The sequence below is a fragment of the Actinoallomurus sp. NPDC052308 genome (assembly GCF_040679195.1).
GTDB lineage: Bacteria > Actinomycetota > Actinomycetes > Streptosporangiales > Streptosporangiaceae > Actinoallomurus > Actinoallomurus liliacearum.
In genome coordinates, this window is the sequence record NZ_JBFAUM010000003.1 from 169,645 (window position 1) to 281,929 (window position 112,285).

A 112,285-nucleotide genomic window follows, 5' to 3' on the forward strand; every position below is an offset into this window, starting at 1 on the left:
CTCTCGGCGTCCGCGCAGGTGCCGGTTCGGGACTCGATTCGTCGGCCATGCGACAAGATCATGCCGCAGCGGAGACCCGACCTGCCGGGCACGGACGTGATCAGGTGGCCTCCTCGACCGCCACCGGAGCCCGCGCCCGGCGTCCGCGCACCTCCCAGCCGGCCAGCGCGCCCAGGACGGCCAGGGCCAGGAAGGCGAGGACCAGCGGCGCGAAGAGCATGGAGACGGGAGTAAGGACCGCCAGCGCCACCAGCGCCAGCACCCGCGCGGCCGTGAAGTGACCGAACACCGCCCGCTTGAACAGCGCGTGCCCCGCCACGAACAGCGCCGGACCGCCGAGGACCACCGCGGCCGTGCCTCCCTTCATGTGTCCGCCCGGATGCGCGACGACCAGTTCGTCCGCCACGGCGCTGACGATGATCCCGGCGATGAGCGGCACGTGGCTGAACGTGTACGCGGACCGACCCAGCCGGCCGGGATCGTCCGCGTTCGCGATCCGCGTCGCGGCGGCCTCTGCGCTGCGGTCGAAGTAGATCCACCACATCGCCACACTGCCGAGGAAGGCCACCGCGAACGCCGTGACCGCACCCGCGCCCATGTCCTTCTGGCCCCCGAAGGTACTACCCGTGACCAGCAACGACTCGCCGAGCGCGATGATCACGAAGAGCTGGCAGCGCTCCGCCATGTGCGAGCCGTCGATCGTCCAGTGTGCCGTCGTCGACCGACCGAGCCCGGGGAACCGGTAGCCGACCCACGGGGCGACGTACTCGGCCGCGAGCGCCACGAGCCACAGCGCCGGCCGGACCCGGTGGTCGCCGAAGGCGCCGGCGAGCCACAGCACGCCCGCCGCCGTCTCCCACGCCATGATCCGCTGGAAGTTCGGCCCCAGCTCGTGCCGCCAGGTCACGACGGTGACGAACGCCGTACGGCCGACCTGGATGGCGAGGTACGCGCCGGCGAACCACAGGCCACGGCTCCCGAACGCCTCGGGCAGCGCCGTCGACATCAGCAGACCGCTGAGCATCGCCGCGATCAGCACGAGCCGGACGGCCGGGTGGTCGGGGTTGAACCAGTTGGTGGTCCAGCTCGTGTACATCCACGCCCACCACACCGCCAGCAACAGCAGCAGCGTCTCGGCCGCGCCCGTCACGGTGAGATCCTTCAGCAGCCGGTGGGACAGCTGCGTCACCGCGTAGACGAAGACGAGGTCGAAGAACAGCTCGAAGTACGTGACACGCGCGGCCCCGTCACGGCGGGACCGCAGGATCCCCACCGAAGTCCCGTGATTCACGCGGGCAGACTACGGCAGCGTGGACCGCCGCACGGCGTCAAGACGATCACGAAGCTCGTACGCCGTCGCGCCCGTCACGTACCCCTGCCGACCCCGCACCGCCACCCAGACCGACGCGAACGGATCGAACAGCGCGATCCATCCGGGAAACTCGCGGCGCAGCCGGTGCAGCCACACCCAGCGCGCCTCCCAGACCGGATCGGGCGCACGGCCGAAGGCCACTCGATCGACCCGTGTCACCGCGCCGCGACCCGGCGGGAGATCACCGATTGCCGAGCACATTCCGGATCTCCTCGGCGGCGCGCGCCGTCTCCCGCGCGGGGCAGATCGGGTCGCCACAGGAGTAGAAGAACCACAGGGCGTCGCCGACGACCCGGTAGTGGTCGATCCGGATCGTCTCGGACAGGACCGGCGCGTGCCGGTTCCCGACCCGCACGTACGGCGCCGTGTCGAGCGGTGTCTCGACCGCGGCGGTGAAGCCCGCCGCGTCCAACCGATCCCGCAGTTCCTGCAGATACCGGGCGAGCGCCGCACCGGTCGTCCCTGTGTCCATCCGTGACCTCCTGGAATTCGCGTGGTTTCTCGTTCCGGGCTGTCCCGATGTGACTACGCTCGGCTATATCTGCAGCTCTCCAACCCCCGATGGAGACCCCGTGGACATCGGCAATCCTCGACAGGTTCACTCGCTGACGGTAGGTTTCGACCTGATTAGGAGCGTTGCGCTCCCGATGTCTGAGTCCGAGGAACTGATCCGCGCGATCATGGAGCAGATGTGAACATCACTCCGTCAGCCAGCACTTGGCGCAAGTCCAGTTACTCCGGTCAAAACGTCAGCGACACCTGCGTAGAGGTCGCCCAGCTGATCTTTCCTAGGTCGGGTGAGTCGCCCGCCGGGTGACCCATCACGTTGGAGGGTGTCCCCTCAGGAGGCACAAACTGGCTCCTAAGGGGACACGCATGAAAGACAGGCGCCCACCCAGGTGCCCGATTCGGTGCGATTGTCCACGTCGGTCGCGGGGGTGGCGCGACGGCCCCCGGCCGCCGCGCCACGGGCGTGTTTCAGGGGTGCGGCACTAGCTCGTGCTGCAGGAGACGGTCGGCCAGGTGGTGCTGCCGTTCTTTTGGATGGTGACGCCCCAGTTGTTGCCGCTTCCGTTCGGTGTGGCGACGAGGGTTTGGGCGTTGGGGTAGCTGGCGTTGATGTTCCAGGTGGCCATGACCTTTTCGGGGGAGGGGACGTTCATGGTGACGGTCCAGTTGCTGGAGCCGGAGACCGCGACGTTGAGGTTGTAGCGGTCGCTCCAGGAGCTTCCGGCGGACAGCGTCGCGGTGCACCCACCGGTGCCTCCTCCACCTCCACCACCACCCCCACCGCCGGAGCCGCCGCCGTCGGGGGCCACGGCGCGGCCGGTCTGCGGGGAGATCATGCCGGCGCACAGACCCTTGCTCGCCAGCGTCTGGGCGATGCGCGGGATGGCCGCCAGGGTGTTGGCGGGCCACTCGTGCATGAGGATGATCTGGCCGTTGGTGAGCCGGGCGTTGGCCTGCACGATCGCGTCGGTGCTGGCACCGTTCCAGTCCTGCGAGTCGACGTCCCAGATGATCTGGGTGAGGCCGTACTTGGCCTCGACCGACTGCAGGGTGGAGTTCGTCTCACCGTACGGCGGGCGGAACAGCTTCGGCGTGCCGCCGCCCGCGTTCGCGATGGCCTGCTGGGTCCGGGAGACCTCCGAGTCGATCTGTGACTGGCTCTCCTGGATCAGGTGCGGGTGGGTGTAGCTGTGGTTCCCCACCCACATGCCGGCGTTGACCTCCGCCTGGACCTGGGCCGGGTAGGCGGCGGCGTACTGGCCCTCGTTGAACATCGTGGCCCGCAGCCCGTTCTGTCGGAGCGCGTTGAGAATGGCCGGCGTGTGGTCGTTGGACGGGCCGTCGTCGAAGGTCAGCCCGACGTACCCATTGCACGTGGCGGCGTGCGCCGGGGTGGCCGCGCCGTTGACGGCGGCGGTGCCCGCCACGGCCGTCGCGGCGGCGGCCAGCCCCGTCACGAGGGAACGTCTGGTCACCAGCGGTCTGATGCGCATTTCGGGGTGCCTCCTCTCCGTGCTGTTCGGGGCATCAGCTCGTGCTGCAGGAGACGGTGGGCCAGGTGGTGCTGCCGTTCTTTTGGATGGTGACGCCCCAGTTGTTGCCGCTTCCGTTCGGTGTGGCGACGAGGGTTTGGGCGTTGGGGTAGCTGGCGTTGATGTTCCAGGTGGCCATGACCTTTTCGGGGGAGGGGACGTTCATGGTGACGGTCCAGTTGCTGGAGCCGGAGACCGCGACGTTGAGGTTGTAGCGGTCGCTCCAGGAGCTTCCGGCGGACAGCGTCGCGGTGCACCCACCGGTGCCCCCACCACCGCCGCCTCCGCCGCCTCCGCCGCTGCCGGAGTCGCCGACGGTGATGTTGGAGTTGCCGCTGCTCTGGTACCCCTCGGTGGCGAGGATCATGTAGTAGTTGAAGCTGCCGAGATTCATCCCGTAACGGGCCCACGCGTCGAAGTGGTTGCCGGTGGTGATGGTTCCGCCGGTCCGCTTCGACTGCCGGACGCTCCAGTACTGGTTGAAGGTCTTGGTGCCTTCGACGGAGGGGGCGTTGTAGCGGGTCGTCTCGTAGATGTCGTACGTGCCGCCGTCACTGGTGACGGTGCCCTTGTACGTCCCGGTGGGCCGGTAGTTGCCCCAGTTGTCGACGATGTAGTACTCGACGAGCGGGTTCGACGTCCACCCGTACAGGGACAGATAGGCGTTCCCGGACGTATTGAAGCTGCCGGAGTAGTTCACGGCGCGACGTCCGCCGTTGCTCCAGCCCTTGCCGGCGACGAAGTTGCCGACGTTGTTCCAAGAGGTGCTGTAGGAACCGCCGCCCTTCAGGGTCATTGAGCTCGACCCGCCGCCGTCGGTCCAGAACGAGTAGTAGTAGCCGCCGTCGTTGCCTGTCTGGTTCGAGGTGACGGTCGTGTCGGCGTGCGCGGTGCCGGGCGAGAGCGCCGCGGCCACGGCCAGGGCCATGGCACAGGCCGCGCGGATGAGCGGCCTGGCGCGGCCGCGTCTGCGGGACTTCAGGTGGGCGAGAGCGTCGTTCATGTGTGATGCCTCCTCATGAACGCTGGCGGGTTGCCGATCGATGAGCGAGTATCCGCCCGGTGTTACGACCAAGTCAACGATAGATTTCGAAAGCTTTCAGGCGTCTATTCGACTCGCTCCCCTTGCCCGAGTCGCCTGACCTGGTTGGCCTGGGTGTCGGTGCCTGGTCGATCGGGTGAAAACTCGTGAAAGCTCGAGTCGGGCGGCGATGCCTTCGAAATGTTTCGAATATGGGCCTGCTCTCGGCGATCAACGAAGGTAAGGCGCGGATCGGGACGACAGGATTGGTCGCATGGAACTCATAAAGTTCGGACACGCCTGCGTTCGTCTCGAAAAGGACGGCCGGTCCCTTGTCATCGACCCCGGTGTGATGACGCCGGAGCGGGACGTCCTGACCGGTGCGGACGCCGTTCTCGTGACCCATGAGCACTTCGACCATTTCGACGCCGATCGCCTGCGGGCGGCCGCCGGCCAGAACCTGGAACTCACCGTCCACACCTGCCCGGGCGTCGCCCGGTACCTGGCCGACCTCGGCGACCGGGTACAGGTCGTCCGGGACGGCGACGTGTTCTCGGCCGCCGGCTTCGAGGTGGCGGCCGTCGGAGAGAAGCACCACTTCAGCCATCCGGATGTTCCGCCCGTGGACAACGTCGGCTTCCTCGTCGACGGAGAGGTCTTCCATCCCGGTGACGCGCTGACCGTCATCGACGTGCCGACGTTGCTGGTCCCCGGCCAGGCGCCGTGGCTGACCGTTCCGGATCTGATCCGCTACCTGCGGACGACGCGGCCGCGCCGCGCGTACGCCATCCACGACGGACTGATCAACGAGTGGGGCGTGAAGGTGCTGGAGAGCGTCCTCGACATGGAGGCCGAACGACTCGGCGCCGAGGTCCGGCGTCCCAAGCCAGGCGAGAGCATCACGCTCGGCTGAACTTCTCCTGGGCAGAACTTTCGGGAGCCGTCGGGGGATGACCGCTGCGCCAGTGGAGGTGAAATCGGATGGCGGTCAATCCTCGAGGGCCTCGGAGTCTTCTTGGTGCTCGGGGGCGGCGGCCTCGGAGGGCCGCGCAGGCACAGGGGGATCCTCGGGCCGCCCGCTCTCCCTGTGCGCCTTGCGGTGGTCCAGGGTGAGGGCGGCGTAGAGGATCACGCCGACGACGAAGGACATGTCCGGGACGATGGCAGGGCCGAGGCCGAGCCCGGAGGATTTGACCGCCAGGGCGTAGACCTCAAGGAACTCGGTGACCGCGAGCGTCCCGATGAAAGCCATGATCCGGATGGCGATGTCACTGCTGCGCCGCATCGATGCAGTGAGGTACCAGCCGAGGGTCGAGCCCATACCTCCGTGTACGGTGGCGCCGGCCGCCAGCACCCCCGGACTGGCCTTGTTCAACGAGTCGACCATGAAATCGGCGACCGACAGACCGCCGGCCTGGGAGCCGAGGACGACCATTCCTCCGCAAAAGGGCCATTCCGATCCGGAGATACCGTTCGACATGCCGGTCGGTATCGAGGATCATCTTTGCTCCGGCCAGGATAAAGGCCAGGACCAAACCGATTAGCAAAAAATGCAGCATTGTGCTCAGCAGAAGAGTCGTCACGATGTCCCCTCGTCTGTCTGGTCGGCCCCGCAGCCTCGTCCGGCCTGCTGATCCATAGGAAACGCCCGATCCCCGCCAGTGGGAAGGCGATGCGAAATGGTCGGACAACCCCGCACGGCAGCGTTGAAACATCCGTACAAGGCCGTACGGCGGGCGTCAGGTCGCAGACGGACTGGAACCCCTGTCCTCACGGGTCTTGCGAGTCGTTCGGCCTCCGCCGTACCTGCCAGGGCGGACAGCGCGGGCGCGCGGCGATCGCCGAGGGTGATCGCGTGGCCGCAACAAAGGGCGACTCGCCTTCCGCGAAGGTTCCACGACACCGACCACTATCGCCGACAGACCGGCCTGTTGTGTGCGGCCATCCGCGAAGGATTCATTCCAAACGGTGCTTCTCAGGTGTCCTTACACGGGGAGCGATAGGAGCGGCCCGGGATGTACTCCTGCCATTCGCTGCGCGCGAGGGGCGTCCCGGCGATCCGGCAAACATACCGGGCGACCTGTTCAGGATCGGTATTCCACAACTGCATCGTGTGGTCGGCGCTCGCCGTGATCAGAATCGGCCGGCGCGGATCGTAGGCGTTCGTGAAGACGGCGACGGACGGTCCGGTGAGGGTCGCCTCGACCGCTGGATGCCGCCGGTCCTTCACGTCCCACAACCACGTTGTGCCGTCGCCCGCGCTGGCCGCGAGGGTCCTGCCGTCCGGAGCGAAGGCGAGGGAGTTGACGTAGTTCTTGAGACCGGTGAGGAAAGGGCCGATGGGCAGCGGATGATCTCTGTGGGTGAGGTCCCACAGCCGCACCTTGTCATCGGCGCCGCCCGTGGCCAGGGTTCGTCCGTCTGGGCTGAATGCGACGGTGAACACGTAACTGGTGTGTCCTGTCAGCGGTTTGCCCATGAGGACGGGACGGCTGGGGTCGCCGACGTTCCACAGCCGAACCGTCCCGTCGGCACTGCCGACGGCCAGGGTGCGCCCGTCCGGGCTGAAGGCCGGGTAGTAGGCGTAGTTGGTGAACCCGTACAACGGTTTCCCGAGCCGGACCGGCCGGTGTGGATCGGCGACGTTCCAGAGCGACACCGTCTTGTCGTCATCAGAGATCGCGAGGGTCCTGCCGTCCGGGCTGAAGTTCACGCCTTCCACGTTCGACGTCGGACCGGTCAACCGCGGCGAGATCGGGGCCGGTCGTGCCGGGTTCGTGACGTCCCAGAGTTGGACACCGCCATCCGCACCGCCGACGGCCAGCGTTCGTGCGTCCGGGCTGAGTGCCCCGGCTCCAGTCGCGCGTCCGGCTCTGCTCGCGCCCATCAGGGGCGGGCCGAGTGGGACCGGACGGCGCGGATCGGCGACGTTCCACAGCCAGGCGCTGTCGTCCGCTGCGACGACGGCCAACACCCGGCCGGTCGCGTCGGGCACCGTGCTGAAGGCCGGTTTCTTCGGGCCGGTGAGGAGCGGGCCCGGCGGCTCCCAGATTCGGGCGACGCCGTCGGCGGCTGCGGTCACGATCGTGCGGCCGCCCTGCCCGATGGCAACGGCCGTCACCGGCCCCGGGTGCGGGAGCGTGGTGATGACGTTCCGTCCGGTGAGATCCCAGAGTGACACGTTCCCGTCCGAGTCTCCGGCCGCGAGCGTGTGGCCGTCCGCGCCGAAAGCGACCGCGTTGACGAGGACTCCGGGTCTCGTGAGCGGCGGGCCGGCCCCGGTCGCCCGCCGGCGGCCGTCCAGCCGCCAGAGCCGCACCGTCGCGTCGGTGCCGCCGACGGCGAGCGTGTGCCCGTCCGGGCTGAACGCCACGGCGAACACGGTCCCTTTCGTCCCGGTCAGGGGAGAGCCGAGCCGACCGGGATGATGCTGGTCGCGGACGTCCCAGAGGCGGACCGTTCCGTCCGAGCCGCCGGAGGCCAGCGTGCGCCCGGCGCGGACCTCAATCCGCTGGAACGCAGCTTCCTGCACGCGAGCATCGATCAGGCGACGGCCGAGGCGGCGGCCGCTCGCCGCCGCACCAGACGCCTGTACCAGTTGGTCGGTGCGCTGACCGTCGTCTCGTTGCTGGCCACTGTTCTCGCCGGGTACGCGAACCGGCAACGGCGGACCGCAGCCGGCGAGCTGACCACGCTGAGAGAGCGGGCAGGGCTGACCGTCCGTGCCGTCGCGCAGGCAACGGGAATCCCTTCCGCCACCGTCGGCGGGTACTTCGGTGGCCGCCACCTTCCGCCGGCCAACCAGATCAGGCAGTTCACGGAGATTCTGGCATCGGCAGCTCACGTCCGATGCCGAGGCGTGGCGCGCCTCGGGCCGCGATCCGGCCGCGCTCTACCGCGGCGGACGTCTCACCGCCGCCCGAGAGTGGGCGTCCGACGCCTTCCACGAGCTGACCAGCCCCGGATACGGTGTGGGGGCGTCGGCCGGGCGCCTGCCCGGAGTGCGCCGGATTCGGCCCAGCACGTCCAGCCATCGGCTCGACCGCCGCAGGATCGGTGACTCCGCATACCAGCACGCGCAGTCCCGCCCGGTCCGTGGTGATCCAGGCGCGCAAGCGGGGCCACGCCCACAGGAGCGCCTCGTGCGCCATTTCAATCTGGTCGGGACCAGGAGCACCACCGGCTGCCCGCCCTCGGCGGACGCGCGGGCGCGGATCGCCGGAATCAGCCCTGCCCGTAACAACGAGGACTTCCCCGACCCAGATGGACCGACCACGATCAGCGGAGCGCCCGCACTTCGGGCTTCGGCGGCCTTTTCAAGCAGCGATCCGGTCAGCTTCTCCCGGCCGAAGAACCAGTCCGCGTCGTCAGGCTGGAACGAACTGTTCCCTGGTGCGGATGTGCGACAGGTCGGGCGGCGGTCCGGAGATACCAGGGTCCTCGAGCAAGATCCCTCCCAGGGCGTGCCTCGTCGATGCTCACGATAAGTCGCACAACGATGACGGACCGGGAGCAACGGCGAATTTGGCAAGAGTCGGCCAGCGAGCGGCGCCATCGGCAGGGAAGGGCGCGGGACGGCGTTCGCTGATCGCGGACCGGTGTCGGCGTTGTCCGGCAGCCGGGCTCAGACCGTCCATCAGGCGCGTGGTCGGCGGGCTCGTTGGGGGAGGTGGACGGTGAGGTTGATCCAGAGGGCGTGGACGAGGCCGGCGAGCCAGATGATCAGGCCCAGGGCCATGCCGATCGTCGTCTGAGGCGTGTCGACGTCGGATTCCGAACCGCTGCCGACGAGGATGAACGCGAGCACCGCCAGCACGAGATAGGCCGCCGCGGCGATGAGCCAGGACGGTCGCCGATGCCGGGCGGCGATGTAGCCGAATGACAGCCAGGTGCCCGCGCCGAACAGCAGGGTCGGCAGTATCCAGAGGCTGTGCGCCACCGTCCAGGCGAGCCCGCGCGGGCCACCCGGCATCGGCGAGCCGGCGACGACCCGCGCATCGGTTCCCGCCGGTTCGCTCGCCGACCACGGTCCGGTCGCGAGCGGAGCACCGGGAACCGGGACGTGGCCCCAGCCGGGCCCGCCGGGAACCGGGGCGTGGCCCGAGATGGGCCCGCCGGGAGCCGGAGCGTGGCCCCAGGCGGGCCCGCCTGGGGCGGACATGGGCGAGGCGCCGTTCGCCGGCCGCACGGCGGCCGTCGGCCGGGGAGTGCCGACGGGGGCGACCGGGAGAGGCCGGTGGGGAGCGGGCGGCGGGCCGGCCAGCCGGACGAAGGCGCGGGAGTACAGGTGGGCGCCGCTCCGCGACTCGTCCGCGGGGTCGATGTCGCCGAGCGGGCCCGGCGGTACGACGTGCGGCAGCAGGCGGTCGTACGTCTCCCGGGCGTCCGCGGGCCGCCTCCCGGGGTCCTTCTCCAGCAGTTGCCGGACCAGGGCGTCCAGCTCCGGAGGCAGATCGTCGCGGCGCAGCGGAGGGGGAGCCTGTTCGAGCTGCAGGTGCATCAGCTCGGCGGGCGAGGCGGCGTCGAACATCCGGTCACCGGCCAGCATCTCGTACAGGACGCACCCGAGCGCGTACAGGTCGGAGCGCGCCGTGGCCGGGCGGCCGTGCAACTGTTCGGGGGCCATGTACGCAGGCGTGCCGACGGGCTGCCCGGTCCGGGTGATCCGGGAGAGCGCGGAGTGGTCGACCAGCCCGGCCACGCCGAAGTCGAGCACCTTGACGGCGCCGTCGCCGGTGAGCATGACGTTCTGCGGTTTGACGTCCCGGTGGACGAGGCCGCCTTGGTGGGCGGCGGCCAGCACCGCCGCGACCTGCGCCGCGATCCCGGCCGCCCAGGGAATCGGGAGCGGTCCCTCCTCGGCCATGAGGTCGCCGAGCGTACGGCCCGTGATCAGCTCGAGGACGAGGAACAGCCCGCCGTCGTACGTGCCGGCGTCGTACACGGTGGGGACGCCGGGGGTCCGCAGCCCGGCCGTGACGGAGGCCTCGCGGGCGAATCGGCGGGCGAGTTCGTCCGGGTGGGTGTGCCCGGCCAGGGCGTCGTCGGTGAGCAGCTTCACGGCCACCGGGCGCCGCAGTTGCCGGTCCTCGCCCTCCCAGACCTCGCCCATGCCGCCGCGGCCGAGCGGGCTCAGCAGTTCGTAGCGCCCGGCCAGCACCGTGTGCCGCCCCACCGTTCCGTCCCCTCGCCGTGCCGATCGACGCCCGAACCCTACGGGTGCCCGAAGGAGAGGGTGTCGTCGGGGGGCGCGAGTGTGCCCTCCGCCACCCCGTCGGCCAGGAGCTGCGCCAGCTCGGCGCCCATCGCGACGGTGGAGCGCAGGGCCGACTCGAACTCCGTCATCCGGCGGAACGCGGCGCCGTACCGGCGCTGCTCCTCCAGCGGCAGCCGGGGCACCTGCGCGCGCCGGATGTCGGCGCGGCCGATCGTCCCGGTGGACTGGACGATGGACGCGCGGGCGTTGGCCGAACTGCGCAGCACCCCCGCGATGAAGTACGGGTCCAGGTGCTGGGGGTCGACGCGGAGGAGGCTCAGCTGCGGCCCGAGCAGGGGCCCGTCGGTCTCGGCGACCCGTACGACGAAACGCCGGGCGACCGCGGCGACCAGGACGTCGCCGGCCTGGATGGGGACCCAGCGGCCGTCGCCCCGAGCGGCCCGGCCGGTCGGGGCGCGGCCCTCGACGACGTCCTCGGCGGTGAGCAGGGGCGGGTCGCCGTCGCCGCCGTCCTCGGTGTCCCCGCGCATCGGCGCCTGGTGGATCGTCAGGTGCCCGATCCGGGCGAGTTCTGCCAGCGGGACCGAGCGGGACTCCCGGCGCCCCGCCGCGGGGGGCAGCGCCGGTACGAGGTCGCCGGCCTTGTCGAGCGTCACGGCCAGCCGGTCGTGGGTCTCGGTGAAGCGCTCCGCGGTGCGTTCGGACCGGGCGGGTGAGACGTGGCGGGACGGCGTGAGATCGACCTCCTCGTCCAGGAGGTCGATGACGGGGACGGCCCGGCTGACGCCGGGTTCGTCGTGGCGGGGGTCGTCCGCGTGCCGCCACCAGGTGGTGACGACCGTGTCCCGGTCCGCGCTGTCGATCATCAGGACGGTCGCCGGCGGGGCACCCTCGGGACGCCGCAGCATCCAGAGGTGATGGGACGCGGACAGCCCGACCACGGCGCGCAGCGCGCCCTTGCGGAGCAGTTCGGCGCGGATGCGGCGGCCCGAACGGCGCCCGGCCGCGATGGCGGGCATGAGGACCACGGCTCGCCCGTCCGGGGCGAGATGCGCGAGCGCGTGCTGCACCCACGCCAGCTCCGGCTCCAGGCGCGGCGGCAGGCCGTACTCCCAGCGCGGGTCCGTCCTGAGCTCCTCGTGGCCCCACGCGCGCTCGTGGAAGGGCGGGTCGCACAGCACGGCGTCGGCCAGGACCCCGGGGAACGCGTCCTGGCGCAGGGAGTCGCCCTCCCGGATGCCGGGGTCCGCGCCGAGCAGGGTGAGTCGGACGGCGGCCAGCCGGGTGACGTCCCCGTCCGCGTCCTGGCCGAGGAGACGGCGCGGGTCGTGGGAGTCGCCGAGCACGGAGAGGAGGAGATCGCCGGTGCCGCACGCCGGGTCCAGGACGGTACGGGCGTCGCCGGCGAGCGCGGCCATCAGCCCGGGGATCTCCGGGGGAGTGGTCGAGACGCGGCGGGCCTGCGTCTCCCGGTAGCGGGTGAACAGGAACTCGAACGCCTGAACGGTGCCCCGGGCGTCGGCGAGCTCGGCGACCGCCTGGGCCGTCTCGGCGCTCAGCGGCTCAGGAGCGTGCCCGGGCCGCGGCGCTCCGGCCGAGCGTCGCCGCAGGAGGAGTTCGCCGGCGTCCGCCACGACCTCGGCGACGCGTAGATCGTCATGGGCCTCCGCCCGCAGCCGCTGCCAGACCCGCTCCTCCAGGGGGAGTTCGTCGAGTTTGCGCTGGTCCCGGAGCCATGCCTCGACGTCGGTCAGCGCGAAGACCGGGCTGGTCGGCGTCCCTCCGACGGGTTGGGGGAAGTCGGGATGCCGGCGGCGCCAGTTGCTCACGGCCGCCCGGCCGACGCCCGCCAGCCGGGCGATGTCCGCGGCGCTGACGGTTGCCTCGTCCTGCACGGTGCGTCGTTCCCTTCACGGTGCTGCACGCGACCCCGCGTCCCGGCTGCTTCATGGTCACGTTACCGCCCCATGATCGAACAGTCGACCACAACCGTCTCAGTTGTTAATTGGATTCACATGTGCTTTCCTTGGCGATCACCGGAACCACCGAGCTCCGGGTGAGCATGATCAACTAATCCCAGCCTTGGAGACCGGAGATGAAGATCCTCCCTGCCCGTCGTGTCCGGGCCGGCGCCGTCCTCGCCGTGGCCTCGGCCGCCGTCCTCGCGGCCGGTGGCTGCCAGAACGGCGGCGGGAAGGACGACTCGGCCGGGGCTCCCAAGACCGCCTCGTCCGCTTCGGCGGCGTCGAAGTCGCTGACGGGGACCACCCTGAAGTCCCTTCTGCTGCCCGCGCGGTCGATGCCGAAGGGCTTCCACCTCAGCCCCGACGGCTCGCGGGACACCGGCGACGGCGGCGTGCAGGTCTCCAACACCCCCGTTCCGGCCGCGAAGGCCTGCGAGGTGCTCGGCCAGACCTCCTGGATCCGGGTCACGAACATCAACAGCGCGGCGTTCGCGCAGAACGACTACGGCGACGCGGCGCAGACCCAGGAGATCGCGCAGGAGATCGACACCTACCACGGCGGTGACGCCCAGCAGGCGATGGCGAAGCTGCGCAAGGTGTTCGCCCACTGCGCGTCGTTCGTCGACCGGTCGAGCAGCCCGGCGGCCAAGGTCAGGGTGAAGAGCGTCGCGGTGCCCGGCGTGGGCGACGAGGCCGTCAAGGCGATCGAGACGTCCCCCACCTGGCAGGGCGGCATGACCCTGGCCGCTGTACGGGTCGGCGACACGATCGTGACCACGTTCTACAGCTCCAGCCACGCGGACAAGGGCGCCGCCGCGCTCACCATGGCCGAGAAGATGGCCAAGAAGGTTCAGTCCGCGAGCTGACCGCGCCCTCCGGCGGGGCCGCCCCCACGGGGGAGGGGCGACCGCCGGGGGAGGCTTGTTGGGGCGATTTGAGGTGATGTGTGACGGTGAGTAACGCGTTTCCACTGTTGCCGGCCCTCGCCGCGATCTTCGCCGGCGTCCTGCGCGCCACCTGGAACGCGCCCGCCAAGGCGGCGACCGACCGGGGCGCCGCATTCGCGCTGATCGGGATCGGCAGAACTGCTGATCTGTTTGGGCCTCGACATCCGGACACGAGCACTTGATCAAGGGGGCAGGTGTACGGGACGGACAGAGCGGTACCGTCCATATTGCTTTATCCAGCTGTAGGCTGCGCTATGGTGCGGTGCCATGCAGTTACGGTATGCCTACCGCCTCTACCCGACTCCAGAGCAGCGGATTGCGCTGGCGCAGGCGTTCGGGTGTGCGCGGGTGGTGTTCAACGACGGACTGCGTGCCCCGACAGGACGCTCACGCTGCCGACCTGCCCTATATCTGCGATGGGGAGTTGTCCAAGCGAGTCATCACCGAGGCGAAGAAGACGCCCGAGCGGGCATGGCTGGGTGAGGTGTCGGCCGTGGTGCTACAGCAGGCACTGGCTGACCTGAACACCGCCTACCGCAACTTCTTCGCCTCCCTGACGGGGAAACGGAAGGGGCCGAAGATGGCCCTTCCCCGATTCCGGTCCCGTAAGGACAACCGGCAGGTGATCCGCTTCACCCGGAACGCCAAGTTCGCCATCACGGCGGGCGGAAGGCTACGGTTGCCAAAGATCGGGGATTTGGCGGTCCGCTGGTCCCGTAACCTGCCGGCCGAACCATCCAGCGTCACGGTCATCAAAGACGCGGCGGGAAGGTACTTCGCCTCGTTCGTGGTTCAGGTCGACGAACGCCCACCGCGCCGGTCGAGTCCGAGGTCGGGATCGACCTGGGATTGGGGCACTTCGCGGTCCTGTCGGACGGGCGCAAGATCGCCTCCCCACGTTTCCTGCGCCGGGCGGAGAAGAAACTCAAACGGCTGCAGCGGGCACTGGCTCGCAAACAGTCTGGATCGAATAATCGAGCCAAGGGCCGCCTAGCCGTCGCTCGTCAGCACGCCAGGGTTGCCGACGCCCGCCGGGACTTCCATCACCGGCTCTCCACACGACTGATTCGCGATAACCAAGCGATCTACGTGGAAGACCTGGCTATTAATGGACTGGCGCGCACAAGGCTGGCCAAGAACGTCCACGACGCCGGCTGGTCATCCTTCCTGGCGATGCTGGAATACAAAGCCGCCCTTTACGGGCGGACGTTCCATCGGATCGACCGGTGGTTCCCCTCTTCCAAGCAGTGCTCGGCTTGTGGGGCGCGGGCCGAGTCGATGCCGCTGACCGTTCGATCCTGGGCCTGCCCGTGTGGGGCGGTCCACGACCGGGACGTGAATGCGGCCAAGAACATTCTCGCCGCCGGACGGGCGGAGAGACTAAACGCCTCCCACACCAGTGGGCGGGACGGCACACGCCGTCCCGGTGGAGGGCAGGTAAGACCACCTCGCTCCGGTGGCATGCCCCTTGAAGCAGGAAGCCGCAGGGGTGCTGCATGACGCGGCACGGACTGGAACCCAGCCTTTCAGGCTGGGAAGCACGTCAAAGCGGCTGGCTGTTCTTCGGCATGGGGCCCGTCGTCGTGGCGTGGGTGGCCGTGGCGCGCGGCCGGTCGGTGTGGCCGGCGGTACGGGCACAGTGGCGGCTCGGGCTGCCCGGCGGGCTGATCTCGGTGCTGGGGTACGGGATCGTCGTGTGGGCGCAGACGCGCGGCGCGCTCGCGGCGGTGGCGGCCCTGCGCGAGACCGGTGTGATCACCGGCGCGATCATCGGCGCCGTCTTCTTCAACGAGCGGATGGGCCTGCCGCGGCTGGCGGCCGCGGGCGTCGTCGTCGCAGGCGTCGCCCTGATCAACGTGCACTGAGCGGTCACAGTCGCGCGTCGGTCAACGTGCACTGAGCGGTCGCGGTCTCGTGCGATCAACGTGCACTGAGTGGTCACAGTCGCGTGCTGGTCAACGTGGGCGTTGAGCGGTCACGGCCTCGCGCCGGTCAACGTGCGGTGAGGCCGGTGGGTTCGGCCGATTCGGTTGCGGTCTTCCTTGGCTAGCCGTTATCTATATAGCTAACCGTTAGAGGTGATCACTCGTGCAGGACGTCGTGCTGGCACTGCTGGCCAAGGAGCCCTCCCACGGCTATGAGCTGCGGGCCCGGCTCCAGGAGGCCCTCGGCCCGGTCGGGGACGCGCTCAACGCCGGTCAGGTCTACGTCACCCTCACCCGGCTGGAGAAGGCCGGCCTGGTCACGGCCGAGCACGTCGGCCAGGCGCACCGGCCGGACCGGAAGGTCTACGCGCTGACGGCCGAGGGCCGCGAGCGCGTCGACGCCTGGCTCAGGGACCTGACCTGGGGCAAGCCGAGTGAGTTCCATCTGAAGCTGGTCGCCGCCGCGGCGGCCCGGCTGGCCGACCCGGTGGACCTCGTGGAGGCCCAGCGCGGGGAGTTGCTGCGCCGGCTGGCGGAGGTCCAGCGCGCCGCCCTGAACGAGCCGGACGGCTCGGCGGCGGCGCTGCTCATCGAGGGCGTCACCCTGCGGCTGGAGGCCGACCTGCGCTGGCTCGACGCCTGCGCCCGGTACTGGGAGCGGAAGGGCTGACCATGGTGATATTGCGGGCTCACGGGCTGCGCAAGGAGTACGGCAGCGGAACGGGACTGGTCCGCGCGGTCGACCACGTCGACCTTGACGTGCAGGCGGGCGAGACCGTGGCCGTCGTGGGGCCGAGCGGTTGCGGCAAGTCGACGCTGCTGCACCTGCTCGGTGGCCTCGAACGGCCGACGGGCGGCGAGCTGTGGCTGGCCGATCAGCGGATCGACCGGATGTCGGAGACCGAGCTCGCCCGCCTGCGCCGGCACGCGCTCGGGTTCGTGTTCCAGGGGTTCGAGCTCGTCGACGAGCTCACTGCCCAGGAGAACGTCGAGCTGCCCGCCCTGCTGGCCGGCGTGAGTCCCCGCGTCGCGCGGCGGCGTGCCGCCGAACTGCTGGAGCGGGTCGGACTGGCCGACCGCGCGACGCATCTGCCCGCGGCGTTGTCCGGCGGGCAGCGGCAGCGGGTCGCCGTCGCCCGCGCCCTGATCGGCCGGCCGCGGATCGTGCTGGCCGACGAGCCCACCGGCAATCTCGACAGCGCCGCGACCACCGAGGTGCTCCGGCTGTTCGCCGCCCTGCGGGCCGAGGGCCAGACCCTGTTGATGGTCACGCACGACTCGCGGGTCGCGGCGACGGCGGATCGCGTGATCACCATGCGGGACGGCGCGCTCGTCGGCCGGACCGACCTCGCCGGCGCGGGCGGCGGCCTCGGCTCCTTCGCGGGGCTGGAGGGCTAATGAGTGAGCGGAGCGAGCGAATCGGAAGCGCGGCGCGTCTGGTCTCTCCCCCGACGAAGGAGGGCGCATGAGCGTGTTCGTACTGGTGGCTCGGCTGGCTCTGCGTGACCTGCGCCGCCGGCGGGCCGAGGCGCTGATCCTGCTGATCGCGCTCACGGCCACCACGGCGACGCTCGCCCTCGGCCGTACGGTCGGGGGCGCCGCCGACCGGCCCTGGGAGCGCACCCGCGCGGCCACGGCCGGGCCCGACGCCGTGGCGACGGCCGGGCGCGCGGCGGACCTCGCCGCGCTCGCGCACGCGCCCGGCGTCGTCGTCTCGGCCGGGCCGTACGCCATGGTCTCCGTCGACGACCTGCGCGTCCGGGACATCCGCGTCGCCGCCGTCGTGCAGGGACGCGACACCGCCGGAGGGCCCGTCGACCGGCCGCGCGTCACCTCCGGGACGTGGGCGCGCCGTGGTGGGGTCGTCGTCGAGCGCGCCTTCGCGACCGCCCTGAAGGTACGGCCCGGCGACGAACTGACCATCGCGGGTCGCCGCCTGACCGTCGCGGGCATCGCCGTGACGGCCGGCCGGGTGCCCTACCCCTCCACCACGCCCGGCCTGGTCTGGGCCACCAGGACCGACCTCCGCCGGCTCGGCCGGCCGGTGACCTCCCAGGTGATGCCGCTCCGCCTCGCGAACCCGGCCGCGGCCCCCGCGTTCGCCGCCGCCCACCGGGGCGTCCGCACCTGGCAGGACATGGGCTCGTACGCGACCGCCGAACTGCATCTCGTCGACCAGGCGCTCATGACCGGGACCTGGGCGCTCGCCCTGCTCGCCGTGGCATGCGTCACCGTCCTGGTGGGCGGCCGCCTCGCCGACCAGACACGGCGGGTCGGCCTGCTCAAGGCGGTCGGGGCGACGCCCCGGACCGTCGCCGCCGTGCTGCTCGCCGAGTACGTCGTGCTGGCCGTGGCCGCCTCCGCGGTCGGAGTGATCGTCGGCTGGGCGGCCGCCCCGCTGCTGGCGCGGCCGAGCGCGGGACTCATCGGAGGCGGCCGCCCCGGCCTGACGTTCGGGACGGTCGTCCTGGTCCTGGCCGTCGCGGTGGTGGTCACCGGGGCGGCGACCGTGGTCCCCGCCGTCCGCGGGACCAGGATGAGCACCGTGCGCGCCCTGTCCGGCCGGGTGCGCCCGCCCCGGCGTTCGGCGCGGCTCATCCGGCTGTCCGCCCGGCTCCCCGTGCCGCTGCTGCTCGGCCTGCGGCTGGCGGCCCGGCGGCCGCGCCGGTCCGCGCTCGCGCTGATCAGCCTCGCGGTCACCGCGGCGATGGTGGTCGCGGCGATCGCCCTGCACGGCGACATCGTCCGTAAGGACGCCAGGACCACCGGCCTGATGTTCGTGCCGGGCGCGGAGAACCCGGTGACCCGGCAGGTGAACCAGGTGGTGATCACCATGACGCTCGCGCTCCTGGTCCTCGCGGCGGTCAACGCCGTCCTCATCGCGTGGGCCGGCTCGATCGACGCCCGGCGGCCGAGCGCGCTCGCCCGCGCCCTCGGCGCGACGCCGCGCCAGGTGACGGCCGGGCTGTCTGCGGCGCAGTTGTTCCCGGCGGCGCTGGCCGGCGCGCTGGGAATCCCGCTGGGGCTGGTCGTCTACGCCGGGGCCCGGGCCGCCGGGGGCGCCGCGGGCGGCGAGGCGATCCCGTACGCCTGGCTGCCCGCCGTCATCCCCGGGACGATCGCCGCGGTCGCCTTGATCACCGCCCTGCCGGCCCGCCTGGCCGGCCGCCGCCCGGTCGCCGAGGCCCTGCGCGCCGAGTGAGCACACCGGGATTCCGGGTGGCCGGAACCCGGCGGGACGGCTGACGGCCACGGGCCTCTGGAACGAGCCAGGGACCCGTGTCGGGGGCCGTCCGCCGGGCCAGGCCCCCCTTCCGCACAGGTTTCGGCGACGTGGCGGGGGAACCGGGGGAGCATGGCCAAATTCGGATACTTCCTGTCATGCGAAGAGCACTCGCCGAAGGAGCTGGTCCGGCAGGCGAAGCTGGCCGAGCAGGCGGGCTTCGAGGCTTTGTGGATCTCCGACCACTACCATCCGTGGCTCGATGAGCAGGGGGAGAGCCCGTTCGTCTGGTCGGTCATCGGCGCGCTGGCCCAGGTGACTCGCTGCCGATCACGACGGCGGTGACCTGCCCGCTGGTCCGTACGCCGCCGGCGATCGTCGCGCAGGCCGCCGCGACCAGCGCCGCCCTCACCGACGGCCGGTTCGTGCTGGGCGTGGGCACCGGCGAGGCGCTGAACGAGCACATCGTCGAGTCGCGCTGGCCCCCGGCCGAGGAGCGCCGGGAAATGCTGGAAGAGGCCGTCGAGGTGATGCGCCGCCTGTGGAGCGGGAAGCTCGTCAGCCACCACGGGCGGTACTACAACGTCGACACGGCCCGGCTCTACACCCTCCCGGACGAGCCGCCGCCGATCTACATGTCCGGTTTCGGGAACAAGGCGGCGACTCTCGCGGGGCGGATCGCCGACGGCTTCATGTGCACGATGCCCGACCGGGACCTGCTGGAGGTCTTCCGCTCGGCCGGGGGCGACGGCAAGCCCGCCCAGGGCGGGCTGAAGGTCTGCTGGGGCCGGGACGCCGCGAGCGCGCGCAAGACCGCGCACCGGCTGTGGCCGAACGAGCAACTGCCCGGTGAGGCCGCCCAGCTGCTGCCGCTGCCACGGCACTTCGAACAGCTGTCGCAGCTCGTCACCGAGGAGATGATCGAGCAGAACCTGCCCTGCGGCCCGGACGCGGGGCGGCACATCCGGGCGATCCGCGAGTACGTCGACGCCGGCTACGACGAGGTCTACGTCAACCAGATCGGCCCCGACCAGGACGAGTTCTTCTCCTTCTACGCCGAACAGGTGCTGCCCGAACTCGCCTGAGCACGCCGGGAAGCCGCACGATCTCCCTGCCGAGAGGTGTGGGGCGGACCGTACGGGTAGGGGGCCGAGAAGGAGGGATGAGCGTATGACGCACCATGTCACGTACGTCGGGGTGCTCGGAATCGTCGGGATCGTACTGATCGTCCTCGTCCTCATCGTATGGATCGCCATGACGGTCCGCGCGGCGCGGAATCCGACGCAGAGCGGCGCCCGTGGCGCGGGCACCAAGCGCGGCGACAACACCGGAGGCGTGATCCACGGCAGTCCCGCCCAGCAGAACCGCCGCGACGAGGCCCCTCGCCAGGACTGACCCCGCTCTCAGGTCGCCAGGACGCATGACAGGGCCGGCGGTCTCAGGCTGCCGGGCGATACGACGAAGCCGGTGCGTCTCCCGCACCGGCCTCGTCTCGCCTGCCTCCGTACCTCTGGTCGGTTGTCCGGTCAGCCTCCGTACCCTGCTCAGAGGTTCGGCTCGGCGGCGCTCATGTCGGCCAGGACCGACTGCTCGTGCTTCCGTCGTACCCGACGGGCAGGTCTCAAACGGCATTCGCCCCGCTCTCACGTCCCGGTGGCACGCGCGGCGGTCTCGACGCCGAGTTCGGCCGCGAACCAGTCGAGGGTCCGGCGCAGGCCCACGTCGCGCGGCACGGCGGGCCGCCAGTCGAGGCGTTCGCGGGCCAGGGTGGTGTCGGGGCGGCGCATACCGGGATCGTCGACGGGCCGGTCGACGAACACGATCGGCGAGTCGGATCCGGACAGCTCACGGATGGTCTCCGCGAGTTCCAGGACGGTCATCTCCTCCGGGTTGCCGATGTTGACCGGCCCGGGGAGGTCGCTGAGGGCCAGCGCGAGGATGCCCGTGACCGTGTCGTCGACGTAGCAGATCGACCGGGTCTGGCTGCCGTCCCCGGCGACCGTGAGCGGTTCTCCCAGCAGGGCCTGGCGAATGAACGTCGGGATCGCGCGGCCGTCGTGCGGGCGCATCCGCGGTCCGTACGTGTTGAAGATCCGGACGATGCCGGTGCTCACGTCGCGGCTGTTGCGGTACGCGGTGGTCAACGCCTCGCCGTAGCGTTTCGCCTCGTCGTACACGCTGCGCGGGCCGACCGGGTTCACGTTGCCCCAGTAGTCCTCGCGCTGCGGGTGCTGCAACGGGTCCCCGTACACCTCGCTGGTGGAGGCCAGGACGAACCGCGCGCCCTTCTCCCGGGCCAGGCCGAGCGCGTGCAGCGTGCCGAGCCCGCCGACCTTGAGCGTCTCCAGCGGGAGCTTCAGGTAGTCGATGGGGGAGGCCGCGGACGCGAGGTGCAGGACGAGGTCGACGTCGCCGGGGACGTGCACGAAGCCGGTGACGTCGCACTCGATGAGCCGGAATCCCGGACGGCCCATCAGGTGGGCGACGTTCTGCGGGGAGCCGGTCAGGAAGTTGTCCATGCAGATGACCGACGTGCCCTGCGCGAGCAGGCGTTCGCAGACGTGCGAGCCGAGGAATCCCGCCCCGCCGGTGACCACCGCGCGTTCCGTCATCGGGTCTCACCTCCGAGAGTGCTCGCCGTCTCGCGGACCCGCGCGACCAGACGGCTCGTCGAACGACCATTGAGATAGGGCAGGAGGACGACCTCTCCGCCGTGGCGGCGGACGACGTCCGCCTCCACCAGGTCATCGCCCGAGTAGTCGGCGCCCTTGACCCACACGTCGGGGCCCAGGCGTTCCAGCAGCTCGACGGGCGTCAGCTCGTCGAAGACCGCGACCGCGTCGACGCACTCGAGCGCCGTCAGGACCCGGGCGCGGTCGCTCGCCGGCACCACCGGACGGTCGGGTCCCTTCAGCGCCCGTACGGACGCGTCCGAGTTGATGCAGACCACCAGGCAGTCGCCGAGGCGCCGGGCCTCGCGCAGCATGCTGACGTGGCCGGCGTGCAGCAGGTCGAAGCACCCTCCGGTCGCCACCACGCGGCCGCCGCGCTCGCGGACCCGCCGGACGACCTCCCAGGGATCGCCGTCGGCCGGCGCCACGGGCGGCTCGGCCGCGGCCGGGCCGGTGCCGGAGACGGCCGCCGCCCCACCGGCGGCCACGAACTCGCTCGCGTACCGGACCGCCTCCGTCACCGCCTCGGTGACCAGGCCGCCCGCACGCAGCACGTGCGCGGCGGCGGCCGCGAAGCAGTCGCCGGCGCCGCAGGTGTCGGCCCCGTCGGTGATCCCGGTCTCCGGGGCGGGCGCGACGAACGGCACGCCGTCGCCGACCGACAGCAGGGCGCCGCGGTCGCCGAGGGTCACGGCGACACCGCCGACCCGCCAGCGTTCCACCAGCGTGGCGGCGTCCCTGGCGGCCTGGGCGAACGCCCCGTCGCCGGCGGTCGGTTCGTCGCCCGCGAAGGCACGGGCCTCGGCGCGGCTCGGCGTCACCAGACGGGTTCGGGGCAGCGGCGCGGCCCCGAGCGGATGCGGGTCCCACACGATCGGCGTGCCACCGGACAGGCCCGCCAGCAGCCGCCGTACCTCGGGGTGGGCGGTGACGCCGCGCCCGTAGTCGGAGACGAGGACCGCGCCGGCCCGCTCGAGCACGGTCGCCATCCGCGGGTCGACCGGTCCGTCGGCCGCCCGCCCGTCGCCGGCGTCGAGCCGTACGAGCGACTGACCGGCGGCGCGGACCCGGATCTTGCTGGGCGTGGTGCCCCGCATCGGCAGGGAGACGATCTCGACGTGCCGGGCGAGGAGGTCGCGGACGCGCCGTCCGCAACGGTCGTCGCCGAGCGCGGTGATCATGACGACGTCGCGTCCGGCCAGGCGGGCCGCCAGGGTGGCGGCCAGCCCGGCGCCGCCCGCGCGGTGGTGCTCGCGCCGGCAGTCCACGACGGGAACGGGGGCGTCCGGTGTCAGCCGTTCGGCGGATCCCTCGAGGTCGACGTCGAGCAGGACGTCGCCGATGACGACCAGCGGACCGCCCCTCATACGGCCTCCTCGGCTTCGCGCTCCAGGTCGAGTACGCGTCGGGCGCCGCCGGCGGTGTCGCGGATCACCGCCCCGCCGTCCTTACCGCACACCACCGCGTCCACCGCGGCGCACAGCATGTGGATGGCGGCGAGGTGCACCTCCTGGACGGTGGCGGTCGACGGCGCCTCCACGGTGATCGCCTCGGCGCAGACCCCCGCGAGGGGGTTCGGCCCAGGGCCGGTGAGCGCCCAGGCGCGCACGCCGACCTCGGCGGCGGCCCTGGCGGCGGCGATGACGTTGCGGCTGCTGCCGCTGGTGGACAGGCAGACCAGCACGTCGCCGGACCGGCCGTGCGCCCGGACCTGCCGGGCGAACATCTCCTCGGCGCCGTAGTCGTTGCCGATCGCGGTCAGCGCCGAGACGTCGGTGTGCAGCGGGATCGCCGCGAACGGCCGCCGCTCGGTCTGGTAGCGGCCGACGAGCTCGGCGGTCAGGTGTTGGGCCTGTTCGGCGCTGCCGCCGTTGCCGCAGGCGAGCAGCCGTCCACCGTCCTCCAGGACGGCGGCCAGCCGCCGTCCCCAGCTCTCGAGACGGGGGGTCTGGGCCTGGAACCGCCGCAGCGCCTCTTCGAGAGCGGTGAGATGTGCATCGATCATGGCCGTGCTCCTTCCGCGAAGGCCAGCCGTTCCCGCGCCGACTCGATCACGCGCTCGTAGACGGCCTCGGTCTCGGCCGCGACCCGGTCCCACGGGTAGCGGCCGCGGGCGTGCTCGGCCGCCGCGCGGCCCAGAGAACGCCGGAGGACGGCGTCACCCAGCAGCCGGCGCAGGCTCGCGGCCAGGTCGTCCGGCCGCCGGGGCGGCACGTGCAGTCCCGTGACGCCGTCGACGACGGTGTCGAGGTGGCCGCCCACCGCCGAGGCGACGACGGGCACGCCGCAGGCCATCGCCTCGATCGGGACGATGCCGAACGGCTCATACCAGGGGACGGCGACGACGATGTCCGCCGAGCGGATGAGCGCCGGGATCTCGTCGTGCGCGACCTGGCCCAGGAAGGTGACGCGGCCGGCCACGCCCCGCTCCTCCGCCAGGCCCATCAGCCGGCGCCCCTCCCGGTCGTCGCCCAGTTTGGGGCGTTCCGGTCCGCCCGCGATGAGCAGTTCCGCGTCCGGGACCCGGCACACCGCCTCGATGAGGGTGTCCACGCCCTTGCGGGGGACCAGCCGGCCGATCGTCAGGATGCGGGGCCGGTCCCCGGAGTGTTCGGCCACGGGGCCCTCCGGGCGGAAGCGCCCGGTGTCGACCCCGCAGGGCACGACGAAGACGCGGCCCGGCGGCACGCCGTACGCGCCGAGTTCCCGCACCTCGTCGGTGCAGGTCGCGACCACCGCGGTGGCCTCGCGGCCGACCTGGCCCTCCAGGCGCATCCGGCCGGGTGGGCTGGTGTCGGCAGCCCGCTGGTGGCGGCGCTTGACCCGGCCGAGGGCGTGGAACGTCTGCACCACCGGCACGCCGTGCTCCCGGGCGCCACCGAGGGCGGCGAGCCCGCTCATCCAGAAGTGGGCGTGCACAACGTCGGGCGGTCTGCTCAGCCATCGCCGGGCCAGGTGCGCCGCGAAGTCGGCCATGTACGGCAGCAGGTCGTCCTTGGGAATCGGTCGTGGCGGGCCCGCCGGTACGTGTTCGACCGTCACCCCGGGCGCGAACGGCACCGAGTCCGGCAGGCCGGCGTCGTCGCGGCGGGTGTGAACGACGACCTCGTGGCCGCGCTCCGCCAGTGCCACGGCGAGCGCGCCCACGTGGACGTTCTGGCCCCCGGCGTCCGCGCCACCCAGCGTCGCGAGTGGACTGGCGTGCTCCGAGACCATGTCGATGTTCAAGAGTCACTCCTTTATCGGCGGGCCATACCGACGCCGTTGCCAGACAGAGTCGTCTCAAACACTGACTAATTTCGCCAAAGTCGTGATCGGCGCGCTATGCGCCTATTCCGCTCAGTTCGTGTCAAGTCCCGAGACGCCTTGTGCCACTGCGAAAGTGTGTCGTGAGCTGGCCCGGAGCCGCGTCCAGGACGGCCCGGAGGGCCAGTTACTCGCACCTGGAAGCCTTAACAAATCATTACCGTCCGGACGCCTACTCGGGGGGCGCCCGGTAATGGAACTGACAGGGGGTGTTTACCGCCCCGGGCCCAGGGCAACTGGCTTGCGGGAACGAATGCGGATGAGGGGGACTCAGTGCGCGTGCTCGGCATCAACGCCGTCTTCCACGACCCCGCGGCCGCGCTCGTCGTCGACGGGCGCGTGGTGGCCGCCGCGGAAGAGGAGCGGTTCAGCCGCCGCAAGCACGGCAAGCGGCCCGTGCCCTTCTCCGCGTGGGAGCAGCCGGTGGAGGCGGCCCGATGGTGCCTGCGGCAGGCGGGCCTGACGCCCGGACAGGTCGACCTGGTCGGCTACTCCTACGACCCGTCACTCGTGCTCCCGCCCGAGGAGATGGGCATCGACGACGCCTGGGATCACCTGCGCACGACGTACGCGAAGGAGGCGCCGGGCTTCCTCGCCGACGCGCTGCCGGGCCTGGACCGGGACAAGGTCCGGTTCGTGCCGCACCACGTCGCCCACGCGGCCTCCGCGGGACTCGCGGTGTCCACCGCCGAGCCGCGCAGCGTCCTCGTGTGCGACGGGCGCGGTGAGCGGGCCTCCCACCTGGCGGGCCGGTACGACGGCGGGCGGCTGGACGTGCTGGCCGGGCAGCGGCTCCCGCACTCGCTCGGCCTGATGTACGAGGGGCTCACCGCCCACCTGGGCTTCCTGCGTTCTTCCGACGAGTACAAGGTCATGGCGCTCGCGTCGTACGGCAAGCCGCGCTTCCTCGACCAGTTGCGCGCCGCCGTCCGGGCCACCGACGACGGCGGCTTCGTCACCGAACGGATCGACTGGGCGGAACTGGCGCCGCGCCGGCGGCCCGACGAGGACTGGACGGGCGCGCACGCCGACCTGGCCGCCAGTGTGCAGCGCCGCCTGGAGGAGGTGCTGCTCGAACTCGCGCGCTGGCTGCACGGGCGCACCGGCGACCGGATCCTCACCATGGCCGGCGGCACCGCGCTGAACTGCGTCGCCAACACCGTGCTGCACCGGGAGGGCCCGTTCGAGGAGGTCTGGGTGCAGCCCGCCGCCGGCGACGCGGGCACCGCACTCGGCGCCGCCCTGCACGTGGCCGCCACAGAGGGCGAGCCCCTGGCGCCCATGCCCGGCGCGGACCTCGGCCGCGGGTTCACGGACCAAGAAATCGAACACGCGTTGCGCACCGCCCGGCTGCCGTACGAGCGGCCCGCGGACCTGGCCGAAGCGGTCGCGGAGGCCCTCGCCGACGACGGCGTCGTCGCCTGGTTCCAGGGCCGGGCCGAGTACGGCCCGCGCGCCCTCGGGCACCGCTCGCTGCTCGCCCATCCGGGCCGCAAGGCCAACCTCGAACGCCTCAACGACGTCAAGGGCCGCGAGCAGTTCCGGCCGGTCGCCCCGATGGTGCTGCTGGAGCGCGCCCCCGAGATCTTCGCGCGGGGCCCGATCCCCAGCCCGTACATGCTCTTCGTGCACGACGTCGCGCCGCAGTGGCAGGACCGCATCCCGGCGGTCGTGCACGTGGACGGCACGGCGCGCGTGCAGACCGTCGACCCGGCCGGGGAACCCCTCGTCGCCGCGTTGCTGACCGCCTTCGAGCGGCGCACGGGCCTGCCCGTGCTGGTCAACACGAGCCTCAACACCGCCGGGCGGCCGATGGTCGACGACATCAAGGACGTCCTGGAGTGCTTCGGCGCCACCCCGATCGACCTGCTCGCCATCGGCCCGTTCGTCGTGAGGCGACCGTGAGCGCCGACCCGGAGGACCCGGCGGAGACCCGCGTCGCGAGCGCGGGCGAGGAGACCGGCGTGACGTACGCCGTCGTGATCCCCACGCTCGTACGGCCCTGCCTGGACGCCTGCCTCGAGGCCCTGACAGCGGCGTCCGGGCCGCTCCCCGCGGAGATCGTCCTCGTCGACGACCGGCGCCCCGCCGAGGGCGGCACGCCGATCAGGGTCCCCGAGCCGCTGCTGCCGCGCACCCGGGTCGTCGCCGCCGGCGGCCGGGGACCCGCCGCGGCCCGCAATCTCGGCTGGCGGCGGACGTCCGCCCCGTGGGTCGTGTTCCTGGACGACGACGTACGGGTCGGGCCGGACTGGCGGTCCCGCCTCGTCGCCGACCTCGCGGAGCGGCCCACGCGCGTCGGCGGCGTGCAGGGCCGGATCCGGGTGCCGCTGCCCGAGGGCCGCCGCCCGACCGACTGGGAGCGGGGGACGGCCGGGCTGGCCGGGGCCCGGTGGATCACCGCGGACCTGGCCTACCGCCGCGAGGCCCTCGTGGAGTGCGGCGGCTTCGACGAGCGGTTCCCCCGCGCGTTCCGGGAGGACACGGACTTCGCGCTGCGCGTCCTTCAGGCCGGCTGGCTGCTGGAGCGCGGCGAGCGCACCACCACGCACCCCGTGCGCCCGGCGTCACCGTGGATCAGCGTCCGCACCCAGGCGGGCAACGCCGACGACGCGCTGATGCGCGCCCTGCACGGCCCGGACTGGTACGAGCGCGCCGGGGAGACGGCCGGGCGGCGCCCCCGGCACCTGGCGATCACCGCCGCCGGGCTCGCGGCGGTGGGCCTGGCGGCCACCGGGCGCGGGCGCCTCGCGCTGGCCGCGGCGGCCGGCGCCCTCGCGGGCGTCGGGGAGTTCGCGGCCGCGCGGATCGAGCCGGGGCCGCGCACCGCTCGCGAGGTCGCCGTGATGACGGTGACGAGCCTGGCCATCCCGCCGGTCGCGACCTGGCACTGGCTGCGCGGCCTCGTCGCGGCCCGGTCGGCCGCCCCCTGGCCGCCGCCGGCGCGGGCGGTGCTGTTCGACCGGGACGGCACGCTGATCCACGACGTCCCCTACAACAAGGATCCCGAGAAGGTCGAGCCGGTGCCCGGCGCGAAGGAGGCCCTGGACCTCGCCCGGCGGGCCGGGCTGCGCGTCGGCGTCGTCACGAACCAGTCCGCGATCGCGCGCGGCCTGGCCACCGAGGCCGAGGTCGCCGCGGTCAACGCGCGGGTGACCGAACTGCTTGGCCCGTTCGACACGTGGCGGCAGTGCCCGCACGGCAGGGGCGACGGCTGCGACTGCCGCAAACCCGCCCCCGGCCTGGTGCTCCAGGCGGCGGCCGACCTCGGCGTCGCCCCCGAGGAGTGTCTGGTCGTCGGGGACATCGGCGGCGACGTCGCGGCGGCGCGGGCCGCCGGGGCACGCGGCGTACTGATCCCGACGCCGCGGACCCGGCCGGAGGAGACGGCCGGCGTGCGGCGGGCCGCCGGGCTCGAGGAGGCCGTCCGGTACGCGCTGGCGGGCGGTACGGGCGCGGTGAGCTGGCATGAGTGAGCGCGGAGGCCGGTGGGCCGGCGGCGAGCGGGGGGAGCGGCGTTCGCTGGTGGTGCGCCTGGACAACGCCGGTGACGTGCTGCTCGCCGGGCCGGCCGTCCGGGCCGTCGCCGCGCGGTCCGCGCACGTCACCATGCTGGTCGGGCCGCGCGGCGAGGCGGCCGCCCGGCTGCTGCCCGGCGTCGACGAGGTCGTCGTGTGGCGCGCGCCCTGGGTCGATCTCCGGCCCCCGCCGGTCCGCCGCGACGAGGTCGACGCGCTCGTGGACCGGCTGGCCGCCGGGCGGTTCGACGAAGCGCTGATCCTGACGTCCTTCCACCAGTCGCCGCTGCCGACCGCGCTGCTGCTGCGGCTGGCCGGCGTCGTCCGCACGGCCGCCATCAGCGTCGACTACCCGGGCGCGCTGCTGGACGTACGGCACCGGCTCGACGACGACGTCCCAGAGGCCGAACGCGGGCTCTCACTGGCCCGCGCGGCCGGTTTCCGGCTCCCGCCCGGCGACGACGGCCGCCTCGCCGTGCGGACTCCGCTGCCCGGCGTGCGGCACCTGACCGGCGGGGACCGGTACGTCGTCCTCCACCCGGGCGCGTCGGTCCCGGCCCGCGCCTGGCCCGCCCGGCGCTGCGCCGAGGCGGTCGCCGAGCTGACCGGGCGCGGGTGGCGGACGCTCGTCACCGGCGCCGGCGCCGAGCGCGACCTGACGGCACGGGTCGCGGGGGAGGCCGGCGTCGACCTGGGCGGCCGTACGAGCATGGCCGAGCTCGCCGCGATCCTCGCCGGGGCGGCCGTGGTCGTCGTCGGCAACACCGGTCCGGCGCACCTGGCCGCCGCCGTCCGCACGCCGGTGGTGTCGCTGTTCGCCCCCGTCGTCCCGGCGGCGCGGTGGGCGCCCTACGGCGTGCCGCACGTCCTGCTCGGCGACCAGAACGCCGCCTGCCGCGACACCCGGGCACGCGAGTGCCCCATCGACGGACATCCCTGCCTGTCGAAGGTCACGGCCCAGGAGGTCGCCGACTCCGTCGAGAAACTCGCCGTCGAGGTGAGCCGATGAGGGTGCTGATCTGGCACGTCCACGGGTCGTGGGCGACCGCCTTCGTCCAGGGGCCGCACACGTACGTGCTGCCGGTGACGCCGGACCGGGGGCCGGACGGCCTCGGCCGGGCCCGTACCTGGGAGTGGCCCGCGAACGCCGTCGAGGTGCCGCCCGAGCGGCTCCGCGACGAGGAGATCGACGTGGTCGTCCTCCAGCGGTCGCACGAGGAGAGGCTGGTCGAGGAGTGGCTGGGCCGCCGTCCCGGCGTGGACGTGCCCGCCGTGTACGTCGAGCACGACGCGCCCTGGGGCAACGTGCCGCTGACCCGGCACCCGATGGCCGACCGGCCGGAGATCCTCCTCGTCCACGTCACCCACTTCAACCGGCTGATGTGGGACAACGGGCGCACCCCGACCGCCGTCGTCGAGCACGGCGTCGTCGACCCGGGGCTCCGGTGGACCGGCGAGCTCGAGCGGACGGCCGTGGTGGTGAACGAGCCGCTGCGGCGCGGCCGGTACGTGGGTACCGACCTGCTGCCGTACTTCGCGGACGGCATGGGGCTGGACGTGTTCGGGATGAAGGTCCGGGACCTGCCGAGCCGGCTCGGCCTGCCCGGCGTTCACGCCTATGAGGACCTGCCGCAGGAGCGCATGCACGAGGAGCTGGCCCGGCGGCGCGTCTACCTGCACCCGATCCGGTGGACCTCCCTGGGCCTGTCGCTGCTCGAGGCGATGCACCTGGGCATGCCGGTGGTGGCACTGGCCACCACCGAGGTCGTCGAGGCGGTGCCCCGCGAGGCGGGGATCATCTCCACCCGGCCCGACCGGCTCCGCGAAGGTCTGCGGCGGCTGCTGGCCGACCGCGAGGAGGCCGCCCGGCTCGGCAAGGCCGCCCGCGCCGCCGCACTCGAGCGCTACGGCCTGCCCCGCTTCCTCGCCGACTGGGAGGAGATCCTGGCCGAGGTGACCCGTTGCCCGCCGTCCTGATGCTGCGCGCCCTCGGCCTGGGCGACTTCCTCACCGGTGTGCCCGCCTACCGGGCGCTGCGCCGCGCCTACCCGGACGCCGAGACGGTCCTGGCCGCCCCGGAGACACTGCGGCCCCTGGCGGAACTGACCGGCGCGATCGACCGGCTGCTGCCGACCGGAGAACTGCGGCCGATCCCGTGGGACGGGCCGCCGCCGGACGTCGCCGTCGACCTGCACGGTAACGGCCCCGCCAGCCACCGGCCGGTCGACGCGACCGGCGCCGCGACCCGCATGATGTACGCGTCCGCGGCCGCCCCGGACGTCGACGGCCCGTGGTGGGACGACGACGAGCACGAGGTCGCCCGGTGGTGCCGCCTCGTCGAGTGGTGGGGGGTCCCGGCCGACCCGGGCGACCTGCTGCTACGCGCCCCGGCGGCGGAGCCGGCGGTCCGCCGGGCGGCCGTCGTGCACCCGGGCGCGGCGTTCCCCGCCCGCCGCTGGCCGGCCGACCGCTTCGCGGCCGTGGCCCGCGCGCTGGCCGCCGAGGGACACCCGGTGGTGATCACCGGGACCGCCGCGGAACGCGACCTCGCGGCGGCCGTCGCCGAGGGTGCCGGGCTGCCCGCCGCGGCCGTGCCGGCCGGGACCACCGGGCTCACCGGCCTGGCCGCCCTCGTCGCCGGCGCCGCCGTCGTGGTCAGCAACGACACCGGCGTGTCCCACCTGGCCACCGCGTACGGCGTGCCGTCCGTGACGCTGTTCGGCCCGGTCTCCCCGGCGCTGTGGGGACCGCCGGAGGACGGCCCGCACGTCGCCCTGTGGCACGGCACGGGCGGCCGCCCGGGTGACGCGCACGGCGGCGAACCCGACCCCCGCCTGCTCAGGATCACCGTCGACGAGGTTCTCGCCGCCCTCGCCGGTCTCCGCCAGCCGGCGGGCTGACGGTCCGGTCCGGGCAGGTCGTGGGATCGTCAGAGCCTGGAGGCGTGTCAGGCGGGCTGCGCCGCGGTCTCGAGGGTGGGGTAGTCGATGTAGCCCGTCGCGTCGCCGGTGTACATCAGGTGCCGGTCTCTGATCGGGTTGAGCGGGGCGCCGACGCGCAGCCGCTCGATGAGGTCGGGGTTGGCCAGGAACGGACGGCCGAGCGCGATCAGATCGGCGCCCGCCGCCACGAGCCGGGCCGACTCGTGGAGGACGTGACCGGTGGTGACGTCCGGGAGCTTGGGATTGGCGATCAGTGTTCCGGGCCAGAGACGACGGATCGCGCGGAAGACGTCCTGGTCCGGGTCGGCGTACACGACGTGCAGGTAGGCCGGGGAGATCTCGGCCAGGGCCCGGACGAGGGCGGGATAGAGCTCGTCGACGTCGTCCTCGCACATCGCGTTCGCCGTCACACCGGGAGCGATCCGCACGCCGACGCGGTCGGGACCGATGGCGTCGGCGACGGCGCGGGTGACCGCGACCGTGAACCGGATCCGGTTCTCGATCGGGCCGCCGTAGGCGTCGGTACGGCGGTTGGTGGCGCTGGAGAGGTACTGGTGCAGCAGGTAGCCGTTGGCGGAGTGCACCTCCACGCCCTCGAAACCGGCGTCGACGGCGTTGCGGGCCGCGGCCGCGAAGTCGGCGACGGTCCTGTGGACGTCGTCGAGCGTCATCTCGCGGGGTGTGACGGCGGGCCGGAAGCCCGACGGTGTGTAGATCGGGTCGGGGAGCGGGATGGGAGAGGGCGCGAGCGGGTGCAGCCCGCTGTTGTCGGGGTGGCCGATGCGGCCGCCGTGCTGGATCTGCAGGAACATCCGCCCGCCCGCGGCGCGGACCGCGCCGGTGACGTTCCGCCAGCCCGCCACGTGCGCCGGACCGTAGATCGCCGGGATGTTCGGGTAGGTCAGCCCGACCGCGTTGGGGGTGGCGGCCTCGGCGACGATCAGCCCGGCGGCGGCGCGCTGGGCGTAGTAGGTCGCCATCAGCGAGCCGGGAACGCCGTCGGCGTCCGCCCGGTTACGGGTCATGGGCGCCATCACCATGCGGTTCGGCAGAACGAGGCCGCCGAGACGCGCGGGCTCGAGAAGGGCGTCGTCCGGCTCGGTCGTGGTCGTCATCGGATCCTCCTTGCGGCCTTCGTACCTGGTCATGGCCTGCCTCCCTGTGGTGTCGGTGTCGCGGTGCGCTGACGGGAACGACTCTGCCGGGGGCCGCTTCGGAACCGCTGATGATCTGCTGACGGCCACGGCCCCGTGTGTACGGTGCTGACATGCGGTTCGGTGTGCTCGGTCCGGTGACCGTGTGGGACGGGGACGAGGCGCCCGTGAAGATCCCCGAGGCGAAGGTCCGGGCGCTGCTGGCCGACCTGCTGGCGCATGAGGGACGGCCCGTCTCCGCCGACCGGCTCGTGGAGGACCTGTGGGGCGGACGGCCGCCCGGCCGCCCCGCCAACGCCCTGCAGGCCAAGGTCTCAGTGCTGCGCCGGGCGATCGGCCACGACCGCGTGGTGCGCCAGGCGCCGGGCTATCGACTCGTCCTCGACCGTCCCGGCGACGAGGTGGACGCCGACCGTTTCCGCGCGCTGGCGGCGCGGGCCCGGACGCGGACCGATCCGCGGGCGCGGGCCGCGCTGCTCACCGAGGCGCTGGAGTTGTGGCGGGGACCCGCGTTCGCCGACGTCGCGGACGAGGAGTTCGCGCGTGCGGCGGCCGACCGGCTGGCCGAGCAGCGCCTCGCCGTCCTTGAGGAGCAGGCCGAGGCCCGGCTGGAGGCGGGCGACCACGCGCTGCTCGCCGGGGAACTCGCCGACCTGGTGACGCGCCACCCGCTCCGGGAGCGGCTGCGCGCCGTCCAGATGCGCGCCCTCTACGCGGCCGGGCGGCAGAGCGAGGCGCTGGCCTCCTACGCCGAGCTGCGGAAGCTGCTGGTGGACGACCTCGGCCTCGATCCGAGCCCGGAGCTCGCGGCCCTGTACGAGGCGATCCTGCGGCAGGACGGGTCGCTGGCTCCGGCCTCGCAGCCGGAGCGGCCCGACGCGGCCGTGCCGGCCGGCCCGGTGCCGCGGTCCAACCTGCCGATCCCGCTCACCGCCCTGGTCGGCCGCGACGGGTCCCTGGACCATCTCGCCCGGCTCGTCCGGACGGCCCGTCTCGTCACGCTCTCGGGGCCGGGCGGGGTCGGCAAGACCCGGCTCGCGGTGGAGGCCGCCACCCGGCTCGCCGCCGAGGACGAGGCCGGTTTCCCGGACGGCGTGTGGCTCATCGAACTCGCCGGGCAGCGCGGGGGCACGGCGGACCTGGCGCAGGAGATCTCCGCCGTGCTCGGCGTCCGCGACGACCTGCCGTCCGGTGTGCCCGGGCCGGGCACGTCCGTGGCGCCCGCGCGACGCCTCGCGGCGGCGCTGCGCGACCGGCGGCTCCTGCTCGTTCTCGACAACTGCGAGCAGGTCGTCGACCCGGCCGCCGAGCTGGCCGAACTGCTGCTGGGCACCGCGGCCGGGCTGCGGATCATGGCCACCAGCCGCGAGCCGCTGAACCTGACCGGCGAGGCGGTGCATCTCGTCGAGCCGCTCCTGGAGAACGACGCCGTGCGGCTGTTCGCCGACCGCGCCTCCGCCTCCGCCCCCGGGTTCTCGCTGGAGTCCGACCGCGAGGCCGTCGCCGAGATCTGCCGCCGCCTCGACGGCATCCCGCTCGCCCTCGAACTCGCCGCGACCCGCGTCCGCGCCCTGGGCGTGCGGGAGCTGGCGGCACGCCTGGACGACCGGTTCCGGGTGCTCACCACCGGGCGGCGCGGCTCGCCGGCGCGCCAGCAGACCCTGCGCGCCGTGATCGACTGGAGCTGGGAGTTGCTCGGCGCACCGGAGCGCATCGTCCTGCGCCGCCTCGCCGTGCCCGTGGACGGCTGCGACCTGGACGCGGCGGAGGCGATCTGCGCGGGCGACGGCGTCCGCCGCGATGAGGTCCTCGACCTGCTCACCCGGCTGGTGGACCGGTCCCTGGTCGTGGTCGCCGACGGACCGGCGGGGCCCCGCTACCGCCTGCTGGAGTCCGTCGCCGCGTACGCGACGCAGCGGCTCCACGAGACGCGGGACCTCGACGCGACCCGCGACCGGCACCTGCGCCACTACCTCCGGCTCGCCGAGCGCGCCGAGCCGCGGCTGCGCGACGGCGGGCAGCGGGCCTGGCTGGACCGGCTCGACGCCGAGTCCGCCAACATGCGCGCCGCGCTGGAGGAGGCGCTGCGGCGGCCGGCCATGGAGGAGACGCTTCGGCCGCCCGCCCTGGATGAGGCGGTGCGGCGGCCGGCCGTGGACGAGGCGGTGCGGCTCGTCACGGCCCTGAGCCGGTGGTGGCTGCTGCGCGGCCGCCTGCACGAGGCCCGCCGTACCCTGTCGGCGGTGCTCGACCTCGCGCCGGACGCCGCCGAGGTCCGCGTGCTAAGCGCCGCGTTCGCGCTGCTGACCGGGGACCGGTCCGCGGCGGGCGCCGAGCCGGACGGCATCGCGGACCCCGCGCGCCGCGGCCGGGCCTTGTGGCTGTACGCGTACGGGCTGTTCCACTCCGGCGATCCCGTGGCGAGCGAGCGGGCCAACGCGCGGGCGCTCGACCTGTGCACCGCGGCCGGCGACCGGTGGGGTACCGCCGCCACATACGGGCTGCGCGCGATGCTCGCGCTCGTCCAGGGCGACCTCGGCACCGTCGAGGAGGCGGGCCTGCACGCCGCGGACCTCTTCGGCGACCTCGGTGACCGCTGGGGCGAACTGCAGACGGTGACGCCGCTCGCCGAGCTCGCCGAGATCAGGGGCGACTACGCCGAGGCCGAACGCGGTCAGAACGCGGGCCTGCGCATCGCCCGCGAACTGGGCCTGGAGACGGAGGTCTCCGCGCGCCTCTCGGGCCTGGGCAGGCTCGCGCTGCTCGCCCGCGACTGGGACCGGGCACGCGACCTGCACCGGGAGGCCCTGCGGCTGGCCGCAGAACAGGGCCACCGGTACGGCGAGGTGCACTCGCTGATGGGCCTCGCCCTCGGCACCCGCCGCTCCGGTGACCTGGACGCGGCGGACCGGCACCTGCGGCGCATCCGGGACGAGTACGAGTCGTCCGAGATAGGGGAGCACCTGCTGTTCGCGGAGCTCGGCTTCACCGCCGAGTCGCGCGGGGACGCGGCCGAAGCCGCCGCGTACCATCGCCGCGGGCTGGAGATCGCCGTGGCGCTCGGCGAACCGCGCGCGCTGGCACTGTCCCTGGAGGGAGTGGCGGGCGTGCTCACCCTGTCCGGCGACGCCCGGCGCGCCGCCGTGCTGCTCGGCGCGGCCGATTCGGCCCGCCGCAGCGTGCACGCACCGCTCCCACCGGCCGAACGCGGTGACGTGGAGCGGATCACGACCGCCGCCATGGCCGCCCTCGGCGAGCAGGCCTTCGCCGACGCCTTCCAGCGAGGCGCCGAGACCCCGCCCGCCGACGCGGCCGCACTGGCCAAGGACGCGATCCGCGTCTGAGGTTCGGTCCACCCGGCGACGCGAGCGTGCCGGGGTGTGGATTCCCGTACCACGGATCCGGATGGAAGCACGATCGTGCGGCTCCCCCGACCGGTCCAGGCTTGCGACATGCCCTTTTCGAACCCGCACGGCCGCTTCCCGACGCACGACGGTCCGGGAACCGGCGCCGCCGCCTCGCCGTACCGACCCGGCGACGCGCTCGACGCCTCCACCCCCTCTCGCGACGGCACGGCGGACGCCGCTCCCGGCGACGGCGCGGCGGCCCGGTGCGATGACCTGCACCGCCGCTACGGGAGGGGCGAGAACGCCGTCCACGCCCTGCGCGGCGTGACCGTCGCCTTCGCACCGGGGACGTTCACGGCCGTGATGGGGCCCTCCGGGTCGGGCAAGACGACCCTGTTGCACTGCGTCGCGGGCATGGACCGGCCGACGTCCGGCACCGTCTGGTGGGGCCCGACCGAGGTGTCCCGGCTGCGGGAACGGCGGCTGGCCGAACTGCGCCGCGCCGAGGTCGGTTTCGTCTTCCAGTCGTTCAACCTGATGCCCGCCATGACGGTCGAGCAGAACGTGACGCTGCCGGGCCGGCTCGCCGGGCGGCCGCCCGAGCGGACGGCGGTGCGCGAGGCGCTGCGGCAGGTGGGGCTCGGCGGCCGCGAGCGGCACCGTCCCGGGCAGCTGTCCGGCGGCCAGCAGCAGCGGGTCGCCATCGCGCGGGCCCTGGTCTCCCGCCCGAGGGTGCTGTTCGCCGACGAGCCCACGGGCGCGCTCGACCGGCGGACCGGCATGGAGATCCTCTCGCTGCTGCGCGCCGGCGTCGCCGAGCAGGGGCAGACCTGCGTCATGGTGACGCACGACCCGGTCGCCGCCGGTTACGCCGACCGCGTCGTGGTGCTGGCCGACGGCGTCATCGTCGATGACCTGGATCGCCCTTCGGCGGCGGCCGTCTCCGCCCGGCTGAGCGGGCTGGGAGGCTGACGTGCTGCGACTGGCCTTCGGGCAGATCCGGACCCGGCCCGCGACGTTCGCCGGGCTCGCCACGGCCCTGTTCATGGCGGTGACCGCGATCACGCTGTTCGGATCGCTGATCGCCGCGAGTGTCGTCTCTCCCCCGGCGCAGGCGGGGCAGCCCGGTCTCGTGATCATCGGCGGGGCGTTCGGGGAGATCGCCGTCCTGGTGGCCCTGTTCGTGGTGGTCAACACCCTCGGCTTCGCGATCCGCCAGCAGCACCGGGATCTGGCGCTCCTGCGCACCGTCGCGGCCACCCCCCGGCAGGTCCGCGGGCTGGTGCGCCGGCAGGTACTGATCGTGGTCCTCCTCGTCAGCCCGGCCGGCTGGGCGGCCGGGGCGCTGGGGGCCCGCCGTCTGCTCGGCGCGCTCGCGGACCGGGACCTGGTGCCGGCCGGAAGCCGGATCCCGTTCACTCCGGTACCCGCCGCGGCCGCCTCGGTGATCGCGCTCCTCCTCGGCATGCTGTCGGCCGTGGTCGCCGCCCGCCCGGTCTGCCGCGTCGCCCCGGCCGTCGCGCTCGGGGAGAGCGTCGGCGGCGACCGGCGATTCGGACCGATCCGCACGCCCGCCGGGTTCCTCGCACTCGCCGGCGGAGGCGGTCTCTGCCTCGCCATCGCCCGGCAGCCCCCGGACAAGGCCGGGCAGGGCGCGCTGCTGGCCACGCTGGTCCTCATGGTGGCGGTCGCGCTCCTCGGACCGCTGTTCACCGTGGCCGTCGTCACGCTCCTCAGCCTGCCCGTACGGGTCGTCGCGCCCCGCTCAGACCGGCTCGCCGACGCGAACCTGCGCGGGTACGCCGCCCGGCTGTCGTCGGCCGTGGTCCCCCTCGCGCTGCTGACCGCGCTGGCGTGCGCGTTCCTGTCCCTCGGCGATACGGTCAGGGACGCCGCCCACCACCTCTCGGGAACGGAGCTGACCTCGGTGAACTCCGCCGGCGACGTCTGGCTCCGCCAGGTCGAGCTGACCATCCTCGGCTGCTTCGGCGGTGTGTCGACGGTCAACACCCTGGCGGCGCTGACCGCCGCGCGGCGCCGCGAGTTCGCGCTGCTGACTCTGGTCGGGGCGACCCGCCGGCAACTCGCGTCGATGCTCTGCGCCGAGTGTCTGCTGATCACGGCGGTGGGCACGCTCACCGGCACGGCCGTCGCGGGGGTCGGCGTGAGCTCGTTCAGCGTGACCCTGCCGGGATCCCCGCTCCCGTCGATGGACCCGGCGGGCTATGGATCGATCGCGGCGGGTGTGGCGGCGCTGGCCGCGCTCGGCATCCTCCTCACCGGGCTGCGGGCGACCTCCGGGCCGGCCACCGAGACGGTCGCGGGGCAGCGTGGCTGACCACTCCGGCGACCCCGCCGGGCCCCGGCGCGCCGCCGACCCGGAGGAGGCCCGACGGCCGGGACGGTTCCGGCCCCGCCTTCCCTGGGTCCGGGCCCGCCTGTCCCGATCCCGGCCCGGCCTGTCCCGGTCCCGGCCCCGCCTGTCCCGGTTCCGGCCCGGCCTGTCCCGGTTCCGGCCCCGCGAGCCCCGGTTCCGGCCCCGCCTGTCCCGGTTCCGGCCGCCTCTGCCTCGGCCCACCGTGCGGCCCGGCGAGGCCGTCTTCGCCGTCGCGGGCCTGCCGGTGGCCGTCGCCGGTGCCGTCTTCGTCTTCACCATGTTGTACGCGGGCACGCTTCTGGCGGTGACCCTCATCGGGCTTCCGTTCGTCGCGGCGGGCCTGCGCGGCGCCCGGGTGCTCGGCGGACTGCACCGCCGCGCCGTCGCGCGGCTCCTCGGCGAGGAGGTGCCCGGCCCCGAGCCGGTGCCGCCCGCGCCCGGAGTGCTCGGCTGGATCCGCGCCGGGCTCACCGACCCGTCGGGCTGGCGGGCCCTGCTGTACCTGGTCCTCCGCCTCCCGGCCGGCCTGGCGGCCTTCCTGGTCGCGGTCGTACTGCCGGCCACCGCGGTGTGGCTGATCGGCTTCCCCGCGCTCGTTCATGTGCTCGCCCCGCATGACCGGGCCGTCCCCTGGTGGGCGAACGTCGCCGGCCCGTCGCTCGGGCTCGTCCTGCTGGCGGCCGTCCCCGCCGCCATTCGCGGGGCGAGCGGGCTGAACCGCCGGCTGGCCCGGCTCCTGCTCGGCCCGACGTCCGGGCAGCGGCGGATGCGCGCGCTCGAACGGTCACGGCACGCGCTGGCCGCCGAGAACACCGAGGCCCTGCGCTCGATCGAACGCGATCTGCACGACGGAACGCAGGCCGAGCTGGTCGCCATCGCCATGACCCTCTCGTTGGCCGACGACGCGCTCGGCGCACGCCCGGATCCGGCGCCGGACCGGCTGTCCGTCCTTCTCGCCCGGGCGCGGACCCAGACCGACGACGCCATCGCGGGGCTGCGGCGGATCACCCGTGGCATCAATCCGGTTCCGCTCGACGCGGGTCTCGGCGCCGCCCTCCGCTCCCTGGCCATGGGCAGCCCGGTCCCGGTCGACCTGCGCCTGGACCTGCGTGAACGCCCGGATCCGGCGATCGAGCGCGTGGTGTACTTCTGCGCGGCCGAGCTCCTGACCAACGTCGCCAGGCACAGCGGGGCGGACACCGCCACCGTCGAGGTCGTCGCCGCTCACGGCCGGATCCGGCTGGTCGTGACCGACGACGGACGGGGTGGCGCGTTCCCGGACGGCGGGAGCGGGCTGACCGGCCTGGGCCGACGGGTGGAGGCCGTGGGCGGAACGATCCGGATCATCAGCCCCGATGGCGGCCCCACGACCGTCGTCGCCGACCTGCCGAGCGCGGTGTGAGCACCGGTCGCACAGTGTGACAGCGTCACCGGCACGACGTCGGAGCCGCCTGGATCACGCGCCGCTTCCGGTCTCGCTCAGGTAGGTGAGCACCGCCTTGACCCGGCGATTGTCGATCTCGGTGGGAGGCAGGTCGAACTTCATGAAGATCGCGGCCGCGTGCTTCTCCACCGCGCGCTCCGTGACCACCAGGCGCTGGGCGATGGACCGGTTCGAGTGCCCCTGCGCCATGAGGTCGAGCACCTCCCGCTCCCTCGGGGTGAGCGAGTCGATCCGGTTCCGCCGGGTACCGCCCCGCAGCAGCCCGGTGACGATCTCCGGATCGAGCACCGTTCCGCCCGTGGCCACCCGGTGCAGGGCATCGACCAGCTCGGCGGTGCGGGCCACCCGTTCCTTGAGCAGGTAGCCCACTCCGGCGGCACCGGCCGACAGCAGCCGCTCCGCCAGGGTCGCCTCCACGTGCTGGGAGAAGACGAGGATGCCGACCTTCGGCCAACGTCTCCGGAGCTCAAGGGCGGCACGGATGCCCTCGTCGGTGTGCGAGGGCGGCATCCGGATGTCCACGACGGCGACGTCGGGGCCGTGCTCGGCGACCGCCGCCAGCAGGTCCTCGGCGGTGCCGACCGCCGCGACGACCACGCATCCCCGCGCGGACAGCAGCTCCGACATGCCGTCACGCAGGACGACCGAGTCCTCGGCCAGGACCACCCGCAGCGAACGTTCCGTCATGCACGTCATCATGCCGCCGTCCGAGCGTCTCCAGCGCCATCGGGACCGCTCAGCCGACGTAGCGGCGGGCGGGGGAGGTGCGCTGGGGCTTCTCGAGCAGCCGCAGGGCCCGCTCGACGTGGTGGGGGACCGGCCGCCGTTCCCGGATCACCCACGGCAGGCCGCCGAGGGCCTCGGCGACCGCCGACACGCTCGTACGGTCCCGGGGCACCGAGCGCAGCACGGTCAGCGTCCTGCGGACGGCCGACCGGACCGGGCGGCGCAGCCAGGTCGTCCAGAGCGTGTTGCGGATGCCGACCCGGCGCCGTTCGCGGGGATCGCGGGCGGCCGACGCGGCGTGGTGCACGACGACGTCCTCGGCCCAGCACATCCACCAGCCCCGGGTCGCCAGGTCCATGCCGAGCAGCTCCTCCTCCCCGCCCAGCACCAGCCGCGGCGAGAACCCGCCGACCTCGCGGAACGCCTCGACCCGGATCATCGACGCGCCCGCCAGGATGCTCATCAGGGCGGGGCCCGGCATCCAGTCGGGGGCGGGCACCGGCGAGTGCCGCAGCTCCGGGGTGATCGGGTCCTCCTCCAGCCCCGGCTCGACCAGGATCAGGCCGGTGACCGTCGCCAGCCGGGGACACCGGTCGAGCAGGTCCGCCGCGCGCCCCAGCGCGCCCGGCTCCCACCAGGTGTCGTCGTCGCAGAAGGCGACGTACGGGGTGGACACGTCCTCGACGGCGAGGTTGCGGGCGACGGCGCCCAGGTTGCGCGCCGACCGGATCAGCCGGACCCGCGGGTACGCGTCGGCGACGGTCTCCGACGTGCCGTCGGACGAGGCGTTGTCGACGACGATGATCTGCGGGCGTTCGGGCAGCCGGGTCATGAGGTCGAGGGTCCGCAGCAGTTCGGGCCGGCGGTCCCGAGTCATGATCACCACGGCGACCCGCGGATCCGGGCTCACCGGGCCTCCCCGGCCAGCCGGCGGATGCCGCCCTCGACGGCCGCCGGGACGGGCCGCCGCGCGGCCAGCGCCGACGGCAGGCGCACGGCGGCGCCCGCGAGGGCCGCGCGCGAGTCGCCGTCCCGCAGCGCCCGCGCCCCCAGCCGCGCGGTCTCCCGCACCGCCACCAGGCCGGGACGGCGCATCCAGGTCGTGAGCACGGTGTTGCGCAGCTCGCTCCGGCGGCGCCGGTGGGACGGCGGCCGGTCGGCCGACGGCTCGTGCACCGCGACGACCTCCGGGACATGGCACAGCCCCCAGCCCGCGGCGGCCAGGTCGTAGGACAGCAGGCGCTCCTCACCGACGAAGAACAGCAGCGGGCTGAACCCGCCGACGTCGAGGAACGCCCGCCGGCGGACGATCGAGGCGCACGCCAGGAACCCCAGGACCGGCGGGCCGGGCAGGTCGGGATCGGGAGGGAGCGGCGAATCGGCCATCGCCGCGTTGATCGGGTCGGGCTCGCGTTCGGGCCCGACGAGGGTGTGCGCCGCGATCAGGCCGAGGCGCGGATGGGCGTCGAACAGGTCGGCGGCGCGGGTCAGCGCCCCCGGCTCCCACCACGAGTCGTCATCGCTGAACGCGACGTACGGGGTGCGGGCCAGATGGACGCCGACGTTGCGGGCCGCGGCCCCCCGGTTGCGGCCCAGCGGCACGAGCCGCACGCCGGGGTGATCGGCCGCCACCGCGGTCGCGGTGCCGTCCTCCGAGCCGTTGTCGACCACCGCGATGACCGGCCGGTCCGGCAGGGCCGCCAGCCGGTCGAGGGTGCGCAGCAGCTCCGATCGCCTGTTCCTGGTGGCGATCACGACGGTGACACGGCTCACCGATCGACCTCCCCGTGATCCGAGTAACCGGTCGACTACCCGCCGACGGATCGCCGAAATCCTCGGCCCACGGAGCCCTCCCCGAGCGGCCCGCGGAGCCCTCCCCGAGCGGCCCGCGAGGGCCTCGCGAGCGGTAGGCCGCCGGGGCGGCCGATGGCGTTTTGAACCATCCGTCGCGGGCAGGGTGGGCGCGTCGGCACCATGGGGAGGGAACCATGCCGAACGTTTTCGACGTACTCAGCAAAGACCACGTAGAGGTCGAACAGGCGCTCGCGGAGCTCGAATCGGGGCCCACGGCGGCGACCGGAGCCGACCCGGAGCAGAAGGAGATCCGCAAGAGGCTGGTCGAGCAGCTGATCATCGAGGAGTCCAAGCACGAGGCCGTCGAGGAGGAGTACTTCTGGCCGGCGGTCCGCGACAAGCTGCCCGACGGCGACCACCTCGCCGACGAGGCCACCGACCAGGAGCAGGCCGCCAAGCACATCCTCAACGATCTGCTGGACCTCGACCCCGACGACCCGAGGTTCGAAGACCGCCTCCGCACGTTCACCGTCGACGGGCGCGAGCACATCGCCTACGAGGAGGAGCGCGTGTGGCCCCGCATGCGGGAGGCGCTCAGCGCGGAGGAGGCCGACGAGCTCGGTACCAAGGTCGAGGAGGGCAAGAAGCTGGCCCCGACGCGGCCGCACCCGAACACGCCGCCCAGGCCCGGCATCCTCAAGACGGTGGGAAAGGCGGCCGCCGTGGCGGACCGGGCCCGGGACGCGGTCACCGGGCGCGGCGATTGAGCGCCCCGGACTCCGCCCGGGAGGTCCCGCGCCATGGGTGACGTCGAGGCCGCACCGGGCGAGCTGCTGAAGACTCTGCGGAAGGCCGCAGCGGCGTTGACCGACGCCGGGGTCAAGTTCGCGCTGACCGGCGGGTTCGCCGCGTACGCGCGCGGCGCCGCGCCGTCGACCCACGATGTCGACTTCGTGCTGACCGAGGACGAGGTCGAGGGCGCCCTCTCCGCCCTGGAATCCGTGGGGATGCGGCGCGTCGAGATTCCCGAGGCATGGCTCGCCAAGGTCCACGACGACGGCCGTACGGTCGACCTGATCTTCCGGCCGTCGGGGCGGGCCGTGGACGCCGCGCTGCTCGCCCGCGCCGAGGAGCTGAACGTCGAGGCGGTCGCCATGCCGGTGCTGACCGCCACCGACCTGACGGTCCTGCGCCTTCTCGCGTTCGACGAGAAGGCCAGCGACTTCGGGGGATACCTACCGGTGTCGCGGGCGCTGCGCGAGCAGGTGGACTGGCCGCGGGTGATCGCCGCCACGGCGGACTCCCCGTACGCCTACGCCTACCTGACCCTGCTGCACCGCCTGCGCGTGATGGAGTACGGGCCGCCGTACGAAGGGAGTGACGGATGACGCCCAGCGACCCGCCCCACTACCTCGCCGCCCGCATCAAGAGCCGCCTGGCCGAGGACGCCCGCACGGTCGAACTCGGCATCCAGGTCGACGTCCGTGGTGACGTCGTCTTCCTGCGCGGCCAGGTGGCGACTTCCCGGAGGCGGGAACTCATCGAGACGGTCGCCCGTGAGACGGCCGGTGGAAGACGGATCTCCAACGATGTGACCGTCGTGGAGATCCGGCCCCCGAAAACGGAGGAATCGCCCACATGATTCGTGTGGCCGCGGTCGGCGACATCCACGTCGGCGAGGATGTGCGCGGCCTGTACCGCAACCGACTGACCGGGATCGCCGACGACGCCGACGTCCTGCTCGTCGCCGGCGATCTGACCCAGCACGGCACGGCGGAGGAGGGACGGATGGCCGCGGAGGAGCTCCGCGACATCGGCGTCCCGGTCATCGCCGTGCTCGGCAACCACGACTACCACTCCGACGCGGAGACCGAGATCACGAAGGCGCTGAAGGACGCGGGGATCACCGTCCTCGAAGGCGAGTCAACGATGATCGACTGCCACGGCAAGCGCCTCGGCGTCGCCGGCGCCAAGGGCTTCGGCGGCGGCTTCGCGGGCCGCTGCGGCTCCGACTTCGGCGAGCCGGAGATGAAGGCCTTCATTCGCCACACCAAGGCCACCGCGGCCAAGCTCGGCGAGGCCCTGGGCGCGCTGGACGCGGACGCGCGCGTGGCCCTGACCCACTACGCGCCGGTCAAGGACACCCTGAACGGCGAACCCCTCGAGATCTTCCCCTTCCTCGGCAGCTACCTGCTCGCCGAGGTGATCGACGGAGCGGGGATCGACCTCGCCGTGCACGGGCACGCCCACCGCGGCGTGGAGAAGGGGATCACGCCGGGCGGGATCCCCGTGCGCAACACCGCCCTGCCGGTCATCGAGCGCGCCTACGCGGTGTACTGCGTCGGCGGCGCCGACGACGTCGAGTGCGCACCCGACGACACCGTCGGCGCGACCGCGTAAGACACGCGCGAGAGGTCCGCGTCCGGTGGGCGCGGACCTCTTCGACGTCCCGGCGCGGCTCAGGCCGGCACGGGGGCGAGGTCGCGGTTGTGGTGCCGGTGCGCCGCCACCGCCATGACGAACTGCTCGACGAACTCGCCGGTCACGCCGGACGCCGACTGCATGACGACGCCCTGGTCGGCGGTCAGCGCCTCGCCATGGTTGTTCACCCCGTTCAGCCGGGCGCTCGACAGCAGGCGGATCCCGTCTCCGATGGCCCCGATCGCCTTGCCGTGCTTGAACGCCTCCGCGACGAACTGAACGGCGCTGCCGTCGGCCTCCAGCGCCGTCACCGACTCCTTCCCGCCGGGGACGATCACCGCGTCGTACAACACCGAGCCGACGGTCGGCAGCGCGCGCGTCACCTCGACCGGCCCCTCGGAGCCCTCGACCGTGCCGTCCCGCGCGGCCAGCACCTCGGGTATCGCGCCGACGGCCGTGAGCGCCTCCCGCAGCGACCGGACGTCGCCGGTGTCCACGCCGTCGGCGGCCAGGATGGCGATCTTGCGGGTCTCGATCGAGTCACGCGGGGCGTTGGCCTGGCTCAGCGCCGGTGAGCTGCGCCCGTGGTTCGGCTGCGTGGGCCGCGCCGGCGGCTCGACACCGACGCCCTCGGCGACCGCGACGGCCAGGTCGTGGTCGACGTTGTTCAGGTTGGCCACGACCCCCTCCCTGATCTGCCGGTGGTCCACCTTCCCCAGCTCGAAGCGGAACGCCGAGACGATGTGCTCCTTCTCCCAGTCGGACATGCTGTTCCAGAACAGGGTCGCCTGGGAGTAGTGGTCGGCGAAGCTCTCGCTCCGCTTGCGGATCTTGTTTCCGTCGACCCGCTCCTGGTAGTGCGTGAACGCGCCCTCCGGGACGACGGCGGGGCAGCCGCCGCTGAGCGAGTTCGGGTGGTAGGCGGCCCGGCTCGTGTGGACCATCGACTGGTGGTAGCCGTCGCGCTGGTGGTTGCGCACATCGGCGACCGCCCGGTTCACCGGCAATTGGGTGAAGTTCGGGCCGCCGAGGCGGATCAGCTGCGTGTCGAGGTAGGAGAACAACCGGGCCTGCAGCAGCGGATCGTTGGTGAAGTCGATGCCGGGGACCACGTTGCCCAGGTGGAAGGCCACCTGCTCCGTCTCGGCGAAGAAGTTGTCCGGATTGCGGTCGAGCACCAGCCGCCCGACCGGGCGCACGGGTACCTCCTCCTCCGGGATGATCTTCGTGGCGTCGAGCAGATCGAAGTCGAAGGCGTGCTCGCGGTCCGCCGGTACGAGCTGCACGCCGAGCTCCCACTCGGGGAAATTCCCGGCCTCGATCGCCTCCCACAGGTCACGGCGGTTGAAGTCCGGGTCCTTGCCGGCGATCTTCTGCGTCTCGTCCCACACCAGCGAGTGCGTGCCGAGCTTCGGCTTCCAGTGGAACTTCACGAACGTGCCGACACCCTCCTCGTTCACGAGACGGAAGGTGTGCACTCCGAAGCCCTGCATCATCCGGAAACTGCGCGGCAGCGCCCGGTCCGACATCAGCCACATCATCATGTGCGTGGTCTCGGGTTGCAGCTGCACGAAGTCCCACAGGGTGTCATGGGCCGAGGAGGCCTGCGGGATCTCGTTGTTCGGCTCCGGCTTCACCGCGTGCACGAAGTCGGGGAACTTGATCCCGTCCTGGATGAAGAACACCGGCATGTTGTTGCCGACCAGGTCGAAGTTGCCCTGCCGGGTGTAGAACTTGGTCGCGAACCCGCGGACGTCGCGCACCGTGTCGGCCGACCCCCGTGAACCGGCGACGGTCGAGAAGCGCACGAACACCGGCGTGCGCAGCGACGTGTCCCGGAGGAACTCCGCGGCGGTGTACTCGGTGAGCGGATCGGTCACCTCGAAGTACCCGTAGGCGGCCGAGCCCCGGGCGTGTACGACCCGCTCGGGGATCCGCTCGTGGTCGAAATGGGTGATCTTTTCGCGGAAGTGGAAGTCCTCCATGAGGGTGGGACCCCGCTCTCCCGCTTTCAAGGAGTTGTCGGTGTCGTCGACCGGGATGCCCTGGTCGGTCGTCAGCCGTGAGTCGTGGTTCGGGTTGACGCGGACCTGGTCGAGTTGGCGGTCCTTGTCGTCCGGCGTTGTCATGGCGTCCCCCTCCGAGATCGAAAACGGCCCTTCACAGGGAGCCATGTCCGGTCGGCGGCGTCCTATGCGTGATCCGACAGCCCAATGTCCCGCCCCGGCGGGGTCGCCGAGCGGGCGCCCGTGACCGTCCGGCGCCGGCCGGACCGGCCCCTCGCCACGGAGATCGCGAACTCGCTCCAGAAGGCAAGTCCGGCGCGGTCACGATGAGTGCTTCTTTGAACGGCCTGTTGCCCAAGCCTTGCGGCCCTGCGGGTTTTCCCTGACGCGATGCCGACTATGTACCCCCGCGTAATCTCTTGGGGGATAAAGGCCGAATCGGCGTCGTGATCCGTACGCCGTTCGCGGACGGCCTTCTCGCACGGCGCGCGCGGACAGGCGGCGATCGGCAGGAGAAGGTGAGTCACGTGCTGAAGAAGGCGATCACCACCTGTGCTCTCGCGGCCGCCGCGGTCACGACCGCACTGCTGGGAACGTCGCACGCGTTCGCCCAGGCGAACGCACCGTCGGCCGACGGCGCTTCGCATCCGAGCATCGCAGCGGCCCCTGCGGGCGTCCTGCTCGCGGGGATGGCCCTGCCCCGCCAGGATGACTGGGGCGACGACGACGGCATCAACATCAGCAACGAGAACAACAACCAGGTCAACTCTCCGGGTGCCACGATTTTCGGCTGATCACCGGATCGGCGCGGGGTGGACGAGGCACCTCGCCCACGACCCTCAGGGGTGCGGAACCCAGGTGTCCGCACCCCTGAGCATTTATGCCGGTCCCGTGGCGAGCCGCGATGAGGATCGGTCGGGTGGCGCTCAGGCGCCCTCGTCCTCGATGCGCATGGCCTGCTCCTCGGGCGAGAAACCGGCCTGATCGGGCCCGACGTCCTCGGCGACGGCGTCCTTCTCCGTGTCGGCGCGGACGCCCTCGTCCGGTTCGACCAGCCGGCCCGCCCGGCGCGGCGTCTCGTTCTCCCGGACGGGATCGAAGTCGCGCTCCTCGGCGTCCGGCCGGTCCTCGCCCCGGCGGCGGCCGCCGAGCGCCGGATCGGGCTGTTCCCTTCTCAGGCGGGCGTCCAGGGACTCGCCCTCCCGCTGCTCCTCGGCGGTGGTCCCGAACTCCTCGACGCCGACAGGCTCGTCCCGGGGAACCGGCGCGCGCTGCGGGTCCTCCGCCCACTGCCGCTCAGGGTAGGAGTCCTCCAGGTCGGGGATCCCCTCCTCCTCCAGCTCCGAGTACGGATCGGGATCCGGATGCGGATGTGTCATCGGTCTCTCCATCGTCCGTCGAATGCGTCCGAACCAGGCCCATGCCCACGAATCGGCCCTCCTCACCTGCGGCGGACGGCTTTGGGCGAGGTTTGAGACGACGCCCGGCGGGCACCCGGACATCTCGTCAGCGACGCGATCGATCAGGAGGGCTGTCATGAACGGGCACGAAGGCGGACCGACGGCGCACCGTGCTCCGGAGGACCTGAATCAGGAGGGCGCGCCGCGCGCCACCGGGCCGGACCCCGCGTGGGCCGCGCGCGACACCCAGGCGCTGACCCAGGACCAGATGATCGTGTACGAGGCGCTCGCCACCGTACGGCGGCCGATGAGCGCCGGCGACGTCGCCGCGACCACCGGCAAGGACGAGGAGACGGTACGGGCGTGCCTCCGTGTCCTCGCGGAGCGGAAGATGATCGTCGACGGCGACGACGGGATCGTCATCGGCGACAACGACTGGGACGTGCGCGGCGCCCACCCGACCGCCTCCGGCCGCGACTGAGCCGAGCCGGGAAGCGCGGGCCGGTCGCGCCCGGCCGCGCCGAGAACCGCCCGCCCGGCCGCGGTCGAGCGCGCTCAGGAGCGGGCGACCAGCCGGAAACGGACGCGCTGCCCCGGGCGGAGTTGCGCGGCCCGGCCGAGGTCCGCACTCGCCACGACGGCCGCGACCGGATAGCCGCCGGTGGTCGGATGGTCGGCGAGGAAGATGATGGGCAGGCCGTTCGGCGGCACCTGCAGCGCGCCGGTGACCATCCCCTCGCTCGGCAGCTCGCCCTCCCGCCGTCGTACGAGCGGCCGCCCCTCCAGGCGCACCCCGATCCGGTTGCTGTGCGAACTGACCTCATAGCCGCCCCGGGTGAGCGGTTCGAGGCTCTCGAACCAGTCGTCGCGCGGTCCCGGCAGGATCCGCAGGACCGGTTCGTCCTCCGGCTCGTAGCCGGGCGCGTAGTCCACGGTGATCGGCTCGGACGCGCGGCCCACCGCCAGCCGGTCGCCGGCGGTCAGCGGATCGGGCCCCAGCCCGGACAGCAGATCCGTCGAGCGGCTGCCGAGGACGGGCGGGACGTCGACCCCGCCCCGGACGGCGACGTACGTGCGGACCCCCGCGGACGGCGTGCCGAACTCCACCGAGGTGCCCGCCGGAACGTGACAGGGGGCGTTCATCGCGCCGGGACTCACCCGCACCGGCGCGCCGGTCACGGCGATCCACGCCGGCGCGTCGAACCGCAGCGCCGCCCCGCCGAAGGTCAGCTCCAGGCCGGCGGCGTCCTCGGGGTTGCCGACCAGGCGGTTGGCCAGCCGTAGGCCGGCGGCGTCCGCCGCGCCCGAGCGCGGCACCCCCAGGTGCGCGTACCCGGGACGGCCCAGGTCCTGCACCGTGCAGAGCGGACCGGGACGGAGTACCTCGATCGCCACGACACCCCCTAGCCCGCGCGGCCGAGGCCGGCGCCCCGGACCGTGGCCCGCTCGGCGACGAACCGGACGCGGACGCCGGGCCGCAGCAACGACGGGGGGTCCCGGTCGATGTCCCACAGCGTCATCGTCGTACGCCCCAGCAGCCGCCAGCCTCCCGGCGACGGCGTCGGATACACCGCGCCGTACGGGCCCGCGATGGCGACCGAGCCGGCGGGCACCGACGTACGCGGGGAGTCCCGGCGGGGCACGTGCAGGGCCTCGTCCAGTCCGGTGAGATATCCGAAGCCCGGGGAGAACCCGAGGTAGGCGACGACGTACTCGGCGCCGGCGTGGCGTGCGACCACCTCGTCCCGGGACAGCCCGGTCAGCCCGGCGACCTCGTCCAGGTCCGCGCCGTCGTAGACGACCGGGAAGCGTACCGGCTCGGCCGAGATCTCGTCGAGCTCCGGGAGCGCCAGACCGGCGAGCAGCGCCCCGAGCCGGCCGACCTCGGCGCCCGGCCGGACCGTGACCAGGACCGTCCGGGCCCCCGGCACGACGTCGACGACCTCCGGCGGCGCGAGCCCGAGCACGGCGGCGTGCACGCGGTGCGGCGCCTCCGTCTCGATCAGCAGCGCCGCGTCGCCGACGCGTCGTACCTTCACGCGAACGACCTCAGGGGGACGGCGGCGTTCTCCAGCGCCTTCCGGACCGCCTGCGCGAGCTCCACGGCGCCCGACGTGTCGCCGTGCACGCAGATGGACCGGGCGTCGACCCGGATCCGCGTGCCGTCCGTGGCCTCGACCACGCCCTCGACGGCCATCCGCAGCGCCCGGTCGGCCACCTGCGCGACGTCCTCGATCACCGCGCCGGGCTCACGGCGGGACACGAGCGTGCCGGCGGGCGTGTAGGCGCGGTCGGCGAAGCACTCGTTGACGATCGTCAGGTCCGTCACCTCGTGCAGCTTGGACCCGGGGAGCGTGAGCACCGGCAGCGCCGGGTCGTACGCCTCGACCGCGGCGGCCACCGCCTCGGCCTGCGCCGGGTCGCGGACGATCCGGTTGTACAGCGCGCCGTGCGGCTTCACGTAGCGGACCCGGTCGCCCTCGGCCCGGGCGATGCCGTCGAGCGCGGCGATCTGGTAGAGCACCTCGGCGGTCAGCTCCTCCGGGGCGACGTCCATCTCCCGGCGGCCGAACCCGGACAGGTCGCGGTAGGACACCTGCGCCCCTATGACGACGCCGCGCTCGACCGCGGCCGCGCACGTACGGCGCATGATCACGGGATCGCCGGCGTGGAAGCCGCACGCCACGTTGGCGCTGCTCACGATGGACAGCAGGGCGAGATCGTCGCCGAGCCGCCAGGGCCCGAACCCCTCCCCGAGATCGGCGTTGAGGTCGATCATGTAAACAGGCTCTCCTCGGATCTGTCCGTGATCAGCATCCGTCCCGGCGCGTGCGTGATCGCGAACGGCGGAGCGCTCGCCATGACCACCGCCTGCGGGGTCACGCCGCAGGCCCAGAAGACCGGGACGTCGCCGGTCTCGAACTCAACGCTATCGCCGAATTGAGGGAACGCCAGGTCCGCGATGCCGAGTTCCGTGGGGTCGCCGACGTGGACCGGGGCGCCGTGCATCGCCGGGTACCCCGCGGTCACCTCGACCGCGACGTCCACCAGGTCGGCGGGGACCGGCCGCATCGACACGACCAGCGGGCCGGCCAGCCGGCCCGCGGGCCGGCACGCCCGCGACGTGACGTACATCGGGACGTTCCGGCCCTGCTCGATGTGGCGCAGCGGCACGCCCGCCGTCGCGAGCGCCGTCTCGAACGTGAAGCTGCACCCGATGAGGAACGCGACCAGGTCGTCCCGCCAGTACTCCGTGACGTCGGGCACCTCGGCGGTGAGCACGCCGTCCTGGTAGATCCGGTAGGCGGGCAGGTCGGTCCGCAGGTCGGCGGCGGCGACCTCGCGGGCGTACGGGTCGCCGGGGTCGGTGACCTCCAGGATCGGGCAGGCCGCCGGATTGCGCACCGCGAACAGCAGCGCGTCGAAGGCCAGGTCGCGGGGGACGGCGAGGAGGTTCGCCTGGACGTAGCCCCGGCACCAGCCGCTCGTGGTCACCGGCGTCTCGCCGGTCCGGAACACCTCACGAGCCTGAGAGGGGGTGAGGATCGCGGGTTGATCCATGGTCGTCATGGCGGGTTCATGCCCACTGGACGCCGTTTACAGCGCGTTCGGCGCGTCCGTCTCGTCGTACGGGCGCCTCGCGGCCGGAACCGGCCGCGAGGCGGTCCGATCGACCTCGGCCGTGGACTCCGGCCGTCTCGCCGAGGACTCCCGTGGTCGTGCCGCGGGCCTCGCCGCCGGCTCCCATGGGCGCGCCGCGGACTCGGGAGGCCGTGCCGTGGACTCCGGTGGCCGTGCCGCGGGTCCGCTCGGGGCCGTCGCCCGGAGGGCGCGCAGCAGCCGCGTGACCGTGTCCACCATCGCCTTGATCGTGCCGGGCCGCGCCTCGACGAGGTCCTGGGCGATCATTCCCTCGACCGTGGCGACGAGGATGTCGACGTCCGCCGGCGAGTGCGGGTAGCCGCCTTCCTTCAGCACCTCGGTGACGGCCTCGTGGCGGACGGTGCTCCAGGTCCGCGCGAGCGGCCGGAACGCGGGCTCGCGGCCCACCTGGAAGTACAGCTCGCACAGGGCGAGGTGGCGGCTGCGCTCGGCCTCGTCGAAGGGGGCCAGGGCCCCGACGACGACGTCGGCGACCGCGGCGGGCCCGGCGCCGGCGACCGGCCGCAGGCGTTCCCGTACCGCCGCCACGCCGCGCGCGACGAGCCGGGTGAACGCCTGCGTCAGCAGGTCCTCACGGGAGCCGAAGTAGTACGTGGTCGCGGCGAGGGGCAGCGCGGCCCGGTCCGCGACGGCCCGGTGGGTCACCTGTGCGGACCCGCCCGTCTCGAGAAGGTCGACGGCCGCGTCGAGCAGCGCCTCCTTGCGCCGCCGGCCGCGAGCCTGCGCCGGCTCCCGGCGGATCGCCCCGGTCACCGCGACCTCTAGGACAGGTCGGGGGCGTCCCGCAACGCGAGGAGCGCGGCGCGGAGCGCCCGGGGGTCGCCGTCGGTGTCGCGGAGGATGGCCATGAACCGGTGCAGGATGGAGTGGCGGTCGTGCCCGCGGTCGAGCAGGCGCTCCGCCACCGTCCACAGCTGCGGCGGGTCGCCGTCCCAGATACGGGCGGCGAGCCGGAGGTGGGCCTCGATGTGCGCCGGATCGGCGTCCGGGTGCTCGAACCGCAGGAGCAGCCGCCGGTCCGCGTCGACGGACGGGTTCAGGCGGGTCAGGTCGATGTCGGCGTTGCCGCCGGTCAGGAACGGGAACGCGAAGGCACGCCGGGCGAGGGCCTCGAGGTCGCCGTCCGGCAGCAGCCGCTGGACCAGCTCCCGGTCGAGCCCGAACGTCGTCGGGTCGCGGTACGCCTCGGCGAACTTGCCGGTGATGTCCCAGACCTTGTCGAGGGTCTGGCGGACGCCCTCCTCGGGCAGCCCCGTCCGCCGGCTCGCCCAGCGCACCCACGCCGCGAGCACGTGCGGCATCGCCTCCTGCTCCTCCGGCGACAGCATCACCTTGCGCGGCAGCCAGTGCAGCAGGAACATCTCGCACTTGACCGGGCTGACCCGCAGCGGCCGGCCGAAGTCGCGGTCGCAGCCGTAGTCGATGATCCGGTCGACGCAGCGGCTCGCCGCGGAGCGGTCCGACAGTTCCTCGGCCTCGTCCGAGGCGAGGAACTGCGCCGCCATCGTGGCCCGGCGATCGTGGCCGTAGACGGGCGCGACGGGGGAGCGGCCGCCGGGCGGCAGCGCGCGCACCCGCGCCCGCACGAACGCGTGGTAGTTGCCGAAGGTCTCCTTGACCGGGGGGTCCTCGGTGTCGTCCGTCACCGCGAGGGCCCGTTCCAGCCGTGCGCGGGCGGTCGCCGCGGGGATCGGCTCGAACCGCATCAGGGGGTTCTCCTCGGCCTCCTTGCGGCAGTAGCCGAGCAGCTTGTCCACCTGCGAGGACACCCACGCGTCGACCACCATGCCGCGCTCGTTGTGGTCGATCACCACGACGAGCGCGTGGCGCTCCTCGCCGCCGTAGGTGTAGATGCAGACGATGGAGTCCTGGTCCCCGTAGACGTCGCGGGAGACGTGGCACTCCTCGCAGACGACCATCCCGACGCGGTCGGCCCAGCCGGGCCGCGCGACCCCGGCCTCCATCAGCGGCAGCGCGGCGCGCTCGGCCTTGGCGGCCTGCCGCGGCGTGCCCAGGGCGGAGATGCCGGTGAGCAGCGCGAGGCCCGCCGGCGTACGGGCGGTGGCCGCGTGGTCGACCAGCGCCTCCCCGATGACCTTCTCCACGTCGTCGTGCGCGAGCCGCTTGCCCCACCAGGTGCCGAGCATCTCGCTGACGATCAGCTCGGCGTCCAGCGGGCTGCGGACGGCCAGGAGCTCACGCGCGGCGCGGAGCATCTCGGCGAACACGGCGTCCGGCGGCGGAGCGGGGCGCCGTGTCATGCGGCCTCCCCGGTACCCACCTCGCGCAGGTCGCTCACGGTCTACCTTTTCGGAGTACGTCCCGAAGCGCGCCCGTGACGGGTGCGCGAGGGATTAGTGGTCCAGTGTCCGACCACTCACCCTACTCGCCCGGCAGGGGTTCGGGTCGGCGTCCCGAGGGTGGTTCCGACTTGATCATCGACATCAGGTGCTCGCGCGCGACCGCCTCGACCAGCCTCGGCGTCAGATCGACCCCCAGGTGCCGGGCCCGCAGCCGGACGTCGTGGACACACCGCTCCACGGCGTCCGTGGGGATCGAGGGGAACTCCCGGCGGAGCCGCCCGATCACCGGGTCTCGTACGTCGGCCTGCCAGACCAGTTGCGTCGAGGTCATGCGGACACCTCTCGCACCAGACGATCTCAGTCCACCTGCGTCCCGCTCAGCGCCCAATCTCGATCCTCCCCCGAAGAAGTGTCAAGACCTCCGGGGGGACAGGTCGTCCTTGCCCTCTTCGGTGTTCCCGGCGGGGCCGGTGACCTCACCGGATCCACCGTAATTTCCCCTCGAACGGGGACGGGGCTGGTCAGGGTCGTCCATTCCGGGAGCCTCCGCCGCGCGGGTCTCGTCGAGCCAGGCCGGGTGATGGCGGGCCGCCCACTCCGGCGTGACGCGCCCGGTGAACATTCCGGACAGGGCTCCGGGGTCCCGGAGGGCGTACCAGAGATGGCCGAGGATCACCGCGAAGACCGCCAGGGTCAGCCAGTCGTGCACGAACGTCGCGCCGGTGCGGAAGATGTCCGGCCACGGGTGCGGGAACGCGAGGATCACCCCGGTGCCCAGCATGACGAGGATCGCGCCGGCGACGAACGCCGCGTTCAGCTTCTGGCCCGCGTTGAACTTGCCGACCGGGTGGATCCCGCGGCCGCCGACCGTCGCGCGTCGGTCCCGGCCCCGGAGCCACCGCCAGTCGTCGGGGGAGAACCGGTCGAGCCGTTGGACGTCGCCCCGGAACGCCCGCGAGGCCCAGCCCAGCAGCGCGGGCACCGGCAGCCCGAACCCGGCGAGCAGGTGGATCATCCGGATGAGGTGGCGGCGGCCGACCGCCTCGGCCAGCGCCGGCACGTACAGCATGGCCGCCGTGACGAGGCAGACGAGCATGAGGAGGGCCGTCACGTGGTGCACGCCCCGTACGGCGCGGGTGAACCGGATCATGAAACCTCCTTCGTCGGAGGAGCGACCAAAGGAGCTGCGCTGTCGATTCCCTCGCTCCGCTCGGTCATGAAACCTCCTTCGTCGGAGGAGTGACCGGAGGGGCTGCGCTGTCGATTCCCTCGCTCCGCTCGGTCATGACGTGTACCCGTTCGACCGGCCGACCCAGGCGTCGACGTCGTAGCCGCGCGTCTCCCAGTACCCCGGCTTGACCGTGGGGACCAGGTCGATCCCGCCGAGCCACTTCGTGGACTTGTAGCCGTACATCGGCGCGACGTACATCCGCACCGGGCCGCCGTGCTCGTGACTCACCGGGCCGCCCAGCATGCTCGTGGCGACGATCACGTCGCGGCGGCGCGCCTGCTCCAGCGTGAGCGTCTCGGTGTACGCGCCGTCGAACGAGGTGAACCGGACGCCCCTCGCCCCTGGCCGTACGCCCACCACGTCCAGGAGGTCGGGCAGGGCCACGCCCGCCCAGGCGACGTCCGGCACGGTCCAGCCGGTGACACAGTGGAACGTGTCGGTCATCCGGGTCTGCGGCAGCGCCTGCAGGTCGGCGAACCGGAAGGTCCTCGGATGCTCCACCAGCCCGCCGACGGTGAGACGGTAGTCCGCCGGGTCGACGCGCCGCACCGAGTCGACCACGGAGTAGAAGCGGAAGCCGCCGGCCGCCGGGATCAGTCCAGAGACCCGGCCGCCGACGGGTCCCACCGCGCGGTTGAGGCCGCTCTGCACGCGCGCGCCGATCACGACGCCCACGGCCCCGAGGCCGACCATGCCGAGGACGACGCGTCGGCCGACAGGTGTTCCTTCGCCGGTCATGTCCCTATTCGAGCACCGTCGGCGCCGCGCCGGAACGGCGACGGGCGACACGTTCGCGAACCGTCACATCCACGCCGCCGGGCCGCCACGTCGTGACCCCGGGTGACCGGTGGCGCTCGCAGGGTGCAGGATGAGGGGCGAACGCTCCCGGAGGACGCCATGACGATCTCGCTGCCCATCGATCCCGAGGCCAACACGCTGCTCAACCGCAGTCCGCTGGCCCTGCTGATCGCGATGCTGCTCGACCAGCAGGTGCCCCTGGAACGGGCGTTCGCGGCGCCGTGCGAACTGGCGCGGCGACTCGGGCGCGACCTCGACGCCGAGGAACTGGCCCGGTACGACCCTGACGCGCTCGTGGCGGTCTTCGGCGAGCGGCCCGCGCTTCATCGGTACCCCAAGGCGATGGCGGGCCGTGTGCAGGCTCTCAGCCGCGCGGTGCTGGAGCGGTACGACGGGGCGGCCGAGCGGGTCTGGACGGAGGCGGCGACCGGCCGGGACCTCCTGGCGCGGGTCGGGGACCTGCCCGGCTTCGGCGACCAGAAGGCCCGGATCTTCGTCGCGCTGCTCGGCAAACGGCTCGGCGTACGGCCCGAGGGCTGGCGCGCGGCGGCCGGCCACTACGGCGACGAGGGCGCGTACCGCTCGGTGGCCGACATCGTCGACGAGGAGTCCCTGGGGCGGGTCCGCGCCTACAAACAGGAGATGAAGGCCGCGGCGAAGGCGCGGGCCTGAGAGATGTGGCTCACTTCCACGGCGCGGTGCCCGATTTACAAAGCTTGTCAAACACGGAAATGTGCCGCGAAGACGACGGGCCACCGGAACGGCGCCTCCGTACCGTTCAGCGCCCCGTCCCGGCGACACGGGACTCGCCGAGATCGGAGATGTCGCCCGCCCGATGGCGATCGGCCCCTATCATCATGCTTCCCGCCGGATACGCGGCCTCGTGCCGAGTGCCCGGCGGGTGACCGGAGGGCGCGCCCGCGCGGTCGCCGGAATAACGTTGCCGCACGGGGCTTCCGTCGGCGCCGAAGCATCGAGATGATGAAAACCTGACTCCGAGCGGTGTTGTGATGGAGGCGGGAGCGCTAGCCTGCTCCCATTCACCCATAGTGATGCGGAAATGCCTCGCAGTAGGGCCGAGCGCGCGACGGAGGTGTCGACGGTGAGCACCGATACGTCTGTGCCGCACCCCCGGATCTCTGGCCTCGACGCGTCGGATTCGGCGCTGCTCACCACGTTGCTTCGGGAGGCTCCGATCGGCTTCGCGCTGTTCGACACCGACCTGCGCTTCAAGCGGGCCAACGACACGCTGGCGCGCATGCACGGCGTGAACGTCGCCGACCTGGAGGGCGGCCGGGCCGCCGAGGTCATCCCCGGGGAGCTCGGCGGCGTCATCGAGGCGTCCGCCCGCAAGGCCCTGGAGGAGGACCGCACGGTCGCGGACGTCGACCTGTCCCTCGGCGACCGGCACTGGGCGCACTCCTGGTTCCCCACGCACACGGCCGAGGGCGAGGTGTCCGGGGTCGTGATGGTCGCGGTCGACGTCACCGACCGCGTCCTGGCCGAGCGGTCGATCCGCCGCAAGGAGGAGCGCTACCGCTCCCTCGTCGAGGCCAGCTCCCAGGTGGTCTGGGTGACCACGCCCGCGGGCGAGGTCGTCGACGACGCGCCCGAGTGGCGCGCCATCACCGGCCAGACCCACGAGGAGTACGCCACCGAGGGATGGCTGGGCGCCGTGCACACGGAGGACCGGCCGCGCATCGAGGAGACCTGGCACGCCTGCGTGGCGAACGACCGGATCTTCGAGGCCACCTACCGCATCCGCACCCGCGCGGGCGGTTACCGCAACTACGACGTGCGGGCCGTGCCGATCCGCCGCGACGGCGAGATCGTCGAGTGGGTCGGCGCGAACACCGACGTCACCGGCAAGCGCGAGGCCGAGGAGATGCGCGGCCGGCTCACCGAGCAGCTGTCGGCCGCCGCGCTGCGCACCGCACGGCTCCAGCAGGCGACGTCCATGCTGGCCGAGGCGCTGACCGTCAACCAGGTCGTCTCGGTGATCACCGAGGTCGGCCGCTCGGCGATCGGCGCCGACCGGTCCGCCGTCGCCCTCCTCGAAGAGGACAAGGTCCGCCTGCGCATGATCACGCCGGGCGGCATCCCGGAGCTCCCCGGCCCCGCCCGGGAAGAGATCGGCATCGACGGCGCCAGCGTGATGTCGATCGCGGTCCGCGAGCGGCGTCCGTTCCTCGCCGAGAACCCGGTCAGCCTGCGGCTGCAGCTCCGCGGCGACGAGATCGCCGACTTCGTCCGGCGCACCGACGAGCGCGCGTGGGTCGGCCTGCCGCTGCTGGCCGCCGGCCGTGCCCTCGGCGCGCTGCGGTTCTCCTTCACCCGGCCGCGGGAGATCACCGAGGAGGAGCGCGTCTTCCTCGAGGCCCTGGCCGGTCAGTGCGCGCTCGCCGTCGAGCGGGCGACCCTGTTCGAGCGGGAGCACAAGACGGCGGAGGCGCTGCAGCGCAGCCTCCTGCCGGACCGCCTCCCGCAGCTGCCGCCGATCCGCCTGGCGGCCCGCTATCACCCCGCCACGCGGCACGTTCAGGTCGGCGGCGACTGGTACGACGCCTTCCCGATCGGGGACGGCCGGGTGGCGATCGCGATCGGCGACGTCATGGGCAAGGGCGTCAAGGCCGCCGCGGGCATGGGCCGGGTGCGCAACGCGCTGCGCGCCCTCGCGCTGAACGACCCGCGCCCGTCCGCGGTGATCACCGGCCTGGACCGGCTGTTCGCCGCCACCGAGGGATGGGAGCAGATCACCACCCTGGCGTACGCCGTCATCGACCCCGCGACCGGCGAGGGTTCGATCAGCAACGCGGGCCATCTGCCGCCGTTGCGGATCCTGCCGGACGGCCCGCCGCGGGTCAGCACCGCCGAGGCGGGCACCCCGCTCGGCTGGCCCTCCGAGCGAGAAGAGACAAGTTTTTCCGTTCCACCCGGCAACACTGTGGTCTTCTACTCCGATGGACTGGTGGAGAACCGTAGACGGGGGCTCGACGCTGGTCTCGACGAGATCGTGTCGATCGCCGCCGCTGCCCCATCGGAGGTGCTTGCCGATCCTGAGATACTCGTTGACTTCTTGGTCGACCGGATGCTGGCCGGGTACGACCATGATGATGACGTGACAGTACTTGCCCTACATGTTCCGCCGAAGACGGCGTAGCACGTACGAAGGACCGCTCAGTGCCCTCTAAGGTGGGTGTCACCGGGCAGGACTCCACCGCGCGGAATACGCGGGCGTGCCAGACTGCTAAACCGACAGTGAAGCAGGGGTACGCTGCTCAGCGCAAAGGGCCTGCAGGGCCGGCGCCCGACAGAGCACTGGGTAAACATAGCCACACGTTTCGTTCGAGAGGTGTTTGTGTCGCCTGCGAGTTCGACCTCCAAGCCGTCCGAGCTGCACGAGCACGTTGTCAGGCAATTGATCGAGCGTGGGCGTTCCCAGGGCTACCTCGAGGCCGATGACGTGCGCCGTGCGTTCGAGGAGGCCGACATTCCCGTGTCGAAGGCCTCGAGCATCTTGCGGAGTCTTAGCAAGGAGGGTGTGACCGTCATGGTGAGCGCTGCCGACTCCGCGGCGCCTAAGCGCGCGCGCAACAGCAGCAAGCGCGCGACGCCCGCGACCAAGAAGCCCAAGACGACCACCGCCGCCGCAAAGGAACAGGACACGGTCACCGCCGTCGTCGAGGACGACGCCGACGTGCCCGCGCGGCCCGCACGTGCCAAGAAGACCACGGCCAAGCCCAAGAAGGCAACGCCCAAGAAGAAGACCGAGCCCGCGGTCGCCAAGAAGGCGGCCAAGGAGCCGGAGGACTCCGACGAGGTCACCGACGACGCCGAGCTCGAGGTCACCGACCTCGACGACGCGGACCTCACCGACCTCGAGGACGTCGCCGACGACGCCGACCTGGACACGGGAGACGACGCCGACGCCGCCGTCGAGGCCGAGGCGGAGACCGAGGAGGCCCCTGCGGCGGCCGCCGCCGGCGACAAGAAGCCCACGTCGGAGGACGACTCCTTCGTCATCGGAGACGACGACGAGGACGCCCCGGCACAGCAGATCGCCGCGGCCGGCGCCACCGCCGACCCGGTGAAGGACTACCTCAAGCAGATCGGCAAGGTCCCGCTGCTCAACGCCGAGCAGGAGGTCGAGCTCGCCAAGCGCATCGAGGCCGGCCTGTTCGCGGAGGAGAAGCTCGCCCTCGAGCGGCACACCCTGGAGTTCCAGGTACTCGAGGACCTCGAGTGGATCGCCGAGGACGGCCGCCGGGCCAAGAACCACCTGCTCGAGGCCAACCTGCGGCTCGTCGTCTCGCTCGCCAAGCGCTACACCGGGCGCGGGATGCTGTTCCTGGACCTCATCCAGGAGGGCAACCTCGGCCTGATCCGCGCGGTCGAGAAGTTCGACTACACCAAGGGTTACAAGTTCTCGACCTACGCCACGTGGTGGATCCGGCAGGCGATCACCCGCGCCATGGCCGACCAGGCGCGCACGATCCGCATCCCGGTCCACATGGTGGAGGTCATCAACAAGCTGGCCCGCGTCCAGCGCCAGATGCTCCAGGACCTCGGCCGCGAGCCGACCCCGGAGGAGCTGGCCAAGGAGCTGGACATGACGCCGGAGAAGGTCGTCGAGGTCCAGAAGTACGGCCGGGAGCCGATCTCGCTGCACACTCCGCTCGGCGAGGACGGCGACAGCGAGTTCGGTGACCTCATCGAGGACTCCGAGGCCATCGTGCCCGCCGACGCGGTCAGCTTCACGCTGCTGCAGGAGCAGCTGCACTCGGTGCTCGACACGCTGAGCGAGCGGGAGGCCGGCGTGGTCTCGATGCGGTTCGGCCTGACCGACGGCCAGCCGAAGACGCTGGACGAGATCGGCAAGGTCTACGGCGTGACCCGCGAGCGGATCCGTCAGATCGAGTCGAAGACGATGTCGAAGCTGCGTCACCCGTCCCGGTCGCAGGTGCTGCGCGACTACCTCGACTGAGGCGGCTGAGCCACTCCTCGCCTAACGATCGGATAACGAAAGGGTCCGGACGGGAGTTCCCGTCCGGACCCTTTCGCATGCCTCGCGCGTGCCCGCTCTCGTGCGTACGGGTCGGTGGGATCAGCGGGCGATCACATCGAGATCGGTGCCGTTGAGCTCGGCGGTGTACCCGACGTCCCGTACCGTCTTAAGGAGCTCCTCCGGCGTCGCCGGGTCGGCGCCGTTCGCCAGCAGGTCGCGGGCCAGCACACCGCGCGTCGCCTTCGCCATGTGACTGACCACCGTGCGCCGGCCCTCGTGCTCCCGGAACACCCGGACCCGGACCGCCGGGGCCTTCCACGCGGCCGCGTACGGCGCCGAGCGCATGTCCACCAGGAGGCCGTCCGCCGGGAGGGCCGCGGTCAGTGCCGGGCGCCATACGGCCGCGAGAGGGCCGAGAGGCGGCAGTTTCACGCCCATGGACAGCCGGTACGGCGGGACGCGGTCCGCGGGCCGCAGCGCGCCCCACAGCGCCGAGAAGATCAGGACGGAGCGGGCGGCGCGTTCCGGGTCGAGGGTGGGCAGGCCCAGGTTGTCGTACAGGACGCCGGTGTAGAGCCGCGACGCGGGCAGCGTGGGCGCGGTGCGCAGCGCGCGGTTCCGGTCGATCTCCCCGGCCTGCCCGGCGGACAGCCCGAGGACCTGCCGCGCGTCCTCCGCCGGGCCGTCGCACAGGGCCCCCAGCGCGCCGAGCACCCGCTCACGGGTGGCGGTCAGGCGGGGAAGGCTCAGCGCCGACAGGTCCAGCGGCGGCCCGTCGCCGTCGCCGGCCTTGCCCTCGGACGGGGGCAGCAGGATCAGCATCGTCCTCCTTCGCCGGCGTCGTCTCCGTCGGCTCATCGGTGGCGTGTCACCGGGGGGACCGTGAGAGCGGTTCCTCGGCAGGATGTCACAGCGGGTGACGGTGCGGTCGCGGGGGTCGTACCGCGGGAAACGTGAGACGGCGGCCACCCTGGCTGGGTGGCCGCCGTCTCATGGATTATCGGGTCGGCTGGCCTGGCCTACCGCTCGTCCTCCGGTGGGGGTGCAGGGGTCTCAAGCAGCCGGTCGGTTTCGTCGTGAATCTCAGCGCCCTTCGCACGAAGCGTTTCGCCGTACTTACGGCCATGGTGCGCACAGAACAGCAACTCTCCGCCGCCCGCGAGGACCGCGCGGACGTAGGCCTGAGCACCGCAGCGGTCGCAGCGGTCCACGGCCGTCAGCGGCTTGGTTGGGGCAAGAGCTCCAGTCACGTCGCCTTCCTCGTCTCGGGGTCGGTCGCTTAGGACAACATCTAACCTGACGCGGACGTTCCCATGCGGGTTCTGTGTACGCCCAGAGCGGAATACCCCCTCAGGTGACAAAAGTCACGGTCACGCCGATTGTCAGATTTGTTCCCAGCGGAACACCCGAACGGCGATCAGTGTGGCCACAACGGCGAATCCCAGCAGGACGCCCATCTGTGGCAGGACGGACGCCGGCCCCTCCCCGCGTACGAGGACCTTGAGCATCCCGCTGTTCAGATGCCGCAACGGGAAGATCTCCGAGACGATCCGCAGCCACCGGGGCGCGTCGTCGATGTTGAAGAACGATCCGCCCAGGAAGGCCATCGGCAGCACGACGATCTGCGTGACCCCCTGCGCCGCCTCCTGCGTCTTCGCCCAGGCCCCGATCAGCATCCCGAGGGCGAGGAAGGCCAGCACCCCGCACAGCACCATGGGGATCGCCATCCACCAGTAGTGCGCGAGCTTCAGCCCGAAGAACGGCATGGTCGCCACGCCGATGAACAGCACCGTCTGCACCAGGGCCACCCCCAGGCTGACCACGACCCGCGCGGCGAACACGCTGCGGATCGGCACCGGCGACAGGCGCAACCGGCGAAGGAGGCCCTTCGTCCGCCATGTCACGAGTGTGGTGGACGCGCCGAACATGCCGGCCGAGGCGAGGGCCCATCCGAGCAGGCCCGGGGTGATGTACTGGATCGGCTTGAGCGACTTGTCCTCGACCTGCTCGCTCTCCAGCCGATACTTCGGCGGCCTGGCGGACGCCGCCTGGTTCGCGGCCTGCACCAGGCCCTCGAGCTGCCCCTGGGTGGTGCCCGCCTTGACCTGGTCGGCGGCCGAGTAGTGGACCACCACCTGATCCCCGCTCTGCTCGATCGCCGCCGAGTAGTCGCCCTTGCGTACCTTCTCCAGGGCGGCGTTCCGGTCGGAGACCTTGGTGAACTTCAGCGACCTGCCGATCCCCGCCCGCATCTCCGCCGGCATCTGATCCACGATCGACACCGACCCGATCTCCAGAACCTTCGACTTCGGCGTCGACTGCCGGGCGAAGATCCCGCCGATGACCAGCAGGAACAGTAGAGGCAGGGCGATCGTGAAGAACAGCGCGCCCCGGTCCCGGCGGAACCCGAGGAACATCGCCCGCGCCAGGCTCTTGAAACCGCTCACGCCCGATACTCCCGCCCGGTCAGGTTGAGGAAGACGTCTTCGAGAGTGGCGCCCTTGATCTGGACGCCGTCCAGCGCGCCGCGGCCGGCCAGCGCCGATACGACGGAGGAGGGGTCACGCGTCGCGATGACGAGCGAGACGCCGTCGTCGGTGACGTCGTCCACGCCCGGCAGCGTACGGGCCTCGGCCTCGCTCAGCACGCCGCTCACCACGCCGATCCGCGTCGCGGCGTCCAGGCCGCGGACCAGCGCGGCGGGCGGGCCGCTCCGCAGGATCCGGCCCCGATCGATGATCGCCACCCGGTCGCACAACGTCTCGGCCTCGTCCATGTAGTGCGTCGTGAGGACGACCGTGCGGCCCTCCGTGTTGATCGCCCGCAGGACGTCCCAGAGGTTGCGGCGCGCCTGAGGGTCCAGCGCCGCCGTCGGCTCGTCGAGGAACACCAGTTCCGGTTCGTGCACCAGCGCGCAGGCGATCGACAGCCGCTGCGCCTGGCCGCCGGACAGCTTCTCCACCGGCGTGTCCGCCTTCTCCGTCAGGCCGACCGTCTCCAGCATCGCGTCGGCCTTGCGGTCCGGCACCCCGTACAGCGAGCCGAAGGTCCGCAGCTGCTCGCGCGCGGTCAGCCGTTCGAAGAAGGAGGACGCCTGCAGCTGCACCCCGATCCTCGGCAGCAGCTCGGGGTCGCGCGGCCACGGCGACCGGCCGAGCACCGACACCTCACCGCCGTCCGCTTGGCGCAATCCCTCGATGATCTCGAGAGTCGTCGTCTTCCCCGCGCCGTTGGGCCCGAGGATGCCGAAGAACTCTCCCTCCTCGACGGACAGGGTCACTCCGTCGACCGCTTTCACGTCGCCGTACCGCTTTCGCAGGTCTTTGGCGACAATCGTGTTGGGCATGGCTGAAGATTAGAAAGGCATTGATCACCGAACACCCCCCTGTCGGTGGATTCCACCGTCTGGGCCGTCCTGCGGCCATCTCCGCCTGAGGGTGGAGGCCGCACCCGACCGGCGCGCCGGTCCGCGTAGTGTCGGTCCCGGCGGGTAGCCTGCTGCCCGCACGCCCTACCCCCGAGGAGCACAGCCGTTGACCGCCGCCACCATCACCGCTGAGGACCCGCACGGATACACCGCGCGGCACCTGTCGGTGCTCGAAGGTCTCGAGGCCGTCCGCAAGCGGCCCGGGATGTACATCGGGTCGACCGACAGCCGCGGCCTCATGCACTGCCTATGGGAGATCATCGACAACTCCGTCGATGAGGCGCTCGGCGGTCACTGTTCGCGTATCGACGTCTTCCTGCACGCCGACGGCTCGATGGAGGTCCGCGACGACGGCCGCGGCATTCCGGTCGACGTCGAGCCCAAGACCGGGCTCACCGGCGTCGAGCTGGTCATGACCCGGCTGCACGCGGGTGGCAAGTTCGGCGGCATCTCCTACACCGCCTCCGGTGGCCTGCACGGCGTCGGCGCGTCCGTGGTCAACGCCCTGTCGGCCCGGCTCGACGTCGAGGTCGACCGCGACGGCCACACCCACGCGATGAGCTTCAAGCGCGGCCTGCCCGGCGACTTCGCCGCCGAGGGGCCCGACGCGAAGTTCACCAAGAAGCCGGCGAAGCAGCGGGGGCTGCACCAGACCAAGCGCGTCGCCAAGCGCATCGTCGGCACCCGCGTGCGCTTCTGGCCCGACCGTCAGATCTTCCTCAAGGACGCCGCGATCGCCGGCGACACCGTCGTCGACCGCATGCGGCAGACGGCCTTCCTCGTGCCCGGGCTGACCATCACCGTCCGCGACGAGCGGGGCGAGGAGCCCGTCGAGCACGAGTTCCGGTTCGACGGCGGCATCAGCGAGTTCTGCGACCACCTCGCGAGCGACCCGCCGGTCTGCGACGTGCTGCGCATCCAGGGCCGCGGCCACTTCACCGAGACGGTCCCGGTCCTCGACGAGCAGGGCCACCTCACCCCGACCGACGTCGAGCGCGACATCGACGTCGACGTCGCGATGCGGTGGGGCGGCGGCTACGACACGATCACCCGGTCGTTCGTCAACGTGATCGCCACGCCCAAGCACGGCACGCACGTCACCGGCTTCGACCGCGCCCTCGTCAAGGTCATCAACGACCAGCTGCGCGCCACCAAACTGCTGAAGAACAGCGACGAGCCGGTCATCAAGGACGACATCCTCGAGGGCCTCACCGCCGTCGTCACCGTGCGCTTGCCGGAGCCGCAGTTCGAGGGCCAGACCAAGGAGGTCCTCGGCACCTCGGCCGCCACCCGCATCGTCTCCCAGGTCGTCTCCCGGGAGCTGAAGGAGGCGTTCGACAGCCCGAAGCGCGGCCAGAAGCAGCAGATGCGCGCCGTCCTGGAAAAGATCGTCGCGGCGTCCAAGGCGCGCATCGCCGCCCGCCAGCAGCGGGAGAACCAGCGCCGCAAGAGCGCCCTGGAGAACTCCGCGCTCCCCGCCAAGCTGGTCGACTGCCGCACCGCCGACGACCGCAGCGAGCTGTTCATCGTCGAGGGCGACTCGGCGCTCGGCACCGCCAAGCTCGCACGCAACTCCGAGTTCCAGGCGCTGCTGCCGATCCGCGGCAAGATCCTCAACGTGCAGAAGGCGTCCGTCGCCGACATGCTCAAGAACGCCGAGTGCGCCTCCATCATCCAGGTCATCGGCGCCGGCTCCGGCCGCACCTTCGACCTCGACTCCGCGCGCTACGGCCGCATCATCCTGATGGCCGACGCGGACGTGGACGGCGCGCACATCCGGTGCCTCCTGCTCACGCTGCTCCACCGCTACATGCGGCCGATGCTCGAGGCCGGACGCGTCTTCGCCGCCGTTCCGCCGCTGCACCGGATCGAGCTCGTCAAGCCCAAGAAGGGCCAGGACAAGCACATCTACACCTACTCCGACACCGAGTTGCGCAAGAAGCTCGTCGAGTTCGAGCGCCGCAACGTCCGGTGGAAGGAGCCGATCCAGCGCTACAAGGGCCTCGGTGAGATGGACGCCGACCAGCTCGCCGAGACGACCATGGATCCGCGCCACCGGATGCTCCGCCGCGTCCGCATCGAGGACGCCCAGGAGGCGGAGAACATCTTCAACCTGCTGATGGGATCCGAGGTCGCGCCCCGCCGCCAGTTCATCGCCGCCGGCGCCGCCGAACTCGACGACTCCCGCATCGACATCTGACCTCCCGCATCGACATCTGACACCGCGCCGCGTCCGCCGGGCACCGCAGCCGGCGGGCGCGGCGTGCGTTTCGCGTCCGGCGCCGACGCCCGGCCGCCGAGGGCGCGCTCCGGGGTGCGCACGGCCGTCGGACGCGGGGCGCGGGGGCCGCGCGGCGGGTCTCCACCCGGGGGTGGAGGTGTCCGGGATCCAACCCGGCTCCGATCCGTCTCGGTCGGCGGATCCCTACCGTCGAGGCCATGCACGAGCTACTCAACGGGCTGGTCATCGTCGCCGTCGTCGTCTTCGTGATCGTCCGCCGGTTCACGGCGCGGCGCGTCGACGAGTCGCGGTTCCTCGTCCTGCCGCTGATCCTCGCCGTCATCGGCCTGACCCGCGGGAACCCCCTCGACACCCACCACCAGATGCTCAGCGCCGGGCTGCTGGCCGGGGAGATCCTCGCCGCTCTGCTGCTCGGCCTCGGGCTCGGCGCGACCATGCGCGTCTGGCGCGCGCCCGACGGCTCGCTGTGGAGCCGGGGCACGTGGGCGACGTTCGGCGTCTTCCTCGCGTCCGTCGCCGTGCGGGGCGGCATGGGGGCGGTCGGCTACGCGGCGGGGGTCAAGACGGGCAGCGGAGCCATCCTCCTGTCGGTCGCCGCCTGGATGCTCACCCAGAACGCCGTACTGATGTGGCGGGCGCGCACGATGCCGGTGCGGGTTAGCGTGAATCTGTGATCGGAGAGCGGTTCGGCCGTGACCTGCGCGCCTCGGCGGGTTCGGTGTACGCGGCGATCGGCGGTAGGGAGGGCGGGGAACGCCCGCTGCTCCGGGTCGTCGCGCTCGTGGCGGGCCTCGTCTGGTTCTGCTACGCGATGCTGCACGGACCCAGGCGGCCCGGTCTGGGCTCGCAGCCCGCGGACCTCGTACTCACGGTCGGGGTTTTCGCCGGGGTGCTCTGCCTCGTCCTGGGCATCGTCGCGTACCGGCGCGGTTGGCCGTACGGCCATCTCTTCTACATGGCGAGCGCGGGCGCGGGCGTCGTGCTGTACCTGCTCGCGCCGAACAGGCCGGGCAGCGCTTTGCTCTTCGTGGCGTGCGGATTCGTGTCGTCGCAGTACTCGACCCGCCGGTCGTTGCCGACGGTCTTCGTGGCGGGGTGCGGAGTCGGTTTCGGCATCGAACTGCAGCACCGGTCGCTCGGTGACCTCTGGACGATCGTCGGCCTGGTCGGCATGTTCGCGGCGCTTCGCGCGGCCAGGGCGCAGGAGGCGGCGAAGCGGACCGAGCAGCAGAATCTCGTGCTGGCCGAACGCGCCCACATCGCCCGGGAGATCCACGACATCCTCGCGCACTCTCTGTCCGCGCAGCTCGTCCACCTGGAGGGCGCCCGGTTGCTGATCGCCAACGGCCGGAGCGAGGAGGCCCTCGACCGGGTGGAACGCGCACGCGGCCTGGCGCGCAGCGGCTTGGAGGAGACCCGCCGGGCACTGGCCACCCTGCGCGGGGACATCCCGCCGACCGACGAGGTGCTGCGAGAGCTCGCCGACGAGCATCGGTCGATCGCCGACGCCCGCTGCGAGGTGACGATCACGGGGCAGCCGCGCGAGCTGGAGCCCAAGGCGGGCCTGGCGATCATCCGTACGGCCCAGGAGGCGCTGACGAACGCCCGTAAGCACGCCCCGGGGGCGGACGTCGCCGTCGACCTCCGCTATCTCGAGCGCTGGTGCGAGCTGGAGGTACGGGACACGGGCGGGCAGGGGCCCGGTCCGCTCGCGGCCACCGGGAGCGGCTACGGTCTGGTCGGGATGCGCGAGCGCGCGGAGCTGATCGGCGGCGCGCTGGAGGCGGGTCCGGAGGAGAAGGGATTCAAAGTGCTGCTCAGGGTGCCGCTGTGACGCGCGCGGAGTTCGGAGCGCCGTATGGGGCGCCATGCGGGGTGCCGCTCGGAGTGCGGTCGTGACGCGCGTGCTGGTGGTCGACGACCAGACGGTGGTGCGTGACGGCCTCGTGCTGCTGCTCGGGCTGTTGCCGGGCATCGACGTGGTCGGGTCGGCGGCCGACGGCGAGGAGGCGGTTCGCCTGGTCGACGAGCACGAACCGGAGGTCGTGCTGATGGACCTGCGGATGCCGCGCGTCGACGGGGTGGAGGCCACCCGGCGGATCAAGGCGGCCCACCCGGCGGTGCAGATCGTCGTGCTGACGACGTACAGCGACGACGAGTCGGTGTTCGCCGCTCTGCAGGCGGGCGCGCGCGGCTACCTGACGAAGGACGCCGGCGCGGAGGAGATCGCACGGGCCATCGCGGCCGTCCGGGACGGGGCGGCGCAGCTGGACCCGTCCGTGCAGCGGCGGCTCGTCGACGCGCTCGCCGCCGGGGGACAACCGCCGCGCCGCCGGAAGGGCGACCTGCCGGACGGTCTGACCCAGCGCGAGGCGGAGGTCCTGGCGCTGATCGCCGAGGGGAAGTCGAACGCGGAGATCGCCCGGGAGCTGTTCATCAGCGAGGCGACCGTGAAGACCCACATCAACAACCTGTTCGCCAAGGCGGGGCTGCGCGACCGGGCGCAGGCGGTGACGTACGCCTACCGGAACGGACTCGCATCGCCGAAGTGATCCGCCCGGTTGGGGGTACAGCGGCAACAGGGGCTTATCGAAAGGCAAGGGGTCGGTGTGTTTCCGGCCGTCGGCTGACATTGGCGGTGACAGTGGGTCCTTTGTCGACTACTGTGCGCGATTGGTCGGACTGAATGCCTTTCCAAGGAGGCCGCATGCGGAATTCCCGCATGATCGCTGAATGCCTGCGTCGTCACGCCTGGTGGCGACTCAACCGGGCCGACGCACGCGATGACGGGCGGAACGCGCGGAGCGCGGTCGCCCTTCTCGACGCCGCGGCGTACGCCGTGGACCTTCCGGACGACGCGGCGGTCATCACCCGTCTCGCCGCGGCCGGGTGTTTCTCGGGTGACGAGTTCCGGCTGAACGAGGTGGCCGAGCGCATCGTGCGCTTCTGGCACTACGAGGAGGTGATGGGCGGGCCGGCCGACCTGCTGACGGCCATCGCGGAGACCGTGCAACCTCCCAAGATCCCCGCGCAGCGCGACGGCGGCCGCTCGCTGCGCCGCTGAGACCGCGGGCTCGCCCGCCATGCCTCCGCGCCGGGCGGATGATCGGATGCCCGTACCCATCGGGGAGGCCACGATCGCGGGATGTCCGTTTCGATCGGGGCGGCCGTGACGGCGGGTGTGCGCGTCTTCATCGCGGGGTGGTGGGCTGCCCGTCTCCGCCGCTGGGGCCATGATGGCCGGATGCGCATTCGTGTGGCCCGTGTCGACGAGCTTCCGATCCTCCAGGACATCGAGGTGGCCGCCGGGCGGTGTTTCCGCGACGTCGGCATGCCGGAGGTCGCGGGGGACGAGCCGCTTCCGCTCGCCGAGCTCATCCGCTATCAGGAGGCGGGGACGGCCTGGGTCGCGGTGGACCCGGCGGATCGGCCGGTGGCCTACCTCATCGCCGTCCGCATCGACGCCGGAGTGCACGTCGAGCAGGTGTCGGTGCATCCCGGCAGCGCGCGGCAGGGCGTGGGCCGATCACTCTTGGACCATGTGGCGGCCTGGGCCGAGGCGGAAGGGGCGACCGCGCTCACCCTGACGACCTTCGAGGACGTTCCGTGGAACGCCCCGTACTACGTGCGGTGTGGATTCCGGCGGCTGGCCGAGGCCGAGCTCAGTCCCGGGCTGCGGGCGATTCGCCGGCGGGAGGCCGCGCACGGCCTCGACCGGTGGCCTCGCGTCTGCATGACGCGGCCCCTCGGCGGCGGCCCCGCGGCACGGGACGCCGGCCGGTAGGGCACCGGCCGGCGAAAGAGAGGGGCGGCCCGTGACGGGCCGCCCCTTCAATCATCCGCGTGACCTCACTCCGCCGGAGGCTGCTCCGCCTCGTCCGTGGACGTCTCGTCCGTGGGCGAGGTGCCCGCCGGGGCGGTCGCGTTCGCGGCGCCGAGGGTGACCGGGCCGCCGACCGCGGCGATCGAGGTGGGCAGCTTCTCGCCGGAGCCGTCCCGGCGGCCGAGCTCGGTGGGCAGGTCGATCGACTTGCCGGTCATCCCCGCGGCCTTCGCGGGGACCGGGCCGGCCCAGGCGAACAGCAGCGTGTCCTCGCCCTTCAGGAACCGGTGCGCCCGGACGCCGCCGGTCGCGCGGCCCTTCGCCGGGAAGTCGGCGTAGTCGGCCACCTTGATCGCACCGGTCTGGGTGCCGGGCAGCGCGGTGGAGCTGCCCGCGATCGTGACCACCAGCGACTCACGGGCGCCGTCGAGGGCGCCGAACCAGATCACCTTGGCGTCGGTGCCGAGGCGGATGCCGGCCATGCCGCCGGCGCCGCGGCCCTGCGGGCGTACGGACGAGGCGGGGAACCGCAGCAGCTGCGCGTCGCTGGTGACGAACACCAGGTCGTCGTCCTCGGATTCCAGGTGAACGGCGCGGACGACGCGGTCGCCGTCCTTGAGGCCGATCACCTCGAACTCGTCGGCGTTCTTCGGATAGTCGGGCGCGACGCGCTTCACGACGCCCTGCTCGGTGCCGAGGGTGAGGCCGCCGGAGTCGAGCGAGGCCAGGCCGACGATCGTCTCGTCCTTCTCCAGGGCGACGAACTCGCTGATCGGCGCGCCCCCGGCCAGCGACGGCGCCGTCGCGGTCGGCGGGACGGCCGGGATGTCGATGACGTCCACCCGGATCAGGCGGCCGGCGTCGGTCACCGCGCCGACCTGGCCGCGCGCGGTCGCGGGCACGGCGGAGGTGATCACGTCGTGCGCCGCGCGGGACCCGTCGGCGGGCAGGGGCTCGGCGGACATCGTACGGGCGAGCAGGCCGGTGGAGGACAGCAGCACGAAGCACGGGTCGTCGGCGACCTCCAGCGGCACCGCGGCGGTCTTCGTCTCCCCGGAGGACTCCAGCAGGACGGTGCGGCGCGGCGTGCCGTACGTCTTGGCGATCTCGGCGAGCTCGTCGGAGACCAGCTTGCGCAGCTTCTTCTCCGACTCGAGGATCGCGGTGAGCTGGGCGATCTCCTTGGTGAGCTGCTTCTTCTCCTTCTCCAGCTCTAGCCGGTCGTACTTGGTGAGGCGGCGCAGCGGCGTGTCGAGGATGTACTGCGCCTGGATCTCCGACAGCTCGAAGACCTCCATCAGCCGCGCCTTGGCGGCGGCGGAGTCGTCGCTGCTCCGGATGACCTGGATGACCTCGTCGATGTTGAGCAGCGCGATGACGAGGCCGTCGACCAGGTGCAGCCGGTCCTGGCGCTTGGTGCGGCGGAACATGCTGCGGCGGCGCACGACCTCGATGCGGTGGTCGACGTACACCTGGAGCAGTTCCCGCAGGCCCAGCGTGCGCGGCTGGCCGTCGACCAGCGCGACGTTGTTGATGCCGAACGTCTCCTCCATCGGGGTGAGGCGGTAGAGCTCCTCCAGCACCGCCTCGGGGTGGAAGCCGTTCTTGATCTCGATGACGAGGCGCAGGCCCTGCTGCCGGTCGGTGAGGTCCTTCAGGTCCGCGATGCCGGCCAGCTTCTTCGCGTTGACGAAGTCCTTGATCTTGGCGACGACGCGCTCGGGGCCGACGGCGTACGGCAGCTCGGTGACGATGATGCCCTTGCGACGCGGCGTGACCTGCTCGATGTGCGCGGTGGCGCGGGTGCGGAACGTGCCGCGCCCGCTCTCGTACGCGTCGCGGATGCCCTCCAGGCCGACGATCTTGCCACCGGTGGGCAGGTCGGGGCCGGGCACGAAGCGCATGAGCTCGTCGAGCGACGCGTCGGGGTTGTCGATCAGGTGGCGGGCGGCGGAGATCACCTCGGTGAGGTTGTGCGGCGCCATGTTGGTCGCCATCCCGACCGCGATGCCGGAGGCGCCGTTGACCAGGAGGTTCGGGAACGCGGCGGGGAGGACCTCGGGCTCGGTCTCCTGGCCGTCGTAGTTGGGCCGGAACTCGACCGTCTCCTCGTCGATGCTGTCCACCATGAGCATGGCCTCGCGGGCCATGCGGGCCTCGGTGTACCGCATCGCGGCGGGGGAGTCGTCGCCGCCGAGCGAGCCGAAGTTGCCGTGCCCGTCGACGAGGCGCATCCGCATCGCCCACGGCTGGGCGAGGCGGACGAGCGCGTCGTAGATCGCGCTGTCGCCGTGGGGGTGCAGCTTGCCCATCACCTCGCCGACGACGCGGGCGCACTTGACGTGCCCGCGGTCGGGGCGCAGGCCCATCTCGTTCATCGAGTAGAGGATGCGGCGCTGCACGGGCTTGAGCCCGTCGCGCGCGTCCGGAAGCGCCCGCTGGTAGATGACCGAGTAGGCGTACTCGAGATAACTGCCCCGCATCTCCTCGGAGACGTCGACGTCGACGATGTTCTCCTCGAAGTCCGGCGGGGGAGGGGTCTGCGTACCACGTCGTGCCATGAGGACATTCTTGCCGGTCCCGACGACATCTTTGGCCGCTGTCCGTTTCTTTCGGCATGTCCGCGACCAGACGCTTGACCAGAGCAAGTCTTGCAATATGCAATATTTTCTCGTGACGGACCCCTCGCGCGCGCCGCTGGACGCGGAGATCGACGTCTTCCAGACCGCCACGAAAGACCTGGTCGGCGTGACCGTCCGCAGCCTGGAGCAGCTGGAAGGACGGGTGTCCCTCGCCCAGTTCCGGATGCTCGTCGTGCTCGCCGACCTGGGCGCGTCGCCTTCGTCGAAGGTCGCACGAGAACTCGGTCCGGGCGCCTCGTCGGTGACCCGGCTCGCTGATCGTCTTCAGGCGAGCGGCCACGTGGTCCGCGGCCACGATCCGGGCAACCGGAGCGTCGTGACGCTGGAGCTCACGCCCTCGGGCCGGCGACGGGTCGATCGGGTCATGCGGTGGCGGCGCGCGGAACTGGCGCGGATCCTCGCTCGCCTCAGTCCGTCCGACCGCGCCGTTCTGACCACCGCGCTGCACCGCTTCCACGAGGCGGTGGGCCGGGACGACGCCTCGCGCGCCCGGGACCAGGACGGCCGGTCGACTCTGCGCGACGGCGGACCGCAGGCGGCATGACGATCGGCGCGGAGGCCCGGCGACGCGCCGGCGCCCCCGCGTCCGCCGCGCCCGCCGCGGCGGGGCCCTCCTCCGTACGGAGCCCGATAACGTGATCTCACGTCGTGAGGAGGAGCGCCGTATGTACGCCGACTTCCAGTTCGAGATCTACCTCAACGGCCTGAACGACGTCAGGCCACCGCTGCCGACCGATCTGACCCGTCTCGAGGCGCTGGCCCGCGAGAAACTGCCGCGGGAGGCGTACGACTACGTCGCCGGGTCGGCGGGCACCGGGGACACCGCGGTCGCCAACCGGGAGGCGTTCCGGCGCCGGCGGATCGTCCCGCGCATGCTCCGTGGCGCGGCGGGCGGCGACCTGACCACCCGGGTGCTCGGCACGGACCTGCCCGCCCCCGTCCTGCTCGGCCCGGTCGGGGTGCTGAACATCGTCCACCCGGAAGGGGAGCTGGCGGCGGCGCGGGCCGCGCGGACCCTCGGGGTGCCGGTCGTCCTGAGCACGGCCGCGTCGCACACCCTGGAGGAGGTGGCCGAGGTCGCGGGGCCCCGCTGGTACCAGCTGTACTGGCCGGGCGACCGTGACCTGGCGGTCAGCCTCCTGCGGCGGGCACGGGCCGCGGGCTACACCGCCCTCGTCGTCACGCTGGACACGTTCACGCTGGCCTGGCGGCCGTACGACCTCGACAACGCCTACCTGCCGTTCCTGCGCCGCATCGGGATCCAGAACTACCTCGCCGACCCGGTGTTCACCGCAAAGGCCGGCGACGACCCGGTCCTCCACTGGGCCGGCGTCTTCGGGAATCCCGGCCTGACCTGGGACGACCTGGCGTTCCTGCGCGAGCACTGGGACGGGCCGATCGCGCTGAAGGGCATCCAGGCGACCGACGACGCCCGCCGCGCGGTGGACGCGGGCATGGACGGCATCGTCGTGTCCAACCACGGCGGGCGCCAGGTCGACGGCGCCGTCGCCGCCCTCGACACGCTGCCGATCATCGCGCACGCGGTCGACGACCAGATCGAGGTGCTGTTCGACAGCGGCGTACGGACCGGCGCGGACGTGTTCAAGGCCCTGGCGCTGGGCGCGAAGGCGGTCCTGCTGGGCCGCCCGTACGTGTACGGCCTGGCGCTCGACGGCGAGGACGGCGTCCGGCACGTGCTGCGCTGCCTGCTCGCCGAGCTCGAGCTCACGCTGCGGCTGTCCGGCCACGACCACGTCGCCGCCCTGTCCTCGGACGACCTGCACGAGGTCGGCTGATCCTCCGGGTCCGCGCCGCCGATCCGGCCCAGGTCGTCGGCGGGACCTGGTATGCAGGAGCGCATGGCCGACGAAGCACGCCCCGACCCTTCCGAAGACGCCCTGCGCCAGGACGCCGAGGCGTGCCTGCGATCGCTCGCCGGTGACCAAGCCCGGCTGCGCGAGGACCAGTGGGCGGCGATCCGCGCCCTCATCGTCGAGCGGCGGCGCGCGCTGGTCGTGCAGCGCACCGGGTGGGGCAAGTCGGCGGTCTACTTCGTCGCGACCGCCCTGCTGCGGCGGCGCGGCGCGGGCCCGACCGTGATCGTCAGCCCGCTGCTCGCGCTGATGCGCAACCAGATCGCCGCCGCCGAGCGCGCCGGCATCCACGCCGCGACGATCAACTCGGCCAATCTCGAGGACTGGGAGCGCGTCTACGCCGACGTCCGCGCCGGGGCCGTCGACGTGCTGCTGGTCAGCCCGGAGCGGCTGAACAACCCCGACTTCCGCGACCAGGTCCTGCCCGACCTGGCGGCCGGAGCCGGCCTGGTCGTCGTCGACGAGGCGCACTGCATCTCCGACTGGGGGCACGACTTCCGGCCCGACTACCGGCGGCTGCGCACGCTGCTGGCCGAGCTGCCGGCCGGAATCCCGGTCCTGGCCACCACCGCGACCGCCAACGCACGGGTCACGCGGGACGTCGCCGACCAGCTCACCGGCGGATCCGACGCGGAGGCGGCAGAGGCACTCGTCCTGCGCGGCCCGCTGGAGCGCGAGAGCCTGAGCCTGGCGGTCGTCCAGTTGCGGGGCGCCGAGCAACGGCTGGCCTGGCTCGCCGGGCGACTCGACGCGCTGCCCGGCTCGGGGATCATCTACACGCTCACCGTGGCGGCGGCGCACGAGGTCGCCGGGTTCCTGCGCGACCGTGGGTACGCCGTCGCCGCCTACACCGGGCAGACGGAGCAGGCCGAGCGCCTGCAGGCCGAGCAGGACCTGCTCGACAACAAGGTGAAGGCGCTCGTCGCGACCAGCGCGCTCGGCATGGGCTTCGACAAGCCCGACCTCGGGTTCATCGTGCATCTGGGCGCCCCGCAGTCGCCGGTCGCGTACTACCAGCAGATCGGCCGCGCCGGGCGCGGCGTCCAGCGGGCCGAGGTGATCCTGCTGCCGGGCAGGGAGGATCGCGACATCTGGGCGTACTTCGCCGGCCTGGCCTTCCCGCCCGAACCCGTCGTGCGCCAGGCACTGGGAGCGCTGGAGGAGGCGGGGGGCACGCTGTCCACCGCCGCCCTGGAGACCCGCGTCGACCTGGGGCGCAGCCGCCTGGAGATGATGCTCAAGGTGCTCGACGTCGACGGTGCCGTACGCCGCGTCAAGGGCGGCTGGACCGCGACCGGCACCCCCTGGGCGTACGACCGGGAGCGCTACGAGCGGGTCGCGGCCGAGCGCTCCCGCGAACAGCGGGCCATGCTCGACTACCTGACCACCGAGTCCTGCCGCATGGAGTTCCTGCGTCGTCAGCTCGACGATCCGCAGGCCGCGCCGTGCGGGCGCTGCGACAACTGCACCGGGCGGCACCTGCCCGCGGAGGTCCCCGAGGAGGAGACCGTACGCGCCCGGGAGCGGCTGAGCCGTCCCGGTGTGGAGCTGACACCACGGCGGATGTGGCCCACCGGCATGAAGGCCGAGGGCATCTCCGGGCGCATCCCCGCCGACCTGCAGGCCGAGCCCGGCCGGGCGCTCGGGCGGCTGACCGACATCGGCTGGGGCAACCGGCTGCGTGACCTGCTGGCCGAGGGCGCCCCCGACGCCCCGGTGCCCGACGAGGTCTTCGGCGCGGTGGTCAAGGTGCTCTCGGCCTGGGACTGGGCGGACCGGCCCGCGGGCGTGCTGGCCATGGCGTCGGCCACCCGGCCGGGGATGATCGCAGACCTGGCCCGCCGAGTCGCCGGGATCGGGCGGCTGCCCTACCTCGGTGAGGTCGCGTACGCCGACGGCGGACCCGGCCCGCGCCGCCACAACAGCGCCCAGCGGGTCCGCGCGCTGTGGAACGCCTTCGCCGTCCCCGACTCCGTGCGCTCCCTGACCGGCCCGGTGCTGCTGGTCGACGATCAGGTCGACACCGGCTGGACCATGACGGTCGTGACCCGGCTCCTCCGCGAGACCGGCGCCCCCGCCGTGCTCCCCCTGGCCCTCGCCACCGTCGCCTGACCACGGCCCCGGCCGCGCGACGGACGGCGCGGGGCGTCGCCGACGCGTACGCCCGTCGGCGGATCGCCGGGCGCCGAGACGTGGTCGGTCGTACCCGGCTCTGCCGGGCGTGGCGGGGCGGGGGCGGGCGTCGCGACGTGGCCGGCCGTACGGCCGCCGAGGCGTCACCGGCGCGTACGGCCGTCGGGTGCGTCGGCGGATCGCCGGGCGTTGAGGCGCGGCCGACCGTACCCGGCTCTGCCGGCGTGGCGGGGCGGGGAACGGACGTCGAGGCGCGGTCGGCCGTACGGCGGTCCGCCGGGGCGTCAGAGGACGGGGCGAGCGCCGAGGTGGCTGATGGCCCGCGCGGCGAGGCGACAGCCGTTCGCGAGGGCCTCGGCGGGCGGCTTGCCGTCCAGCCAGCCCGGCAGGAACCCGGCGATGAAGGCGTCACCCGCACCGGTGCCGTCGACGATCTCGTCGACCGGCTCGGCGGGCACCCGGACCGGCTCGGCGCCGCGGCCGTTGCTGAACCACAGCGCGCCCTCGGCCTCCATCTTGACGACGACCTGGGCGTACCAGGCGGTCAGGACCTTGGCCGCCTGCTCCGGGTTGTCGCGGCCGGTGAGCACTTCGGCCTGGGAGGCGTTGACGAACAGCAGCCCGGCGCCCTGGGTCCACTCGAGGAACGGCTCGGCGCCGGCCCGCTTGAGGTGGGAGTTGGCGCCGCCGTCCACGGTGATGGACATCTGAGCCTTCTGCGCCAGCTTCATGGCGTGCAGGGCAGCCTGCCGGGACCCCTCGTTGAGCAGGGAGTAACCGGAAATGTGCAGATGCGCACCGGGACCGAAGAGGTCCTGCGGGATGTCGTCGGGGAGCAGCGCCGCGTTCGCCCCGGCGTCGGACAGCATCGTCCGGTCGCCCTTGTGGGTGACCATGACCACGCACGTGCCGGTGGGGCGCTCCGGATCCATGACGAGCCGGGCGTCGACGCCGTAGCCCATCAGCTCCATGTCGCGGTTCCGGCCGGCGATGTCGGCCCCGCGCCGCCCGATGAACCCGGACTCGACGCCCTCGACCGCCAGCCAGGCCGCGACGTTGGCTCCCGAGCCGCCGCCGTGCATCGACACGTTGGCCGGCGTGTCGCCGCCCTTCGCCAGCGGGAAGGCGGCTCGCGCGACGGCATCGGTCATCAGATCGCCGACCACGACCACGCGCGTCATGACGTCACCCACCTTGTTCCCTGCGGCTGCCGCGCCCCGAACGACGGCCTGCCTGCGTGACCCGGAGAAAAACCTAACAGCTCCCGCCACCCGGGTGGGTCCCGAACCGGCGCGAAATCGGGATCTCCCATACTCTCGACGTGTGCCGTACCCCGATCACTGGGAGGCCGACGTCGTCCTCGCCGACGGCGGGACGGCGCACCTGCGCCCGATCAGGGCCGGTGACGCCGAGCTGCTGCGCGAGTTCTACGCCCGGCTCTCGCCCGAATCGATCTACTACCGTTTCTTCTCGCCGCGGCCGCAACTTTCGGACCGTGAGATCGAGCACTTCACGACCGTCGACTACGTCGACCGGGTGGCGCTGATCGCGACCATCGGAGACGCGATGATCGCGGTGGTGCGCTACGACCGCCTCGGCCGCCGGCCGGGCGCGCCCGGCGGTGCCGACAGCGGTTCGGCGGGGCCCGGCGGGGACATCTGGCGCGCGGCCGTCACGGGGTACACCGCCGCGACGGCCGAATCCGCCGGCACCGCCGAGGTCGCCTTCCTCGTCGAGGACGCCCAGCAGGGCCGCGGCCTGGGCACCGTACTGCTGGAGCACATCGCGGCCGCGGCCCGCGAACGCGGCATCCGGCGGTTCATCGCGGACGTCCTGCCGGAGAACCGCCGGATGACCACCGTGTTCCGGGCGGCCGGCTACGAGGCCCAGCAGCGCTTCGAGGACGGCGTGATCCGGTTGACCCTCGACCTGGAGCCGACCGAGACGTCCCGTGAGGTCATGGCCGCCCGCGAGCACCGCGCGGAGTCCCGGTCGATCGAGCGGCTCCTGTCCCCCCGCTCGGTCGCGGTGATCGGCGCCAGCCGGGAGGCGCGCAGCGTCGGCCAGACGGTCCTGCGCAACCTGCTCGGCGGCGACTTCACCGGCCCGGTGTTCCCGGTGAACCCGACCGCGCCGGCGGTGGCGGGCGTCCGCGCCCACCCGACGGTCGCGGCGATCCCCGACCCGGTCGACCTGGCCGTCGTCGCGGTGCCCGGCGAGCACGTCAACGAGGTCGTGGCGCAGTGCGCGGCCAAGGGCGTGCACGGGCTGGTCGTCGTCTCCTCAGGGTTCGGCGAGGCCGGGCCCGAGGGCCGCGCCCGCCAGGACGACCTCGTACGCCTCGCGCGGGCGAACGGCATGCGCGTGGTCGGGCCGAACTGCCTCGGCATCGCCAACAGCGACCCGGCCGTGCGGCTGAACGCCACGCTCGCCCCGACCCTGCCGGGGCGCGGACCGGTCGGCTTCTTCTCGCAGTCCGGCGCGCTGGGCATCACGATCCTGCGGTGGGCCGCCGAGCGCGGACTGGGCCTGTCGACGTTCGTCTCGGCGGGCAATCGCGCCGACGTGTCCGGCAACGACCTCATGCAGTACTGGGAGGAGGACCCGGCCACCGAGGTGATCCTCCTCTACCTGGAGTCGATCGGGAACCCGCGCAAGTTCACTCGCCTGGCGCGGCGCATCAGCCGGGCGAAACCGATCGTCGCCGTCAAGAGCGGGCGTACGACCCAGGGCGTGCCGCTCGGCCACGCGGCGCGGGCGCTGAGCCTGCCCGACCACGCCGTCAGCGCACTGTTCGCGCAGGCCGGCGTCGTACGGGTCGACACGCTCGGCGACCTGTTCGACGTCGCGCAGATCCTGGCCTACCAGCCCCTGCCGACCGGCCGCCGCGTCGCCATCGTCGGCAACTCCAACTCCATCGCCCTGCTCGCCCAGGACGCCGCCACCGCGGCCGACCTCGACCCGCTGCCGCCGGTGGAGCTCGGCCCCGCCGCCGGCCCGGCGGAGTTCGAGGCCGCGCTGGCCGGGATCCTGGCCGACGAGGAGGCCGACGCGGTGGTCACGGTGTTCGCCCCGCCGGTACGAGGCGGCCTGGACCCGGAGGTGGCGGCCGCGATCGTCCGGCAGGCGGAGGGCGCCGCCAAGCCGGTCATCGCGACCTATCTCGGCGAGCGGGGCCTGCTGCACGGCAGCGTCCCGTCCTACCCCGCGCCCGAGGACGCCGTCCGCGCCCTGGCGTACGCCGTCCGGTACGCCGAGCGACGCCGCCGCCCGCCGGGCCGGGTGCCCGCCCTGTCCGGCGTCGACCGGGACCGCGCCCGGACGCTGATCGAAGAACTCCTCGCCGCCCCGGTCGCCGTCCCGGCGGACCCGCCCGTCCGTACCGCGGATCCCGCACCGGTGGACCGGCGGGAACTCGAACCGGAGCGGACCGCCGAACTGCTCGCCTGCTACGGCATCGAGCCCGCTGACGGCGCCGAGGCGGACGGCGCGGGGATCGTCACGCAGATCAGGACGGCGGAGGACCCGTCGTTCGGGGCGATCGTGTCGTTCGGACTCGCCGATCCGACCGCCGAGCTGCTCGAGGACCGCGCGTACCGGCTGGCGCCGCTGACCGACGTCGAGGCCGCCGGGCTGGTCCGCGCGATCCGGGCCGCGCCGCTGCTCCTGGGACATCGGGGCGCCGAACCCGTCGACGTGGCGGCCCTGGAGCACCTGCTGCTCCGGGCCTCCCGGCTGTCCGACGACCTGCCGGAGGTCGCGCGGCTGGAGCTCGAGGTGGTGGCCCGGACCTCCGGCGCCGTCGTACGCTCCGCGCGCCTGTGGCTGGCCAGACCGCCGGGCCCGCGCATCGACCACGTCCGCCGCCTCAGACCCTCCTGACCGGGACCGCGCAGAAGTAGTCCCCGCCTCTCGCCCCCGGTTCCGCCGAGGCCATGACAGGCCGCTGCCCGGCCCGTCATGGCCCGGAGCGCGCGGTGGCCCGTGCCGGCGTACCCGGAGATCACCCCGCGGCCGAGTCCGCCGTGGCCCGGGCCGTCGCGGAGGGGGCCGCTCCCGGTCCGGCGGGCAGGTGGCTTCGCGGTCAGGTGGTCTCGGTGGGTTGCGGCGGGGGGATCGGGTCCGGCATCGGCGGGATCGGGCTGGGGTCGGGTTCGGGGATCGGCCGGGGAGTGGGCCGTCCCGGCGGTGGCTCCGGCGGGGGGACCGGCGGCTCGGGGGTCGGTATCGGTGGCTGGGGCGTGGGCGGTTCCGGCTGGGGCGGAGGGGTGGGCGGTCGAGTCATGGTTCCTCCTCCATCGGGCGAGCACCGGGGTGCTGTGCTCCACGATTCCCTCGCTCCGGTCGGTCATGCACAGATCGCGACCCGTGGGTGTGCGTGTGACGCCCGAGCAGTGCAGGATGGGAGCCATGAGGGAAACCCGAGCGATGGCTCAGGGGCTGCGCACCGCGATCGAGCGGAGCGGCTACTACCCGGCGCTCGTCGCGGACGCGGTCGAGTCGCTTCTGGGCACCGAGACCGTCATCTCCTATGTCGTCCACCATGAGGCGACGTTCGACCCGGCGATGGAGGTCCGGCGGCACGTCACCGTGCTGGTGCTGTCGCCGACGCGCCTGCTGGTCTGTCACACCGACGAGCACCCGCCGACCGAGTCGGTGCCGCACCCGCACGCCTCCACGACGACGGAAGCGGTGCGCCTGGGCCGGGTCCAGTCGGTCGCGGTGACGCGTGTCGTGCCGGAGCCCGCGTCGTACGTCCCCGGTGTGCCGCCGACCGAGGTGATGCTGACCATCGGCTGGGGCGTGATCGCCCACATCGATCTCGAGCCGGCGTCCTGCGGTGACGAGTCCTGCGAGGCCGACCACGGCTACACCGGCACGCTCACGGCCGACGACCTGTCGCTGCGGGTGAGCGAGGCGGCGGACGGCGCCGACGCCGTCGAGCAGGTCCTCGCGTTCGCGCAGGCGCTGTCGGAGGTCACGTCCGCGCAGGGCCGATGAGACTGCCCGTTCCGGCGTACGGCCGGGAGTCGCTGGCCGACCTGGGGCCGTCCGTGCTGGCCGCGCTCGGCGTGCCGGGCGAGGCGAACGTCCTGGGCCTGCCCGACCTGCCGCGCGCGTGTGTCCTCCTGATCGACGGCCTCGGCTGGGAGCTGCTGCGCGCGCACACCGGCGCCGCGCCGTACCTCTCCGCGCTGCCGGGCCGGCCGCTGACCGCCGGCTTCCCGTCGACGACCGCGACCAGCGTCACGTCGCTGGGCACGGGCCGGCCGCCGGGTGGGCACGGCATGTTCGGCTACCAGGTGGCCGTCCCGGGAGAGGGACGGCTGCACAACTGCCTGCGCTGGAGCGCCGGGATCGACCCGCTGACCTGGCAGCCGGCGCCCACGATCTACGAGCGCGCCGCGGCCGCGGGCGTGGTGACGGGGCACGTCTCGGCGAGCGCCTTCCAGAACAGCGGGCTGACCCGCTCGGCCTACCGCGGGGCGCGGTATCTCCCCGCGGACCTGCTCGGCCAGCTCGTCGCCCGCACCGAGCAGGCCGTCCGCGAGGGCGAGCGCGCCCTCGTCACCGTCTACCACGGTGACCTCGACGCCATCGGGCACATCAACGGGTCCCGGTCGGCGGCCTGGCGCCACCAGCTGGGCTTCGTCGACCTGCTGGCGCGGCGGCTGGCCGAGGTGATGCCGCCGGACGCCGCCTTCTACGTCACCGCGGACCACGGCATGACCGATCCCACGGACCGGGTCGACGTCGACGCCGAGGCCGGTCTGAGGGCGGGCGTCGCCCTGCTGGGCGGTGAGGCACGGGCCCGGCACGTGTACACCGAGCCCGGGGCCGCCGCCGACGTGCTCGCCGCCTGGCGCGAGCGTCTCGCGGGTCAGGCGTGGGTGCTGTCGCGGGAGGAGGCGATCGCCGAGGGCCTGTTCGGACCGGTCGAGGCGGCCCTGGCCCCGCGAATCGGCGACGTCCTCGCCATCCCGTACGCCGACGTCGCCATCGTCGCGACCGAGGCGGAGCCGCTGGAGTCCACCATCGTCGGCATGCACGGGTCGCTGGTCGCCGCCGAACAGCTCGTTCCGCTGCTGTCCCACGAGGATCCGGATGAACGCCGGACGGCCTCTCGCAGACGGCGGGATTAACGGTCAGACTGGCGGCGTGCAACCTCTCATCGACGTCCAGTCACTCGTCCGCGAACTTCGTGGTGACGTCGTCCTGCTCGACGTCCGCTGGCGACTCGGCGGTCCACCCGGCATCGAGGCGTACCGGCGGGGCCACCTGCCGGGAGCGGTCTTCGTCGACCTCGATGTCGACCTCGCGGGGCCGCCCGGCCCGGCCGGTCGGCACCCTCTCCCGGAGCGGCAGGCATTCCAGGACGCGATGCGGCGGGCGGGAGTGCGCGACGACGGCCTCGTCGTGGTCTATGACGACGCGGACTCCACCGCCGCGGCACGCGCCTGGTGGACCCTCCGCTACTTCGGGCACCAGCGCGTCCGTGTCCTCGACGGCGGCCACCACGCCTGGGTCGAGGCCGGCCGGCCCGTCACCAACGAATCACCGAAGGTGGCGCCGGGGGACTTCACGGCCCGGCCGGGCGGTCTGCCGACGCTCGACGCGGACGGCGCCGCCGCCCTGGCCAAGGGCGGTGTCCTGCTGGACGCCCGTGCGCCGGAGCGGTACCGCGGTGAGGTCGAGCCCATCGACCCGGTCGCCGGGCACATCCCGGGCGCCGTCAGCGCCCCGACCACCGGGAACGTCGGGGTCGACGGCCGCTTCCTGCCCGCCGACCTGCTCCGCGAGCGGTTCGCCGAGCTGGGCGCCACGGACGCCGCCGAGGTCGGCGCCTACTGCGGCTCCGGGGTGACGGCGGCCCACGAGATCCTCGCGCTGACGGTGGCCGGAGTGCCCGCCGCCCTGTACGTCGGCTCGTGGTCCAACTGGGTCGCCGACGGCACCCGTTCCGTCGAGACCGGCGACCAGGCCGGGTCGTAGCCCCTCCGGCCGGGGTTCCGCGCCCGCGCGGGACCCCGGACCGTGGCCCGGCGCGTCCCGGCTACGTCAGGGGACGTCGCCCGGCGAAGCCGAGGTCGGCGCGGTGGTACCAGGTGAGCGCGGACTCGGTCTCCAGCAGGCACAGCCGGATCGACTCCCCGCGTAGGAAGGCGGGGAAGTCCACGAGGACCGGCGTGACTCCCTTCACCTCGATGCCCTGGATGGTGAACCACCCGATCGCCTCGTCGATGCGCGCCTCGTACGCCTTCAGCTCCGGCGTGCCGCCCAGCGGCGACGGCCGGCCCGACCGCAGGTCGAAGGCCAGCTCGGCGAGGTCGGCGCGGGCGGCGACGATCACGTCGATGTGCGCGCGCACCTCGGGAAGCAGCGCTCGAGCCTCCCCGAGCGTGAAGACGCGTTCGGTCACGGACCGTACGCTACCGCCGCGAAGCGGCCCTCGCTCGGATCCGCCGCACTGACGGGCGAGCCATCGCGCCGATTTCGGCCCGGTCGCCTCCGACGTCGCCGGCGAGGCGCGCCGATTGCTCGGTGAAAGCCCGGGCTGAGGTCGCGAGATGGGCGGTTCGTTCCGGGTTGTGAAAGCGATCCCCGAGTGTTCGGCCCGTGCCGGCTGGGAGGGGGCGGCGTGGAGCGCTCTCAGGGTGCTCGCGGCGGGATGCCGAAGGGTGCGAGCGCGGCGTCGACGTACGCGTGGGTGTCCTCCGGGGAGATGTCGACGCGCCGCAGCGCGGCGGCCCCCAGGAACGCGGAGTAACTCACCATCGCGTAGTGGCGCGCGAGGTCGGACGGATGTCCCAGCTCGGCGAACGCCGCCTCGATCACGTCGAGCCGCCGGCGGGTGACCCGCGTGACGACGGCACGTACGGCGGGCTCGTCGGAGGCGGTCAGCAGCCGCAGCGCGAGATCGCCCGCGCCCGTCGCCGCGAACGCCCCATGGACCAGGCGGCGCAGGCGTTCCGCGGGATCGGGGATCTCGGCCAGCCCGGCCACGACCGCCTCGGTCTGCAGCCGTTCCCAGCGTTCGAGAGCGGCCTCCAGCAGGGCCTGCCGGTTCTCGAACAACCAGTAGAAGCTCGACTTCGACGCGCCCAGACGGGCGGCCACCGGTTCGACGGCCACCGCGCCCGGCCCGCCTTCGGCGAGGGCGTCGAGCGCCGCGGCGGCCCAGTCGTCGCGGGTCAGGCGGGCGGTACGCGGCATCGGGTCACCTTGGGAGAGCCAGTTCTGTACGGTGCCGTACAGTATAGTTCTGTACGGTGGCGTACAGAACGCCTCCTCTCTCGCAAGGAGCGACCGGATGGACTGGATCCTGGATCGGCTGGTCCCGACGTACGACTTCCGCAGCCGGTACACCCGCCGGATCGCGGCGTCCCCGGAGGCCGTCTGGGCGGCGCTCCACGCCGTCACCGCGGCCGAGCTCCCCGTCACCCGGCTGCTGATGGGCGTCCGCTCGGCCGGCCGCAGCCGTCTGTCCGGCCCGATGGCAGAGGCCCTGTCCTGGAATGAGCTGGGCCGCGTGGAGGGGCGCGAGGCCGTGGGCGGAATCGTCGCGAAGTTCTGGCGGCTCCGCCCGGCGCGCGGTCCGAAGGAGACGGCCGATCCTGCCGGGTTCGCGTCCTTCGCCGAGCCTGGTTGGGCCAAGGCCGCGATGGCGTTCCAGCTCAGCCCGGAGGGGGAGGGCACCCTGCTGGCGACCGAGACCCGCATCCGGGCCACGGACGAGGCCAGCCGGCGCGCGTTCGGCCGGTACTGGCTGCTCGTCCGCGCCGGAAGCGGCCTCATCCGCTTCGAGTTCCTTCGCGCGATCGCCCGCCGCGCCGAGAGCACCCGCTGATCGCCTACCGCCGGGACTCCTGGTCGTCCGGACAGCCGAACGTCGCGGCACCGCCGGGAGGCCCTGCTCGGGTGTGGCCCGCGCCGAAGCAGACGAAGCCGAGTGCGGACGAGGGCCGGGGCGCCGCGGCGAGGGCCTCGGCGGGGGACAGGCCCGCGGTGAGACGCGCGTGAAAGCCGGTCATCAGGTCGCGGGCGGCGGCGTCGCCGACGGGGGTCACGGCGGCGACGACCGTCTCCGTGCCGTAGCCGAGGGCGGCGGTGACCATGCCGATGACCGCCTCGCCCTCGTAGATCTCCGCGCGGCCCGCGTCGCAGGCGGACAGCACCAGCAGGCGCGGTGCCCGCTCCAGGTGCTCCAGGTCGTAGGTGAACAACGGCCCGTCGGCCAGGCGGAGGCCGGAGAACAGGGCGTTCCCCGAACGGAAGACTCCGTGCGCGGCGACGTGGGCGACGGAGGCGCCGTCGAGGACCGACCGGGCCGCCTCGGCGGTCGCGGCCGCTCCGGCCCGGACCCGCGCCTCCGGATACCGCGCGCGTAGGGCTCCGATCTCCTCGTCCGCGTGCGCGAGCCCCGGACCGGCGACCAACGCCACATGCCCACCGGACGAAGGCGTCCGCATCGCGCGCAACCAGCCCGCGGCGGACGGCGCGACGGTGCACGGCCGGCCCCGCAGGGACGGCAACGCGGGCCACGGCAGGCCGTGCAGCGCCCCGACCGGCGCGACGACCAACGGCCGCTCCCCGGCGGACGGCGGTCCGATCAGCCGGGCGTCGAGGCGGCCGGCGGTGGCCTCGAGCGAGGCGCGCGCCGCCGCGTTCTCGGGATCGCGGGCCAGCCGGGAGACGGCGAAGCGCAGCAGCCGCACGTCGTCCCGGACCCGGTCGTACGGGCCCAGCGACCGGCGGCGGCAGCGCCCGTTCGCCAGGGTCACCGCGACGAGGTCCGCGCCCACGCGGACGTACTCGACGAGCATCCGGTCGCCCAGCGTCTCGGCGAGGGCGGGGACGAGCCAGCCCCACCCGGCGACCGCGTCACGGCTGGACGGCAGGCGGCGGCACCGGGCACGGACGGCGTCCTCCAGGCGGGCCTGGGCGGTGAGCAGCTCCGGGCGGTCGGGCACCTCGGCGCTCACGCGGCGGAGCTCGGCCAGCAGCCCGGCGAGCCGCCGGTCACGGGGTGGGCGGATGGCCGGCGGGCGGTCGGCGATCGCCCGCGCCCGCTCGGCCGCGACCAGCAGGGCGCGGGAGCCGGTCGCGAGCCGCAACCCCAGGTCGGCGAGCTCCGCCGCCCAGCCCGCCGCGCGCCCGCGCAGCTCGACCGCGCCGAGCACGGCGGCGTGCTCGTCGACCACGCGCAGCCCGGCGCGGACGGCGGCGGCTGCGCCCGGCCGGTCGCCGCGCGCCAGTCGCAGCAGCGCGGTGGCGTGCAGGCCCGCGACGCGGGCGCTCACGGTGTCACCGCCGACCCGGTGGAGGAGGCGTTCGGCGTGCTCCCGGTCGCCATGCGCGAGGGCGACCAGGCCCGCCAGCGTACGGGCGTCGGCCGCGGCGGACGCCCAGCCGTGGCCCGCCAGCCGTTCGGCGGCCTGCTCGGCGGCCGCGAGCAGGGAGGCGGACCGGTCACCGGCCGCCCAGCGGGCGCGCAGGCCGACCTGCCCGGCCAGCAGGGCGAATCCGGTGCGGTCCGCGAACTCCGCCTGGGCCCGCCGGGCGGTCGCCGCGGCGGCGCCGGGGTCGCCGTCGGCCAGCTCGGCGTGCGCGAGGAGCAGGAGCGCGTCGGCGGTGTCGCATCGGTAGCCGCCGGCCGTCGACCGTTCGAGGGCGTCCGCCAGGACGACGCGGGCCTCGCCGGGCAGCCGGGCGGTGATGAGTGCCTCCGCCCGGTCGATGCGCAGCTGGCAGAGGCGCTCTTCCGCGCCGACGAGCGCCGGCTCGACCGCGTCGTACAGGGCGAGTGCGCGGGGCAGGTCGCCGCGCCGCATGGCGACGAACGCGAGGTTGTGCCGGACCATCGCCGCCTGGTGCCGCAGGCCCGCCCGCTCGGCCACCGCGAGCGCCGCGCGAAGGTCGGCCTCCCCGCCCCCGAGCCGCCCGGCGTACGCCTTGGCCAGCCCGGTGTTGATGCGCAGGCCCACGAGGACCTCCGGGTCGGTGCAGGTCCGGGCGACGCGGGCGACCTCCCGGATCCGCCCGCTCCGGGCGAGGAGGTACGCGCGGTTGGCGCGCAGTCGGTCGGCGTCGGCGCCGGTCAGCACCGGCGCGGCGGCGTCGGCGGCGGCGAGCGCGCCCTCGATGTCCCCGCCGGTGGCCAGGAGGCCGACCAGGTTCATCCGCACCTGGGCGGCGGCGTAGTCGAGGCGCGCGGACTCGGCGACGTCCAGCGCCTCGCGCAGGTGCGCGATGCCCTCCCCGAGCCGGCCGAGCTCCTTGTCGGCCAGGCCGAGGGCGCGCAGTGCCAGCACGCGCTGTCCGGGGTCGCCGGTGTCCCGCAGCGCCGACGCGGTGGCGTACGCGCCGCGCGGATCGGCGGCCGCGCGCGCCAGGAGGTCAGACATGGATCCAGCTCGTCACGATCGAGGTGCCGTCGGCCGGCCGGAACAGGAGGCTGACCAGGCCGGCCGGGACGTCGGACAGCACGAACCCACCCGACTCGTCGGTGCGGGTGCCGCGCTCACCGCCAGGCGATCGGAGGACCACCTCCGCGGCTCCGCCGGGGGCCAGCTGCCCGACGATCTCCCGGCCGTGGACCTCGATCTCCACCCGGACGCCCGGCCCGGCGAACGTCAGCGTCCGCGGCTCGCCGCCGCGCACCCCGGCCGGCGTGTCCGCCGCGTCGTAGGCGAGCGTCGCCAGCGTCGCGTCCGGGGCCAGCCAGTCGAACGCGGCCAGCCCCAGGGCGAACAGGCGGCCCGGTACCGGCGGGAACACCCCGCGCAGGCGCTCGATCAGCTCGTCGTCGGTCACGTCACCCCCAGCCGGCGTCGCAGGTGGAGCAGGCAGCGGGTCCGCGTCGGGCCGACGCTGCCCAGCGGAACGCCCAGCGCCGTCGAGATCTCCGCGTAGCTCAGGCGCGGAGAGGCGATGGACAGTTCGAGCAGCGCCCGGCAGCGGGGCGGCACGGCGTCGAGCGCGGCCGCGACCGAACCGGCGAGCTCCCGCCCGAACACCACGTGGTGCGGCCCGGTGACCACCGGGGTGTGGCCGGCGAGGGGGCGTTCGCGCCCGCGTCGCCGCAGCACGGCCTGGCTCTCCCGGCGGGCGGTGACGGCCAGCCAGGCGCCCGCCCGCGCCGGGTCGCGCAGCCGGGGCAGCCGCTCGACGAGCCGCAGCCACGTCGTCTGCACCACGTCGTCGATGTCCGCGCCGCTCAGCCCGTACGATCGCGCGATCGCGCAGAGCAGCCGTGAGTAACGGGCGACGAGCGCCCGCCAGGCCGCCGGATCGCCCGCCCGGGCCCGCCTCACCAGTTCGCCGGTCTCTTGACACTCCACGCGCCGGAATATTAGCGGAAAGTGTTCGACTGATTACAATCGGTTGAAGGAGGGGTGGCGTCCCGAAGGCGCCGCCCCTCTGACGGACCGGTGGTCAGCCGATGTTGTAGGAGAAGTTGTTCACGGCGAGGCCCACGCCGCCGACCCACGGCTCGAAGCCCGCCTGGACGCTGGTGATGTACCAGGAGCGCTGCGCGTAGCCGCGCCGCACCATGTCGTCGTAGAAGGTGTGCACCGGGAAGGAGATCGAGGACGTCGGGGAGGTGCGAACGTACGACACGACGTTCCAGCCGCTGTTGCCGTACCAGACGTCCCAGGTGCCGCCCGCGAGGCTGACGGTGGCGACCTTGGAGCCGACGGGCTGGACCGAGCCGGTGTGGTTCAGCCAGACCATGAGCTCCGCGCCGGTGTTCTGGCCGTTCGTGCGGGCCGTCGGGTCGAACCAGATGTCGTACGAGGCGTCGTACACCCCGGAGCCGGGGTAGGACATGCTCACGCTCGTCTGGATCGTGGGGAACCGGCTGTCGTCGGTCCGCAGGGGCAGGCCGCTGCCGGTGGAGCAGTTCCCGTAGTGGCAGCCGGCGTAGATCGACGGGTACGAGCCGGGCGCGCCGTTCTGCGGCTTGTTGTGGCTGGCGGTGGTGACCGAGAAGCCGGTGCCGGTGACGTTGACGCACTGCGTCGTGCTGTCGCCCCAGTTGTTGTTCTGGACGACGTACCGGCCACTCTGGATCTTGGTCGAGCCGTACTGCGCGCAGATCTGGGTGTCGGCGTGCGCCGGGGTGCCGGTCATCGCCGGGATGAGGACCGAGCCGGCCAGCGCCAGGGCGGCCGAGAGGGCTCGACGTCTCATGGGGAACCTCCGGGGTTCGCGAGCGGGTACGGGGACCCGTACGACCGCCGGGCGGCCGTACGGGCTGAGAGCGCTCTCAAACGTCGGGATGCTAACCCGGCACCCACGGAGGCCGCACGGCCCGCGGCCCCCGCCCCGCGCGGACGAGCGCGCCGCAGCGGGCCGACGAGGCACGATCGCGCCGCGTGTCCGCGGAGCGGGTGAAAGTCCTTTCATGGCGACCGGGTCGGGGTGGCGAGGCGACACCCGCCGGTGACTCCCCGCCGGGGCAGGCGCGGCCTCCGAGCCCGGTCAGATGACGGGCACGCCGAGGTCGGGGTGGGTGGGATGGGTGTCGGGGTCGAGGAGGCGGTCGGCGGCGGCCGGGGCGGGCAGGTCCTCGGCGGCGGCGAGCCCGGCGATGGCGCCCGCGACGGCGGGGGTCGCGAAGGACGTGCCACTCCAGTAGGCGTAGCCGGTGAAGTCGTCCGGGTCGGTCCCGCCGACGCGCGGCCGGGGGCCGTCGAAGCGGACGAAGCAGCTGTGGACGTCGACGCCGGGCGCGCAGGCGTCCACCCACCAGCCGTAGCCGGAGAACGCCGCGCGCTCGTCGCCGTCCAGGGCGGCCACCGCGATGACGTTCTTGAGGGCGGCCGGCCAGAACGGCCGGTCGCTCGCGTGGTTGCCCGCGCACGCCACGACGACCGTACGTCGGCCGAGGGCGGCGATGGCGCGGGAGACCAGGGGAGAGGGGCGGTCGTCGTACGTGTGGCAGCCGAAGGACAGGTTGACGACGTCCGCGCGTCCCCAGCCGGCCAGCCAGGCCAGGGCGTGCAGGACGCCGAACTCGTCGCCCACACCGTCGCCGCCGATCACGCGCTTGGCGCGGATCCGCGCGGACGGCGCGCGGCGCAGCAGCACGCCGGCGATGAACGTGCCGTGTCCGGCCTGCGCGTCGAGCGTGTGGTCCAGGTCGGCGTCCAGGACCTCGGTGACCTCCGCGCGCTGCTCGGCGTACCAGGGGGTGGCGGAGTACCAGGGGTGTGGTGACAGGCCCGTGTCGAGGACGGCGACCGTGACCGTACGGCGGGCCGCCCCGTCGGCGGCGGGGGCGTCGAACGCCGGCGCGGGACGTGGCGCTCCGGCGGGGCCGCTCCACCACATCGGCTGGCCGTGGACGAGGTGGTTGGGCGCGACGGTCAGCCGCCGGTGCGGCGCGTCCCCGGCCAGCCGGGCGGACAGGTCGCAGACGTCCACGTTCGCGCCGGCGCGGAGCAGCAGCCGGGCCACTCCCGGCCCGTCGTGCCGCGTGTCGTGCCAGCGGCGCACGGCGTCCTCGACGGCCGGCACGTCGCGGGCCGCGACGAGGATCTGGTCGCGGCGGACGAGCGCCGGGCGGCCGGGAAGCGCCTCGACCACGGTCGCGTCGCGGTGGCGGGCGAGGAGGCGTTCGAGTCGTGCGTCCTGATCCGTCATCTGCCGCCTCCTCGGCGTGTCCGTGTGATTACACATCGTCGCCGGACGGTTCGGTGTTTCCCGGACGGGGCGGTGTCTCCGTACGAGCCCGGCGAGAAGGCGGGTTCTTGCCGCCGGGTCACCCCGGGGTCACCCTGATGGGATGAGAACGGCGGCGGAGCGCACCGGCTCGAGCGATCCCGCGTCGGACGAACGTCAGCCGGCGCCCAAGGGGGCACGCGCCCGGCCGCGGCTCGCCGCGCTGGCCGCCGGGGCGCTTCCGGTCCTCGCGTTCCCCCGCACGGGGCTCGACTGGTTCGCGTGGGTCGCGCTCGTGCCCGGCCTGCTGCTCGTACGGTCCGCGGCGACCGGCCGGGAGGCCGCGGTACGCGGCTGGTGGTTCGGCGCCGGGTTCCTCGCCGCCGCGCTGTACTGGCTGATCCCCAACATCGGTCCGGCGCTGGTGGCCGCAGGCGCCGGCGTCATGTGGACCGGGTGGGGCTTCGCCGCGTGGGCGCTGCTGCGGCCGGGCCGGCTCCTCGCGGCGCTGGTCGTGGTGCCGAGCGTCTGGGTCGCGGGGGAGTGGGCGCGTTCGTGGCATGCCCTGGGCGGGCCGTGGGCGCTGTACGGCGCGACGCAGTGGCGGCACCCGGTGGTGCTGAGCCTGGCCTCGCTCGGCGGCGTCTGGCTGGTGACCTTCGCGCTCGTGGCGGTCAACACCGCGGTGGCGATGGTCCTCGTCACCCGGTCGGCGTCCGCGGCGGTCCTGGCCACGCTGATCGCGCTGTCCGGACCTGCCCTGTACACCCCCTCGTCCGAGGCCGCGGGCCGGCCGATGCGGATCGCGCTCGTGCAGCCCGGCGTCGTGGACGGCCCGGACCGCCGGTTCGCCGACGGCGAGCGGATCACATCCGCGCTGCCGGCCGCCGACCTGGTCGTCTGGGGGGAGAGCAGCGTGGGCTTCGATCTGGACCGGCGCCCCGACCTGGTCGCGCGGCTGACGGCGCTCGCCCGGGCGCACGGCCCGCTGCTGGTCAACGAGGACGCGCGGGACGCGTCCGGGCGCATCGCCAAGAGCGCGGTGTTCATCGGTCCGGACGGCGTCCAGGGCCGGTACGTCAAGAACCGGCTCGTGCCGTTCGGGGAGTACATCCCGCTGCGCAGGGAGCTCGGGTGGGTCGCCCGCATCAGTGAGGCGGCGAAGGAGGACCGGCTGCCCGGCACGGGCCTGGTGCTGATGCGCGCGGGCGGCGGCCCGGACGCCGTGACCTTCGCACCCCTCGTCTGCTTCGAGTCGGCGTTCCCGGACCTGAGCCGGGCGGTCGTCCGCCGTGGCGCGCGGCTCATCGTGTACGAGTCGGCGACGTCGACCTTCCAGGACAGCTGGGCTCCGGCGCAGCACGCGTCGCTCGGCGCGGTGCGCGCGGCCGAGACCGGGCGTCCCGTCGTTCAGGCCGCGCTCACCGGGGTGTCGGCCGCGTTCGACGCGAAGGGGCGCCGGCTCGCCTGGTCGGACACGTCCCGCCGGGGGTCGGTGCTGGTCGAGGTGGTGCCCGCCGGGAGCCGTACGCCGTATGACCGGTTCGGCGACTATGCGGCCTGGCTCGCGGTGGGCGTGGTGCTCGTCAGCGGGGCGTTCGCTGTACGGACGCGACGCGGCAGGTGATCTTCCCGTTGTAGGTCTGCACGCCGCTGGCGGAGAACTTCACGTTCGCGCCCGGCGCGACCTCCGTCTCGGCGTGCAGCGCGGTGTCGACCGGGTTGCCGCCGCCGTCGATGATGTCGATCTGGACGACGTATCCCGCCGTACGGCCGGCCGTGTTGGTTATCACACCGTGGACGACCCCGGCGTGCAGTTTCCGGCTGAGCACACAAGAGGTGAGCCGGACGTCCTTTTCCGGTGGCCCGGCGGCGGAACCGCGATGCTGACCACCACACCCGGCGAGGAGCCCCGCGGTCGCGGCCAGGATCAGGGCTCTTCGCATACGGCAATCTCCTCGACTGTCATCACCGAACCACGTAGTGGCGCCTGTTGATCGCGCACGACCGCCGAGCCTACCAACGAGTAGGAAACGCCCGAGGCGCACCCGCGCCCGGGATCCCGGGCTGGTGCGACTGGTGATGATGAGGCACAATAACCAGGCGGTCATCTACCTGGAGCGCCGAGGACGTAGGGGAAGACGAACCTCGCGACGTTCCCAGGAGGTCCGGTGTCCGCACGTGGCGTTTTCTACGTCCACTCAGCGCCACCTGCGCTGTGCCCGCATGTGGAGTGGGCCGCCGCAGGTGTACTCGGCGTGCCCGTGTCACTGCCGTGGAGCGATCAGCCCGCGGCGCCCGGCACGATGCGTGCCGAGCTGTGCTGGGAGGGCCAGCCGGGCACGGCGGCCGGCATCGTCTCCGCGCTGCGCCAGTGGCGGCTGCTGCGCTTCGAGGCGACCGAGGACGCCAGTCCGGGCTGCGACGGTGTCCGCTACAGCTCCACGCCGTCCCTCGGCGTGTTCACGGCGGTCATCGGCGCCAACGGGGACATCCACGTGCCCGAGGACCGCCTCCGCACCGCCATGGCCAACGCGCTCGCCGGCAAGGCCACGTTCGAGCACGAGGTCGACCGCCTCCTCGGCAAGCCCTGGGACGACGAGCTCGAGCCCTTCCGCCGGGCCGGCGACGGCGCACCCGTCCGCTGGCTGCATGCGGCGGGCTGAGGTCCTCACCGGGAGTCCTCGCCGGTCGGGAACACGGCGAGCACTCCTCGCCCGATCCTCGATCCGTCGCGGGAGGGGCGCCGGCATGTCGCAGGAGCCATGGCCCCGGCCCGAGTCGTCGGCGGCGCTCGTGTCGTTCGCGGCCGCCGACCCGGGCGGCTGGGCCCCATGTTCCGCGCCGCGCGCCTGCTCGACCAGGCGGCGCTCGACCACCTGTCCGCCATCACCGCGCACTTCCGCGCCACGGTGCAGAACCACGCCTAACCGGGCTCGTGGTGCTCCTGCCTGCGCAGCCGAGCGCCGTCCTCGACGTATCTGAGCAGCAGCCGGGCGAACTGGAGCCGCTCTTCCATGGGCCAGTCACGGGTGATCTCTTCGAACGCCAGGCGTTGAGCCTTCGCGAAACCGTCCCGCGCGGCGGCGCCTTCCGGGGTGACCTTGAGGACGGTCCGCCGGCCGTCCTCCTGCGAGGCCGCACGGAGTAGGTGCCCGGCCGCTATGCAGTCGGAGACCATGCGGCTCGCCACCGACTGGTCCACGCCGAGCTCCTCCGCGACGCCGCCGACGGTCATCTCGCCGTCCCCGGCGGTGACGATGTTGAGGATGAGATTGCGGGACGCATCCCTGCGTGAGGTGGGCACACGCCGCCGCAACCGGGAGAAGGCCGGTCCGATGCCGTCGAGGATGGCGTCGTCCTCCGATTCCGCACCGCTCGTCATGCCGACATCATAGAGCGCATGCATGCGGTTGAGAATATGTATGCTGTAAGTCATGCTCCTGCATGAGAGCATGTTCTTGGGAAAGAAGCGAGGGACAGTGACCACTACAGCCATCACCGGCGCGCGTGTCTTCGACGGGGAACGGGTGCTGCCGCAGACCACCGTCCTGATCGGCGAGGGCCGGATCATCGCCGTCGGCGGCGACGTGCCCGCGGACGCACACGTCGTGGACGCGAGGGGCGGGACCCTGCTGCCCGGCCTGTTCGACGCCCATGTCCACACCTCTGAGCAGGCGCTGGCGTGCGCACTGAGGTTCGGGGTCACGACCGAGCTGGAGATGCAGGGGCGATGGACGAAGCACAACCGGACGGACATCAGTGAGGACGACTCCCTGGCGGACGTCCGCTCCGCGGGGTTCGGTCTCACCCCGCCCGGCGGGCACCCCAGCGAGCTCTTCCCCGAGGGCTTCCGCCCGGGAGGGGACGATCACTCCGCCTTCGGCAACGTCGTGATGCCGTTCTCCACCACCCCGGAGGAGGCGGTGAGCCACATCCCGAAGCTCGTGGCGGCGGGCTCTGACTACATCAAGTTCATGGTCGACGACGGCACGGTCGAGGGCCACCCGGGCCTGCCGATGCTCGACCAGGCGACGTTGAACGCCGGTGTCGCCGAAGCCCACCGGCACGGGATGCTGACCGTCGCGCACACGCTCACCGTCGACGCGACCCGTATGGCGATCGAGGCCGGTATCGACGGCCTCGCCCACCTGTTCATGGACCGGCCGCACGACGACGAGATCATCGAGCTCATCGCGGGATCGGGAGCGTTCGTCGTGCCCTGCGTCGTCCTCGACGCTTCGATGATGGGCATCACCGGCGCGGCCCTCGCGGACGACCCGCGCGTCAGCGCGCGTCTGGACGAGGCGTGGCTCACGACGCTGCGCAGCAGCTTCGACCGGTACCCGCAGGGGCGCATCGCGGACGTGCTGGACTCGGTGCGCGCGCTCCACGCCGCCGGCGTCGACCTCATCGTCGGAACCGACGCCTCTTTCCCGCTGCCCTTCCTCGGCGGCCTCGCCCACGGCGCCAGCGTCCACCAGGAGCTGGGCTACCTGGTCCAGGCGGGCCTGACCCCCGTCGAGGCCCTGCGGGCCGCGACGAGCACCCCCGCACACCGCTTCGGCCTCGACGACCGGGGCCGCATCGCGGCCGGTCGCCGCGCCGACCTGCTCCTCGTCGAAGGCGACCCCACGACCGACATCTCAGACACGCTGAACATCCGCGCCGTATGGCGTCGCGGCGTACGGCTCGCCGACGGCTGACCGGCCCCGCGCGGGTGGCTCAGTGCACGCGTTCACCACAGACCGCGGAATACGGCACCGCACCCGCGCGGACGCGGTCTACCGGCACACCGATGAGGCGTAGGCATGCCTCGTCCGAGTCGGCATCCGGGGGGATCTCAAGCGTCACCGCCGCGAACTGAATGATCCGGCGCCCATCGTGCAGCTCTACCGCATGTGCGCCGTCCGGCACTGAGCCTGCTCTCGCAGCCGGCGGACGGCAAGCCGGCGAATTCCCGGGCCGATTTGCCGGCGCTTGACGAGAGGGGCCGTGCTCTTGCCACTAGATCTGGCGGTGCCTACTGTTTGAGCAGTTGCTTAATCTGACCACTCAACCTCGGGGGAGCGGCATGGCCCGAGCAGGTGCAAAGCGGTCTGTCAGGCCGTCCGAGAATCCCCGCTCGACAGAGACCCGCGCGGCGCTGCTGGAAGGGGCCGTCGCGGCGCTGCGTGAGCACGGCTTCGCCGGAGCCAGTGCGCGGGAGATCGCCCAGCGTGCCGGCTGTAACCAGGCGCTGATCTTCTATCACTTCGGCACCGTGGCCAAGCTGCACCTGGCCGCGCTGGACGCCGTCAGCCGGGTACGCCACGAGCGTTATCAGGCGATGGTGGATGACTCCAAGAACCTCGGTGATCTGGTCCGGGCAGCCAGGGCGGTCTTCGACGAGGACCTGGATCAAGGGCACGTGACCGTGCTCGTCGAGATGATCGCCGCCGCCCAGTTCACCCCCGGGCTCGGCCCGGAAGTCGCCGCCCGCATCCGACCCTGGCGCGCGTTCGCCGCCGACAGCATCCGGGACGCGCTCGCGGGCTCCCCGGCCGCGCGACTGCTACCGCCTGAGGAACTCGCCCACGCGATCGTGGCTCTGTACCTGGGGCTGGAAATGCTCGCCAACCTCGAAGGGGAACGCGAGCCCGCACTGGCCCTGTTCGACCGCGCCGGGAAAGTCGCTTCCGTACTCGACATCTTCCGACGAAAGAAGAGGGCATGACCGGCAGCAAGCGCGACTGGCTCATGTTCACCGGCTGGCTCCTGATCGGGGCCTGCTACATCCTCGGCATGCTGAGCATCCTGTCGATAGGGATCTTCATCCTGCCCATCACCATGGCGGGCACCGTCGTGCTGGCCACGCGCCGGGACACCCAGCGGGGCCTGCCCGGCTTGGTCTCCAGCGCGAGCCTGCCGCTGTTCCTGCTCACCTACCTCAATCGGCAGGGACCCGGCACCCACTGCACTACCTCTGCCAACGGCGGGAGCGACTGCATCGAGGGACTGCTGGACCCGTGGCCCCTGCTGGCCGGCGGCCTGCTCTTCCTGGTCGCCGGGGTCGCGTTGTTCCATCGACTACGGAGGCGGCCGGTGATCGGCCCGCGCCGGGGCGGTTCCGGTAGTCCTCGTGTCGCCCCCTGACCGTGTCCGCCCTGCCCCTCTCGCGCGCACCGACCTCGCGTCCCACCTCTGAGCCGGTCAGGGACCGAAGATGCGCGCCACCAGCTCGGGCGCCGACTCGACGTACTCGACCTCGGCGCCACCGGGGTGGCGGGCGTAGACGTCGACGCCATCGGCGTCACACTAGGACAGCCAGGGCCGAGTCGCGCGCCGTACGGATGGCGAGCGCCCCGCGGATGCGATCGGAGCCCTTTCGAGCGCTGGTGTCAGTGGGGTGAGGTGAAGACGTCCCGGGCGGCTTCGATCTTGGCGAGCATGTGCTTGAGCAGTTCGTTCAGCGTCTCCTGCGAGGCCGGGTCCAGTGTGGCGATCATGTCGCTTTCGACCACCGCGCGCAGTTCCATCGCGGCCAGCCACTTCGCGTGGCCTGCTTCGGTGAGCTCGACTTCGACCCGGCGCCGGTCGCCGGTGCCGCGCAGCCGCCGGATCAACCCGGCCTGTTCCAGCGTGTCCAGCCGCCCGGTGGTCCCGGCGGGGGACAACAGCAGCTCCTTGGCCAGCTCCGAGGGCGTCATCGACCCTCCGTGAGAGACCAGCCGGTGCAGAGTCTCGAACTCGAACTCCTGCAGCCCGACGTGGGCCAGTGCCCGGTCCTTGGCCTGTCGGACGTGCTTCACCAGGAACTGCATGCGGGTGACGATCGCCTCGGTGCGCTCGTCGTAGGGCGCCTTGCCGCGCCAGCGGGCCAGATGGTGATCGACGGAATCCTGCATACAGGCAGTATGGTACGCCAGTGAATTTCGTTGACGAAACATACGCCAGCGAAATATCTTTCCGGCATGCGTCGACTGATCTTCGGCCGGATCAACGCTGCCCTGGCCACCGCGCTCATCCCGACGACACTGACACTCGCAGTGGTGCGGGCCACCGGCTCTTCCGGCGCGCTCGGCGTCGTGCTGGCCTGTGAGCTGATCCCGATGCTGGTGCTGTTGCCGGTCGCCGGAGTGGTCGCCGATCGGTTTCCTGCCCAGCGGGTGGTGCTCACCGCCGACCTGCTGCGTGGCGCCGCCCAGGCCGCGATCGGCGTGGAACTGCTGCGCGGCCCCGCCCGAATCCCGGAGCTGGCCGCCCTCTCAGCCGTCACCGGAGCCGGGGTGGCGTTCGGCACGCCGGCGGTGCGGCGGCTGGTCGCGGGCATCGTCGATGGCGCGGACCGGCTCCGGGCGAACGCCCGGCTCGGCGTCGCCGAGGGGCTGGCCCAGATGGCCGCCCCGGCCGCGGCCGGCGGGCTGGTGCTGGCCGCCGGGCCCGGCTGGTCGTCGCTGCTCACCGCCGGGCTCTTCGCCGTCTCCGCGACGACGCTGGGCGGGCTCGTCCCACGCCGCGCCGCGCCGGTCGTCGAGAGGGAGCGGTTCACGGCGGAGCTCAGGGAGGGCTGGCGGGAGACCCGGCGGCACCCGTGGTTCCTGGCCAGCGTGACCGGGCACGGTGTCTGGCACCTGGCGGCGGGCTTCCTGCTGACGCTGGCGCCGGTCATCGCGGTCCGGCACATGGGTGGGGACGCCGCCTGGGTGGTCATCGCCCAGGCCGGTACCGCGGGCATGCTGATCGGGGTGTTCGGCGCAGGGCGGCTACGGATCCGCCGTCCGCTGGTAGCGGTCGCGTTCGGTGGTGCGGCGTACGGGCTGCCGCTGGCCGCGCTGGGGGTGGCCGCGCTCGCCCCGTCCACCGCGCTGCTGGCGGTCGTCGTACTGGCCTATTTCACGGCCATGTTGGGACTCGGCGTGCTCAGCCCGCTGTGGGAGACGACCTTGCAGCGCCGGATCCCGCAGGACGTCCTGGGCCGGGTCGGCTCGTTCGACGCACTGATCTCCTTCGCCAGCCGGCCGTTCGGGATGGCGGTGGCGGCCCCGATCGCCGCGGTGACCGGGACGGCCGCGCCGTTGCTGGGACTTGCGCTCCTGGTCGCCGGGGCGAACCTGGCCGTGCTGCTCCTCGCCGACGTCCGGGGGTACCGGGGCGATCCGCTCGGCGAGCCCCACCCGCGAGAGCTGGAGACGGTGACGGCGCAACACCTCGTCCGGGACGCTGATTGACGTTGGGCGCGCCGGCGATGTTCGCCGCTCGGAACCGGTCGATGCCCTTACGAGTGCGAGACCGGCTCCGTATGAGGCCGGCGTCCTTCAGGCCGGTCCGAGCAGGTCCCAGCGGTTCCCGGCGATGTCGACGAACACGGCGACCCGTCCATAGGCCTCCGCACGTGGTGGGGTGACGAACTCGACCCCGGCGGCCACCATCCGCTGGTAGGCGGCGTCGAAGTCATCCACCCGCAGGAAGAATCCCACTCGGCCGGCGACCTGGTTCCCAACGACCGTCACCTGCCGCTCCCCGTCCGCACGGGCGAGCAGGATGCCCGTCTCGGCACCCTGCGGCCGGACGACGACCCACCGTTTCGGACGACCGTCATTCGTCAGCGATGGCGAGTCCTCGACCAGATCGAAGCCGAGTACGTCGACGAAGAACGCGATGGCCGGGTCGTAGTCGTCCACGACCAGTGTTACAAGATCGACTCGCACGCTGCCTGAGCATACGACCTACCCGGATACCTCCGCCGCTCCGCGCGGTCCTCGTCGGGTAGGGGGCGGGCGGTCTCGGGGCTGGGCTCGCGGATGACGAACGCCCCGCCCAGGTCGTCCTGGACGGGGCGCTCGGGTCTTCGCGGGCTACAGGGGGATGTTGCCGTGGGCGCCCCGGGCCGGGGTCGCCTCGGCGATGGCCTGCGCGATCGCGCGCCGGGTCTTGGCCGGCTCGATGATCTCGTCGATCACGCCGAGGTCATGGGCCCGTTCCACGCCACCGGCGATCTTCACGTGCTCGGCGGCGAGCTGCTCCTCCAGCGCGTGCCGCTCCTCCTCCGGGACGGCCGCCAGCTTGCGGCGGTGCAGGATGCGCACGGCGGCGACCGCGCCCATCACCGCGATCTCGGCGGTCGGCCAGGCGAAGACGCGCGTCGCGCCCAGCGCGCGGGAGTTCATCGCGATGTACGCGCCGCCGTACGACTTGCGGGTCACGAGCGTGACGCGCGGCACGACCGCCTCGGCGAACGCGTGCAGCAGCTTCGCGCCGCGGCGTACGACGCCGTCGTGCTCCTGGCCGACGCCCGGAAGGTAGCCGGGCACATCGACGATGACGACCAGCGGCACCCCGAACGCGTCGCACATCCGCACGAACCGCGACGCCTTCTCCGCCGACGTGGAGTCCAGGCAGCCGCCCAGCCGCATCGGGTTGTTGGCGATGACGCCGACGGTACGGCCGCCGAAACGCCCGAGCGTCGTGACGATGTTCGGCGCCCACTTCGGGTGCAGCTCGATGGCCTCGGCCGGGTCGTCGAGCAGCTTGTTGATGATGGGGTGCACGTCGTACGCGCGGCGCGGGTTGTCGGGCAGCACGCCGCCGAGGTCGATCTCCTCGACCTCCTCCGGCCGCATGCGGCCCTGGTGGCCGAGGAGCGACGCGACCCGCCTGGCCTTGACGAGGGCCTCGGTGTCGTCCTTGGCCACGACGTGCACGACGCCGCTGCGCTTGCTGTGCGGCTCGGGCCCGCCGAGCGCCGCCATGTCGACGACCTCGCCGGTGACCGACCGTACGACGTCCGGGCCGGTCACGAAGATGCGGCCGCCCTCGGACAGGATGACGATGTCGGTCAGCGCCGGGCCGTACGCGGCCCCGCCGGCGGCGGCGCCGAGCACGACCGAGATCTGCGGGACCACGCCCGACGCCTTGGTCATGGCCGCGAACACGCGCCCGACCCCGTGCAGGGACTCGACACCCTCGGCGAGGCGCGCCCCGCCGGAGTGCCACAGGCCGATGATCGGCAGCCGCTCGCGTACCGCGTGGTCGTAGGCGTGGACGATGGCCTCGCAGCCTTCCGCGCCCATCGCGCCGCCCTGGACGCGCGGGTCGCTGGCGAACGCCACGACCGGCATGCCCTCGACCCGGCCCACGCCCGCGAGGGCGCCGCTGGTGTCCTCCTCGGAGAGGAGCCGCAGCGACCCCTCGTCGAAGAGCGCCTCCAGCCGTACGCGCGGATCCCGGGGGTCCGGCGCGGTGGGTTCAGGGGGCGCCGTGGGCTCGGGCGCCCGGGTGGCGGACCTGCTATCGACAACGGTCACGACTCATGCCTCCTCAGCGCGACGGTCACGTTGTGCCCGCCGAATCCGAACGAGTTGTTCAGGGCGGCGGCGGGACCGCCGGGCAGCTTCCGGGGTTCGTCTCGAACGATGTCCAGGTCGACGTCGTCGTCGAGGTTCTCGATGTTGATCGTCGGCGGTACGAGACCCTCGCGCAGGGCGAGGATCGCGGCGATCGACTCGACCGCTCCCGTGCCGCCGAGCAGGTGGCCGGTCATCGACTTGGTGCTGGTGATGGCGATCTGGTGGGCGGCCTCGCCGAGCGCCAGCTTGATCGCCTTGATCTCGCCGGTGTCGCCGACCGGGGTGGACGTGCCGTGCGCGTTGATGTGCACGATGTCCGACGGTTCCAGGTCGGCGTCGGCCAGCGCGCGGACCATCGCCTTCGACATGCCCTCGGGGTCGTTCGACACGATGTCGACCGCGTCGGCGGAGTAGCCGACACCGGCGGCGACGGCGTAGATCCGGGCGCCGCGGGCCCGCGCGTGCTCCTCCGACTCCAGGATGAGGATTCCGGAGCCCTCGCCGAGCACGAACCCGTCCCGGTCCTTGTCGTACGGGCGCGAGGCGTGCTCGGGGTCGTCGTTGCGCGTGGACATCGCGCGCATCGAGCCGAACGCGGCGAGGTTGAGCCGGTGGATCGCGGCCTCGGTGCCGCCGGCGATGACGACGTCGGCCCGCCCGGACCGGATCATGTCGATGCCGTAGCCGATGGCCTCCGCGCTGGACGCGCAGGCGCTGGCGAGCGCGTGCGCGCCGGCCTTCGCCCCGAACTCGATGCTGACGACTCCGGCGCCGCCGTTCGGCATCAGCATCGGGACGGCGAACGGCGAGACCCGCTGCCAGCCCTTCTCGTTCAGGATGTCGTAGTTGTCGAGGGTCGTGATGATCCCGCCGATCCCAGACGACACGACCGCGCCGACCCGGTCACCGTCGACCTGGAAGCCCGCCTCGTCGCCGAACGCGAAGCCGGCGTCGAGCCAGGCTTCGCGGGCGGCGATGAGGGCGAACTGCTGGCAACGGTCCAGCCGGCGCAGCCGGTGCCGCGGCAGGACCTCCGAGGGTTCCACCGCGATCGGAGCCGCGATCCGCACCGAGAGGCTCTCCGCCCACTCGGCGGTGAGCCGCTTCACGCCGGACCGGCCCGCCAGCAGAGCGGACCAGGTCGATGCCACGTCGCCGCCGAGAGGCGTAGTAGCGCCGAGTCCGGTCACGACGACGGAGGTACTCATATGGTCACGCTCTCCCTTGCTGTTCGACTTCAGGCAGAGACGCCCTTGTTCTGCACGTAGACGACGACGTCCTTGACCGTCTTGAGGTTCTTCAGCTCGTCGTCGGGGATCTCGACGCCGAACTTGTCCTGCGCCGCGACGGCGATCTCGACCATCGACAGGGAGTCGATGTCCAGGTCGTCGACGAAGGACTTGTCGGGGGTCACCTCGGACGGGTCGACGCCCGCGATCTCCTCGACGATCTCGCCGAGGCCTTCGAGGATCTCCTTCTCGGAAAGAGCCATGGGGTATTTCTCCATTTCCTGTGTTGCGATGTGTGCTTCGAAGGGAGTTCAGGGGGACGAACGCGCGCGAGCGGCCCGGCTACGGGATCCGGACCACCTGCGCGGCGTAGGTCATGCCGGCGCCGAAACCGATCAGCAGGGCCGGCGCGCCGGAGGGCACGTCACCGCGCTCGATCATGCGGGACAACGCCAGGGGGATCGAGGCGGCCGAGGTGTTGCCGGCGTTGACGATGTCGTCGGCGACGATGGCGTTCTCGGCCTTGAGCTTACGCGCGATCGCCTCGATGATGCGCAGGTTCGCCTGGTGCGGGATGAAGGCGGCGAGCTCGGACGGGTCGACGCCCGCGCGCTCGCACGCCTCTCGCGCGATGGGGTGCAGGGCCGTCGTCGCCCACCGGAAGACGGCCTGCCCCTCCTGGAACAGGAAGCCGGCACGGTCCTTGATGTAGATCCGGTCGGCCATGTCACCGGCGCTGCCCCAGACCACGGGGCCGACGGCGGCCTCCTCCGCACCGGTCACCACCGCGGCGCCCGCGCCGTCGGCGAAGATGATGCAGGTCGAACGGTCCGTCCAGTCCACCCACTGCGACAGCTTCTCCGAGCCGATCACGAGCACGTTGCGCGCCGAGCCGGCGCGGACCGCGTCGGAGGCGTTGGACAGCGCGTAGCAGAAGCCCGCGCACGCCGCGTTCACGTCGTACGCTCCGGGCGCGCTGATGCCGAGCCGGTCGGCCACGCGCGCCGACGCGTTGGGGATCTGCGCCTCCTGCGTGCAGGTGGCGACGATGACCAGGTCGATGTCCTCCGGGGACAGGCCGCTGCTCGCCAGGGCCTTGCCGCCGGCCTGGACGGCCATGTCGACGACCGACTCCTCCGGGCCCGCGATGCGGCGCTGCTTGATGCCGACGCGGCTCTGGATCCACTCGTCGTTGGTGTCCACCGTCTTGGCGAGATCGTCGTTGGTGACGACGTTCGACGGCTGGTAGTGGCCGAACGCGAGGATGCGCGCCCCGGGGGCGCCGGTGCGAAGCTGGAATGACGTCACGCGTTCTCCAAAGTGTCGTCGCCGGCGCGCGTCTCCTGCTGGACGAGGGCGCGCGCCTTGTCGAGGTCGTCGGGCGTCTTCAGCGCGACCCGCTCGATACCGGGAAGTGCGCGCTTGGCGAGGCCGACGAGAGTACCCGCCGGGGGAAGTTCGATGATCGCCGTGACGCCGAGGTCCGCCATCGTCGCCATGCAGGAGTCCCAGCGCACCGGCGCGCTGACCTGCTCGACGAGACGGGCGACGAAGTCGGGGCCGTGGTCCACGACGGCGCCGTCGCGGTTGGAGAGCAGCCGGGTGACGGGGTCGGCCACCGGCATGCCCGGGGTGATCCGCCGCAGCGTGTCGACCGCGGGGGCCATGTGATGCGTGTGGAAGGCTCCGGCCACCGACAGCGAACGCAGCCGCGCACCGGCGGGCGGCGCCTCCGCGAACGCGGCCAGTTGCTCCTTCGTGCCGGCCGCGACCACCTGGCCGGCGCCGTTGGCGTTCGCCGGGGTGAGGCCGTGCTTCTCGATCGTCGCGAGGACCTCCTCGGCGTCGCCGCCGAGCACGGCGGTCATGCCGGTCTCGGTGACGGCGGCGGCCTCGGCCATCGCCCGGCCGCGCTCCCGCACGAGCACCATGGCGGACTCGGGGGAGATGACACCGGCGATCGCCGCGGCGGCGAGCTCGCCCACGCTGTGCCCGGCGGTCACGTCCGGCCGCACGCCCAGCGCCTCGTAGGCGACGAGCGCGGAGGCCACCAGGAGAGGCTGCGCGACGGCGGTGTCGCGGATCTCATCGGCGTCGGCGGTGGTGCCGTAGCGGATCAGGTCAAGTCCGGTGACGGCGGACCACCACGCGAGACGGTCGGCGACACCCGGCAGTTCGAGCCAGGCGTTGAGGAATCCCGGGGTCTGGGCGCCCTGCCCGGGCGCGGCGATGACGAGCACGCACTCAACCATGCACTGTAGGACTCCGCCATGTTCATGCGGTGAGGTACGAATCTCCGGCGGCGAGCCTTGTGAGGGTCCTACAAGGCGACGCCGGGGGAGTTACAACGAAAGGGGCCGGTCGGCGAAACGCCCGAGAACCAGGGCGATGCGGAGAGTGAACGCCGCCCGGCCGTCGGCGGGGACGTATCCGGTCAGCTCGGTGACCCGGCGCAGGCGGTACCGCACCGTGTTGGGGTGCACGAACAACAGCCGCGCGGTGGCCTCCAGCGACGAGCCCTGCTCCAGGTAGGTCGTCAGCGTGTCGAGCAGCGGGGCCCCGGCCACGCGCAGCGGTTCGTAGACCTCCTCCACCAGGAACGCCCGCGCGTCCGGGTCGCCGTCGAGGGCGCGCTCGGCGAGCAGGTCGCCGGCGAACACCGGCCGGGGCGCGTCCGGCCAGCCCGCCACGGCCCGCAGGCCGGCCAGGGCGGCCCGCGCGGACATCGTCGCGGCGTACAGGTCGTCGACGCGCGGCCCGATCACCACCGCGCCCGGACCGAACTTGGACGTGAACGGCTTGGCCGCGGCGAGGGGGTCGTCCTCGACGCCTCCGACGATGACGATGAGGCGGCTGCCCTGCACCCCGGCGAGCACGTCGACGCGCGCCCGGCGGGACGCGATGCGGATGTCGTCGATGATGGCCTCGGGCTCGTCCTCGGGGGTGTTGCCCGCCATGACGGCCACCGACGTCGACGCCCAGCCGAGCGCGGCGGCCCACGAGTGCAGCGACTCGTCGACCTCGCCGCGCAGCAGGGCGTCGACGATGAGGGCCTCCAAACGGGCGTCCCACGCGCCGCGGGTCTCCGCCGCCCGCGCGTACACCTGGGCCGCGCCGAAGGCGACCTCCCGGGTGTAGCGCAGGATCGCCTCCCGCAACTGCGTCTCGCCGCTCGGGGCCGCGAGCTCGTTCACCTGCGCCTCGACGACGTCGATGACGACCCGGACGATCTCCACGGTCTGCTGGAGCCGCACGGCCCGCATCAGCTCGCGCGGCGCGGTGCCGAACACCTCGCCGGCGATGGCCGGCCGGATCTTCTCCTCGTGCTTGAACCACTCGACGAACCCGGCGATGCCCGCCTGGGCGACCAGGCCGACCCACGAGCGGTACTCCGCCGACATCGCGCGGAACCACGGCAGGCGCTCCTCCATGCTGGCCGTCGCGGCGGTGCCCAGCGCCCCCATCGCCTGTTCGAGCCGCTCGGTGGTCTGCTCGCGGATGTCGAGGTCTTTCTTCACCCGAACAGCCTCCCATTTATCAGTCGCGCCGGCGGCACCGCCTCCGCCCACGTGTCACGCTCGTACCTTCGAACCGCTGGAACACCGCCCGGCACCCGGCCAGCACCGACGCGAACGCCGGCAGCCACGCCATCCGGGCCGCGATCCAGCTCCAGTGGTCGGGGACGTCGTGCAGTCCGGGCAGCCTACCGAAGGGCCTGGTCACGATCGTCACCAGCATGAACGCCGTCTGGTGCCAGCAGAACATCGTCATCGCCGACAGGTTCGCCAGCGCCACCGGCGCCCAGGCGAGAGGCCGCCGCATCCAGCGCGCCAGCCGGTCGTGCAGGAGCAGCGCGGCGCCGACCTGCGCGAGCCCGAACGCCACCGCGGCCGTCGTCGGCGGGCTCAGGTTCGACACCCGCGCGCCCGGCAGGCCGACCATGCTCGCCGGATACCCGGCGAACGCCACGAGCGCGACCGCGGCCGCCGCACCGCCGACGAGGAGGGCCACGGCCGTACGCCGCGAGCCGAGCCGGCCCTTCGCCCAGGCGATGCCGAGCAGGTACGGCACCGCCCAGGCGGCGGGCACGTTCAGCCAGCCGAGCCAGGCGGGGCCGTCCAGGCCGAACCTGACCAGGTCGACGCCGCCCACGACGGCCGCCGCGACCGCCGCGGCGTACGGCCCGCAGCGAGCGAGCAGCGGGGTGAGCGCGGTCAGGCCGATGAAGACGCACAGGAACCACAGCGGGCTGTACATGAGACGGACCAGCGGCATCGGGTCCGTCCCGGCCGCCGCGAGCAGCAGCGTGAGCGGCACCCAGGCCGCCACCAGCACCGCCGGGGGCGTGCCCAGCCGCACCAGCCGGGAGCGGACCCACCCGACGGTGCGCTGGGGGCGGCGCAGGCTCCTCGCCGCCGAGTACCCGCCGACGAAGAAGAACAGCGCCAGCGTCTGCAACACCCAGGACACCGGGGCGAGCGACGGCATGAAGGACAGCGGGCTGCGCGCACTCCACGTGCGGCCGTCCCCCGGGGCGGCCGAGGCGACGAGCGCGGTGACCAGCCAGTGCCCGAGGACGACGCCGAGGATGGCGAACGCCCGCAGCGCGTCCACGGCCCGGTCACGATGCTCCGGTGTCGCGGCGTCGAGGCGCCGGGCCAGCGCGCCGAACGACCCGCGTCGCGGGAGCCCGTCCGGCTCGGGCACCGGGCGTGGCCGGAGGGCGGGTTCAACGGTCACGGGACACCTCCGTCGTGGGGCGCGGCGCGAGCCGGCCGCGGCCGGTACCGGCGGTCCCTGGGCGCGGCGCGAGCCGGGGGCTGCCGGTGCCGGCGGTCACGGGGCGACCCGCCGCCGGGCGCGGGAGGCCGCGTTCAGCGGGCACGGGACACCTCCGTGTAGCGTCCGAGGGCGATGAGCGCCAGGTCGCGCAGGGCGATCCCGCCCGTCCGGAGGTAGTCGCCGTGGCCGCCGGCGCCGGCCGCGAAGACGCGGGCGCCGAAACCCCGGCCCGTCGGGTCCGCGCCGAAGCCCAGCCCGAGCACCCGGACCTTCGGCACGTACGCCATCCAGTCGCCGGACGCGCGGCCCGCCCACACCCGCGCGCGGGTGTGCAGCGCCGCCGCGGACGAGACGGCCATCCCGGGACTGCCGAACACCGCGATGTCGGTCGCGTCGACGTGACGGGCGGCCCGGCCGCAGACGACCGAGCCGTAGCTGTGGCACAGCAGGCTCACCGCGACGCCGTGGGCGTTCAGGGTGTTCACGAGCGGCCGCAGGGCGCGCGCGCCCTGGTCGGCGCGGCCGGTGGTCGCCACGTCCAGGCTGATGGTGCGCGGCGCGCCGTAGCCCAGCCAGGCGAGCACGGCCAGCCGGGCGTGCGGGTCGATCCGCCGGGCCTCGGCCAGCACCGCCCGCGCCCCGCCGCCGGGGGAGGCCGTGCCCCGCGAGTCGAAACCGCGCAGCGTGGTGTCCGAGCCGGGGACCAGGATCGCCACCCGCCGGGCCGTGGCCAGGTCGCCGACGACCTCCACGGCCCGGCCGCGCGGGTCGAACGCGACGAACGTACGGCCCGGCGCGGCCAGCGGCGTCAGCCGGGGGTCGCGCCGGGCGGCAACCTCGATGGCCTGCCGCTCCGCCGCGTACCGCGCGGTGAGCGCGCGGTACGTCAGCGCGGGCAGCGGCTGTACGGGCGGCGACAGGGAGGGGCGGCCGCCGGCGGCCCCGGTCGTGAGCATGATGCCGCCGACGGCGAGGGCGGCGAGTGCCGCCCGGCGCTTCTTCACGGGCCCGTCCTTCCTGATCAACGAGTGATCAGGAAGCTACGAATCGTCCGTTGTAACCCGCGTCCCCCCGGGGACCGCACTTGCCGCGTACATCCCCGGTAGGGGGAGGATGACGGCCGGACCGGTCACTCCTCCGGGCGGGGGGTCACTCGCCCGGGCGCACCAGTCCGGTCTCGTACGCGTAGACCACGGCCTGGGTACGGTCGCGCAGTCCCAGCTTCATCAGGATCCGGCCGACGTGCGTCTTGACCGTCTGCTCGGCGACGACGAGGCGTTCGGCGACCTCGGCGTTGGAGAGGCCGCGCGCGACCAGGCCGAGCACCTCGGTCTCCCGGTCCGTCAGGCCCTCCAGCCGCCTGCGATCCGGTGCCTTCGGTGCGCCCATCCGCGCGAACTCCGCGATCAGTCGCCGGGTCACGGTCGGCGCCAGCAGTGCCTCGCCCGCCGCGACCACGCGCACCGCGTCCGCCAGCTCGCCCGCCGAGGCGTTCTTGAGGAGGAACCCGCTGGCCCCGGCGCGCAGGGCGTCGTACACGTAGTCGTCCAGGTCGAACGTCGTCAGCACCAGAATGCCGGGGTGGCCGGGCCGCTCGGTGATCCGGCGGGTGGCCGCGAGACCGTCCAGGACCGGCATCCGCACGTCCATCAGCACCACGTCGGGCCGCAGCTCGGCGGCCTTGCGCACGGCCTCCTCCCCGTTGCAGGCCTCGCCGACGACCTCGATGTCCGGCTGGGCGTTCAGCAGGATCGAGAAGCCTGACCGCACCATTCCCTGGTCGTCGGCGATGACCACACGGATGCTCATGAGTCCCTTTCCTCGGGGGCGTTCGGCTCCAGCGGGAGGGCCGCCGTCACGACGAAGCCACCGTCGGCGGTCGGGCCCGCGCCGAGCTCACCGCCGAGCATCGTGGCCCGTTCGCGCATGCCGACCAGGCCGTGACCGCCGCCCGCCCGCACCACCCGGACCGGTTCGGTGCCCGGCCCGTTGCGCACCCGGAGCCGTAGCACGTCCGGCTCATAGCCGATCTCCACGCGCACCGACGCGCCCGGCGCGTGCCGCATCGCGTTGCTCAGCGACTCCTGCAGGATCCGGTAGGCCGACAGCCCGACTCCGCCCGGCAGGACCGGCGGCTCCCCGGTCACCGCCGTCTCGACGCTGAGCCCGCCGGCGCGCGCCGAGGCGACGACCTCGTCCAGGCGTTCCAGGCCCGGCTGCGGCGCGGTCTGCGCCGAGGGATCGGTGCGCAGCACGCCGAGGATCCGGCGCAGCTCGGTGAGTCCTTCGAGCGCGCTGGCGCGGATGTCGGCGAAGCTCTCGGCCAGTTCCGGCGGCGGGTCGGCGACCTTGTACGGGGCGGCCTCCGCCTGGATGGCGATCACCGACATGTGGTGGGCGACGACGTCGTGCAGCTCACGGGCGATCCGCTGCCGCTCCTGCAGCACGGCCGTCTCCGCCTCGTGCCGGGCCTCCTGCTCGGCGAGCGCCTGCCGGGCCGTACGGCGGAGCCGCACGGTGTAGCCGAGCAGGATCGGAACCGCGCACAGGAGCGCGAGCGCCTTGGTCGGCGGATCGAGGAGGACGCAGCCGAGCGCCGAGACCACCATGGCGCCGGCGGTCACCGTACGCTCGCAGCGCACCGCCAGCGAGTACAGGCACAGCAGGTAGACGATGCCGAGCGTCGGCAGGTACGGCACGCCGTGCGCCGCGCGCGGATGGATGACGACGGCCGTGACGAGCATCATCCCCAGGGCCACCCGCCAGGCGACCAGCGGGCGGCTGCGGCGCATGAGCAGCGGGACCACGCCGCCGAAGGCCACCAGCGTCAGGAAGATCGGAGAGGCCGGACCGCCGGAGTCGGGATTCGGTGACTGCAGCTGCGCGTACCCGCTGATGGCCAGGATCAGCGCCAGCGCCGGATCCACCGCGTCGGCGAGGTGGACCGGGCCGATCCTCAGCCGGCGACGAGGCCGGGGCACCGGTGGATCGGTGCGGCCTCCGACGAAGACGGTGAACATCGGGCGCAGGGCACCGGAGATCCCCGCACGTCGTCCACCGGCCATGGGCTGAGCGTACGGGCCGGCCGATGTCCGCCTCGTACCCCTGCGGACTGATTCGCGGATGCTACTCAAGTATGGGGTGGCCTTCGTGGGACGGGTAGGAGTGGGGGATGGAGCCGATCGAGGCGTTGAAGCGCATCGCGTTCCTGCTGGAGCGGGCGCACGAGGCGACGTACCGGGTGCGGGCGTTCCGGCGGGCCGCCGAGACGGTGGAGCGGACCTCCGCCGACGAGCTGGCCGCCCGGGCGCGGGCCGGCACGCTGGAGGCACTGCCCGGCGTCGGCAAGGTGACGGCGCTGGTCATCGGGGAGGCGCTGCGCGGGGAGACGCCGACGTACCTGCGCCGTCTCGAGGCGACCGAGGGGACCCCGATCGACGAGGAGGCCGCGGCCCTGCGCGCCGCGCTCCGCGGCGACCTGCACACGCACTCGGACTGGTCCGACGGGGGCTCGCCGATCGAGGAGATGGCCGAGGCGGCGATCGGCATCGGCCACGACTACATCGCGCTCACCGACCACTCGCCGCGGCTGAAGGTCGCGAACGGCCTGTCCCCGGAGCGACTGCGCGAGCAGCTGAAGATCGTCGCCGCGCTGAACGAGCGGCTCGCGCCGTTCCGCGTCCTCACCGGCATCGAGGTCGACATCCTCGACGACGGGTCGCTCGACCAGGACCCGGCGCTGCTCGCCGAGCTCGACGTCGTCGTGGCCAGCGTCCATTCCAAGCTGCGGATGCCGGGCCCGGACATGACCCGGCGGATGCTCGCCGCCGTCGCGAACCCCCGGGTCAACGTGCTCGGGCACTGCACCGGGCGGATCGTCCAGGGCGGCGGCCGGCGCGGGAACAAGCGGCCGGAGTCGGAGTTCGACGCCGAGCGCGTGTTCGCCGCGTGCGCCGCGAACGAGACCGCGGTCGAGATCAACAGCAGGCCGGAGCGCCTCGACCCGCCGAAGCGCCTGCTGCGGCTGGCGGTCGAGGCGGGCTGCCGGTTCTCCATCGACTCCGACGCGCACGCCCCCGGTCAGCTCGACTGGCAGCCGTACGGATGCGAGCGGGCCGCCCGCTGCGGCGTCGACCCGGCGCGGATCGTGAACACCATGGCCGCCGAGGACCTCCTCGCCTGGGTTAACAGGTGATGTCCTTGCTCGTGAACCGCGCCCACGCCAGCGAGCCGAACACCAGCGTGTAGGCGGCGAACGTCAGCAGCCCGCGCGTGATGTGGTCGGTGACGATCGGCGCCCGCAGGAGGTCGTCGTAGCTG

At 72.9% G+C, this 112,285-nt stretch carries 108 protein-coding genes and 4 pseudogenes (1 of these 112 cut by a window edge); 54 read left to right on the top strand and 58 right to left on the bottom strand.

Annotated features, from left to right (window positions below; translation table 11 throughout):
• Positions 1-100 precede the first annotated feature (100 nt).
• From AB0L00_RS12115 to AB0L00_RS12125, 3 genes are read right to left on the bottom strand one after another with little or no spacing between them, the layout of a single operon-like run.
• Positions 101-1,291 carry a low temperature requirement protein A gene (locus AB0L00_RS12115; protein WP_364432035.1) on the bottom strand — a complete coding sequence of 397 codons (1,191 nt, stop codon included), beginning with the start codon at positions 1,289-1,291 and terminating at the stop codon, positions 101-103.
• 9 nt (positions 1,292-1,300) lie between these two features.
• Positions 1,301-1,573, bottom strand: a complete 273-nt coding sequence (locus AB0L00_RS12120) for a hypothetical protein (RefSeq protein ID WP_364432037.1) — start codon at positions 1,571-1,573, stop codon at positions 1,301-1,303.
• Positions 1,554-1,844 carry a hypothetical protein gene (locus tag AB0L00_RS12125; protein WP_364432039.1) on the bottom strand — a complete coding sequence of 97 codons (291 nt, stop codon included), beginning with the start codon at positions 1,842-1,844 and terminating at the stop codon, positions 1,554-1,556. Before AB0L00_RS12125 ends, AB0L00_RS12120 begins: the two co-directional genes overlap by 20 nt.
• A 100-nt stretch (positions 1,845-1,944) precedes the next feature.
• On the opposite strand from AB0L00_RS12125, the gene AB0L00_RS12130 reads away from it, so the two are divergent.
• Both AB0L00_RS12130 and AB0L00_RS12135 read left to right on the top strand, forming a co-directional pair.
• Positions 1,945-2,067, top strand: a complete 123-nt coding sequence (locus AB0L00_RS12130; RefSeq protein WP_364432042.1) for a hypothetical protein — start codon at positions 1,945-1,947, stop codon at positions 2,065-2,067.
• The gene (locus AB0L00_RS12135) at positions 2,064-2,189 is read left to right on the top strand and encodes a DUF397 domain-containing protein (protein WP_364432045.1); all 126 of its coding nucleotides are present in this window, start codon (positions 2,064-2,066) and stop codon (positions 2,187-2,189) included. The genes AB0L00_RS12130 and AB0L00_RS12135 overlap by 4 nt, the downstream gene beginning before the upstream one ends.
• 175 nt (positions 2,190-2,364) lie before the next feature.
• Here the strand turns inward: AB0L00_RS12135 and AB0L00_RS12140 are convergent, their stop codons facing one another.
• Positions 2,365-3,375, bottom strand: coding sequence for a polysaccharide deacetylase family protein (locus AB0L00_RS12140; RefSeq protein ID WP_364432048.1), 1,011 nt, complete (start codon positions 3,373-3,375; stop codon positions 2,365-2,367).
• 34 nt (positions 3,376-3,409) lie between these two features.
• Entirely contained in the window at positions 3,410-4,417 is a 1,008-nt protein-coding gene (locus AB0L00_RS12145) for a glycoside hydrolase family 11 protein (protein WP_364432051.1), read from the bottom strand.
• 292 nt (positions 4,418-4,709) lie between these two features.
• Here AB0L00_RS12145 and AB0L00_RS12150 point away from each other — a divergent pair, with 292 nt between their 5' ends.
• The gene (locus AB0L00_RS12150; protein WP_364432053.1) at positions 4,710-5,348 is read left to right on the top strand and encodes an MBL fold metallo-hydrolase; all 639 of its coding nucleotides are present in this window, start codon (positions 4,710-4,712) and stop codon (positions 5,346-5,348) included.
• A 75-nt stretch (positions 5,349-5,423) separates the two neighbouring features.
• Here AB0L00_RS12150 and AB0L00_RS12155 read toward each other — a convergent pair whose 3' ends face one another.
• Positions 5,424-5,870 (bottom strand): hypothetical protein, encoded by a 447-nt coding sequence (locus AB0L00_RS12155; RefSeq protein WP_364432056.1) that lies wholly within the window; start codon positions 5,868-5,870, stop codon positions 5,424-5,426.
• A 540-nt stretch (positions 5,871-6,410) separates the two neighbouring features.
• On the bottom strand, positions 6,411-7,967 hold the full coding sequence (locus AB0L00_RS12160; protein ID WP_364432058.1) for a WD40 repeat domain-containing protein: 1,557 nt from the start codon (positions 7,965-7,967) through the stop codon (positions 6,411-6,413).
• Here AB0L00_RS12160 and AB0L00_RS12165 point away from each other — a divergent pair.
• A pseudogene (locus tag AB0L00_RS12165) lies at positions 7,863-8,255 on the top strand (helix-turn-helix transcriptional regulator); the annotation flags it as partial. The gene AB0L00_RS12160 and the pseudogene AB0L00_RS12165 overlap by 105 nt on opposite strands.
• Here AB0L00_RS12165 and AB0L00_RS12170 read toward each other — a convergent pair.
• The 4 genes and pseudogenes from AB0L00_RS12170 to AB0L00_RS12185 all read right to left on the bottom strand — a co-directional run bounded on the left by AB0L00_RS12170 (position 8,251) and on the right by AB0L00_RS12185 (position 12,547).
• Complete coding sequence (locus AB0L00_RS12170) at positions 8,251-8,700, bottom strand: hypothetical protein (RefSeq protein ID WP_364433221.1); 450 nt, start codon at positions 8,698-8,700, stop codon at positions 8,251-8,253. The pseudogene AB0L00_RS12165 and the gene AB0L00_RS12170 sit on opposite strands and share 5 nt — an antisense overlap.
• A pseudogene (locus tag AB0L00_RS12175) lies at positions 8,604-8,990 on the bottom strand (hypothetical protein); the annotation flags it as partial. The gene AB0L00_RS12170 and the pseudogene AB0L00_RS12175, both read right to left, overlap by 97 nt.
• 81 nt (positions 8,991-9,071) lie before the next feature.
• Entirely contained in the window at positions 9,072-10,610 is a 1,539-nt protein-coding gene (locus AB0L00_RS12180) for a protein kinase (RefSeq protein WP_364432060.1), read from the bottom strand.
• A gap of 38 nt (positions 10,611-10,648) precedes the next feature.
• A complete protein-coding gene (locus AB0L00_RS12185; RefSeq protein WP_364432062.1) occupies positions 10,649-12,547 on the bottom strand; it encodes an N-6 DNA methylase in 1,899 nt (632 codons plus the stop codon).
• Positions 12,548-12,747: 200 nt separating this feature from the next.
• On the opposite strand from AB0L00_RS12185, the gene AB0L00_RS12190 reads away from it, so the two are divergent.
• The 10 genes and pseudogenes from AB0L00_RS12190 to AB0L00_RS12235 all read left to right on the top strand — a co-directional run bounded on the left by AB0L00_RS12190 (position 12,748) and on the right by AB0L00_RS12235 (position 20,106).
• Positions 12,748-13,482, top strand: a complete 735-nt coding sequence (locus AB0L00_RS12190) for a hypothetical protein (RefSeq protein WP_364432065.1) — start codon at positions 12,748-12,750, stop codon at positions 13,480-13,482.
• An 80-nt stretch (positions 13,483-13,562) separates the two neighbouring features.
• Positions 13,563-13,745 carry a hypothetical protein gene (locus AB0L00_RS12195; RefSeq protein WP_364432068.1) on the top strand — a complete coding sequence of 61 codons (183 nt, stop codon included), beginning with the start codon at positions 13,563-13,565 and terminating at the stop codon, positions 13,743-13,745.
• An 85-nt stretch (positions 13,746-13,830) separates the two neighbouring features.
• Entirely contained in the window at positions 13,831-14,046 is a 216-nt protein-coding gene (locus AB0L00_RS12200; protein ID WP_364432070.1) for a helix-turn-helix domain-containing protein, read from the top strand.
• A 111-nt stretch (positions 14,047-14,157) separates the two neighbouring features.
• Positions 14,158-15,063, top strand: a pseudogene (locus tag AB0L00_RS12205) (transposase).
• Positions 15,060-15,428 carry an EamA family transporter gene (locus AB0L00_RS12210; RefSeq protein WP_364432072.1) on the top strand — a complete coding sequence of 123 codons (369 nt, stop codon included), beginning with the start codon at positions 15,060-15,062 and terminating at the stop codon, positions 15,426-15,428. The pseudogene AB0L00_RS12205 and the gene AB0L00_RS12210 overlap by 4 nt, the downstream one beginning before the upstream one ends.
• 223 nt (positions 15,429-15,651) lie before the next feature.
• Entirely contained in the window at positions 15,652-16,158 is a 507-nt protein-coding gene (locus tag AB0L00_RS12215) for a PadR family transcriptional regulator (protein ID WP_364432074.1), read from the top strand.
• A gap of 2 nt (positions 16,159-16,160) precedes the next feature.
• Complete coding sequence (locus AB0L00_RS12220) at positions 16,161-16,886, top strand: ABC transporter ATP-binding protein (protein ID WP_364432077.1); 726 nt, start codon at positions 16,161-16,163, stop codon at positions 16,884-16,886.
• A 67-nt stretch (positions 16,887-16,953) separates the two neighbouring features.
• Positions 16,954-18,690, top strand: coding sequence for an ABC transporter permease (locus tag AB0L00_RS12225; RefSeq protein WP_364432080.1), 1,737 nt, complete (start codon positions 16,954-16,956; stop codon positions 18,688-18,690).
• 153 nt (positions 18,691-18,843) lie between these two features.
• Positions 18,844-19,796 (top strand): annotated as a pseudogene (locus tag AB0L00_RS12230) (LLM class F420-dependent oxidoreductase).
• An 85-nt stretch (positions 19,797-19,881) separates the two neighbouring features.
• The gene (locus tag AB0L00_RS12235) at positions 19,882-20,106 is read left to right on the top strand and encodes a hypothetical protein (protein WP_345353874.1); all 225 of its coding nucleotides are present in this window, start codon (positions 19,882-19,884) and stop codon (positions 20,104-20,106) included.
• Between the two features lie 248 nt (positions 20,107-20,354).
• Here AB0L00_RS12235 and AB0L00_RS12240 read toward each other — a convergent pair whose 3' ends face one another.
• Genes AB0L00_RS12240 through AB0L00_RS12255 form a run of 4 tightly spaced genes read right to left on the bottom strand, consistent with a single transcriptional unit; the run spans position 20,355 to position 24,611 of the window.
• Positions 20,355-21,323 (bottom strand): UDP-glucuronic acid decarboxylase family protein, encoded by a 969-nt coding sequence (locus AB0L00_RS12240; protein ID WP_364432083.1) that lies wholly within the window; start codon positions 21,321-21,323, stop codon positions 20,355-20,357.
• Positions 21,320-22,750, bottom strand: a complete 1,431-nt coding sequence (rfaE2, locus tag AB0L00_RS12245; protein WP_364432085.1) for a D-glycero-beta-D-manno-heptose 1-phosphate adenylyltransferase — start codon at positions 22,748-22,750, stop codon at positions 21,320-21,322. Before rfaE2 ends, AB0L00_RS12240 begins: the two co-directional genes overlap by 4 nt.
• Positions 22,747-23,388, bottom strand: coding sequence for an SIS domain-containing protein (locus AB0L00_RS12250; RefSeq protein ID WP_364432088.1), 642 nt, complete (start codon positions 23,386-23,388; stop codon positions 22,747-22,749). The genes rfaE2 and AB0L00_RS12250 overlap by 4 nt, the downstream gene beginning before the upstream one ends.
• On the bottom strand, positions 23,385-24,611 hold the full coding sequence (locus tag AB0L00_RS12255; RefSeq protein WP_364432091.1) for a glycosyltransferase: 1,227 nt from the start codon (positions 24,609-24,611) through the stop codon (positions 23,385-23,387). The genes AB0L00_RS12250 and AB0L00_RS12255 overlap by 4 nt, the downstream gene beginning before the upstream one ends.
• 351 nt (positions 24,612-24,962) lie before the next feature.
• Between AB0L00_RS12255 and AB0L00_RS12260 the strand changes: the two genes are divergently transcribed.
• The 5 genes from AB0L00_RS12260 to AB0L00_RS12280 are packed head-to-tail and all read left to right on the top strand — an operon-like array spanning position 24,963 to position 31,107.
• On the top strand, positions 24,963-26,594 hold the full coding sequence (locus tag AB0L00_RS12260) for a carbamoyltransferase C-terminal domain-containing protein (RefSeq protein ID WP_364432094.1): 1,632 nt from the start codon (positions 24,963-24,965) through the stop codon (positions 26,592-26,594).
• Entirely contained in the window at positions 26,591-28,165 is a 1,575-nt protein-coding gene (locus AB0L00_RS12265; RefSeq protein WP_364432097.1) for an HAD-IIIA family hydrolase, read from the top strand. Before AB0L00_RS12260 ends, AB0L00_RS12265 begins: the two co-directional genes overlap by 4 nt.
• The gene (locus AB0L00_RS12270; RefSeq protein WP_364432100.1) at positions 28,158-29,216 is read left to right on the top strand and encodes a glycosyltransferase family 9 protein; all 1,059 of its coding nucleotides are present in this window, start codon (positions 28,158-28,160) and stop codon (positions 29,214-29,216) included. Before AB0L00_RS12265 ends, AB0L00_RS12270 begins: the two co-directional genes overlap by 8 nt.
• Positions 29,213-30,184, top strand: coding sequence for a glycosyltransferase (locus AB0L00_RS12275; protein ID WP_364432103.1), 972 nt, complete (start codon positions 29,213-29,215; stop codon positions 30,182-30,184). The genes AB0L00_RS12270 and AB0L00_RS12275 overlap by 4 nt, the downstream gene beginning before the upstream one ends.
• Positions 30,169-31,107 (top strand): glycosyltransferase family 9 protein, encoded by a 939-nt coding sequence (locus tag AB0L00_RS12280; protein ID WP_364432105.1) that lies wholly within the window; start codon positions 30,169-30,171, stop codon positions 31,105-31,107. The genes AB0L00_RS12275 and AB0L00_RS12280 overlap by 16 nt, the downstream gene beginning before the upstream one ends.
• A gap of 47 nt (positions 31,108-31,154) precedes the next feature.
• Here the strand turns inward: AB0L00_RS12280 and AB0L00_RS12285 are convergent, their stop codons facing one another.
• Positions 31,155-32,297, bottom strand: coding sequence for an alkene reductase (locus tag AB0L00_RS12285; protein ID WP_364432107.1), 1,143 nt, complete (start codon positions 32,295-32,297; stop codon positions 31,155-31,157).
• A 119-nt stretch (positions 32,298-32,416) separates the two neighbouring features.
• Here AB0L00_RS12285 and AB0L00_RS12290 point away from each other — a divergent pair, with 119 nt between their 5' ends.
• From AB0L00_RS12290 to AB0L00_RS12305, 4 genes are all read left to right on the top strand, one after another.
• Complete coding sequence (locus AB0L00_RS12290) at positions 32,417-35,647, top strand: BTAD domain-containing putative transcriptional regulator (protein WP_364432110.1); 3,231 nt, start codon at positions 32,417-32,419, stop codon at positions 35,645-35,647.
• Between the two features lie 108 nt (positions 35,648-35,755).
• The gene (locus AB0L00_RS12295; RefSeq protein WP_364432113.1) at positions 35,756-36,622 is read left to right on the top strand and encodes an ABC transporter ATP-binding protein; all 867 of its coding nucleotides are present in this window, start codon (positions 35,756-35,758) and stop codon (positions 36,620-36,622) included.
• Between the two features lies 1 nt (position 36,623).
• Positions 36,624-37,988: an ABC transporter permease gene (locus AB0L00_RS12300; protein WP_364432115.1), complete on the top strand. Its 1,365-nt coding sequence runs from the start codon at positions 36,624-36,626 to the stop codon at positions 37,986-37,988.
• The gene (locus AB0L00_RS12305) at positions 37,981-39,429 is read left to right on the top strand and encodes a sensor domain-containing protein (protein WP_364432117.1); all 1,449 of its coding nucleotides are present in this window, start codon (positions 37,981-37,983) and stop codon (positions 39,427-39,429) included. The genes AB0L00_RS12300 and AB0L00_RS12305 overlap by 8 nt, the downstream gene beginning before the upstream one ends.
• Before the next feature lie 54 nt (positions 39,430-39,483).
• Here the strand turns inward: AB0L00_RS12305 and AB0L00_RS12310 are convergent, their stop codons facing one another.
• Genes AB0L00_RS12310 through AB0L00_RS12320 form a run of 3 tightly spaced genes read right to left on the bottom strand, consistent with a single transcriptional unit; the run spans position 39,484 to position 41,970 of the window.
• Complete coding sequence (locus AB0L00_RS12310; protein ID WP_364432119.1) at positions 39,484-40,158, bottom strand: response regulator transcription factor; 675 nt, start codon at positions 40,156-40,158, stop codon at positions 39,484-39,486.
• Positions 40,159-40,207: 49 nt separating this feature from the next.
• Positions 40,208-41,107, bottom strand: coding sequence for a glycosyltransferase (locus AB0L00_RS12315; protein WP_364432121.1), 900 nt, complete (start codon positions 41,105-41,107; stop codon positions 40,208-40,210).
• Positions 41,104-41,970, bottom strand: coding sequence for a glycosyltransferase (locus AB0L00_RS12320; RefSeq protein WP_364432124.1), 867 nt, complete (start codon positions 41,968-41,970; stop codon positions 41,104-41,106). Before AB0L00_RS12320 ends, AB0L00_RS12315 begins: the two co-directional genes overlap by 4 nt.
• Positions 41,971-42,185: 215 nt before the next feature.
• Between AB0L00_RS12320 and AB0L00_RS12325 the strand changes: the two genes are divergently transcribed.
• From AB0L00_RS12325 to AB0L00_RS12340, 4 genes are read left to right on the top strand one after another with little or no spacing between them, the layout of a single operon-like run.
• Entirely contained in the window at positions 42,186-42,758 is a 573-nt protein-coding gene (locus tag AB0L00_RS12325; protein ID WP_364432127.1) for a hemerythrin domain-containing protein, read from the top strand.
• Positions 42,759-42,791: 33 nt separating this feature from the next.
• Positions 42,792-43,379: a nucleotidyltransferase gene (locus AB0L00_RS12330; RefSeq protein ID WP_364432130.1), complete on the top strand. Its 588-nt coding sequence runs from the start codon at positions 42,792-42,794 to the stop codon at positions 43,377-43,379.
• Positions 43,376-43,633 (top strand): BON domain-containing protein, encoded by a 258-nt coding sequence (locus tag AB0L00_RS12335; RefSeq protein WP_364432132.1) that lies wholly within the window; start codon positions 43,376-43,378, stop codon positions 43,631-43,633. The genes AB0L00_RS12330 and AB0L00_RS12335 overlap by 4 nt, the downstream gene beginning before the upstream one ends.
• Positions 43,630-44,391, top strand: coding sequence for a metallophosphoesterase (locus tag AB0L00_RS12340; RefSeq protein WP_364432135.1), 762 nt, complete (start codon positions 43,630-43,632; stop codon positions 44,389-44,391). Before AB0L00_RS12335 ends, AB0L00_RS12340 begins: the two co-directional genes overlap by 4 nt.
• A 59-nt stretch (positions 44,392-44,450) precedes the next feature.
• Here the strand turns inward: AB0L00_RS12340 and AB0L00_RS12345 are convergent, their stop codons facing one another.
• The gene (locus AB0L00_RS12345) at positions 44,451-46,541 is read right to left on the bottom strand and encodes a catalase (protein WP_364432138.1); all 2,091 of its coding nucleotides are present in this window, start codon (positions 46,539-46,541) and stop codon (positions 44,451-44,453) included.
• A 404-nt stretch (positions 46,542-46,945) separates the two neighbouring features.
• On the opposite strand from AB0L00_RS12345, the gene AB0L00_RS12350 reads away from it, so the two are divergent.
• Positions 46,946-47,212, top strand: coding sequence for a hypothetical protein (locus AB0L00_RS12350; protein WP_364432141.1), 267 nt, complete (start codon positions 46,946-46,948; stop codon positions 47,210-47,212).
• Between the two features lie 132 nt (positions 47,213-47,344).
• Here AB0L00_RS12350 and AB0L00_RS12355 read toward each other — a convergent pair whose 3' ends face one another.
• A complete protein-coding gene (locus AB0L00_RS12355; RefSeq protein WP_364432144.1) occupies positions 47,345-47,797 on the bottom strand; it encodes a DUF5709 domain-containing protein in 453 nt (150 codons plus the stop codon).
• Between the two features lie 157 nt (positions 47,798-47,954).
• Between AB0L00_RS12355 and AB0L00_RS12360 the strand changes: the two genes are divergently transcribed.
• Positions 47,955-48,299: a hypothetical protein gene (locus AB0L00_RS12360; RefSeq protein ID WP_364432147.1), complete on the top strand. Its 345-nt coding sequence runs from the start codon at positions 47,955-47,957 to the stop codon at positions 48,297-48,299.
• 74 nt (positions 48,300-48,373) lie between these two features.
• Here the strand turns inward: AB0L00_RS12360 and AB0L00_RS12365 are convergent, their stop codons facing one another.
• The 9 genes from AB0L00_RS12365 to AB0L00_RS12405 all read right to left on the bottom strand — a co-directional run bounded on the left by AB0L00_RS12365 (position 48,374) and on the right by AB0L00_RS12405 (position 55,753).
• A complete protein-coding gene (locus AB0L00_RS12365) occupies positions 48,374-49,213 on the bottom strand; it encodes a biotin-dependent carboxyltransferase family protein (RefSeq protein ID WP_364432149.1) in 840 nt (279 codons plus the stop codon).
• Positions 49,214-49,221: 8 nt separating this feature from the next.
• The gene (pxpB, locus tag AB0L00_RS12370; RefSeq protein WP_364432152.1) at positions 49,222-49,857 is read right to left on the bottom strand and encodes a 5-oxoprolinase subunit PxpB; all 636 of its coding nucleotides are present in this window, start codon (positions 49,855-49,857) and stop codon (positions 49,222-49,224) included.
• Positions 49,854-50,597 (bottom strand): 5-oxoprolinase subunit PxpA, encoded by a 744-nt coding sequence (locus AB0L00_RS12375; RefSeq protein ID WP_364432154.1) that lies wholly within the window; start codon positions 50,595-50,597, stop codon positions 49,854-49,856. The genes pxpB and AB0L00_RS12375 overlap by 4 nt, the downstream gene beginning before the upstream one ends.
• Complete coding sequence (locus tag AB0L00_RS12380; RefSeq protein ID WP_364433224.1) at positions 50,594-51,379, bottom strand: putative hydro-lyase; 786 nt, start codon at positions 51,377-51,379, stop codon at positions 50,594-50,596. Before AB0L00_RS12380 ends, AB0L00_RS12375 begins: the two co-directional genes overlap by 4 nt.
• Before the next feature lie 36 nt (positions 51,380-51,415).
• The gene (locus AB0L00_RS12385; protein WP_364432157.1) at positions 51,416-52,234 is read right to left on the bottom strand and encodes a TetR family transcriptional regulator; all 819 of its coding nucleotides are present in this window, start codon (positions 52,232-52,234) and stop codon (positions 51,416-51,418) included.
• Positions 52,235-52,242: 8 nt separating this feature from the next.
• The gene (locus AB0L00_RS12390) at positions 52,243-53,742 is read right to left on the bottom strand and encodes a hypothetical protein (protein ID WP_364432159.1); all 1,500 of its coding nucleotides are present in this window, start codon (positions 53,740-53,742) and stop codon (positions 52,243-52,245) included.
• 121 nt (positions 53,743-53,863) lie between these two features.
• The gene (locus AB0L00_RS12395) at positions 53,864-54,115 is read right to left on the bottom strand and encodes a hypothetical protein (RefSeq protein ID WP_364432161.1); all 252 of its coding nucleotides are present in this window, start codon (positions 54,113-54,115) and stop codon (positions 53,864-53,866) included.
• Positions 54,116-54,196: 81 nt separating this feature from the next.
• Positions 54,197-54,934, bottom strand: coding sequence for a cytochrome b/b6 domain-containing protein (locus tag AB0L00_RS12400; RefSeq protein WP_364432163.1), 738 nt, complete (start codon positions 54,932-54,934; stop codon positions 54,197-54,199).
• Positions 54,935-55,066: 132 nt separating this feature from the next.
• Positions 55,067-55,753: a molybdopterin-dependent oxidoreductase gene (locus tag AB0L00_RS12405; protein ID WP_364432166.1), complete on the bottom strand. Its 687-nt coding sequence runs from the start codon at positions 55,751-55,753 to the stop codon at positions 55,067-55,069.
• A gap of 159 nt (positions 55,754-55,912) precedes the next feature.
• Here AB0L00_RS12405 and AB0L00_RS12410 point away from each other — a divergent pair, with 159 nt between their 5' ends.
• From AB0L00_RS12410 to AB0L00_RS12420, 3 genes are all read left to right on the top strand, one after another.
• Positions 55,913-56,485, top strand: coding sequence for an HhH-GPD-type base excision DNA repair protein (locus AB0L00_RS12410; protein WP_364432169.1), 573 nt, complete (start codon positions 55,913-55,915; stop codon positions 56,483-56,485).
• Positions 56,486-56,915: 430 nt separating this feature from the next.
• Positions 56,916-58,973 carry a SpoIIE family protein phosphatase gene (locus AB0L00_RS12415; protein ID WP_364432172.1) on the top strand — a complete coding sequence of 686 codons (2,058 nt, stop codon included), beginning with the start codon at positions 56,916-56,918 and terminating at the stop codon, positions 58,971-58,973.
• Between the two features lie 198 nt (positions 58,974-59,171).
• Positions 59,172-60,797 carry an RNA polymerase sigma factor gene (locus tag AB0L00_RS12420; RefSeq protein ID WP_364432175.1) on the top strand — a complete coding sequence of 542 codons (1,626 nt, stop codon included), beginning with the start codon at positions 59,172-59,174 and terminating at the stop codon, positions 60,795-60,797.
• Between the two features lie 120 nt (positions 60,798-60,917).
• Here AB0L00_RS12420 and AB0L00_RS12425 read toward each other — a convergent pair whose 3' ends face one another.
• The 4 genes from AB0L00_RS12425 to AB0L00_RS12440 form a co-directional block, all read right to left on the bottom strand.
• Positions 60,918-61,640 (bottom strand): peroxide stress protein YaaA, encoded by a 723-nt coding sequence (locus AB0L00_RS12425; RefSeq protein WP_364432178.1) that lies wholly within the window; start codon positions 61,638-61,640, stop codon positions 60,918-60,920.
• A gap of 197 nt (positions 61,641-61,837) precedes the next feature.
• Positions 61,838-62,068: a hypothetical protein gene (locus AB0L00_RS12430; protein WP_252778596.1), complete on the bottom strand. Its 231-nt coding sequence runs from the start codon at positions 62,066-62,068 to the stop codon at positions 61,838-61,840.
• A 132-nt stretch (positions 62,069-62,200) separates the two neighbouring features.
• Complete coding sequence (locus AB0L00_RS12435; RefSeq protein ID WP_364432181.1) at positions 62,201-63,265, bottom strand: ABC transporter permease; 1,065 nt, start codon at positions 63,263-63,265, stop codon at positions 62,201-62,203.
• Positions 63,262-64,164, bottom strand: coding sequence for an ABC transporter ATP-binding protein (locus tag AB0L00_RS12440; RefSeq protein WP_364432184.1), 903 nt, complete (start codon positions 64,162-64,164; stop codon positions 63,262-63,264). Before AB0L00_RS12440 ends, AB0L00_RS12435 begins: the two co-directional genes overlap by 4 nt.
• Positions 64,165-64,351: 187 nt before the next feature.
• On the opposite strand from AB0L00_RS12440, the gene AB0L00_RS12445 reads away from it, so the two are divergent.
• The 6 genes from AB0L00_RS12445 to AB0L00_RS12470 all read left to right on the top strand — a co-directional run bounded on the left by AB0L00_RS12445 (position 64,352) and on the right by AB0L00_RS12470 (position 70,271).
• Complete coding sequence (locus AB0L00_RS12445; RefSeq protein ID WP_364432187.1) at positions 64,352-66,445, top strand: DNA topoisomerase IV subunit B; 2,094 nt, start codon at positions 64,352-64,354, stop codon at positions 66,443-66,445.
• Positions 66,446-66,684: 239 nt separating this feature from the next.
• Positions 66,685-67,161 carry a hypothetical protein gene (locus AB0L00_RS12450; protein WP_364432190.1) on the top strand — a complete coding sequence of 159 codons (477 nt, stop codon included), beginning with the start codon at positions 66,685-66,687 and terminating at the stop codon, positions 67,159-67,161.
• The gene (locus AB0L00_RS12455; RefSeq protein WP_364432193.1) at positions 67,158-68,321 is read left to right on the top strand and encodes a histidine kinase; all 1,164 of its coding nucleotides are present in this window, start codon (positions 67,158-67,160) and stop codon (positions 68,319-68,321) included. The genes AB0L00_RS12450 and AB0L00_RS12455 overlap by 4 nt, the downstream gene beginning before the upstream one ends.
• Positions 68,322-68,382: 61 nt before the next feature.
• A complete protein-coding gene (locus AB0L00_RS12460) occupies positions 68,383-69,039 on the top strand; it encodes a response regulator transcription factor (RefSeq protein WP_364432196.1) in 657 nt (218 codons plus the stop codon).
• Positions 69,040-69,194: 155 nt separating this feature from the next.
• On the top strand, positions 69,195-69,551 hold the full coding sequence (locus AB0L00_RS12465) for a hypothetical protein (protein WP_364432199.1): 357 nt from the start codon (positions 69,195-69,197) through the stop codon (positions 69,549-69,551).
• A 180-nt stretch (positions 69,552-69,731) separates the two neighbouring features.
• A complete protein-coding gene (locus AB0L00_RS12470; protein ID WP_364432202.1) occupies positions 69,732-70,271 on the top strand; it encodes a GNAT family N-acetyltransferase in 540 nt (179 codons plus the stop codon).
• Positions 70,272-70,336: 65 nt separating this feature from the next.
• Here the strand turns inward: AB0L00_RS12470 and AB0L00_RS12475 are convergent, their stop codons facing one another.
• Positions 70,337-72,871 carry a DNA topoisomerase IV subunit A gene (locus AB0L00_RS12475; protein ID WP_364432205.1) on the bottom strand — a complete coding sequence of 845 codons (2,535 nt, stop codon included), beginning with the start codon at positions 72,869-72,871 and terminating at the stop codon, positions 70,337-70,339.
• 112 nt (positions 72,872-72,983) lie between these two features.
• Here AB0L00_RS12475 and AB0L00_RS12480 point away from each other — a divergent pair, with 112 nt between their 5' ends.
• The 3 genes from AB0L00_RS12480 (at position 72,984) to AB0L00_RS12490 (ending at position 76,938) form a co-directional block, all read left to right on the top strand.
• Positions 72,984-73,496: a MarR family transcriptional regulator gene (locus AB0L00_RS12480; protein ID WP_364432208.1), complete on the top strand. Its 513-nt coding sequence runs from the start codon at positions 72,984-72,986 to the stop codon at positions 73,494-73,496.
• Between the two features lie 91 nt (positions 73,497-73,587).
• Entirely contained in the window at positions 73,588-74,748 is a 1,161-nt protein-coding gene (locus AB0L00_RS12485) for a lactate 2-monooxygenase (protein WP_364432210.1), read from the top strand.
• Between the two features lie 63 nt (positions 74,749-74,811).
• Positions 74,812-76,938 carry a RecQ family ATP-dependent DNA helicase gene (locus tag AB0L00_RS12490; protein ID WP_364432213.1) on the top strand — a complete coding sequence of 709 codons (2,127 nt, stop codon included), beginning with the start codon at positions 74,812-74,814 and terminating at the stop codon, positions 76,936-76,938.
• Positions 76,939-77,243: 305 nt separating this feature from the next.
• Here the strand turns inward: AB0L00_RS12490 and AB0L00_RS12495 are convergent, their stop codons facing one another.
• Complete coding sequence (locus AB0L00_RS12495) at positions 77,244-78,140, bottom strand: sugar kinase (RefSeq protein WP_345363980.1); 897 nt, start codon at positions 78,138-78,140, stop codon at positions 77,244-77,246.
• A 142-nt stretch (positions 78,141-78,282) separates the two neighbouring features.
• Between AB0L00_RS12495 and AB0L00_RS12500 the strand changes: the two genes are divergently transcribed.
• The 4 genes from AB0L00_RS12500 (at position 78,283) to AB0L00_RS12515 (ending at position 83,952) form a co-directional block, all read left to right on the top strand.
• Positions 78,283-80,841 (top strand): GNAT family N-acetyltransferase, encoded by a 2,559-nt coding sequence (locus AB0L00_RS12500; RefSeq protein ID WP_364432216.1) that lies wholly within the window; start codon positions 78,283-78,285, stop codon positions 80,839-80,841.
• A gap of 528 nt (positions 80,842-81,369) precedes the next feature.
• On the top strand, positions 81,370-81,960 hold the full coding sequence (locus AB0L00_RS12505) for a DUF5998 family protein (RefSeq protein ID WP_345363984.1): 591 nt from the start codon (positions 81,370-81,372) through the stop codon (positions 81,958-81,960).
• Positions 81,957-83,102, top strand: coding sequence for a nucleotide pyrophosphatase/phosphodiesterase family protein (locus AB0L00_RS12510; RefSeq protein WP_364432219.1), 1,146 nt, complete (start codon positions 81,957-81,959; stop codon positions 83,100-83,102). Before AB0L00_RS12505 ends, AB0L00_RS12510 begins: the two co-directional genes overlap by 4 nt.
• A gap of 16 nt (positions 83,103-83,118) precedes the next feature.
• Positions 83,119-83,952: a sulfurtransferase gene (locus AB0L00_RS12515; RefSeq protein ID WP_364432222.1), complete on the top strand. Its 834-nt coding sequence runs from the start codon at positions 83,119-83,121 to the stop codon at positions 83,950-83,952.
• 61 nt (positions 83,953-84,013) lie between these two features.
• Here AB0L00_RS12515 and AB0L00_RS12520 read toward each other — a convergent pair whose 3' ends face one another.
• Both AB0L00_RS12520 and AB0L00_RS12525 read right to left on the bottom strand, forming a co-directional pair.
• The gene (locus AB0L00_RS12520) at positions 84,014-84,379 is read right to left on the bottom strand and encodes a DUF2203 domain-containing protein (protein ID WP_345363990.1); all 366 of its coding nucleotides are present in this window, start codon (positions 84,377-84,379) and stop codon (positions 84,014-84,016) included.
• A 230-nt stretch (positions 84,380-84,609) separates the two neighbouring features.
• Positions 84,610-85,173, bottom strand: coding sequence for a TetR/AcrR family transcriptional regulator (locus AB0L00_RS12525; RefSeq protein WP_364432224.1), 564 nt, complete (start codon positions 85,171-85,173; stop codon positions 84,610-84,612).
• Between the two features lie 97 nt (positions 85,174-85,270).
• On the opposite strand from AB0L00_RS12525, the gene AB0L00_RS12530 reads away from it, so the two are divergent.
• Positions 85,271-85,807, top strand: a complete 537-nt coding sequence (locus AB0L00_RS12530; RefSeq protein ID WP_364432227.1) for a hypothetical protein — start codon at positions 85,271-85,273, stop codon at positions 85,805-85,807.
• A 4-nt stretch (positions 85,808-85,811) separates the two neighbouring features.
• On the opposite strand, the gene AB0L00_RS12535 is transcribed toward AB0L00_RS12530, so the two are convergent.
• The 5 genes from AB0L00_RS12535 to AB0L00_RS12555 all read right to left on the bottom strand — a co-directional run bounded on the left by AB0L00_RS12535 (position 85,812) and on the right by AB0L00_RS12555 (position 91,608).
• On the bottom strand, positions 85,812-88,364 hold the full coding sequence (locus tag AB0L00_RS12535) for a CHAT domain-containing protein (protein WP_364432230.1): 2,553 nt from the start codon (positions 88,362-88,364) through the stop codon (positions 85,812-85,814).
• Complete coding sequence (locus AB0L00_RS12540; protein WP_364432233.1) at positions 88,357-88,773, bottom strand: hypothetical protein; 417 nt, start codon at positions 88,771-88,773, stop codon at positions 88,357-88,359. The genes AB0L00_RS12535 and AB0L00_RS12540 overlap by 8 nt, the downstream gene beginning before the upstream one ends.
• The gene (locus AB0L00_RS12545; protein ID WP_364432236.1) at positions 88,770-89,300 is read right to left on the bottom strand and encodes a sigma-70 family RNA polymerase sigma factor; all 531 of its coding nucleotides are present in this window, start codon (positions 89,298-89,300) and stop codon (positions 88,770-88,772) included. Before AB0L00_RS12545 ends, AB0L00_RS12540 begins: the two co-directional genes overlap by 4 nt.
• Before the next feature lie 94 nt (positions 89,301-89,394).
• Positions 89,395-90,153: a hypothetical protein gene (locus AB0L00_RS12550; protein ID WP_364432239.1), complete on the bottom strand. Its 759-nt coding sequence runs from the start codon at positions 90,151-90,153 to the stop codon at positions 89,395-89,397.
• Between the two features lie 291 nt (positions 90,154-90,444).
• A complete protein-coding gene (locus tag AB0L00_RS12555; RefSeq protein ID WP_364432242.1) occupies positions 90,445-91,608 on the bottom strand; it encodes a S8 family serine peptidase in 1,164 nt (387 codons plus the stop codon).
• A gap of 142 nt (positions 91,609-91,750) precedes the next feature.
• On the opposite strand from AB0L00_RS12555, the gene lnt reads away from it, so the two are divergent.
• Entirely contained in the window at positions 91,751-93,253 is a 1,503-nt protein-coding gene (gene lnt, locus AB0L00_RS12560; protein ID WP_364432244.1) for an apolipoprotein N-acyltransferase, read from the top strand.
• Here lnt and AB0L00_RS12565 read toward each other — a convergent pair.
• The gene (locus AB0L00_RS12565) at positions 93,213-93,572 is read right to left on the bottom strand and encodes an FxLYD domain-containing protein (RefSeq protein ID WP_364432247.1); all 360 of its coding nucleotides are present in this window, start codon (positions 93,570-93,572) and stop codon (positions 93,213-93,215) included. The genes lnt and AB0L00_RS12565 overlap by 41 nt on opposite strands.
• Before the next feature lie 225 nt (positions 93,573-93,797).
• On the opposite strand from AB0L00_RS12565, the gene AB0L00_RS12570 reads away from it, so the two are divergent.
• Complete coding sequence (locus tag AB0L00_RS12570) at positions 93,798-94,292, top strand: DUF3145 domain-containing protein (RefSeq protein ID WP_364432250.1); 495 nt, start codon at positions 93,798-93,800, stop codon at positions 94,290-94,292.
• A gap of 99 nt (positions 94,293-94,391) precedes the next feature.
• Complete coding sequence (locus AB0L00_RS12575) at positions 94,392-94,556, top strand: hypothetical protein (RefSeq protein WP_364432253.1); 165 nt, start codon at positions 94,392-94,394, stop codon at positions 94,554-94,556.
• Here AB0L00_RS12575 and AB0L00_RS12580 read toward each other — a convergent pair.
• Positions 94,553-95,011: a MarR family winged helix-turn-helix transcriptional regulator gene (locus tag AB0L00_RS12580; RefSeq protein WP_364432256.1), complete on the bottom strand. Its 459-nt coding sequence runs from the start codon at positions 95,009-95,011 to the stop codon at positions 94,553-94,555. The two genes, AB0L00_RS12575 and AB0L00_RS12580, sit on opposite strands and share 4 nt — an antisense overlap.
• A 97-nt stretch (positions 95,012-95,108) precedes the next feature.
• Between AB0L00_RS12580 and AB0L00_RS12585 the strand changes: the two genes are divergently transcribed.
• The 3 genes from AB0L00_RS12585 (at position 95,109) to AB0L00_RS12595 (ending at position 97,761) form a co-directional block, all read left to right on the top strand.
• Positions 95,109-96,332, top strand: a complete 1,224-nt coding sequence (locus tag AB0L00_RS12585; RefSeq protein WP_364432258.1) for an amidohydrolase family protein — start codon at positions 95,109-95,111, stop codon at positions 96,330-96,332.
• Between the two features lie 368 nt (positions 96,333-96,700).
• Positions 96,701-97,342, top strand: coding sequence for a TetR/AcrR family transcriptional regulator (locus AB0L00_RS12590; protein ID WP_364432261.1), 642 nt, complete (start codon positions 96,701-96,703; stop codon positions 97,340-97,342).
• Positions 97,339-97,761: a hypothetical protein gene (locus tag AB0L00_RS12595; RefSeq protein ID WP_364432264.1), complete on the top strand. Its 423-nt coding sequence runs from the start codon at positions 97,339-97,341 to the stop codon at positions 97,759-97,761. Before AB0L00_RS12590 ends, AB0L00_RS12595 begins: the two co-directional genes overlap by 4 nt.
• 245 nt (positions 97,762-98,006) lie before the next feature.
• Here the strand turns inward: AB0L00_RS12595 and AB0L00_RS12600 are convergent, their stop codons facing one another.
• Positions 98,007-98,513, bottom strand: coding sequence for a MarR family transcriptional regulator (locus tag AB0L00_RS12600; protein WP_364432267.1), 507 nt, complete (start codon positions 98,511-98,513; stop codon positions 98,007-98,009).
• Between the two features lie 66 nt (positions 98,514-98,579).
• On the opposite strand from AB0L00_RS12600, the gene AB0L00_RS12605 reads away from it, so the two are divergent.
• The gene (locus tag AB0L00_RS12605) at positions 98,580-99,836 is read left to right on the top strand and encodes an MFS transporter (RefSeq protein ID WP_364432270.1); all 1,257 of its coding nucleotides are present in this window, start codon (positions 98,580-98,582) and stop codon (positions 99,834-99,836) included.
• An 87-nt stretch (positions 99,837-99,923) separates the two neighbouring features.
• Here AB0L00_RS12605 and AB0L00_RS12610 read toward each other — a convergent pair whose 3' ends face one another.
• The 11 genes from AB0L00_RS12610 to AB0L00_RS12660 form a co-directional block, all read right to left on the bottom strand.
• Positions 99,924-100,316: a VOC family protein gene (locus AB0L00_RS12610; protein ID WP_364432272.1), complete on the bottom strand. Its 393-nt coding sequence runs from the start codon at positions 100,314-100,316 to the stop codon at positions 99,924-99,926.
• Positions 100,317-100,463: 147 nt separating this feature from the next.
• Positions 100,464-101,912, bottom strand: coding sequence for a carboxyl transferase domain-containing protein (locus AB0L00_RS12615; RefSeq protein WP_364432275.1), 1,449 nt, complete (start codon positions 101,910-101,912; stop codon positions 100,464-100,466).
• Complete coding sequence (gene fabF, locus AB0L00_RS12620) at positions 101,909-103,162, bottom strand: beta-ketoacyl-ACP synthase II (RefSeq protein WP_364432278.1); 1,254 nt, start codon at positions 103,160-103,162, stop codon at positions 101,909-101,911. The genes AB0L00_RS12615 and fabF overlap by 4 nt, the downstream gene beginning before the upstream one ends.
• Positions 103,163-103,191: 29 nt before the next feature.
• Complete coding sequence (locus tag AB0L00_RS12625; RefSeq protein ID WP_345364048.1) at positions 103,192-103,446, bottom strand: acyl carrier protein; 255 nt, start codon at positions 103,444-103,446, stop codon at positions 103,192-103,194.
• Positions 103,447-103,525: 79 nt separating this feature from the next.
• The gene (locus AB0L00_RS12630) at positions 103,526-104,491 is read right to left on the bottom strand and encodes a beta-ketoacyl-ACP synthase III (protein WP_364432280.1); all 966 of its coding nucleotides are present in this window, start codon (positions 104,489-104,491) and stop codon (positions 103,526-103,528) included.
• On the bottom strand, positions 104,488-105,423 hold the full coding sequence (locus tag AB0L00_RS12635; protein WP_364433227.1) for an ACP S-malonyltransferase: 936 nt from the start codon (positions 105,421-105,423) through the stop codon (positions 104,488-104,490). Before AB0L00_RS12635 ends, AB0L00_RS12630 begins: the two co-directional genes overlap by 4 nt.
• Before the next feature lie 102 nt (positions 105,424-105,525).
• Positions 105,526-106,647, bottom strand: a complete 1,122-nt coding sequence (locus AB0L00_RS12640; RefSeq protein ID WP_345364184.1) for a helix-turn-helix domain-containing protein — start codon at positions 106,645-106,647, stop codon at positions 105,526-105,528.
• A 73-nt stretch (positions 106,648-106,720) separates the two neighbouring features.
• Positions 106,721-107,923, bottom strand: a complete 1,203-nt coding sequence (locus AB0L00_RS12645; protein ID WP_364432283.1) for an acyltransferase — start codon at positions 107,921-107,923, stop codon at positions 106,721-106,723.
• A gap of 134 nt (positions 107,924-108,057) precedes the next feature.
• Positions 108,058-108,969 (bottom strand): alpha/beta hydrolase, encoded by a 912-nt coding sequence (locus AB0L00_RS12650; protein WP_364432285.1) that lies wholly within the window; start codon positions 108,967-108,969, stop codon positions 108,058-108,060.
• A gap of 145 nt (positions 108,970-109,114) precedes the next feature.
• Positions 109,115-109,774 carry a response regulator transcription factor gene (locus tag AB0L00_RS12655; protein ID WP_364432288.1) on the bottom strand — a complete coding sequence of 220 codons (660 nt, stop codon included), beginning with the start codon at positions 109,772-109,774 and terminating at the stop codon, positions 109,115-109,117.
• The gene (locus AB0L00_RS12660) at positions 109,771-111,030 is read right to left on the bottom strand and encodes a sensor histidine kinase (protein ID WP_364432291.1); all 1,260 of its coding nucleotides are present in this window, start codon (positions 111,028-111,030) and stop codon (positions 109,771-109,773) included. The genes AB0L00_RS12655 and AB0L00_RS12660 overlap by 4 nt, the downstream gene beginning before the upstream one ends.
• A gap of 107 nt (positions 111,031-111,137) precedes the next feature.
• Here AB0L00_RS12660 and AB0L00_RS12665 point away from each other — a divergent pair, with 107 nt between their 5' ends.
• The gene (locus tag AB0L00_RS12665) at positions 111,138-112,160 is read left to right on the top strand and encodes a PHP domain-containing protein (protein ID WP_364432293.1); all 1,023 of its coding nucleotides are present in this window, start codon (positions 111,138-111,140) and stop codon (positions 112,158-112,160) included.
• Here AB0L00_RS12665 and AB0L00_RS12670 read toward each other — a convergent pair.
• Positions 112,150-112,285, bottom strand: the end of a protein-coding gene (locus AB0L00_RS12670; RefSeq protein ID WP_364432296.1) for an ABC transporter permease. Its footprint extends 794 nt past the window's final position; 136 of the gene's 930 nt are visible here — the last part of the coding sequence; its start codon lies off the right edge, out of view; the stop codon is at positions 112,150-112,152. The genes AB0L00_RS12665 and AB0L00_RS12670 overlap by 11 nt on opposite strands.

What these genes read in the sequence shown, in the direction of transcription:
- AB0L00_RS12395 (WP_364432161.1), bottom strand. Translation starts at nt 54,115, where the DNA reads ATGACCTCGACGCAACTGGTCTGGCAGGCCGACGTACGAGACCCGGTG.
- AB0L00_RS12660 (WP_364432291.1), bottom strand. Translation starts at nt 111,030, where the DNA reads ATGGCCGGTGGACGACGTGCGGGGATCTCCGGTGCCCTGCGCCCGATG.
- AB0L00_RS12355 (WP_364432144.1), bottom strand. Translation starts at nt 47,797, where the DNA reads ATGACACATCCGCATCCGGATCCCGATCCGTACTCGGAGCTGGAGGAG.
- AB0L00_RS12605 (WP_364432270.1), top strand. Translation starts at nt 98,580, where the DNA reads ATGCGTCGACTGATCTTCGGCCGGATCAACGCTGCCCTGGCCACCGCG.
- AB0L00_RS12425 (WP_364432178.1), bottom strand. Translation starts at nt 61,640, where the DNA reads ATGCTGATCCTGCTGCCCCCGTCCGAGGGCAAGGCCGGCGACGGCGAC.
- AB0L00_RS12655 (WP_364432288.1), bottom strand. Translation starts at nt 109,774, where the DNA reads ATGAGCATCCGTGTGGTCATCGCCGACGACCAGGGAATGGTGCGGTCA.
- AB0L00_RS12210 (WP_364432072.1), top strand. Translation starts at nt 15,060, where the DNA reads ATGACGCGGCACGGACTGGAACCCAGCCTTTCAGGCTGGGAAGCACGT.
- AB0L00_RS12145 (WP_364432051.1), bottom strand. Translation starts at nt 4,417, where the DNA reads ATGAACGACGCTCTCGCCCACCTGAAGTCCCGCAGACGCGGCCGCGCC.
- AB0L00_RS12270 (WP_364432100.1), top strand. Translation starts at nt 28,158, where the DNA reads ATGAGTGAGCGCGGAGGCCGGTGGGCCGGCGGCGAGCGGGGGGAGCGG.
- AB0L00_RS12600 (WP_364432267.1), bottom strand. Translation starts at nt 98,513, where the DNA reads ATGCAGGATTCCGTCGATCACCATCTGGCCCGCTGGCGCGGCAAGGCG.
- AB0L00_RS12340 (WP_364432135.1), top strand. Translation starts at nt 43,630, where the DNA reads ATGATTCGTGTGGCCGCGGTCGGCGACATCCACGTCGGCGAGGATGTG.
- AB0L00_RS12400 (WP_364432163.1), bottom strand. Translation starts at nt 54,934, where the DNA reads ATGATCCGGTTCACCCGCGCCGTACGGGGCGTGCACCACGTGACGGCC.
- AB0L00_RS12625 (WP_345364048.1), bottom strand. Translation starts at nt 103,446, where the DNA reads ATGGCTCTTTCCGAGAAGGAGATCCTCGAAGGCCTCGGCGAGATCGTC.
- AB0L00_RS12250 (WP_364432088.1), bottom strand. Translation starts at nt 23,388, where the DNA reads ATGATCGATGCACATCTCACCGCTCTCGAAGAGGCGCTGCGGCGGTTC.
- AB0L00_RS12505 (WP_345363984.1), top strand. Translation starts at nt 81,370, where the DNA reads ATGAGGGAAACCCGAGCGATGGCTCAGGGGCTGCGCACCGCGATCGAG.
- AB0L00_RS12510 (WP_364432219.1), top strand. Translation starts at nt 81,957, where the DNA reads ATGAGACTGCCCGTTCCGGCGTACGGCCGGGAGTCGCTGGCCGACCTG.
- AB0L00_RS12490 (WP_364432213.1), top strand. Translation starts at nt 74,812, where the DNA reads ATGGCCGACGAAGCACGCCCCGACCCTTCCGAAGACGCCCTGCGCCAG.
- AB0L00_RS12580 (WP_364432256.1), bottom strand. Translation starts at nt 95,011, where the DNA reads ATGACGAGCGGTGCGGAATCGGAGGACGACGCCATCCTCGACGGCATC.
- AB0L00_RS12380 (WP_364433224.1), bottom strand. Translation starts at nt 51,379, where the DNA reads ATGGATCAACCCGCGATCCTCACCCCCTCTCAGGCTCGTGAGGTGTTC.
- AB0L00_RS12465 (WP_364432199.1), top strand. Translation starts at nt 69,195, where the DNA reads ATGCGGAATTCCCGCATGATCGCTGAATGCCTGCGTCGTCACGCCTGG.
- AB0L00_RS12125 (WP_364432039.1), bottom strand. Translation starts at nt 1,844, where the DNA reads ATGGACACAGGGACGACCGGTGCGGCGCTCGCCCGGTATCTGCAGGAA.
- AB0L00_RS12665 (WP_364432293.1), top strand. Translation starts at nt 111,138, where the DNA reads ATGGAGCCGATCGAGGCGTTGAAGCGCATCGCGTTCCTGCTGGAGCGG.
- AB0L00_RS12310 (WP_364432119.1), bottom strand. Translation starts at nt 40,158, where the DNA reads ATGACGGAACGTTCGCTGCGGGTGGTCCTGGCCGAGGACTCGGTCGTC.
- AB0L00_RS12140 (WP_364432048.1), bottom strand. Translation starts at nt 3,375, where the DNA reads ATGCGCATCAGACCGCTGGTGACCAGACGTTCCCTCGTGACGGGGCTG.
- AB0L00_RS12565 (WP_364432247.1), bottom strand. Translation starts at nt 93,572, where the DNA reads ATGCGAAGAGCCCTGATCCTGGCCGCGACCGCGGGGCTCCTCGCCGGG.
- AB0L00_RS12220 (WP_364432077.1), top strand. Translation starts at nt 16,161, where the DNA reads ATGGTGATATTGCGGGCTCACGGGCTGCGCAAGGAGTACGGCAGCGGA.
- AB0L00_RS12530 (WP_364432227.1), top strand. Translation starts at nt 85,271, where the DNA reads ATGGACTGGATCCTGGATCGGCTGGTCCCGACGTACGACTTCCGCAGC.
- AB0L00_RS12575 (WP_364432253.1), top strand. Translation starts at nt 94,392, where the DNA reads ATGGCCCCGGCCCGAGTCGTCGGCGGCGCTCGTGTCGTTCGCGGCCGC.
- AB0L00_RS12120 (WP_364432037.1), bottom strand. Translation starts at nt 1,573, where the DNA reads ATGTGCTCGGCAATCGGTGATCTCCCGCCGGGTCGCGGCGCGGTGACA.
- AB0L00_RS12235 (WP_345353874.1), top strand. Translation starts at nt 19,882, where the DNA reads ATGACGCACCATGTCACGTACGTCGGGGTGCTCGGAATCGTCGGGATC.
- AB0L00_RS12550 (WP_364432239.1), bottom strand. Translation starts at nt 90,153, where the DNA reads ATGAGACGTCGAGCCCTCTCGGCCGCCCTGGCGCTGGCCGGCTCGGTC.
- AB0L00_RS12440 (WP_364432184.1), bottom strand. Translation starts at nt 64,164, where the DNA reads ATGCCCAACACGATTGTCGCCAAAGACCTGCGAAAGCGGTACGGCGAC.
- AB0L00_RS12590 (WP_364432261.1), top strand. Translation starts at nt 96,701, where the DNA reads ATGGCCCGAGCAGGTGCAAAGCGGTCTGTCAGGCCGTCCGAGAATCCC.
- AB0L00_RS12335 (WP_364432132.1), top strand. Translation starts at nt 43,376, where the DNA reads ATGACGCCCAGCGACCCGCCCCACTACCTCGCCGCCCGCATCAAGAGC.
- AB0L00_RS12360 (WP_364432147.1), top strand. Translation starts at nt 47,955, where the DNA reads ATGAACGGGCACGAAGGCGGACCGACGGCGCACCGTGCTCCGGAGGAC.
- AB0L00_RS12640 (WP_345364184.1), bottom strand. Translation starts at nt 106,647, where the DNA reads ATGGGGGCGCTGGGCACCGCCGCGACGGCCAGCATGGAGGAGCGCCTG.
- AB0L00_RS12285 (WP_364432107.1), bottom strand. Translation starts at nt 32,297, where the DNA reads ATGACCAGGTACGAAGGCCGCAAGGAGGATCCGATGACGACCACGACC.
- AB0L00_RS12405 (WP_364432166.1), bottom strand. Translation starts at nt 55,753, where the DNA reads ATGACCGGCGAAGGAACACCTGTCGGCCGACGCGTCGTCCTCGGCATG.
- AB0L00_RS12470 (WP_364432202.1), top strand. Translation starts at nt 69,732, where the DNA reads ATGCGCATTCGTGTGGCCCGTGTCGACGAGCTTCCGATCCTCCAGGAC.
- AB0L00_RS12155 (WP_364432056.1), bottom strand. Translation starts at nt 5,870, where the DNA reads ATGGTCGTCCTCGGCTCCCAGGCCGGCGGTCTGTCGGTCGCCGATTTC.
- AB0L00_RS12275 (WP_364432103.1), top strand. Translation starts at nt 29,213, where the DNA reads ATGAGGGTGCTGATCTGGCACGTCCACGGGTCGTGGGCGACCGCCTTC.
- AB0L00_RS12390 (WP_364432159.1), bottom strand. Translation starts at nt 53,742, where the DNA reads ATGACACGGCGCCCCGCTCCGCCGCCGGACGCCGTGTTCGCCGAGATG.
- AB0L00_RS12240 (WP_364432083.1), bottom strand. Translation starts at nt 21,323, where the DNA reads ATGACGGAACGCGCGGTGGTCACCGGCGGGGCGGGATTCCTCGGCTCG.
- AB0L00_RS12555 (WP_364432242.1), bottom strand. Translation starts at nt 91,608, where the DNA reads ATGACGGATCAGGACGCACGACTCGAACGCCTCCTCGCCCGCCACCGC.
- rfaE2 (WP_364432085.1), bottom strand. Translation starts at nt 22,750, where the DNA reads ATGAGGGGCGGTCCGCTGGTCGTCATCGGCGACGTCCTGCTCGACGTC.
- AB0L00_RS12475 (WP_364432205.1), bottom strand. Translation starts at nt 72,871, where the DNA reads ATGGCACGACGTGGTACGCAGACCCCTCCCCCGCCGGACTTCGAGGAG.
- AB0L00_RS12375 (WP_364432154.1), bottom strand. Translation starts at nt 50,597, where the DNA reads ATGATCGACCTCAACGCCGATCTCGGGGAGGGGTTCGGGCCCTGGCGG.
- AB0L00_RS12495 (WP_345363980.1), bottom strand. Translation starts at nt 78,140, where the DNA reads ATGACGCGCGTGGTCGTGGTCGGCGATCTGATGACCGATGCCGTCGCG.
- AB0L00_RS12535 (WP_364432230.1), bottom strand. Translation starts at nt 88,364, where the DNA reads ATGTCTGACCTCCTGGCGCGCGCGGCCGCCGATCCGCGCGGCGCGTAC.
- AB0L00_RS12450 (WP_364432190.1), top strand. Translation starts at nt 66,685, where the DNA reads ATGCACGAGCTACTCAACGGGCTGGTCATCGTCGCCGTCGTCGTCTTC.
- AB0L00_RS12200 (WP_364432070.1), top strand. Translation starts at nt 13,831, where the DNA reads ATGCAGTTACGGTATGCCTACCGCCTCTACCCGACTCCAGAGCAGCGG.
- AB0L00_RS12410 (WP_364432169.1), top strand. Translation starts at nt 55,913, where the DNA reads ATGACGATCTCGCTGCCCATCGATCCCGAGGCCAACACGCTGCTCAAC.
- AB0L00_RS12225 (WP_364432080.1), top strand. Translation starts at nt 16,954, where the DNA reads ATGAGCGTGTTCGTACTGGTGGCTCGGCTGGCTCTGCGTGACCTGCGC.
- AB0L00_RS12595 (WP_364432264.1), top strand. Translation starts at nt 97,339, where the DNA reads ATGACCGGCAGCAAGCGCGACTGGCTCATGTTCACCGGCTGGCTCCTG.
- AB0L00_RS12290 (WP_364432110.1), top strand. Translation starts at nt 32,417, where the DNA reads ATGCGGTTCGGTGTGCTCGGTCCGGTGACCGTGTGGGACGGGGACGAG.
- AB0L00_RS12525 (WP_364432224.1), bottom strand. Translation starts at nt 85,173, where the DNA reads ATGCCGCGTACCGCCCGCCTGACCCGCGACGACTGGGCCGCCGCGGCG.
- AB0L00_RS12150 (WP_364432053.1), top strand. Translation starts at nt 4,710, where the DNA reads ATGGAACTCATAAAGTTCGGACACGCCTGCGTTCGTCTCGAAAAGGAC.
- AB0L00_RS12345 (WP_364432138.1), bottom strand. Translation starts at nt 46,541, where the DNA reads ATGACAACGCCGGACGACAAGGACCGCCAACTCGACCAGGTCCGCGTC.
- AB0L00_RS12295 (WP_364432113.1), top strand. Translation starts at nt 35,756, where the DNA reads ATGCCCTTTTCGAACCCGCACGGCCGCTTCCCGACGCACGACGGTCCG.
- fabF (WP_364432278.1), bottom strand. Translation starts at nt 103,162, where the DNA reads ATGAGTACCTCCGTCGTCGTGACCGGACTCGGCGCTACTACGCCTCTC.
- AB0L00_RS12190 (WP_364432065.1), top strand. Translation starts at nt 12,748, where the DNA reads ATGAAGATCCTCCCTGCCCGTCGTGTCCGGGCCGGCGCCGTCCTCGCC.
- AB0L00_RS12325 (WP_364432127.1), top strand. Translation starts at nt 42,186, where the DNA reads ATGCCGAACGTTTTCGACGTACTCAGCAAAGACCACGTAGAGGTCGAA.
- lnt (WP_364432244.1), top strand. Translation starts at nt 91,751, where the DNA reads ATGAGAACGGCGGCGGAGCGCACCGGCTCGAGCGATCCCGCGTCGGAC.
- AB0L00_RS12330 (WP_364432130.1), top strand. Translation starts at nt 42,792, where the DNA reads ATGGGTGACGTCGAGGCCGCACCGGGCGAGCTGCTGAAGACTCTGCGG.